This is a genomic window from Flavobacterium silvaticum, assembly GCF_012911565.1.
GTDB classification, from domain to species: Bacteria; Bacteroidota; Bacteroidia; order Flavobacteriales; family Flavobacteriaceae; genus Flavobacterium; species Flavobacterium silvaticum.
In genome coordinates, this window is record NZ_JAAMPU010000104.1 from 1 (window position 1) to 115,343 (window position 115,343).

Here is a 115,343-nt window from a genome sequence, read left to right on the forward strand (position 1 = left end):
AACATCGTATTGACACAGGGAAGCAACGTGAAGACGTTGCGTGTGATCAAACGGTAATTGACAATTAAGTAACGATTAACAATTAAGCCCCGACGCAAGTCGGGGCTTTTTTATTGGGTAAAGGAATTCTACGAATGCAAGAAGGACGGGTGATGCCTCTGCGGTGTACTTGTGTCTTCGTAGCATAAAATCCAGTAAATCCGTGTTGGGAATCTTTGTGGCAATCCAACGTGTGGCTTTTAAAAAGTCCACACGTTGGATTGCCACAAAATTCTTTTACAAAATTCGCTACGGTGATATTTAAATCATGGCAAACAGAAGCCAAAAAAAAACCGGCTCATCGCCGGTTTGTCTTTAATCCATTTCAGAAGTGTAAAACAGTTTTACTGTCGGGTATTTTGAAACGGTCATTTGAATGGTAAAGTCAGAATCGGCAAGGAAAACCAATTGGCCGTATTTGTCATGGGCAAGGAATTTTTGCTTGATGCGCTTGAACTCCCTGAATTCCTCATTTTTTGGGTCATCGGGTTTTACCCAACAGGCTTTATGGACCGCGAAAGGTTCGTACGTACATTTTGCACCGTATTCATGTTCGAGGCGATATTGGATAACCTCATATTGAAGCGCACCGACGGTTCCGATGACTTTTCTTCCGTTCATTTCGAGCGTGAATAACTGTGCGACTCCTTCATCCATCAATTGGTCGACACCTTTTTCGAGCTGCTTGGCTTTCATCGGGTCGGCGTTGTTGATGTATCGGAAATGCTCCGGAGAGAAACTCGGGATTCCTTTGAATGACAATTTTTCACCTTCGGTCAATGTATCCCCAATCTTGAAGTTCCCGGTGTCGTGCAAACCAACAATGTCACCCGGGTATGAAATATCGACGATTTCTTTTTTCTCTGCGAAGAAGGCATTCGGACTTGAAAATTTCAGGGTTTTATCCTGGCGCACGTGCAGATACGGTTTGTTGCGTTCAAATGTTCCAGAAACGATTTTGACGAAAGCCAGGCGGTCGCGGTGTTTCGGATCCATATTCGCGTGGATTTTAAAAACAAACCCGGTGAGTTTTGTCTCGTCAGGTTTGACTTCACGGGTTTCCGATTCTTTCGGGCGTGGGGCAGGAGCGATGTCTATGAAGCAATCGAGCAATTCACGGACACCGAAGTTATTTAAGGCAGAACCAAAAAACACCGGCTGTAAATTCCCGTCAAGGTAATCCTGACGCTCGAATTTCGGATAGACTTCATCGATGAGTTCGAGTTCTTCGCGCAGTTTATTCGCCGGTTTTTCCCCGATTATTTTTTCGAGTTCCGGATTCTGGACATCCGAAAAAGCAATCGTTTCCTCAATATTCTTGCGACTGTCTCCACTGAATAAATTGATGTTTTTCTCCCACAGGTTATAAATTCCCTGAAAGTCGTACCCCATGCCTATCGGGAAACTCAAAGGCGTCACGCGAAGCCCTAGCTTCTGTTCCACTTCATCCATCAAATCAAAAGCGTCTTTACCTTCACGGTCGAGCTTGTTGATGAAAACAATCATCGGGATATTTCGCATACGGCAAACCGAAACGAGTTTTTCCGTCTGTTCCTCGACACCTTTTGCCACGTCGATCACAACAATAACGGAATCTACAGCGGTAAGAGTCCGATACGTATCTTCAGCGAAATCCTTGTGTCCGGGCGTATCGAGAATGTTGATTTTTTTGTCTTTGTAATTGAACGCAAGTACCGAAGTCGAGACCGAGATTCCTCTCTGGCGCTCAATTTCCATAAAGTCGCTCGTTGCGCCCTTCTTGATCTTGTTGCTCTTTACGGCACCGGCTTCCTGGATGGCACCACCGAACAAAAGCAGTTTTTCGGTCAGCGTGGTCTTACCGGCATCGGGGTGGGAAATGATGCCAAACGTGCGGCGTCTTTCGATTTCTTTTAAAAAACTCATAGGGTTGAAATAGGGTGCAAAGATAGTTGAAAGTTTGAAGTTCGGGAGTTCGGAAGATCGGAAGTGAATTTCTTGAGGTAGAAGACGGGATAAGTCTGGTGCGGTGTTGTAGAAAACTAACTGAACTATATTCAGGTTTATTAGAGGAGCATTCTTCGATCTGTTTCTTGCGAACTTTTGAACTCCCGAACTTCAAACTTTTTCAGGGCGTGCCGGCGGCCGGAAACTTCTTGTAAAAGGTGCCTTTGTTGTGGCCGCCGTCGCGCTGCCCACTTTTAGTCCTTGCTGCCTCTCGTGGTTTGCAACGGCCGTTTTGGAGCTTCCGTTGGTCGCTCAAAACAGCCGGCAAACCATCTCGCTGCCGCTGTGGGCTAACCGTTTGCATCGCTCACGCATACGGAAAGAACCGGCACTCATTTCAATTGAAGAAAATTTATGAATTGATGCAGTTTTAATGTATTTAGGGTATTTTGGAAAAATGTACCTTGCTAGGGTGGGAGGGGCAAGCTCCACTTTTAAATAAGCCCATACTGCAAGCACTTCGTTTTTTTACCCGAAATCCTTTAAGATGTCCGAAAAGGTGCAACCAGCAAAAATCTAAAAACGAAGCGCGTCCAGAAATCTAAACATTATATTACGCAGGAGAGCATAAGAACGCCCGCGTGAGGGATGGCAGCATATGTTTGAGCTCTTTTGTTCCGCCTTCGGACAAAAAGCGAGTGCGGCCAGCCCGACGGCGGCTTACAAAAACAAAGGCCACAGCCTGTAGTTTTTGTTGGCAGCCGGCACGCCCTGAAAAAGTTTGAAGTTCAGAAGATCCAGATTCCCGAAGAATATATTTAAACCTACTGACATTGGGCACCCGAATTTAGTTTGCTGCGTTAGACTGCGCCACCTCCCAACTTTGCCAAGTTTCCTGACTTTCCTGACTTTCCTGACTTTTCCGACTGCCATCTTCCGATCTCCCCATCTTCCGAACTTCCGATCTCCCAAACGCCAACTAATTTTTTGTTAATACCCAAACCCTAACTTGCTTAATAGGATTGAATTGCTACATTTGTTTCCGCTAAAACCAAACATCATCCGGGCCGTTGCCCATTAACGTTAAAGTCGCTTTCAAAAGAATGAATTTCAATAAGTTGATGCTCGGGATTTGCTTCCTTGGAATGGTCGCAACCGCCCAAAAAGTAAAGAAAGAAGAACTTTTCACTATCGATAACAAACCGTATTACTCAGACGAATTCGTCCGTGTCTACAAAAAGAACCTGGATCTGGTCAAAGATGAGTCCCAAAAGGACTTGGATCAGTACCTGGAGTTGTTCATCGGTTACAAACTCAAAATCAATAAGGCATACAAACTCGGGCTTGAGAAAGGTGGGGCTTACCATCAGGAACTCAACCAATACCGCGACCAGCTGGCCAAAGGGTATATGACCGATACCAAAGTGACCAAAGAGCTTGTCGATGAAGCGTATCAGCGCTCATTAAAAGAAATCCGTGCCTCCCACATTTTAATCCTTGCCGATGAAAATGCTGTTCCTGCCGATACATTGAAAGCCTGGAACAAAATCCAGGAAGTTTATAAAAAAGCGGCTGCCGGGGAAGATTTCGACAAACTGGCCGAACAATATTCACAAGACCCGTCAGCTAAGGAAAACAAAGGTGACTTGGGTTATTTCTCTGCTTTTCGAATGGTGTATCCGTTTGAAAATGCGGCATACAAAACGGCGAAAGGACAGGTTTCGAAACCCTTCCGTACACGTTTTGGTTATCATATCCTAAAGGTGGATGATGTACGTGACAACCGCGGTGAAGTTTCGGTAGCCCATATCATGGTGCTTAGTCCTGCCGATGCCGATGAAGCCACAAAAGCGGCCGCGAAACAAAAGATCTTCGATGTCTATCAGAAATTACAGCAGGGTGAGAACTTCGAAAGCCTTGCGAAACAATTTTCGGATGATAAATCTTCATCATCGAAAGGGGGCGTATTGAATCGCTTCGGATCGGGTCAATTGAGCTCTGAGGAATTTGAAAATGTTGCTTTTTCGCTTTCTAAAGACAAACCTTTATCGGAACCTTTCCAGAGTGCTTTCGGATGGCATATCGTGAAATTCATAGATCGTTATCCGGTCAAGACATTGGCGGAAATGCAGGCTGAACTCGAAAGCAAAGTCAGCAAGGACGATCGTTCCAAACTTATAGCCGAATCGATGAGCGAAAAACTTCACAAGAAATACAATGTGAAGCGAAACGATAAAATGTATAAGGCGGTAAAAGCTACGGTTACCGATGATTATTACAAATCGGAATGGAAAAAACCGAACCTTGATAATTTCAAGGATAAATTACTGACCGTAAAAGACAGCGTGTATCCGGCTTCGAATTTTGTCAATTATCTGTTCATACAACAAAAGGCAGGGCATACCGAAAAACCAATCGGTGCACTTGTAGATAAGGTGTATGCCAAATATGAAGACGAGCAGTTGAATTCGTATTACAAAGGCGACCTTGAAAAGGAATTCCCGGAATTTGCCGCCGTTATGGACGAATACCGCGACGGATTGCTGTTGTTCGACCTGATGGAGAAAGAAATCTGGCAGCGTTCCAAAACAGATACACTTGGGCTCAAGGCTTACTTTGAGCAGAATAAAGCGAATTATTCGTGGAAGAACAGGGCAGATGTGGTCATTGCCTCTTCGACAAGCCAGGATGTGATCAAGGAAGCGCGCAAAATGCTCCAGAAAGATGCCGCGGCCGATGCCATCAAACAAAAACTCAATGTCAAAGACAAAGTGAATGTCATGACGACTTCGGGAACTTTTGAAGAAGGGAATGATGCCTTGCCAAAAGGGATGAAGTTTGAAAAAGGCGTGTCTGAAATCATTAAGGACGGCGACTATTATTTTGTCGTCAAAGTCAATAAGGTGATGCCTGCCGGGCCAAAAACGCTCGATGAGGCGAAAGGGAAAGTAGTAAATGACTACCAGCAATCGCTCGAGGAAAACTGGGTGAAGGATTTACGCAAGGAGTTCACGGTTGTCGTCAACCGTCCGAATTTCGAGGAACTTAAAAAAGAAATGAAGCAATAAGAACTGCCTGCCATCGTTCGTTTTAATTGCTTAAAAATTAAAGTATGAGATATCTCACCAAATTATTCCTGATTCTTTTGTTAGTGCCGACCATTATGCCGGCTCAGGAAATCATTCCGATGACTGCTTCCACAGAACAGTCACAACCGCCGCGCCGCCAGAAAATCGACGGAATCGTGGCTACTGTGGGCGATTACATTATCCTGGATTCGGACATCGACAAATCGATTCTCGAAATGAAAAGCCAGAGTCGTGACATGCCGGATTTCTCACGTTGCGAAATCCTGGGAAAACTCATGGAAGACCGTTTGTATGCACACCAGGCCATACAGGACAGTATTGTGGTCAGCGATGCACAGGTTCGCGAGCGTATGTCGAAACAAATCGACTATATGGTTGAACAATTGGGTGATATGCAAAAAGTGGTTGAATATTTCCGCAAAGATTCAGAAGATGATTTCCGTACCGATATGTTCGAAATCGTCAAAATGGGAATGCTGACCCAGGAAATGACGAGCAAGATTGTAGACGATGTCCAGATCACGCCGGAAGAAGTGCGTACGTTTTTCAATAAAATCCCGGAAGCCGACCGTCCAATATTCGGAGCCGAAATGGAGGTGGCCCAAATTGTAATCGCCCCAAAAATAAGCGATGCCGATAAACAGGCTGCCATTAACAGGTTAAAGGAAATCAAGAAAGAAGTTCAGGAAGGTGCGAGTTTCTTTGGAAAAGCCGTTTTGTATACCGATGATAAAGCGTCCAGCTCGACCGGAGGTTTTTACAAGATGAACCGCAAGACGCAATTCGTAAAGGAATTCAAGGATGTTGCTTTCAGTTTGCAGGAAGGCGAAATATCGGAACCGTTTGAAACGGAATACGGGTATCATATCATCATGGTGGAAAAAATCCGCGGGCAGGAACTTGAACTTCGCCACATCCTGATTTCGCCTAAGGTCAGCGACCAGGCCATGAAAGAGGCGCGCGAAAAGGCCATGTTGATCAAAAAACGTATCGACGATAAGGAAATCACTTTCTCGGAAGCGGCCAAAATGATGTCGGACCAAAAAGAAACCCGTAATAACGGCGGTGTTTTGATCAACCCAAGAACCCAGGATACGCGTTTTGAACTGACTAAAATGGATCCGTCGCTGTATCGTGAAGTATCGAATTTAAAAGACAATGAAGTGTCTTATCCGGTTCTCGATGAAGAGCAAGGCAAAAAAACATTTAAATTGTATACGGTTACAAACAGATATGATGAACACGTTGCCGATTATGCAAAGGATTACACCAAGATCAAGGCACTCGCACTCAAAGAAAAGCAGTTCGAGGCCGTAGGGAAATGGTTCGATGAAAAAATCAAGACCACTTACGTAAAGGTCAACGGCGAATACCGCGATTGTAAGTTCACAAATGACTGGATGAAAAAAATCTGATCCGGAACCATAAAAAATAAAAATAACAATAGCCAATAATTAAATGTCTGACGTCGCTGCAATCCAAAACCTGGTCGAAAAACGAAAAGCCCTCAAAGCCGAAATATCCAAAGTAATCGTAGGACAGGATGCAGTTGTCGATGAAATTCTACTCGCTATTTTTTCTGGCGGACATGCATTGCTCGTCGGCGTTCCCGGGCTTGCAAAAACGTTGATGGTCAATACCATTTCACAGGCGTTGGGGCTTGATTTCAAACGCATACAGTTTACGCCCGATTTGATGCCGTCGGACATTCTCGGAAGTGAAATACTCGATGAGAACCGACAGTTCAAATTCGTTCGCGGGCCTATCTTCTCAAATATCATCTTAGCCGATGAAATCAACCGGACGCCGCCCAAAACGCAGGCCGCTTTGCTTGAAGCGATGCAGGAGCGTGCGGTGACTATTTCCGGCCAGACCCATAAACTATCGCTGCCGTATTTTGTACTGGCAACCCAAAACCCGATAGAGCAGGAAGGAACGTATCCGTTGCCCGAAGCCCAGCTCGACCGTTTCATGTTCTCGATAAAATTGGATTACCCGAGTTTTGCAGAAGAAGTGCAGGTGGTGAAAGCCACTACTTCTGATGAAAAGCCAACTATAAATGCCTTGTTTTCCGATACTGAGATCATCGCTTTTCAACACCTGGTGCGTCGTGTTCCGGTTGCCGATAATGTGATCGAATACGCCGTGACACTCGTCAGCAAGACCCGTCCGGATAATGACATGGCGACGGACTTCATCAAAAATTATATCGATTGGGGAGCGGGGCCACGTGCGTCTCAAAACCTGATTCTTGCCGCAAAGGCACACGCTGCGTTTAACGGGAAATATTCTCCGGATATTGAAGACGTTAAAGCGGTCGCGACAGGAATCCTGCGACATCGTGTCGTCAAGAACTACAAAGCCGACGCGGAAGGGATTTCTATCGAAAAAATCATTTCGACCTTATTGTAATCGAATCATTTCAGGAACTCAAGTTCACCTGTTGAGGACTATCTTCTCGTTGCCGGTCATGGCATCTTGCTCAATTCCACGTTTCAGGTATTTGGTTAGGATCAGTTCCGTTTTGGTAAAGTCGAATTTCCAGAGTTCGTTATTGATGTAAATGGTTCGGTAATCATACCACCAGTTCGTTCCGAATCTCGGATTTACGGAAAAAGTCTTGAGGTTTCCAAGATTCCGGATCTTTCCATCTTTAGAAAAGACCACTTCTCCTTTTGCCGTTTTGTACGTTCCGGCAATAAGGTTGGCGTTGAGGTATTTTGTGAATTCGTCTGTGTTGATTCCTTCAGGGCCGATGATTTTTGCGGCGTCTTTCAATTTCACGAATTCTTCCGATTGTTTGTGTTTTCTTACGAACGCATCGATTAAAATGGTGGAATCATTGATTATTCGTTTCCGTTCCGATTCATAATTCCTTTTGGATGGATTTCCCCACGTATTTACGGTTGCATACAGCGTGATTGTATCTTTTGAAACCCTTGCCAGAAAAGTTTCCATATAGTCGTCTTCGAAATGGTCTTTGTCGATGTATTTCCTGAGAATATAAATGCCTTCGTCGAACTTTTCCTTTTTGCCACAACTGATCGTCAAACAGAAAACCAGGAATATGTAAACAAGGTTTTTCATCATAGCTGATGTTACGGTTTCTGCCTGATCTTCGATTCCAGTTCCGCATCGTAAAAGAACAGGAACATGCTTCCCATCATATCCTGATCGATAGCGGTTGTATTGTCACATTCCTGCCGAAGTTCGTAGTGATGGTTTGCGTAAAGCCAGATGCCCTGTTCAGATGAAAATGCCGTGACTTTCTCAAGCCCGATTTTATCTTTGTAATTCGTCATCTCACTTTTGAAAATGACTTTGTTGTCGGTCAGGTCGAAAACAGTGAGCGATGTCGAAAACGGATGCACATGAACGGCCGCGGCATGTAACCGTAAACTATCCTTCATTTGCAATTGTCCGTCAATGCTGCTGTGCCAAGTGCTTTTTCCGGGCGGAATCACCCAATGTCCCGACAGTTTTCCGCCTTTGCCGTCGTCATATGTATGATTCTTGGTTTCGACCGGAATACAACTGTTCGCCGCCGGATCGAGCGGTTCCTTGTAGGGATCTTTCTCATCGAACGGAAGCGCGACAAAAATGGTCCTTGTCATCAACGGTTTGAGTCCGTCTCCGTTTTTTTGGTAATCGATGTCGATTTCATGCTTGATCCAAAGATCCGCATCTTTTATGTTGTGGTTCAGTGATTCGGTCGTTACGGTTAACAGGTCGTTGCCTCGCATCGGAATCCCGTAACCTTTTGGAAATTCAAAACTTTCCTGACCGTTCGAAAGCGAGGTCATACGCGGATACTGTACGCCAACGCGGTTCAACAGCCCGAAGCCCGTATAATATCTGGAATCGTTGAAATCAATATTCGTATGACAGATAAAGTCATTCGATAATTGCGTAGTCATTTTGGAATCGAGCGCCTTCACTTTAAAGCCTGTAAGCCAGACCAGCGACGTGTCTTGCGAAAGCTGGACGAAATTCGTCGCCTTCGGGCCTTCCATAGATTTGTAGATGCCATCGATAAGGAACGTTGGTGAAATCATGCGGTATTCAGACGGTTCCTTGTCGATGTCCCATTTGTTCTTTACGATTCCGGTGCGGAACAGGAATTCGGTTTTCACGATGGCCTTGTGCCGGTTCGAAAGCTGGCTGTAACCAATCGCTCCCACCACAATGGCCCCGATCACAAAGCCGCCCGCAATTTTGTATATCTTTGACTTACGCATCCTTGCAAACTTAACGCATTTCATGATTCCCGACCTGCCGCAGCAACAGAAAATTTTTGGTCTCGACGCCATGCGCGTGTTGGCGATATTGCTGGTGCTGTCGGCGCATTGCCTTTGGATTTTTGAAGGACACAAAAGCCTGTTTACCAAAATCGTCAGTTTCTCGGGGTTTATGGGTGTCGAGATTTTCTTTGTTCTCAGCGGATACCTTATCGGTGGAAGCCTGTATCGTATTTTTACCGATTCCGGTTTCGATTACCAAAAAGTGCGTCGGTTCCTCAAACGGCGGTCATTGCGTATCATGCCAAGTTACCTGCTGATTCTTTGCGTCAATCTTGTCGTTGCTTTTCTGATCGGTTTGTCTGTCGATGAACCTTGGAAATATTTTCTGTTCCTGCAGAATTTCGCCCATCCCATGTTGCCGTTCTTTCCGGAATCGTGGTCTATGTCGATCAAGGAAATTCCTTATTTCATCATTCCTTTCGGTTTGTTGGTTGTGGCTGCTGTCTTCCGCGGAATCGACAGGGGGAAATTATTTTTTATTTTTATTTTCATGCTGTATTTGTCGGCTATCGGCAATAAAATCTGGTTTCATGTCGAACATTCAGATACGATGAGCATGCACGACTGGAACATTTCGCTTCGGTCGGTTTTTGTTTTCAGATATGATGCGGTGTTGACCGGCGTGCTTTTTTTCTGGCTTCGGTCGCGTTTCCGGAATATCTGGGCGAATTATAAATGGCATTTTGCAATCCTTGGGATTTTGCTTTTCGGATCGATGGCTTTCATTACCGGAGTCGCCAAATTGTCGCTTGCCAATTACCCATTTTTCTGGAATGTGTGCCTGTTGCCTTTGTTGTCGTTGGCGTCGGCTATGTCATTGCCTTTTTTCTCCGAATGGACTTCGGCATCGGTCATTCTTGATAAGCCAGTGACTTTCCTCGGCAACATTTCCTATTCGATCTACCTGATCCATTACAGCTTGGTTTTGTGGCTGATGAAGCAATTCTTCCCGACGGCTAATTTGTCCGTACCAATGCTTTTTGGCTACATGATCATTTATCTTTCGATTACCATCGGATTGAGTTGGCTATTGTACAGCTATTATGAAAAACCAATTTTAAAATGGCGCATGCGTCTCACGAAGTATGGCCAGGGATAGGATTTTTGGATTGGATGTCATGCGCAGTGCGGCAATTACCATGGTTGTTTGCGGACATTTGTGGTGGCTGTTGCCGAACAAAACCGGAATGGCTGGTCAACTCGCAAGCTTGGGCGGTTTTTTTGGGGTCGAATTGTTTTTTGTGCTTTCGGGCTTTTTGATCGGACGGATTTTATTGCGGCAATTCCTGAATTCAGATTTCGACCGAAAAGCAATTCTTACTTTCCTCAAACGTCGTTGGTTGCGGACGCTTCCGAATTACTATCTGGCTTTGATCCTCAACATTATCCTGGCTTTGTGGTTTTCGAGTTCCGAACCGAATTGGAAATACATTTTCTTCCTTCAGAATTTTGCATGGCCCATGACGCCGTTTTTTACCGAGTCGTGGAGTTTGTCGGTAGAAGAATTTGCCTATTTGATTTTACCGATGGCTTTGTTTATCGCAGTGATTTTTATGAGACGGAAAACACTGCAAACATTTTTTGCCATTACGATATTGCTGATTTTAATCGGATTCCTGATGCGGTTTCATTATCATTCCCAACATTCAGGCATGACGCTCGACTATTGGAACATCGGGTTGAAATCTGTCGTGGTTTATAGATTGGATGCGATTTTTACGGGCGTGCTCGCAGCGATTCTGTCTGTTAGGTTTCCTGGCTTTTGGTTCAAATCGCGTTTGCTTTTTCTGCTGATCGGAATCCTGATAATTGGCTTTCTTTCTGTAGGTGTCGGATTTTTGGGATTGTCGTTTGACAAATACCAGTTGTTCTGGAATGTATTTTATCTGCCGTTGGCATCTTTTGGATTTTGTTGCTTTTTACCCTTTTGTTCGGTTTGGGCTATAGGCGGAATCGCATCGGCACCAATTACGTTCATCAGTAAAATTTCTTATGCGTTGTATTTGGTGCACTACGGAATTGTTTTGCAGTGCGTAAAGCATTTTGCACCTGAGGTCTTTGGTATGCAATTCCTGCTTTACATCTTCATCAGCCTTGGATTGAGTTACCTGATGTATGCTTGTTTTGAAAAACGGTTTCTCAAATGGCGCGATCGGAACCTTCCAGAATAGAGCGAAATCGATTGCAGGGCTTAATTTAGAATGATTCTACAACCTTTGGGGAAGTATTGTTTTTGGTAAATCGGCAATAAAAAAACCTTAAAATAACGAATTGGTAAAATTTTATTAAAAATCTAAGTTTTACTTAATAAAATTCATTGAAAGTCCTGAATCGGAAATAATAATAATCGGATTCATTCAATTTATTAAAAATCTTTCAGCTATTACCTAAATTAAGTAAATTTGCACTGCACAAATTAACATACCCAGATTATGGCTTTTGATATTGAAATGATTAAAAAGGTGTATGCGAATATGCCCGCTCGTGTCGATAAAGCACGCGAGATCGTCGGCCGTCCGCTTACCCTTTCTGAAAAAATATTGTACAATCACCTTTGGGAAGGAATGCCATCCCAATCTTTTACCCGCGGTAAGGATTATGTAGATTTCGCCCCGGATCGTGTTGCCTGCCAGGATGCCACCGCACAAATGGCCCTTTTGCAATTCATGCACGCCGGAAAACCTCAGGTTGCTGTTCCCACAACGGTTCATTGCGATCACCTGATCCAGGCGAAAGTCAATGCCAAAACAGATTTGGCGCGTGCCAAAGAACAAAGTAACGAAGTATTCGACTTTTTGTCGTCAATCTCAAATAAATACGGAATCGGTTTCTGGAAACCCGGAGCCGGAATCATCCACCAGGTTGTCCTTGAAAATTATGCTTTCCCGGGCGGAATGATGATTGGAACCGATTCACACACTGTAAATGCAGGTGGACTTGGAATGGTCGCAATCGGAGTCGGTGGTGCCGATGCCGTTGACGTAATGTCGGGCATGGCATGGGAACTTAAATTCCCGAAACTGATTGGTGTGCATTTGACCGGAAAACTGTCGGGTTGGACTGCACCAAAAGATGTGATCTTAAAAGTGGCCGGAATCCTGACCGTGAAAGGTGGAACCGGTGCCATTGTTGAATATTTCGGAGAAGGTGCGACTTCTATGTCATGTACCGGAAAAGGAACCATCTGTAACATGGGTGCTGAAATCGGGGCAACGACTTCGACTTTCGGGTATGACGATTCCATGGAGCGCTACCTGCGTTCTACAAACCGTGCCGATGTTGCTGATGAAGCCAACAAAATCCGTCCGTATCTTACCGGTGATGCAGAAGTATATGCAAATCCGGAACAGTACTTCGATCAGGTTATCGAAATCAATCTTTCTGAACTGGAGCCGCATTTGAACGGACCTTTCACTCCGGATTTGGCAACGCCGATTTCGAAAATGAAGGAAGAAGCGATCAAAAATGATTGGCCTTTACAAATCCAGGTTGGACTTATTGGGTCTTGTACCAATTCGTCTTATGAAGATATCGCACGTTCGGCTTCTTTGGCCAAACAGGTAGCGGATAAAAAACTGAAGACCAAGGCACAATTCACCATCACTCCGGGTTCTGAAGTGGTGCGTCATACCATAGAACGCGATGGTTTCATCGACCTTTTCGATAAAATCAACGCGACTGTTTTTGCCAACGCCTGTGGACCGTGTATCGGAATGTGGGACAGGGAAGGAGCAGAGAAAGAAGAACGCAATACCATTGTCCACTCCTTCAACCGTAACTTCTCGAAACGTGCCGATGGAAACCCGAACACACTGGCGTTCGTAGGTTCGCCGGAATTGGTTACAGCTTTGGCAATCGCCGGGGATTTGAGTTTCAACCCAATAACCGATACGTTGATCAACGAAGACGGCATGGAAGTGAAACTCGATGAGCCGACCGGAAATGAATTGCCTCCAAAAGGATTCGATGCCGAAGATCCGGGTTATCAGGCACCGGCTGCAGATGGTTCGCATGTTCAGGTTGTCGTCAGCCCGACATCGGAACGTCTTCAGTTGCTCGCTCCTTTTGCCGAGTGGGATCATAAGAACATCACAGGTGCCAAATTGCTTATCAAAGCTTTCGGAAAATGTACCACCGACCACATTTCAATGGCCGGCCCTTGGTTGCGTTTCCGCGGACACCTCGACAATATCTCGAACAATATGCTTATTGGTGCCATCAACGCATTCAACCAGAAAGCAAACTCAGTTAAGAATCAGCTGACAGGCGAGTATGATGCGGTTCCTGCAGTCCAAAGAGCTTACAAAGCGGCTGGAATTCCATCGATTGTTGTGGGGGATCACAATTACGGAGAAGGTTCTTCGCGTGAGCACGCAGCCATGGAACCTCGTTTCCTTGGTGTGAAAGCGGTGCTTGTAAAATCGTTCGCACGTATCCACGAGACCAACCTCAAAAAACAAGGAATGCTAGCGCTTACGTTTGCCAATGAGGCCGATTATGATCTGATCCAGGAAGACGATACCATCAACTTCCCGGACCTGGTCGAATTCGCTCCGGGCAAACAACTGACGCTTGAATTCGTCCACAAAGACGGAAGCAAAGATGTCATCATGGCCAACCATTCCTACAACGAAGGCCAGATTGGCTGGTTCGTTGCCGGTTCGGCTTTGAATCTTATTGCTACCGAAGCATAAAAATATTTCTGATTTTTAAAGAAAGCCTCTCAGTTTGGGAGGCTTTTTATTTTGATGGCGCTACCGAAGATCCGCCTGATGACATTCCTTTGAACTGATAGAAGATGCGTTGTATCAGACGCAAATCATCGGTTATGATGCTCGCATTACCCGAAAGTTCCTTGTCGAATTTGATTTGCTTTCCATAGGAGGTATGCAATCCGTCCGGAAGCGAAATCTGTGTAAAATAACCGCCTTCCTTATCGGGAACGATCGACATGGTTTCTACGGTTCCTTCAAGCACTCCATATTCCTGGTATGGAAAATTATCAAGGCGCACCAATACTTTCTGGCCTGACCGGACCTTGCCTGAATTCTGTGCCGCCACCGTTAAATTACCCACGAATTGTTGTTGGTCGTCCGGAAGTATGGTCGCGAAAAGTTCCCCGGAACGTATCAGCCCGTTTTCTTTCCACGCATTCTGGAAAAGGAATTTTCCATTGTAAGAAGCCCGGAAAACATAGGTCTGTTCCCAAATTCGGATGGCTTTTTTGAGTTCATCAAGCGACTGCTGAAGCGAACTTCTGTTGGTCACATCGGTTTTTTCCTGTGTGATTTTGCTGCCGACAATCTGTTTCCGTGTCTGGTTGATGGCGTCGCGTTGCTGTGAAATCGACATATTTGTCTGATCGTATGTCTGCTGCGCTTGCAGGCTCGATGCTTTTTCCTTCTCGTAATCCAGTTTCGATATGACACCTTTGTCGAACAATTCCTGGGCGCGTTTAAACTGGAGTTCGGCGATGCGGAGTTTTGTGGCTTCTATTTTTTGCTGTTGGTACAATCCTTCGAGCCGACCCAGGTTCTCTTTTTGTGAAATTTCAGATGCCGAGATATCTTCGGCAATCGGATGCAGCTTTTCATTGAGTTCATTCTCGGTATACGCCCTGCTGAACTGGATGAACGGCGATTGGATATCTCCCAATTGGGTGTGTTTGAGCTCATCGAACGGAAACTTGAAATCGTCATCGCCGCCTATGTTTTCAAGCTCTTTTTTAAGCTTCAGCACGTCTTCATAATTGGCTGAACTCTCAAGTATGCCCAGCAATTCACCCCGTTTGACTTTTTGGGAATTAGCAACAAAAAGTTTGGCGATCCTTCCGCTGGCTCGTGCTTCAAGCCGTTCGGGCGGACTTTGGGAAGTGACGATGGCTTTGGCTGAAATAATATCGGGATATTTGATGAACCAGGACAAAATCACGGTACCGATGATGATCAGGAAAACAATCGAAATGCCGTACCGGATGATCCATCGCGGCGGCCGTGTCAGGACTTCATGCATGGCATCTGACCTCAATTCCAGTTCTTCAAGGTTTTTTTTCATGATCAGTCGCCCAGTTCCAGCTGGTTTTTAACAAGTTCAAAATAATTTTTCCGGTTCGAGATCAGTTCCTTATGCGTCCCGATTTCGACGATTTCCCCTTTTTCGAGCACGACGATCTGGTCTGCGTTTTTGACTGTCGAAAGCCGGTGTGCTATGATGATCGCTGTTTTTCCTTTGAGGAAATTATCGAGATTTTCCATGATGACTTTTTCATTGTTCGCATCAAGAGATGATGTAGCTTCGTCAAAAAACAGATAATCCGGATTTTTATAAACGGCCCGGGCTATAAGCAATCGCTGCTTTTGACCGCCCGAAATCCCGGTTCCTTCATTCCCGATTTTGGTGTTGTAAGAAAGCGGCAGGCTTTCGATGAATTCCCGGATATTGGCCGTTTCCACCGCATATAGCAACCGGGCTTTGTCCACACGGTCATCTCCAACGGCTATGTTGTTGGCAATAGTGTCGTTAAAGATAAAACCGTCCTGCATGACTACGCCGCAGTGGGTGCGCCACGCAGAAGGTGAAATCATCGGGAAACGCATGTTGCCGAGTTTTATCTCGCCACCTGTGGGCTCGTAGAATTTCATCAGCAATTTAAGTAAGGTCGTTTTTCCGCTTCCGCTGGTGCCGACAATGGCGGTAGTCTTTTCCTTTGGGATGATGAGGTTGATATCGGTCAGTACATAATCCGGATTTCCGGTGTAACGGAACGACAGCTTGCTGATGGATAAAGCCGCCGGTTCAAAATCGTGGATCTTAGGATCGGATGGATTTTCCTCATCTTCCTTATCGTGGATTTCCCCAAGCCGTTCGAGACTGATCTTGGCATCCTGCAATTGACGGACGAATTCCACCAATTGCATGAGCGGATTGTTGAGTTGCCCGATGATATATTGAACCGATAGCATCATCCCCAACGTCAAATCTCCCTTGACAACCAAAGTCGCCGCGAAAAAGGTAATCAGCAAATCTTTTAGCTGGTTGATGCAATTCGAACCCACCGACTGCCATTGCTCGAGGCTCAGCGATTGCATGCTGACCTTGAAAAGCCGTATCTGTACGAATTCCCAGCCCCATCGTTTTTGCTTTTCGGCATTCTGCATCTTGATTTCCTGCATGCCGTTGATGAGTTCCATCACTTTGGATTGCTCGCTCGCGACCTGGCCGAACCTTTTGTAATCGAGTTCTTTTCGTTTTTTGAGAAAAAAGGCGATCCATAATATGTAAGCGGTACTTCCGGCAAGGAAAATCCCGAAAAGTTGCACATTATAAAAAGCGAGGACAAAGCTGAAAATAAAGAAATTGACTATTGAAAAAGCGGCGTTGAGCGAATTCCCGGTCAGCAATTGCTCGATGCGGTGATTGTCGCCTATGCGCTGCATGATGTCGCCCGTCATTCGTGTATCGAAGTAGCTGATTGGCAGTTTCATCAATTTAATGAAGAAATCCGAGACCAGCGAAATATGGATACGTGTACTCAGGTGCAACATGATCCACGACCGCAATACCTCAATGGTCGTCTGTCCCACAAAAAGCATGAGCTGGGCCAGCAATATCAGGTAAATGAAATGCAGGTTTTGGGTCTGGATTCCGGTATCTACAAGGCTTTGCGTGAGGAAAGGGAACAGCAATGAGAAAATGCTTCCCGCCGCCAAACCTATGATAAGCTGTATGACAAGGCTTTTGTACCGGATCAGGTAACGCGAAAGAAAGGCAAAGCTTCGCGGAGAATCTTCGGTATCCCAATCGCTTTTGTGGAAATCCGGCGTCGGTTCGAGATACAGCACAATGCCTTCCTCTGTCTTTTCATGTGCGTTCTTCCCAATCCAGAATTTGATGAATTCGTCTTTGGGATACGATATCAGCCCGTAACTCGGATCGGACAGGTACACCGTATCTTTTGAAATTTTGTAGACCACCACAAAATGCTGCCCGCTCCAATGTGCTATACACGGCAACTGGACTTCGCTTTCAAGTGTTTCATAATTGATCCGAAGCCCTAAAGTGCGGAAACCCATGGCTTCTGCCGCATCGCTGAGGCCCAATAACGTACTGCCTTCGCGCGTTGTTTCGGACAAATTCCGGATTTGTTGGAGTTCGATATTCTTGCCGTAAAATTTGGCGATAATACGGATGCATGTCGGGCCACAATCTTTGCTGTCGGGCTGTTTATAAAAAGGAAAGCGTGCCATCAGGAAACCAATTTTGTTTGGGCCAGTTCGTCAATAAAATAGGCGAGGTCGCGTGCTGAATACGGTTCGCCAAGCAAATGTCCTTCGACAATGACCGCCGGTGTAAAAAAGACACCCGTTTCCATACACCAGGAAAATAGGTATTCGAGCGCTTCTATGCCGGATTTGGTATCAGCTACGGACCATTTTTTAACCCATGCTTTCAATCCAATCTGATTGAAGTGCCAGTCTTTGAGGGCTGATATAGCTTGTTCCTGTTTGCCGCTTCGATTATATTCAAGAATCGTTTCATAAACCATATTGAGTTCGTTGCCAGAAGCCGTATGTGCATTGAGGACGAATCTGGCTTTGCATTCCTGCGGATTGGATTCGACCAATGACAACAGTTCCGTCACCGTCTTATGGCAGTTTTCGCAACTGGTGCTGACTACGGCTGTAATAGAAACAGGTGCGTCGGGATTGCCTGCTACTATGGCGAAATCTTCGTCCAATCCGGATACGTCGACAGGTTGCCATGACGACAGCAATGCCTTGAAAACAATCGGGTTCTTTTTCATTTTTTGGTTCTGGAGCAAATCCCAGTTGCGTTCGACACGGTTTCTCATTCCAGATTTGACCGCCATCGAAATATAGTAAATTCCGGCCAGTAGAAAAAGAACCGATAGGCTTTGGGAAATCCCAGATGATGTTAAAGGCCAATAATTATATATCCATACCGAACAAAGGGCCTGGAGAACAAGAACGGCCGAGACGCCAAGGCACAACACACACCATTTTTTTATTGTGAAGGCTTGCGTATACCACGAGTAAAGTACAACCGGAATCATACAAACCGGAACTATCACTGCAAGAAGGGTTATTGATTTTACCGGAATAAAAACAAGGATTACCACAATGCTCAGGAAATACCAAAACGAAAGGACGCTGGCGGAAACCTTTTTTCCGAATTTCCCAAAACCGGAAGCCACCACAGACGAACACTCCGTTTTTTTACCGATGGCACATACTCGGGAGACCGTGTCGTTCTTAATTCCCGTTTCTTCGCCTATGAGCCAATACGAAAATAAAGCTCCGATACTGGATAGTACGTAAAATAAGACGGGCAAAACTGAGAAGTCATTTTGGAAAAGAACGGATACAAATCCCGTTACTGCGGCAAAAAGCAGCAGTGGTTTCGCGAGACGGTTACTGCTGTTTTCATCGGATGTGTTTTGATTGACCACGGCTACGATTCCGGTCCAGGCAGAAAGAAATTCCTGTACGTTCAGTTTCTTTTTGAAGCCGTTGGAGAATTCAACCTCTATGACGTTTCTTTTCCGGCGTGTGTATACCAATTCTTTTCCGGTATCTGATTCGATTACGGATAGGAAAATATCAGGTAGTTCCGCAAAATCTTCTTTTTGAATTGTTCCAATGAATGCGGGGATTCCCATAAAATCAAGCGTCTGTGAAAAAGCGAACAAATTAGGGAATTCCGGATGCGCACGGAATTGCAAAAGGGTTTCCTCAGCCTCGCGGTAGTGCAGTTTTGCTAAAAATTCCTTTATGAACCGAAATCCTTCCATACTCAATTGTCGAATTCAAGGATACCGTTGTACATACAATGGTCCATCATGAATGAAAATACTTTTTGGGCCAGAAGTTCAGGGGAAAAGGTTTCGGCTACAGCTTCGTCCTGCAATAATTCGAGCGTGAGTTCGCTGGCGGAACGCGGTTGGTCAAATTGATACAATAAAAAATCCCAGTCTTCCATGATCAATGTTTCCGCGCATCCGGTTTGTGGCGAGATATAGCGGACTTCGTCGTTTTCGATAACAACATTTGGAGACAGCCTGAATTTTGAGGCAAGCAACTCGTCACCCGTCAATGCTTCAAGCTTGGTGAAAAGTCTTTCCAGCGTCGCGAAACGGGCAATGTCATCCTGTATATCTTCAGCTAAGGCCAGTCCGTGAAGCAGCATATTGCGGTTCAGCGCTTCATATTCCACTGGATATTCGTGCCTGAGCCGGTATTTTATCTGTTCATTCATCACGTTGGATCGCTTGGCATAACCAATCGTGTGGATGTATTCGTCAAACGCCGGGACAACATGGAATTTCATGACATCTGTAAACGCTTCATTCATGTGGCTTTTATAAAGTCGGCAATCAAGACCTTCGCCGTTTGCCATTTCGAAGCTCAGCAGCTGCTCGTAAACCATGTTGAACATAAACGAATCAATTCCCTGAAGTTTATCCAGATTTGCCTTGACGATATCGAACGCCGCTTCCTTATGTTTTTTGAAAAAATTGTATTCAGATCCTCCGAAAATACCGGCATTGAAAGCATAACAATCTGACGTTTGCGCATATAACGGAAATTTCCCGGATACGTTCTCAAATCGCTCTGTCATCATGGCCATGAAGTCTTGGTAACGCGGAAAATTCAACTCGACATTCTGGGCGAAAAGCTGGCCTTCAAACAAGGCTTCGGGTAATTTTTTCCAGATGAAAACATCGGAATCAGCATGAAGGAACGGTTCTTCCTGAAGCGAATACGTCAGGATTTTTCCCAGTGCCCAAAGTTCGGGCGGATACTCATCCAATCTGTTGAGGTCGGTTCGGATTTCGGAATAGGGCAGTTGCAGCTGTTCCGAAAGCAATTTCTTTCCGTGATCATCCGTATATAAAATCACGTCACCGTAAAATTCACGCCATTTGAGGCAGCTCAACAGGCTTGCATAGAAAAAACCTGCCTGGGACGACCATCCGGCTTTGTATCTTGCTCCCGGATCGGTACTGGCGCTTGAAAAAGGTTTGGACCAAAAACTCTGGACTATTCTCATCTAGATATTGATCACGCGTCTTTTGTCGAACATACGGTTCATTTGCTCCACACTGAAATCCATGAAATCAGAAGCGTTTTCCACACGCAGCAGCTTCAATTCTTCCCAAACGTTCTGGTTGTACGGCATGGGATGGAAATCTTTTATGAAGCGGTAATTGTTTTCGTCGAGCACTTTCCACAAATTGAAAAAGCTTTGTCCTTTCATGTCCTGGCTGTGTCCCCAATTCCTTACTTTTTGTTCGATTTCTTCCTCGCTGCGGGCCCAGGATTGATGTATGATTATAGTGTCTACGTCTACGTTGGCATTCGAACCGAAGAGCCGTCCGTATTGCGTTTCCGGATTGTTCGTCGCCAGCCATCCGCGTTCCCGAATAGGTGAAATCACCAAAAAACCAGAGGGCACTTTCTTGAACAGGATGGCCAGACGCGGGCGTACAGCAACCGGTTGCGAGCCATATTCAATCGAAATGCGCTGGAGTTCGTCTACATATCCGTCGAAATCGATTACATATTCATCGCAATCGAGTTGGAGATACCAGTCGCATTTGCCCATTTTTCTATACAGGTGATTGCGTTCCCAGGTCTCGCTCATCATAGGGTCTTTGTCCGGATGATAGAACGATTCCTCCCAGATTGTGATTTTCTTTTTGACATCGAATTCGGCAATCCATTCAAAAAAAGAATCTGGTATTTCAAACGAATTCCCAGTCCACGTTTGACGGTTTTTGTCTATGGCCAGGATAATCTCGAGTACTTTCGGATGATCGTAAACCAACGGAAGTGCCGTTTTAAGATATTCGTAATCGTAAGAAACGAGAATGCCGATTTTAAGGACCATATTAAAATTCAGGGATTAGAAGTTCGTGGAGCAGGCATTTGTCGAATACGAATGACATGAGTTTTTCCTGTAATTGGCGAGGGGTATACTTACTCGATATGTCGTCGTCAAGCATGAGTTCGCGGCTCAGTTCATCAATGGACATCGACTCTTCGAAGTAGAGGAGCATATTGTCCCAGTCGTTGAGCTCGATGGTTTCTTCGATACTTTTCTGAGGCGATGTGAATGTGACCTGTATGGGTTCGCCTTCTGTGATTTTTACAGTCGGATTGATATGGAAACGGAGTTTGCAGATGTCGGAATCAGATTTCTCGCGGACGAACCGGAACATCGAAAACAGAAATTCTTTTCGTCTTTCAGAAATCTCGTAACCGGGCTTCCACAATAGATGTTTTTCTCCGTTGGCGCGTACTTTTTGATATTCTTCCGGAAATTCATACATGAGCAATGCTTCGATCTGTTCGCATGCATGCTGTGATTTTTTTGCCATGCCAATCGCGTGGACATATCTGTAGAGAAAAGGCGCAAGGTGAAAATTGGTCAATCGTGTGAAATTGGCATCGACGTCATCGAACAGGCATTCGGGTGTGATGTTGCGCTTTTCGGCAATCGCATATCCCAATTGCTGCTCGTATATCATATTGAATATACCAACATCAATGTCTTCAAATTTATCCAGGTTGCGCTGTATGAATTTTTCAGATCTGGCGTACAATTCCTTGAAATAATCCAGGTTCGTACCGCCGATGATACCGGCATTGAAGGCCTTGACACCTTTGTATTTATATAAGGTATTGATCAATTCGGTAGGAACCCAATTGAAAATGGCAAGTATCTCATTCAGGGCATCGCCGTATATGGGGAAATTTTCTTCTATGTTTTGGCAGAACAATGCTGATCCGGTCAATGTTTCCGGAAATTTTTCCCAGATGAATACATCGGTATCGGCATGGATGAAAGGTTCGGTCTGCAATTGATAACAATACAGCTTTGGGAATGCCCAGAGTTTTTCGGGGTATTCGTCGAGCAGGTTCAATCGGTTATCGTATTCCGAATAGGGTATTCCGAGTTTTCCGGAAAGGATTTCTTCGCCCGCTTTATCTGTATATAATTTCACATGCCCGTAATATTGCTTGAACTTCAGGCAACTCAGGGTCATGCTGTAATAAAAATATTTTTCGCTGAGCCAACCGCCCTTAAAGCGGCTGTTAGGGTCTTTGGAGTCGTTCAGGAACGGCTTGGACCAGAAACTTTGTATGATCATTTGGTGTGAAAAAAGAGTAAAAAAGAGGTTTTTTCAAACCTCTTTACATTATTATCCCCAGCAGTACAATTCCGGATTCGGTTTGTAGATGTACAGCCTCCACGATCCGTTTGTTGTAGGACAGCCCGGTTTTGAAATCGTGGCTCCTTTGTTGGTTGCAGCTCCACAAACAATAAAGGAACAGTCTCCCATGAAAGATCCGTAGTAACCTCCGGAAATGGTCTTGGCTTCTTCTTTAGTAAGAATCGCTCCTTTTACTTTGCTTAGAAAATCTTTTTTCATCGGTAAAATAAATTATATAATGTGCCTACTCTGTTAGCTTTTCGGCTTCCGCTCGGTACGAGTTTGTCAGGGTCGCGATTTTTTCGCAACACAGACTGTGGTATTTCTATAGGGAATTTTGGAAATTTTGGTCTTGAAACAATTGTGAAATGCTTCAAAACTCTTCTAAAGTTATGAAGTAACCACAATACTAAAACGATGTAATTTTAATTATTCTAAACTATAACGTTGTAGTGTTGATAAGTTATTAATGTCCACTTTTTTGTAATAATAGGTGTAAAGGATTTGCACAGATTACTCTTTTCTCGCAGACATTCTAAAAATTTGTGTTACATTTATGTTCGAACATTTGTTTTAAAATGATTTTTAATTCTACACTGGCTTTGCGCTTTTCCGAATGATACTTATTGTCGACGATAAGCGCGAGAACATCCTGCCACTAAAAAAAATACTTGATCTTCACGGGTTGGAATCAGACGATGCCACATCTGGGGAAGAGGCTTTGATCAAAATTCTCAAAAATGATTATGCACTCATCATCATGGATGTGCAAATGCCCGGAATGGATGGTTTTGAAGTGGTCGAAACCATGGCCCAGAGCAGTCGGTCACGCGAAATTCCGGTGATTTTCCTGTCTGCCATCAACAAAGAAAAAAAATACATTTTCAAAGGTTACGAAGCCGGTGCCGTAGACTACATCACCAAACCGGTAGACGTCGACCTGCTTATCCTCAAGGTAAAAGCATTCCTCAAGATTTATCAGCAGAAAAAAGAACTCAAGGAAATCCGCGATTTGCTGACTCACGAAGTCGAAATCAGGAAACAGGCCCAGCTGGAGCAAAAAATGGCCAATGAAAGCCTTGAAGCCAAGGTTCAGGAGAGAACGAGCGAACTCCGTAAAAAGAACGACGAGCTTGAACTGCGCAACCACGAACTCCAGCAATTTTCATGGGTGGTTTCGCATGATTTGAAAGAACCGTTGCGTAAGATCGAGACTTTTATCAAGATTATCCGCGACCGCTATGTTTCAGCCGATCCCAAAGCAGCCGATTATATAGAACGGACGGTAAATTCCGCAAGTCGCATGACACGGCAGATTGACGATCTTTTGGAATATTCAAGGTTGTCGCGCAATGCAGACTTACAACAGACCGACATCAACAGCATAATCGATGAAGTCATTCTCGATTACGAACACATCATCGACCGTAAACGAGCCTATATTTCCAGGACAAGCATTCCGGAGCTTCCGGGAATCCCAAGCCAGTTGCGTCAATTGTTTCAGAATCTTGTGGGCAATGCGCTTAAGTTTTCAAAGCCGGACGAATCTCCCGAAATAAAGATCGATTCGGAAATCGTTTCAGAAAAAAACATCGATGCAAAACCGGATGCTAACGGGAAATTCTGCAGGATAACCGTCAGCGACAACGGGATAGGTTTCGACGAAGCCTATCTGGACAAGATCTTCGTCATCTTCCAAAGCCTGCACGACCGCCACAGTTATGAAGGAACGGGAATCGGGCTTGCCATCGCCAAAAAAATAATAGAACGCCATAATGGAACCATCGGGGCCAAAAGCCAGCCGAACCAAGGTGCGACATTTATAGTCGTACTGCCGCTTAATCAATGACCATGAAGAACAACTTTAGAAGGAACCTGTTTATAGGATTCGGGATTTCAGTACTCATACTGCTCGTCAGTTCCATCGCTTCTTACCTAAGCATCAAAAAGCTATTGGAAAGCAGCGCCATGGTGAACCATACGCAGGAAGTGTTGGCCAACCTTAATGAAGCTTCGGCGGTAATGACCAATGCCCAAAACGGGATGCGCGGTTACATCATTACCGGAGACGATAAATTCCTCGATGACTATTCCTATGCCGAAAGCCGGACCAATGCCCATTTCGAAAGGCTCCAGAAACTTACCGAAGACAACCCGAAGCAACAGGACGCGTTACGTGAAATCCTTCCGTTGCGCAATGAGTTTTTCAGGTATCTGAGAGTGCGGGTAGAAGACCGTCAGAAAAACGGTTTCCACGTGGGCGACATAGGTACGGGAAAAAAAATCATAGACCAGACACGTGTTATCCTTAAAAAGATGGAGGATGAGGAAAAACGGCTATTGCTCTTCCGGATGCAGGCTTCTGAAAAGAACGCGAATTACAGCATCTGGCTTATCATCATTGCCGCCATACTCGCCATATTGATCAGTGTGGTTTTCTTTTTAAGGGTCATAGCCGATTATGGGGAACGACTGAAACTCAATCTCAAATTAGAGGAAAAAGACAAAGAAATTGCGAGCCGTATTACTGCCATCAGTGGAATCGCCCAACAAATTTCACAAGGGAATTACAAAGTCAGGACAGATGATAAGTCGACTGACGACCTTGGTGCCGTAGGTGATTCACTAAACAATATGGCTTCGGAACTCGACCGGTCGTTCACGGCCTTATCAGATAAAGAATGGCTGCAGACAGGACGCGCCGGGCTTAGCGAAGCCATGTTGGGCGATAAGGACCTCGAGCAATTATGCCGCGACATCATTATGTATATGGTGGATTTCACCAATTCAGATGCGGCAGTGATCTATATTAATGAAGGAGACGATTTCAGGCTCATGGCGGGTTACAATTACCAACCCGCGCCGGAACGACAATTCATCAAACGCGGGCAAGGGCTTTCAGGCCAGGCAATCGATGCCGGGAAATTATTGGAAATAAACGGTATCAGTGAGGGCTCGATCAGGATTTCATATGCGCTTGGCGAAATACAACCGACCCATATCGTGGCTTTGCCGTTACTGGATTCAGATGCTACAGGGGTCATCGAATTTGCGCGTGCCGATTATTTCGATGCGTTGGAACTTGAATTCCTGTCTTCCGTAGGAAATACTATTGGCATTGGCATCCGTGCTGCCCAAAACCGCGCACGCGTGCAGGAACTTCTTGAAGAAACACAGGCACAATCTGAAGAACTGCGTGCACAGCACACCGAACTCGAAAGTATAAACGTAGAACTCGAAGCCCAGGCCGAAAAGCTTCAGGCTTCGGACGAAGAGCTCCGCGTACAACAGGAAGAACTGCAACAGGCCAATGAAGAGTTATCAGAGAGAAGCGTGTTGCTTGAAGAACGCAATACAGAAATCTTACAGAAATCGGAAGATCTGGAACGAAGCACGCGATACAAATCTGAATTCCTGGCCAATATGTCCCACGAACTCCGGACGCCTTTGAATTCTATCTTGTTGCTGAGCCGGTTGCTGTCTGAGAATACAGATGAGAACATGAACGAGGAACAGATCGAATTCGCGAAAGTCATCCAGAGTTCAGGGAACGGTTTGCTTGGCCTCATCGATGAAATCCTCGACCTGTCTAAAATCGAGGCCGGAAAAATGGACCTCGAATTCATGGAAACATCCGTCGCGGAAATCGGGATCGGGATGCACAACCTTTTCGATCAGGTAGCCAAAGAGAAAAACCTGGTGTTCAAAGTCGATGCAAAACCGACGGCTCCGGTTGTGATCAAAACCGACAGAATGCGTCTGGAGCAGATCCTGAAGAACCTCATTTCAAACGCCCTTAAATTTACGTCCCAAGGTTCCGTAACACTTGAAGTGCGGCCAGATCCGGCGAATTCACGCAACATACAGTTCAGTGTCACCGATACGGGAATAGGAATCCCACGCGAAAAACAGCCTATGGTTTTTGAAGCGTTCCAGCAAGCAGACGGTTCCACAAAGCGCAAATATGGCGGAACCGGCCTAGGTCTTTCGATAAGCCGCGAACTGGCCAAACTGCTTAAAGGTGATATCAAACTCGAAAGTGAGCCGGGCAAAGGAAGTACATTCACGCTTACGATTCCGGTGTATGCGGGACAGGTTTCGGATATTGCTTCGGCAGTTGTGGAAAACCTCAAGCCATCATCGGCCGAAAATCTACCTCAGGCGCTTACCGATGAGCAGCGTCATTATTATGTAAGCGACGTGATTCCGGATGATGTACCCGACGACCGTGATGGAATTTCAGACAAAGACAAAACCATACTTATTGTTGAGGATGATGTCAATTTTGCCAAGACACTTCTCGAATTCACCCGAAAACGCGGATACAAAGGTGTCGTGAGTGTCCGTGGCGACCATGCGCTGAACCTGGCGTTGCAGTATCATCCGTCGGGAATTCTGCTCGATGTGCAACTCCCGATGAAAAGTGGCTGGCAGGTCATGGAAGAACTCAAGGAAAATGCGTTGACCCGTCATATTCCGGTTCACATCATGTCATCTCACAAATTGCGAAAGGAAAGCCTGATGAAAGGTGCCGTCAATTTCCTCGACAAACCTGTCGCTTTTGAACAGATGCCCGAAATTTTCAAACGCATCGAACAAATCGTCAACCGCGAATCGCAAAAAGTCCTAATCCTTGAGGACAATCCGAAACATGCACAGGCACTCGCATATTTCCTTGAATCGCATCAGATCAATTCCGAAATCAAACGCGAAATCAGCGAAGGCGTCACCGCTCTCAAAGAAACGGATGTGGATTGTGTGATCCTCGACATGGGAATTCCGGACCGGAAAGCCTACGAAGTACTTGAAAGCATCAAACAAAATCCGGGGCTCGAAGATTTACCGGTGATTGTGTTTACCGGGAAAAGTTTGTCGCTCCAGGAAGAAGTCCGCATCAAGCAATATGCAGATTCCATCATTGTGAAAACGGCCCATTCGTACCAGCGCATGCTCGACGAAATATCGCTTTTCCTGCATTTGGTTGAAGAAGGCGGAAACCCGCGGACCAAGAAAGACGGCCAACGCAAACGCAACGCGCTCCAGAATGTGCTTGAAGGCAAAACCGTTTTGGTCGTGGATGACGATGTCAGAAATATCTATTCACTTACCAAGGCACTAGAGGCACATAAGATGAAAATCATTTCGGCCATCGACGGGAAAGAAGCGCTCGATATCATCGAAAAGAATAAATCCATAGACGTCGTGCTTCTCGATATGATGATGCCGAACCTCGACGGATATGAAACGGCAACCAGAATCCGTGAAAACCCAAAACTCAAAGAACTTCCGGTGATTGCAGTTACAGCAAAGGCCATGACAGGTGATCGCGAAAAATGCATCAATGCCGGCGCTTCGGATTATATAACCAAGCCTGTCGATGCAGACCAGTTGCTCTCGTTGCTTCGCGTGTGGCTTTACGACAAGAAATAAGATATGGCGGCAAATGTACTTTTGGTCGATGACGATCCGCGGAATATTTTCGCGTTGTCTGCCGTTTTGAAATCGCGCGGTTTTAAAGTAATTGCGTGCAATGGAGCGAAAGAGGCGATTGACATCTGTAATTCGGATCAAAAAATCGACATTGTCCTCATGGATATGATGATGCCCGGAATGGACGGATATGAAGCCATTCCACTTATCAGGGAAATACCAACACACAAAGCGACTCCCATTATTGCAGTTACCGCACAGGCTATGGTGGGTGATCGTGAAAAAAGTATCGGCGCGGGAGCCGACGGTTATGTGTCAAAGCCGGTTGACATAGATAAACTGATGGCTGTCTTTGCCGAAAATAAAGTGGGATGACAGCGACCGACAGCGAAATCGAGGCGATTATTTCGACCATTTTTGAATATTATGGCTATGATTTCAGCGGGTATTCACGTGCGTCGTTGAACCGTCGCGTGAACCGTTTGCTTGAACTCGGGAATTATTCACATGTCGAAGATCTGTTGTCGCGCATCCGCCATGAACCCGACTATTTTGAACGCGTCGTGGGTGATTTGACCGTGAATGTAACCGAAATGTTCCGCGATCCGCAATTCTATAAACAACTTCGCGAAAAAATTCTTCCAATAATAGGCACAAAACCATTTATCCGGATTTGGCATGCAGGCTGTTCGACGGGAGAAGAAGTGTTCTCGATGGCCATTTTGCTTGATGAACATAAACTGCTCGAAAAGACGCTTTTGTATGCCACAGATATCAGTCCCGATGTGTTGCAGACGGCCAAAAAAGGAATATTTCCACTCCGGCAAATGAAGCAATATGCCGAGAATTATGCATCTTCCGGCGGAAAAGAAGATTTTTCGAAATACTACATGGCCAATTACGGCCTGGCAAAATTCGAGGACAGATTGATTGCCCGGATGGTTTTTTCACAACACAATCTGGTTTCGGACAGATCGTTCAATGAATTCGACCTCATACTTTGCCGCAACGTACTTATCTACTTTGACAAGGATTTGCAGAACCGCGCGCTGACTTTGTTTGACGACAGCCTTCCCAATCTTGGGTTTCTGGCTCTCGGAAGCAAGGAAAACATAAAATTTTCAGTATTGAGCCACCGATACCAACAGGTTGAAAGAGAAAAGATATGGAAAAAGCTGCGTTGAAACTGGTCGTAATCGGAGGTTCTGCCGGAAGCGTGGACGTGATTATGCGTATCGTGCCGTTTTTGCCGTCCGATCCTGATTTTTCCATAGTATTGGTGTTGCATCGGAAATCGTCAGATGACACTACGCTTGAAGATGTCGTTTCGATAAAATCAGCTATGAAGGTTATTCCGGTCGAAGACAAAACCATGCTTGAAACGGGTGCAATTTTTATAGCCCCGTCTGATTATCACTTGCTTTTTGAACCTACGGGTGAACTGTCGCTCGACGTTTCTGAAAAAATAAATTACAGCCGTCCTAGCATAGATGTGTCTTTTGAATCTGCTGCGGCAATCTACAAAAACCGGCTTACGGCTATTTTACTCACAGGTGCGAATTCAGATGGAACGGCCGGGCTTATTTCGGTAAAAGAAAATGACGGGTTTGTGATTATACAGGATCCGGAATCGGCAGATATTCCTTTTATGCCTGCCAATGCCTTGGAAAACATGACGCCGGATTTGGTTTTGGATGTGGATGGAATTGTCAATTTCCTCAATTCAGGCTTTTAGATTTTCGCAGTCTAATTTTGCTATCTTAGCCATGCCCGATGCCAATTTCAGTATCGGATGCAACCAAACCAAACAAATATGCAAACTCCCGAAAACGAACATTTTAAACGTGAACTCGGCCTGCTCGACGGCTCCATGCTTGTCGTAGGTTCCATGATAGGTTCCGGAATTTTTATTGTCAGTTCCGATATGGTGCGCCAGGTTGGATCTTCTTTCTGGCTACTCGTGCTTTGGGGTTTGACCGGCTTGATAACTGTGATCGCGGCAGTCAGTTACGGAGAACTCAGCGCCATGTTCCCGAAAGCCGGCGGACAATACGTCTATCTTAAAGAAGCTTATGGAAAACTGTTAGCCTTTTTATACGGATGGAGTTTTTTCGGCGTAATCCAAACCGGAACGATAGCCGCAGTTGGTGTGGCTTTTTCAAAATTCGCAGCGTACTTGTACGAGCCGTTAAGCGATGAAAATATTTTGTACGATGCCGGATTCTTCAAGCTCAACGCGGCCCAGATCGTTTCTATCATCACCATAATTTTCCTCACGTACATCAACAGCCGCGGTGTCAAAAACAGTAAAATCCTTCAGACGGTACTTACGATAATCAAGATTGCGTCATTATTCGGATTGATCATTTTCGGATTGATACTCGCGGCAAAATCTGAAACCTGGCATGCGAATTTTGCCGCCGGATGGGATTTCAAATCCTGTAATGTGGAAACAGGCGAGTGGCTTCCGATTGGTGGAGCGGCCATAATCGGGGCTATTTCCGCAGCGATGGTCGGTTCGGTATTTTCAAGCGATGCGTGGAACGGGGTGACTTTCATTGCGGGTGAAATCAAGAATCCACAACGTAACGTGGGGCTAAGCTTGTTTCTCGGGACGCTTATCGTTTCCTTGCTTTATGTGCTTGCGAATGTCATGTATCTCGCGGTTATTCCGATCCAGGAAATCGCAACAGCAAAATCAGATCGGGTTGCCGTCGTAGCTTCACAGTATATTTTTGGCGGAATGGGAACGTACATCATCGCCGTTATGATCATGATTTCGACGTTTGCCTGTAACAACGGTCTTATCATGGCCGGTGCACGCGTTTATTTTACGATGGCCAAAGACGGTTTATTCTTTGCCAAAGCAGGCCATTTGAACCAGCACAGTGTTCCGGCCTGGGCACTTTGGGCACAATGCATTTGGGCATCTTTGCTGTGCCTGACGGGAAAATATGGTGCGTTACTCGATTTTGTCGTCATCATCGTATTGATATTTTACATTCTCACTATATACGGTATTTTCAAGCTCAGGCGAACCATGCCGGATGCCGAACGACCGTACAGAGCTTTCGGTTATCCGTTTCTTCCGGCATTTTATTTAGTGATTGCTACGGCCTTGTCACTTGCGCTTTTGTGGTTCAAGACCGATACGTGCGGCTGGGGCGTACTTATCCTGCTTGCAGGAATTCCGGTGTATTATCTGAATAAGTCAAAATCATCTGCAAACCAACCTGATTAGTCACTTTAATTTAAAATGGGCAGTTGTTTTTTTGTGCTACTTTTGCGCCAACCGTAAATTCATCCAATGAATACAAATCATTTAGCGATCATTGTTCCGTGTTATAACGAAAAGGAAGTCATCACTGAGACTGCGGCCTTTTTATCGCGAATCCTGGATCAGTTGCTTTCTGAAGGAAAAATAGGCAAAGGTTCTGTTTTGTGCGTGGATGATGGCAGTAAAGACGGTACCTGGCAGATCATTGAAAATTTATCGGCCAACAATCCATATATAAAGGGGTTGAAGCTTTCCAGAAATGTTGGCCATCAGAATGCCTTATGGGCCGGATTGGAATGGGCGGCGGAAAATTGTGATGTTGCGGTTTCCATCGATGCAGATTTGCAGGACGATCCGTATGCGATACTCCAGATGATCGATTTGTTCAACCAGGGAAAAGAAGTGGTTTACGGCGTTCGGTCTGTTCGCAAAAGCGATACTTTTTTCAAACGCAACACCGCCTTATTTTTCTACAAGCTCATGACCGGAATGGGCGTCGATATTGTCTACAATCACGCCGACTACAGGCTGTTGAGCAAGCGTGCCCTTGAAGCATTCGTGTCTTATCCGGAGCGCAATTTATTCCTTCGCGGCATGGCGACCCAAATTGGTTTCCAATCGGCTGAGGTTTTTTATGAACGTTCGGAACGTTTTGCCGGCGAATCCAAATATCCGTTTGTCAAGATGCTCAATTTCGCCCTTGACGGAATCACTTCCTTTTCGATCCGTCCGTTGCGGCTTATTGTTTTTGCAGGAGGGATTTTTATCCTCATTGCAATAGCTGTCGTGATTTACGGTCTGACGGCTTATTATGAAGGCCGCGCGATACCAGGTTGGACATCTTTATTGGTTTCGCTGTGGTTCATTGGCGGAAGTATCCTCATGGCAATCGGGATAATTGGCGAATACATTGGTAAAATATATAAAGAGGTCAAACGCAGGCCGCGCTATTTTATCGATAAGGAAATATAGATATGCTGAATTTCATAAAACAATCATTCCGGTTTTCGATCAAATCCATTTTAGCGTTCAGCCTGTTGTCTTTCCTGATCTGTGTGGCTGTTTTTAGCCGAAGTTATCCGGATCAATTTTCGTTTCGTGACATGATCTGGTTCCCGATTGGAATACTGCTCTGTGCCGGACTTTATTATTTGTGGATTTGGCTCTTAGGGAAATCGAATCGGTTCACCATATTCTTTTTGAGCACTTTGTCGTTGGCTTGTTATGGTATTGGCCTTGTTTCATTCGATACGCAACCTGTTTCAGATTATAAGATGATCTGGCAAACGGCGAATGAAATTGCCAATGGCACGTTCGACGCCAATCTTTTAAAAGGATATGATTACATGGCAGTTTATCATTGGCAGATTGGAATGGCGGTGCTTGAATCGGTACTCATAAAACTATTCGGATCACATTTTACCGTTTTAAAAGTATTCTCCTGCGTTTGTTCGCTGCTCATCAGTTATCTGGTTTATGTGATTACGAGTTCCAAAATTGGGCTTTCGGCAGGGAAAGCGGCTTATGTACTATCGGCTGTTTTTGTATCGTACATCATGTCGGTGAATCAGCTCAGTAATCATCAATTCGGAACCATCTTTTTGCTTTTGTCATTGTATTTTCTGGATAAGCAGAAGTATAAGTTCGCTTTGTTGGGAGGAATTTTAGCCGCCGTGCTCAACGTATTCCGCGCTATTGCCATCATTGTCCTGGTCGCAGCGATCGTCATCGCAATCTATCGGATGTTGCGCGATGGAAAAGTGGCATTTCATCTAAAAAATCTCGCACTTACCCTTATAGGTTATGCAATTTCCACGGCCTTGTTTTCTGTTGTATTCCTTCAGTTGCATTACACTTCGGGGCCAATCACAGAAAACAGGATTCCGTATTTCAAGTTCCACAAGGGACTAACCGAATACAGTGAGCCATTTACCGATTTAAAACGTTTTGATGGCAATCAGCAGGAATTCAACAACTGGGAGAAAAAAGAGGTAGGGGTTTTACTTGGGAATCCGAAAGGAACTGCGGTTTTTGTCGCCAACAAAATGGTGCGTTTCCTCGGGCTCTTTGACGGACAGTTTGAACACACCTACAACCAGGACGAGACAGTCTGGAAAAAAAATCCGGTAAGGGCATTCTATTCCATTGGATGGATGCAATATGCTATATACGTCTTGCTGGCCCTGATAGGTTATTCGTGGTGGTGCAAACGCAACGATTTGGATATTTTCCAGGTTTGGTTCGTTGGCAATACGCTGGTTTATTTGTTCATAGAAGCCATTTCACACTACAGGTTCGAGCATTATATTTTTATTTTTATGATGGCGGGCTGCGGATTTACAGTGATTAAAAACAGATTTTCTGCAAAAGCTGAAGATTCGGTTATATCCTGATTCGGTCTCTTACAAATTATATTTCACAAGCCAGACGAGTTGTCCCAAATGATAACTGTCGTGTTGCAGGATTCCGTGTATCACATCCCGGACGCTGTAACTTGTGCCCTTATATTTTTCAGATGCCTTATCATCGTCATACTGATGTTCCAGAAATGACAGCCATTCTTCCTGTGTTTTGGCTAAATTATCGAGAGCAGTTTGCCATGCTTTTGCAGATGTGTCAATGACCGGACTAAAAAAATTATCCTGTGGGCTTTGAAGCTGGTCGCCTTTGATCCGGGTCAGTACATGTTGGCGCCAACAGGCCATATGATGGACAATTTGCCAGATTGAATTCGGGACGGTTTTAGGTTGTGCCGATGCTTTATCCGCCGATACATCTTTGAGCGTTGCCATTATGGTATTGTCAAGCCACGGATTGCCGTCAAAAAGCGATTCGAACTGACGTGCAAGGAATTTATTCTCATTCATGATTTCGAGATATTGAAAATTTAAGGTAAAAAAAAATCCGTCGGGAATGACGGACTTTAGGTTAAGATTGACATGCTCAATAAAACGTGTAGCGTCTTACATTGGAAATATACTTGGCCAGACGAATTACCTGGTGGCTGTATCCGAATTCATTATCATACCAAACATACAACACAATATTTTTCCCGTCAGGTGAAACGATGGTCGCATTGCTGTCAAAAATAGATGGTGCCGATGTGCCTACGATATCAGATGAAACCAATTCGTTATTCAATGAATATTTGATCTGTTCGACCAATTCACCTTCGAGTGCATATTTTTTCAGAATCGCATTTACCTTATCGATAGTCGTCTTTTTTCCGACTTCAAGATTGAGCACGACCAAAGATCCGTTCGGCACAGGCACACGGATGGCATTCGAGGTCAGTTTTCCTTCCAAAGATGGCAATGCCTTGGCCACAGCACTTCCGGCACCGGTTTCGGTAATGACCATATTCAAAGCCGCAGCACGTCCACGACGGTATTTCTTGTGCATATTGTCAACCAGGTTCTGGTCGTTGGTGTAGGCGTGGATGGTTTCGAGATGGCCTTTGATGATGCCGAGCGTATCTTCTACAGCCTTCAAAACCGGTGTAATCGCGTTAGTCGTGCACGAAGCAGCCGATACGACGAGGTTGTCGTCCGGTTTATAAGCCGAATGATTGACACCGTGAACAATATTCGGGATGCCTTTTCCGGGTGCGGTCAGCAACACGCGTTCGACCCCGACAGATTTTAGATGGCGTTCGAGTTGTTCCTTGGTCGTAAATGCACCTGTGTTGTCGATTACCAAAGCATTTTCGATTCCGTATTTGGTGTAATCGATGTCTTCCGGTTGGGCTGCGCTGATGATATGGACGGTAGTTCCATTGATGATAAGCGCCTGTTTGGAGGCATCTGCGACTACAGATCCTTCAAAGTCTCCGTGAACCGAATCATAACGCAACAACGAAGCGCGTTTTTCCAAAGTAGCCGCGTCATTTTTATCACGCACCACGATGGCACGAAGACGCAGTTGTGTCCCTTTTCCGGTTTTCGACATGAGTTCACGTGCCAGTATTCGCCCGATTCGCCCGAATCCGTAAAGCACCACATCTTTGGGGCCGTTATTCTTGAAGTCTTTTGCTTTGCCGAGTTTGTCGATTACAAATGCCTTCGCGTTGTTTTTGGTATTGTCGCCTTTGCGGTATTCGAACGTCAGTTTGCCGATGTCTAGTTTTGCCGGTGGCAGATCGAGGTCAAGCATAGCTTTGGCGATTTCGACCGAATCGAAAATAGAAATCGGTTTTCCGACGAATTCGGCTGCATAATCGTGCAGGTTGATGATATCGCTCACGTTGCGGTTGATGAGCTGGTTGCGGAACAAAACTATTTCTATCGATTTGTCATACCAAAGATCACTGATGATCCTGATGAATTCAACGGCCGCACGGCGTCTGTGCGTTTGCAGATTTACTTCTTTTTCGTACTGGGTCAATGTTGTCATGAAGGATTTGTAGTTGGATTTTGCGGCAAAAGTAGGTAATAGCTTAGAGTTGCGAAAACGATTGCGTAAAATAATTTGCCAACAGATTTAAAGTTCGGAAGGTTGGCTTCATTGGATAAAAAAAAGCCGCCTGAAAAGGCAGCTTCTTTAATTTGCTGTTATATTGTTTGTCACAGAATCACACGCACCATTTCACCTTGTGCCGTAATAAGCTGGACTTGTACCGATTGATTGTCGTCGATATCATCGATCAGTTTTCCGACACTTTCCACATCAGAAACCTTTACATTTCCAATCGAAAGGATTACACCGCCTTTGAGTTCTTCGGTGTATTGTGCCAGACGTTCGTTGTTTACATCTTCAATCTTGACGCCGTATTGGGTGCGGAATTTTTTCTTCTCGGCAGCACTTAGGTTGGAAAGTGACATGCCTTTGAATTCAACTGCGGCATAATCGTTTTTGATGAGTTTCACCGGAGTCGAATAGGTTTTTCCATCGCGAATATATGTTACCTGAACAATGTCGTTCGGGCGTTTGGTATTGATGACGCCAGTAAAATCAGCATAAGAAGAAATGGTGTGTTTGTCTATGTCCACAATAACGTCGCCTGCTTCGATTCCGGCTTTTTCAGCACCCGATTTTGGAGTGACTTCGCCAACATAAAAACCTTGGGTCTGTGAAACTTTGAGTTCTTTGGAAGCGGCGCTGTTAAGCTCGGCACCCCGTATTCCCATCACGGCACGTTGGACGTTTCCATATTCCATGATATCTTCAATGATTTTACGCGCAATGTTCGATGGAACTGCAAACGAATAGCCTACATAAGAACCGGTCATAGAAGAAATCATCGTGTTGATCCCAACGAGTTCGCCATGTGTGTTGACGAGTGCGCCACCTGAATTTCCAGGATTGACGGCGGCATCGGTCTGGATGAACGACTGGATCCCGTCATTGGCTAAATTCCTTGCTTTTGCCGATACGATCCCGGCGGTAACGGTAGAAGTGAGGTTGTACGGATTTCCGACAGCAAGCACCCATTCGCCTACCTTAATGTCATCTGAATTCGCGAAAGTCGTGTACGGAAGCTTGCCGTCTGCATCGATTTTCAATAGCGCAATATCCATTTTTGAATCGGTGCCTATGAGTTTGGCTTTGTACGATTGCTTGTTGTTTAGCGTCACTTCAAGTTCTGATGCACCTTGTATCACGTGATTATTGGTGACAATGTAACCGTCTTCTGAAATAATAACGCCCGAGCCTGTCCCAACCTGTTCCTGTTGCTGGCCGCCTCGGTATCCGTAGAAATATTCCATCATCGGGTTGGAAACGGTACGGTAAGAAGTGTTTTTGACGTGGACCACATAATGGACGGCTTTGTCAGCAGCCTGGGTGAAGTCTACGGTTTCCGCTCCGCCCATGGAGACATTTCGGGAGTAATTTTCAGGAGCGGAAGTAGTTATGGATTTTTTATTGTCGAAGAAATCTTCGTTAGAAAGTAATTTGTAGGCGCCCAATGTTGTAGCGCCACTTAGTAATGCAACTAAGAATAAACGGGAGAACCTTTTCATGTTATAAATTAATTTTGGTCGATTTATGAAGCCTTGTCAATTAAATGTTTCGGGGCTTCGGTTTGTTTGATGAATTATTCGGTATTTAACTATAATGATTAGTTAACCGTAAAAGTATTTTGAATATTGTCCGGCTGAATTCACTTTAACCGAGGTTTAACAATGCACTCCGTTAACCGATTCTTCGTAATTTTGCACCATGCAAATCCACTTTGAAAAATACCAGGGAACAGGCAATGATTTTATTATGGTAGACGATCGTTCGCTCACCTTTCCCCAAAATGATACCAGCCTCATTGCCAGGCTCTGCGACCGCCGTTTTGGCATTGGGGCAGATGGTTTGATCCTGCTTCAGGATGACAAAATTTCCGGATTGAAAATGGTGTATTATAATTCAGATGGCAATACGAGTTCGATGTGCGGAAATGGCGGACGGTGTTTTGCGGCTTTTGCAAAGAAACTGGGATTGGTTTCAGATTCGATTGCATTCGATGCTGCGGACGGACCACATTCGGCTACAATCGCATCAGACGGAACCGTGTCTTTAGGAATGGCAGATGTAAGCCGGATTGATATTTTTCCCGATCATACGTTTCTCGACACCGGCTCGCCCCATCATATTGAGATGTCTGATAACCTGATGAAAATTGATATCAGGAAACAAGGTGCCGAAATCCGATACGGAGAACTTTACGGAACCGCCGGCAGCAACGTCAATTTCGTGCACCCGGAAACCGATGGGACTTTCTCGATCCGTACGTATGAAAGAGGCGTGGAAGACGAAACACTTTCGTGCGGAACCGGTGCGACTGCGGCAGCGATTGCCATGCATGTATTGGGCAAGACATCACGAAACCGTATCGGGATAAACGTGATGGGCGGAAAGCTCGAAGTTGATTTTACAGCGAAAGCCGGGAAATACACCGACGTACTTTTGATCGGCCCCGCGGAATTCGTCTTCAAAGGAGAAATTACATGCTGATAGGAAAAGACGTTTATTTACGGGCGCTCGAACCCGAAGATCTGTCGTTCATCTACACCGTCGAAAACGATACGTCGCTTTGGGAAGTCAGCAATACACAGACGCCTTACAGCCGTTTCCTGATTAAGCAATATCTCGAAAACGCACATCAGGATATTTACCAGGCCAAACAATTGCGTATGGCCGTTTGCCTTAACGGAAGCCTGAAAGCTGTCGGGCTCATCGATTTGTTCGATTATGACCCGAGGCATCTGAGAGCCGGAATCGGAATCGTAATCCGCAATGAAACCGACCGCAATTCAGGATACGGAAGCCAGGCATTGGAACTGCTTATCGATTATTCATTCACCCATTTAGGGCTGCAACAACTTTACGCTAATATTGATCCGGCCAATACGCCGAGTGTGTCGCTTTTTACTAAATTTGGCTTCGAGATCATCGGCGTCAAAAAACAGTGGAACCGAATCAACGGCCAGTTCAAAGATGAAGCCCTGTATCAACTAATCAACTCGAATTTTAAGTGAAAGCCAAAAAAATAATAGGCATCGTTTCGGTCATCATCGTTACAGTTGCCATCGCTTACGGATACAAATTATACAGTGATATTTTTGCATCGAATACCAGTTTCAATGAGCCGGAAGTAGCTGTTTTTGTTCCGACTAATGCCAATTTTGAAGTCGTAAAAGACCTGTTGAAACCGTATGTCAAGGATATCGAAAAAATACAATCGGTAGCCGAGAAGAAATCGTTTGTCACCAATGTAAAAGCCGGAAAGTTCATTCTTAAAAAAGGAATGAACAGCAACGACATCATCAATGCGATGCGTCAGCCGGTAGCCATAAAAATCAATTTCAACAACCAGGAACGGCTTGAAGATCTGGCAGGAAGGATCGGACAACAAATCGAAGCCGACAGCACAAGCCTGATGAAATCGTTCCTCGATCCGGAATTTTTGAAGGAGAACGGATTCAATGAAGACAATGTACTGAGTATGTTCATCCCGAACCAATATGAGTTCTTCTGGAATACGAACGCCGATAAATTCCGCGATCGTATGGCCAAGGAATACCGAAAGTTCTGGAACGAAGACCGGACGAAAAAAGCAGAAGCACTCGGGTTGACGCCACTGCAGGTTTCGGCACTCGCATCTATCGTCCATAAAGAAACCGTCAAGACCGATGAGCGTCCGCGTGTGGCAGGGGTATATCTGAACCGACTCAACAAGGGCATCAAGCTGGAGGCTGACCCGACCGTAATCTATTCGGTCAAGAAGAATGCAAACGATTACAGCCTTGTCATCAAACGTGTCCTTAACAAAGACCTCGCAACAGATTCTCCATACAATACCTACATGTACGCCGGTTTGCCTCCTGGCCCGATCGCAATGCCTGATATCACGGCTATCGATGCCGTCCTGAATCCGGAAAAACACAAATACATATACTTCTGCGCGAGCGTGACCAATTTCGGTTATCATGAATTCGCGATTACGCCGGCCGAACACGAGGCTAATCGTCAGAAATATGTCGCCTGGATCAACAGTCAGGGCATCAAAAGATAATGAAGGCGGTTTGGTTGTGCCTGCTATTGTGTTGCAGTGCCTGTGTTGGGCAAAGCGGAATCAATACATTTCTGACGCCTGCCGATTCGTTGCATACTTCCCGAAGAAACGGTGTCATTATTTCCCAGGCGGTTTTAGCTACGGCAACATATACGGCCTTGAGCAATTTGTGGTATAACGATTACCCGAAATCTGATTTCCATATCATAAAAGACGGTGGCGAATGGCTTCAGATGGATAAAGCCGGTCATGCCTTTTCATCATATAGTTTAAGCCGCATGAGTGGCGAACTTTACGAATGGAGCGGAATGAGTCGCAACAACAAAATTATTTTTGGTACTGCGACAGGTTTTGTCTTTATCTCTGCAATCGAAATTTTTGACGGCTATTCGAGTAAATGGGGTGCTTCCATGTCTGACATTGGAGCCAATGCGGCCGGAAGTTTACTTTATGCCGGACAGGAATTATTGTGGGACGACCAGCGTATCCTTATGAAGTTCTCGTTTCACACCACGCCTTATCCATCGGCTCGTCCAGAGGTTTTAGGAAGTACGATAAGCGAACAGATCGTGAAAGATTACAACGGGCAAACGTATTGGCTTTCGGTCAACCTGAATTCATTCTTAAAAACCAAATCTGTCCCAAATTGGCTTAACGTCGCTTTTGGTTATGGAGCCGAAGGAATGACGACGGGTGAGGAGTTTCCGCCTGCCAATTCGGTTTTCTTTGAACAGAAGAAACGCATCAGGCAATTTTACTTCAGCCTTGATGCCGATTTAACCCGTATCAAGACGAAATCCCATGTGTTGAAAACTGTTTTTTCAGCAGTCAATACCATCAAAATCCCATTCCCGACCCTTGAGGTAAATGGCAATGGAAAGGCTTGCTTCCGCGGATTATATTTTTAGAAAATATTAACTGCCTGATTTTCAATATTAAAATAATTGCCTTATATTTGCCCCCGCAGAAATTTTCTGTTCGATACTCTATAATGGAATGACTTTCAGTTCGCTGATCCAATCCCAGAGTTAAGCCAAAACAGGTGTTGCCACGTGTTGCAGTGATGTCGGCAGAAAGAAAAAACAATGAATGTTTACCAAATGGGCATACTTCGCAGGAATTTTTACCCTAGTACTAACGCTAAGTTCGGGTCTAAAACCACTTAGTATTTCAGACATCGAGTGGTTCCATACTACTCACGACGGACTAACCTACTCGTTACCGTCACAGGATAAGGCAGACTACTCCGTATCTACGACCAGCTTGCTTTTTCCAGGGAAAATCTTTACCGCTTTCAAAGAGGCGATTGCCTTCAAAGAATCACAAGGACAATACAGATTGGTGAATTCTTACGGATATATGGGCAAATATCAATTTGGCAAAACGGCTCTTCGTGCCATCGGAATCAAAGACTACTCGAATTTCCTTAAAAACCCGGAATTGCAGGAACGCGCTTTTGTCGCTTTATGTGCCAAAAACAAATATGAACTGCGCAATGAAATCCAGAAATACGATGGAAAAGTTGTCGGTGGTGTGAAAGTTACGGAATCAGGAATGCTTGCTGCAGCACATTTGCTCGGAGCCGGATCTGTAAAAAAATACCTCAAATCGAACGGAAATACCAGAATCCGCGATGGATACGGAACGTCACTCAGAAGTTATATGCGTAACTACGGCGGATATGAAACTTCGCAAATCGAAGCAGACGCCAATGCAATGGCAAGGATGTAATGTGCTAAAATAAATATAGAAAAGCCGGCCATTTGGAACCGGCTTTTTTGTTTATGGAAAGATCAGTTCAATCCTTTCGCAATCAATTTACCTACTTGGGTCGCCGAAGCCGGGTTCTGTCCGGTAATGATGCGTTGGTCAGAAACGGCAAATTCCTGCCACATAGCCGTCTTTTCATATCTTCCGCCGCGTTCGATAAGTTTTGATTCTAAAAGGAACGGAACAATATTTTCGAGTTTTACAGCTTTTTCTTCTTCATTCGTGAATCCGCTGACCCGTTTCCCATCGACAAGATACTTGCCGTTGCTGAGCTTGATGTTGACGATGCCGGCTGGGCCATGACATACCGCTGCTACGATTCCACCATTTTCATAAATCAAGGCAGCTATGTTTTGCAGCTCCTTGTTATCGGGCAAATCCCACATGGCTCCGTGTCCACCGGCGTAATAAATGGCTATATAGTTTGCAGGATTTACTTCGGACGGTTTCAGCGTATGTTCAATCTTGTTCCGATACACCGGATTTTCCCAGAATTCCTTGTTGATGGGGTCGTTGAGGTCGAATCCGTCCACCGGAGCTTTTCCGCCTTTAGGGCTGACGAAATCTATTTCATATCCTTCGGCTGTAAGTATATGCCACGGATGTGAAACCTCGGACAGATAAAAGCCTGTCGGTTCGCCGGTATCTCCTTTTTTGTCATGGCTCGTAACCACGAATAAGATTTTCTTGTTCATTGTCTTTTGTTTTGAAGTTTGGGCAGAGCCGATTACCGAAAGGATCAGCGCTACGATGATGGATATTAGCCTCATTATTGATGTGTTTCGATTACAGATTCAGATTTCAATTCGCCGATTGTTTTCTTAAGATGTTCCAGATATTGGATCCGGTAGGATTCGAAGCGTTCCAGTTCAAGGTTTTTCTCCACATCATGAAAATGAAAGCTTTCAAGCCGTTGCAACGATAGAAAAGCATTCATTTTGTGGAATCCGAAAAGTACGCCGTCATCGACACTAGTCTGCCCGAAAAATTCGTCTTCCAGCGTAAAGGCTGCGGCAGGCGCATTCCAGGTCGAGGTAACCAGATAGCTTTTCCCCTGAAGCAAGCCGGCGGTTCCGTAATTGCGATTGGGATTGTCCATTTTTCGGCCATCGCTGTAATACAATCCTTTGCGATGTCCGACAGTCAGTACATGGTCAAGATATTCCTTGAGTTTATGAGGTAACGAAAACCACCAGATTGGGAAATGATAGATGATGACATCGGCCCAGACAAAATTTTCGACTTCTTTTTCAGGATTATAAGAGGTGTTGATGTCTGTAATCCGGATGTCGTATTTGGAATCTGATGAAAAAAAATCTTTGTCCCATTCCGTAATGGCTTTATTCAGTTTTCCTCCCGAATGTGCAAAAACCTGGGCTCCGTTGATGATGAAAATGTTCATGTGCGTTCTGTTTTGATAGCACAAATTTCATAAAGGGAAAGCGTTGGGGTCGGTGATATATGTCACTAAAATCAATTGACCTATGTCACTTTCCGGACAATCGGCTCAAGGTTTCGCGCGATACGCCAAGATAAGCGGCGATGAGTTTTTTGGGGACGCGCTGCAATAATTGCGGATAAGTAGCTATGAGTTGTTCGAATCTTTTTTCGGCAGAATTCGTAAGCAGCGAAAGCACTCTTTTTTGCAAACCGACGTAACCTGCATTGGATTTTTTTAGGAAAAATTGCTCCATTTTACGAAACTCGGCATGCAATCGGGTTTTATCTTCAAGGCTTAACGAAAGCACTTCGACATCTTCGAGGCATTCGATTGAAAGAATCGAATTTTCCCGTTTCCAGAAGGCGTTATAATCTGTAATCCACCAGTTTTCCCAGGCGAATTGAAGGATGTGTTCCTTTCCGTCAGCATCGGTAAACGAAGATTTCAAAAGGCCTGACAACACAAGGTATTCGTTTTTGGCCAAATCGCCTTCTTCGAGAATGACCTGATGTTTTTTGTATTTTTTGTAGACGAAGAAGGACTGAATCTGCTCAAATTCCTCATCGGTCAACGATATGATTTCCTCAAGATGTTGGCGAAACCGATGCATGTTACGGACGGTGCAGGATGAAAATAGCCGGTCTGTTCTGCAAATCTACCGTGGCTTTTTTCCATTCCGAAACTTTCAGCGTCCGGATGAATTCTGTCGGAAGTGTAATGTCAGCGGCAATGCAAAGGCGTGTATCGGGTAGCAGCATCGATAGTAAATCCTCAATGAGTTTATTGTTCCGATACGGTGTTTCAATGAAAATCTGGGATTGGTCTTTATCGGCAGATAACTTCTCGAAATTTTTCAACGCCGATTTTTTGTCAGATTTGTCAATCGGCAAATAGCCATTGAAGGCGAATTGTTGTCCGTTCATTCCCGATGCCATAAGTGCGAGCAGGATGGAGGATGGGCCGACCAAAGGAATCACCTGTATGCCCTTTTCGTGTGCGAGTTTGACAATGACCGCACCCGGATCGGCAACTCCCGGACAACCGGCTTCTGACATCAAGCCGACGTTCCGGCCTTCGAGCATCGGCTTGATCATATCGGCGAACTCGGTTTCTTCGGTGCGCTTGTTCAGTACATGGATTCGAAGTTCCGATTGTTTTTTTTCAGGATTTGTCTGTTTGATGAACTTTCGCGCCGTCTTTTCATTCTCGACGACAAAATCAGAAATGAAATCGATGGTTCTTGAAATGGTTGCGGGAAGTACATCGTTGACTTCGGATTCTCCAAGCGTTGTCGGGATCAGATATAGCTTTCCGGTAAATGAAAACGGTTTCATTGCTGAGCGTTTTTGAGGTCGTCCGCGATAATCGTAGTCGCTTCATCGAGCATGGCGTACACTGAATTGAATCCGTTCTGCATCCCAAAATACGGATCGGGAACGTCAACTTTTTCACCCGGAAACAAAACGTCGAGTATCATCTGCACTTTATTGCGGTCGTTTTCGGTCCGGGCCAGTGAAAGTACATTTTCAAGATTGCTCGCATCCATGACATAGATGTGGTCGAATTCATCGTAATCGCGAACCGAGAATTGGCGCCCGCGCTGAAGAGAAATATCGACCCCGTTTCGTTTGGCGACTTCAACGGAACGCGGATCTGGCGAATGGCCAATATGCCACGCACCGGTTCCGGCCGAATCGACATAGAAAGTATCCTTGGGAAGTTTATGTGCCAAAAGTCCTTCTGCCAACGGAGAACGGCAAATGTTTCCCAGGCAAACCATGAGGATTTTGACCATAATTCTGCGTAAAACTTAAAGCGAAAGTTTCTTGTTGATGTCTTCCACGAACTTCTTGAACTGCTTGTCGGTAGAAACCAGGTTGTCTACGGTTTTGCAGGCGTGAAGTACGGTCGCGTGATCGCGGTCGCCAATTTGTGAGCCGATGTTTGCCAGTGATGCCTTAGTGAATTTCTTCGCGAAGAACATGGCCAACTGACGCGCCTGGACTACGTGACGTTTGCGTGTTTTTGACTGAAGCGTCTCGAGGTCAAGCTGGAAATAATCGGATACGATCTTTTGGATGTACTCTATCGAAATCTCGCGTTTGACATTTTTGACGAATTTTTCGACGACATTCTTAGCCAGATCAAGTGTAACTTCCTTTTTGTTGAACGACGATTGGGCAATCAGTGAAATGATGGCACCTTCGAGTTCACGCACGTTCGTCTTGATGTTGCGGGCTACATATTCGATGATATCTTCCGGTATCTCAACACCGTCGCGGTACAGGATATTGCGAAGGATGGCTACACGGGTTTCGTAATCAGGCTGATGCAATTCCGCGGAAAGCCCCCATTTGAAACGAGACAGCAAACGTTGTTCGATGTCCTGCATGTCGACCGGCGCTTTGTCCGATGTCAGGATTACCTGTTTTCCATTCTGGTGCAGGTAGTTGAAGATATGGAAGAAAACATCCTGAGTGCCCGATTTTCCTGACAAAAACTGGACATCATCGATAATCAGCACATCAATTAGCTGATAGAAATGGATGAAATCGTTCCTGTTGTTCTTTTTGACCGAGTCTATGAATTGCTGGGTGAACACTTCTGCTGAAATGTACAATACCGTCTTTTCCGGATATTTGTCTTTGATTTCGACCCCGATGGCGTGTGCCAAATGCGTCTTTCCCAAACCGACACCACCAAAAATAAGCAGCGGGTTGAACGACGTTCCTCCTGGCTTGTTCGCGACAGCCATACCGGCAGAACGTGCCAGGCGGTTCGAGTCGCCTTCAAGGAAATTGTCAAAGCTATAATTCGGGTTTAGCTGGGACTCGATTTTCAGGTTGCGGATTCCGGGAATGACGAACGGATTCTTGAGTTCCGGGCTCAGGTTCCGGACAGGCGCATCTACTTCCTGTGGACGCAACGGGCCGCGAGGGCTGCTTGGCAACTGTTCCGTAAACGGTTGTTTGTTGCCATAGGTGTTCTCCATTTTGATTTTATAGAGTAACTTCGCGTTTTTTCCGAGTTCTTTGGTTAGCGCAACTTTGAGCAGCTTCACATAGTGTTCTTCGAGCCATTCGTAGAAGAATTTACTCGGAACCTGGATGTAAAGTGCATTGTCCGTGAGCTCAACCGACTTGATTGGTTCGAACCAGGTTTTGTAGGCCTGTTCCTGGATATTGTCTTTTATAAATGAAAGACAGTTTTCCCATACCGATTGCGCAGTTTTGCTCATAAACAGCTATAAAATTTTTAGTTATTAAAGGTTATCTTACAAAAGAAAAAGGGGCTTCTCATGTACCTTTTCGGGAGAACAAATATGTGAACAAAAATCGTTAAAAAAAAATAAAAGTGCGATTGTTTTTTGCGAAATATTATTGTAAGCAAGTCGTTAGCGAAACGTTAAAAAATTATGAAAAACCCTATGCATACTGATACTGTCGATATACGTGTAAGATACTCTGAAACCGATCAAATGGGTGTTGTCTACCATGGAAGTTATGTGCCTTATTTTGAGATTGGAAGAGTCGAATGGCTGCGTCGTTTAGGTGTGTCCTATAAGCAAATGGAGCTTGACGGAGTCGCCCTCCCGATTGTTTCCATGACCATAAATTACAAAAAACCGGCACGCTATGATGAGCTTTTGACCATACGCACCACGCTTGCAAAACAGGAATCGGTGCGTATTGAATTCGATTGTGAAATCCGGGATGAATCAGGACAGTTGTTAACAACCGCATATTTCATTTTGGTGTTCGTGGATGTCAAAACCGGAAAGCCCGTAATTCCGCCAGCATACATAAAAGAGCTACTGTCAAAAATCGAAGTTTCCTAAGTTGTTTTTGCGGAGACTTTTACGCCGTTTACACCTGAAAAATAGTCCGGGATTTTCTCCGCTTCGGATTTTCTGACGGATAAGGTCAGCAGACAATCCATTTCCATTTGCTGACTTTCTATCGTTAATTGCTTTTCACGGATGATACGCATGACTTTGTTGAGTAGTTCATAAGTGAAAGACAGATCGAAATAGGAAAGTACCAGCCGGGTTTCAATCGATGCTTCCTCCAATGTGATTTGTGCCGATTTCCTGTATGCTGCAATCAATCCGCCGACACCTAGCTTGATCCCACCGTAATATCTGACCACTACAACAAGAACATTGGTAAGGTCAAAAGATTTAATCTGTCCCAAAATGGGAGCGCCAGCGGTATTCGCCGGTTCGCCATCGTCATTTGCCCGTTCGTAGATTTCACCAGTTCCAATCCGGAATGCAAAACAATAATGGACTGCGTTTGGATGTTGCTTTTTGAGTGATTCAATGATGGGTTTCAATTCATCTGCAGCTGAAATAGGATAGGCATATCCGAGGAATTTGCTGTTCTTTTCCTTGTATAGTGTTTCTGGAACAACTTCAGAAATTGTTTTGTACGTGTCTTCCAATTAAACCGCCTCGAATTTCTTGTCGAACAAATCCATCACGTCTTCTTCGCCTACCTGAAGGTTCCAGACCTTGATGCCGACTTGTTTTGCCGCGTCGGTGTTTTCTGTTTTGTCGTCTATGAACAACGTCTTTCGCGGGTCGAGGTCGTATTTGCGGATAATGGTGTTGAAGACTTCTATATCAGGTTTGCGCATCCCCATTTCATAGGAATAGAATACTTTTTCAAAGCAGCGATAAAAGTCGCCGGCGAATGTCGGCCCGACCATGTCTTCAAAATGGGCAATGTGTATCTGGTCTGTATTGGTAAGTAGGAACATTCTGTATTTTCCGACAAGCATTTGCAGGAACTCCAATCGTTCCAACGGAAAATCACCAATTATGAGGTTCCATGCCTCGCGAATCTGGTCAAGGGTCGCATTTGGGATTTCTTTTGAAAACCCATCTAAGAATTCCTGTTCCGAAACCTTGCCTTTTTCAAAAAGATCATTTAATTGATCGAGTTCAGGAGTCATTCCGGCTAGGCCTAATTTACGAAAAGCCTCTTCTGATGCCTTTCGGTTCAGATTGACGAAGATGTCTCCAAAATCGAAAATGATGGTGTTGATCATTACCACTGATAATTTAACAAAAGATACATTTTTTTATGTACCCAAATTAATTTTTGAATTCGTAGGGAACACCATTGGCCCCTTCCCTGTGAAAAGTTAGTGTTTTAATTTTTACGCCAGATACAGAAAAAATGCCGAAAATGTTAAATGTTTTACTTCATCGAAGTCGAATGGGGTTTCGAATTTAGAAATCTCGTCACGACCTCATGTAAAACCGTAATTCATCCCCGAACCAATCTGTAGTTTGTTTCCACTCACCTTTGAATTCAGGTGATTTAGTTCCATTCTCCAAAGAAGCTTTTCCGGTAAAAATCCTTGCTTCATCCCAAATTCCGGCATCAATGAAGCTTTGAAGTGTCATTCTACCGCCTTCGACAATCACTGATACAATTTTATTTCGATAAAGCTCTCCGCAAATGGTTTGTACAGATTTATCATCGTTAAAATCAAGCCCGGACAACACGATTGTTTCAGCTTCATCATTAAATATATGGCTTTCCGATGGAATCCGGGATGGGTTGCCGATAACGATCCGCGTCGGATTTCGACCTGCCCATTCACGTACCGTCAATGATGGATTGTCGTCTGTCACTGTCTGTGAACCAACTAAAATAGCCTGTTCCTCGCTTCTCCATTTGTGTGTGAGCTGACGTGAATGGGCATTACTGATCCAAACAGGAGCATTTTCCGATCGATGTTGGGGCGCGATGAAACCATCTTCAGATTGTGCCCATTTCAATATAATATAAGGACGCTTTTCACGATGAAACATAAAAAACCGCTTGTTCAGTTCGTTGCATTCCTGTTCAAGTACGCCAAAACTGACCCTGATTCCGGCTTCTTCGAGTTTGCGGATACCGTTTCCGGCGACTTCCGGGTTCGGGTCTTTGGTTCCGATGACCACTTGCGGAATTCCGGCCGCTATGATACTGTCGGCACAAGGCGGCGTTTTCCCAAAATGGCTGCACGGTTCAAGATTAACGTAAATTGTCGAATTTTTGAGAAGTGATTTATCGGCTACTGAATTCATTGCGAGGATTTCAGCATGAGGCTCACCCGATTTCCTGTGCCAACCTTCACCAATGATCTTTCCGTCGTGGACGATTACGCTTCCTACCAGCGGATTCGGATAGGTTGTGCCGAGCCCGTTTTTTGCCAGCTCAAGGCAGCGTGCCATATACGTTTCGGGCGTTTGCGACATTATTTCTTTATTGGGTTTCCGTTGAGGTCGAATTCAACTTCAGAACCATCTATAAGTTTGATCTCGATTTTTTTGCTGTCCTTCTCGGCTTTAAGCAAACGCTTTCCGGGATAATTCTTCTTTAGATAATCGATTATGTTTTTAGGCAGGAAACCCGAAGCGACCGCGTGGTTTTTTCCATCGACTTCCGTCCAGTCGCCTTGTTCCGAGAATTCGAATTCGGTATCGTCGGCCATGACCACTTTGAACCGGGTGTGGTCGTCGTCAGTGAACTTATAGCTGTGGTGCAACGCCGATCCCTGGGAATATTTTTCAAGAAAATCAAGTGCCGGCGCGGGCAATTGAGATGGCTGGATGTTTTTTTTCTGTGCCGACGCCATAATGCCGGCTGATAAAAAGAGAATATGGAGCAACTTTTTCATAGCAAAATTCAAACCTCTAAAATACTGTTTTTTTGATGATATGTACGTTATGGTTTATTGCTGAAAACGAAAGACTTGGGTTAAAACCGAAGTTAAAACTTATTTTTCATTTTGGAAATTAGCGTACATTTGCAGCCCTGAAGTTTAGAAGGAATCGGGGCCGCGATAAGGATGGCGGCAGTTGTCTGAGCTCCTGGCCAGCCGTTCTTAAGGCGGCCAGAGCGAGTGCCGACAGCCTGGGCCTTTAGGTATCGCCCTAATTATGATGAAGAAAAAAGTCGCATTTTATACGCTTGGTTGCAAACTGAATTTCTCAGAGACATCGACCATTGCCCGCAGTTTCCAGGACGAGGGTTTTGACCGCGTGGAGTTTGAGGAAGTGGCCGATATTTATGTAATCAACACATGTTCGGTTACTGAAAATGCCGACAAGCAATTCAAGCAGGTAGTGCGTAAGGCGATGAAGCTCAATGAAAAAGCATTCGTCGCGGCCGTTGGGTGTTATGCGCAATTGAAGCCAGAGGAACTTGCGGCTGTCGATGGTGTCGATCTGGTTTTGGGTGCGACCGAAAAATTCAAGATCACCGATTATATAAACGATCTTTCCAAAAACGACTTTGGCGAAGTGCATTCGTGTGAGATCGTCGAAGCAGATTTTTACGTCGGAAGTTATTCAATCGGCGATCGTACCAGAGCCTTTTTGAAAGTCCAGGACGGATGCGATTATAAATGTACGTATTGTACTATTCCACTCGCGCGCGGCATTTCGCGTTCTGATACGATGGACAATGTACTCAGGAACGCAAAGGAAATCTCAGAGCAGAACATCAAGGAAATCGTTCTGACGGGCGTCAACATAGGCGATTACGGAAAAGGCGAATTCGGGAACAAGAAACACGAGCATACGTTTTTTGAACTCGTCCGGAATCTTGATAAAGTCGAAGGTATAGAGCGTTTGCGGATTTCGTCAATCGAACCGAATCTGCTCAAAAACGAAACGATAGATTTTGTGTCGAAGTCGCGCACGTTTGTGCCACATTTTCATATTCCGTTGCAATCCGGAAGCAACGATATCCTAAAGAAGATGAAACGGCGTTACATGCGAGAGCTGTATTCGGAACGTGTGGCCAAAATCCGTGAAGTCATGCCGCACGCCTGTATTGGTGTCGATGTGATTGTCGGGTTTCCGGGAGAGACAGATGAGCATTTTCTCGATACGTATCGCTTTTTGAACGACCTTGATATTTCATATCTGCATGTGTTTACCTATTCGGAGCGCGATAATACCGAAGCTGCTGATTTTGATGGTGTCGTGCCTGCGAATGTCCGCGCCAAACGAAGCAAGATGTTGCGTGGTTTATCGGTTAAGAAAAGGCGAGCGTTTTATGAAAGCCAGCTCGGCACGTCACGCACGGTGTTGTTTGAAGGTGAAAACCGTGAAGGTTATATACATGGATTCACCGAGAATTACGTAAAGGTCAAAGCGCCGTGGAATCCGGAACTGGTCAATACGCTCCAGGAAATCACGCTGACCAAAATCGATGAAGACGGTTTGGTGCGTTTTGATTTTGTAGCGGAATTCGCATGATACAGATTCCCTTCAAGAAAAAGCAGGTTGTTTTTCCATTCGTGATTGGTGTTTTGTTTTTTGGTATCGGGCTTTGGTCGATGCTGGCACGGACGCAATTCTATCTTTCCGGATTCGCCGGTTTGGGACTGGTTTGGATTGCCATCGGCATATACAGAAAAGTGAAGCCTTATATCGTGATCGATTCTGAAACCATAAAATCCAATAATGATTTTTTCACCAGAAAAATACAATTGGCAGCTATTACCGAAGTCAACCTTTTTGCTGGCGACCTTATCGTGAAATCTGGTAAGAAAGAGATTTATATTTCGGGTTCAATGGTCGATGCCGGAGCATTGGATGAAATACGAAAGACATTATCAAATCAATAGCGACTGTATCCCAATAAAAAATCCGAAGTACTTGTTGCTTCGGATTTTTATTTTTATGTCGATATTTCAGACGGTCTTTAGTGTTTTCTGATTGTTGCGTAACATCAGGATTGCTTTTCCGGCCCTTGTATGTCGCGTTGTTTCCTGTTTTGCGGAACCGACCCAATCGCAATAGGCTTGTTTATGTGAACGTGCCAATGATTCGAAGAATGCTTTTGCGGCTTCATCTGAATCCAGCAACTGCTGCAATTCTGCAGGGATGCCTTCGATGTGTTCGCCTTTTTTGAGCATTACTCCCTTACGATTTTTGCACCCAATGCTCTCAAACGCTCATCAATCCTCTCATAACCGCGGTCGATTTGTTCGATATTCTGGATAGTCGAAGTTCCTTTGGCAGACAAAGCCGCGATAAGCAACGAAATCCCGGCGCGGATATCCGGTGAAGACATAGTCGTAGCTTTCAAAGTCGATTTGAAATCATGCCCGATCACAACCGCGCGGTGCGGATCGCAAAGGATGATTTTGGCACCCATGTCGATCAATTTATCCACGAAGAACAAACGCGATTCGAACATTTTCTGATGGATCAACACGTCTCCTTTCGCCTGGGTAGCCGTTACTAGGATGATGCTCAAAAGGTCAGGGGTGAAACCGGGCCAGGGTGCATCGGCAATAGTCAGGATCGATCCGTCTATGTCGGTTTTTACTTCGTAGTTTTCGTGTGTCGGAATGTAGATGTCGTCACCGCGTCTTTCCAATGTGATTCCCAGTTTGCGGAACACACTTGGGATAACGCCAAGGTTTTCCCAGCTTACGTTCTTAATCGTGATTTCGGAACGCGTCATCGCAGCAAGTCCAATCCACGACCCGATTTCAATCATGTCCGGAAGTATTCTGTGCGTGCAGCCGCCAAGAGATCCGACACCTTCAATCGTCAATAAATTAGATCCTACTCCGGTGATTTTGGCACCCATCGAGTTCAGCATCTTGCAAAGTTGTTGCAGATACGGCTCGCAAGCGGCGTTATAAACCGTAGTAATGCCTTTGGCCAATACGGCGGCCATGACAATGTTCGCGGTTCCGGTTACCGATGCTTCGTCCAGAAGCATATCAGTTCCCTTTAGGCCTTCTTCCGGCTGTTCGACTCCGTAAAAATGGTCTTCTTTGTTGTAGCGGAATTTAGCGCCAAGGTTAATGAAACCTTCAAAGTGTGTATCCAGACGGCGTCTTCCGATTTTGTCACCGCCCGGTTTCGGGATGTATCCTTTTCCAAAGCGCGCCAATAACGGCCCGACAATCATGATCGATCCGCGCAACGAACCGCCTTCTTTACGGAATGCTTCGGTTTCTAAGTATCCGACGTTTACTTCATCGGCCTGGAATGTTATCGAACCTTTTTCATTATGCTGGATTTTGACGCCCAGATTTCCCAAAAGCGTGATCAGCTTGTTGACGTCTATGATGTCCGGAATGTTGTTGATGGTTACTTTTTCACCGGTCAGCAATACGGCACACAGAATTTGCAATGCTTCGTTTTTTGCCCCTTGCGGAGTTACATCACCTTTTAGACGGATGCCGCCTTCGATTTTAAATACAGCCATTGTTTGTTGATTGGTTAACGGTTAACGGTTAACAGTTAACGGTTGCAGTTCGTTAGGATTAAATTCTGATTCGTTTTTTCCGGCTTTGATTAACCGTTAACTGTTACTTGTTAACTGTTAACTTAATTCGGTTTTCGGTTGTTATTATTCTTCTTAAACCCGTTGTTTTTCTTTGGATTGTTTGATTTCTGTTGCGTCTTGTTCTGTTGTTGGGCGTACATCGATTTGTTTGAAATCTTGTTGTTGGTACGCATGATCTCGTTCATGTTCAACAACTCTTCGGAGCTTTCCATGAGGTTGAGTTTGCCATTCGACATTTCGTACAAATGCTCAAAGATCACTTCATCGGTCACCGTATCCTTGTTCCAGCTCAGGAACATTTTCTTCATGTGGTTCGCGATTACTTTGGTCAACGCTTCCTTCATTTCGCCGTCTTCCCAGCCAATAGCTACATTTATCATAGTCTGGATGTTGTTTCCGTAGAAACGATATTGCGGGAAACGCTGCGGATATTTGAGCGGATCAGGGCGTAACTGAAGCACTTCACGGGATGGAATGGGGTAAGGCGAATCGACATCGATCTTAAAGTCGCTCATGATGAACAACTGATCCCATAATTTATGCTGGAAATCCGGAACATCGCGTAAATGCGGGTTCAGGCTTCCCATGACCTGGATGATATATTTGGCCGCTTTATTGCGTTCCTCACGATCTGCAATCGCGGTTGCCTGATCTATGAGTTTTTGCAGATGGCGTCCGTATTCCGGAATGATCAACGGCGAACGCTCCGCATTGTATTCCAGGTTAAAGACCACTTCATGCGGATTTTCCCTTTGGTATTTTCCTTCGTGTTTCATAGGGGTTTTTATAGAGATACGATGCCTTCTATTGTAGACACGGCCAGGTATTTTTCAATGATACTGTCGGCATCGGGCATGACTACGTTAATCGAAACGCTGGTGTATTTCCCGGTTTTGGATTTCGTGGTTTCAATCACGGCGCCCAATCCGTTGAAGGCATCTTCCACGGCTACTATTTTAGCGGTGTCGGTAGGGACAATGAATTTATACAGGTATTCGGTCGGCCACTTAGGGGTGGTATTGTTGAGTTCCTCGCGCAGTCTGGCGTAGAATTCTTCACTTTTGTTATCCATGTGACAAATATAGGTGATTTGTGGAATTGTATAATTGCTGATTTGTTGATTTGTCGATTTGTTGATTTGAAGACATGTCGATTTGAAATGTCATCCTCGTCCGGTTGTTTTTTAAGATGGAGTGCGGTTCGCAGTATCCCTTATCCGCACTGATTTTGAAATTTGTTACGTGAAATGCTGTTACCTTAAATTGAGTAACACCAAAAAAAGTAACAGCGGTCCTGCATTTCGTTTTTCATTTCCAAATCAACAAATCGACAAATCAGCAAATCATCAAATTTCCTACCTTCGCCCCAATGAAAAAAATCGTCATCATAGGCGGGCCAGGTTCCGGAAAATCGACCCTGATTGAAGCCCTGGAACAAAAAGGCTATCACTGTTTGCCTGAAATCTCGCGTGAAGTCACCATGGCCGCACAACGCAACGGCGTGGCCCAGTTGTTTTTGGAGCAACCGCTTTTATTCAGCGAATTGCTTCTTGAAGGCCGCATCAAACAATTCCATGAAGCTGCGGAATCGGGAGCCGAACTTGTATTTATCGACCGCGGAATCCCGGATGTGCTGGCATATATGCATTATATAGGGGACAGTTATCCGGCAGCTTTCGACACCGCTTGCCGCGAGTATAAATATGACGGGATTTTCATGCTTCCACCATGGGAAGAAATCTATCAAAGCGATAACGAGCGGTATGAAAATTTCGAACAGGCGCTTTTGATACACGAACACTTACTCGAAACCTATCGCCGTTATGGATATGATCCGATTATGGTTCCGAAGGATACGGTCGAAAATCGGGTGGCTTTTGTGCTGTCGGCACTCAAAAATTAAGATTTCATACATTTTTTCTGTACCATCCCCATTTTTTTAAGCCGTAACTTTACCGTCCGGAATGCTTAAAAACAGCACCTCTTGACTGCTTCAGAAATCCTAAAGACATACTGGAAGTTCGATTCTTTCCGCGAACCGCAACGGGCTATAATCGATTCGGTCGTGGCGGGAAAAGACACGTTGGCTTTATTGCCTACCGGCGGCGGAAAATCTGTCTGTTACCAAATTCCGGCACTTATGAAACCCGGAATCTGTATCGTGGTTTCGCCTTTGATCGCGTTGATGAAAGACCAGGTTAGGTCGTTGTCAGAAAAAGGCATCAAAGCGATTGCATTAACCGGCGGGCAGCGTCAGGAAGAATTGAGCGATTTGCTCGACAATGCTAAATTCGGCGATTATAAATTCCTGTATCTGTCACCGGAACGATTGCAGACGGACTGGATTTCGGAACGCATCAAAGATTTAAAAGTGAATCTGATTGCGGTGGATGAAGCACACTGTATTTCCCAATGGGGCCATGATTTCCGTCCGGCATATCGAAACATATCGAACCTTCGCGAATTTTTTCCGAAAGTTCCCGTAATCGCGCTTACTGCTACGGCAACTGCAAAAGTGGTTTCTGATATTAAGGAACAACTTTCAATGTCAGATGCTTCTGTCTTCCAAATATCTTTCGCAAGGACAAACATCGCATACGGATTGGTCGAAGCTCAGGACAAGTTGCATCGATCGATTGAAATGCTCAAACAGGTTTCCGGCACTTCGATTATCTATGTCAGAAACAGGAAAGCCTGTCTCGAATGGTCATCCTTACTCGAAAGCAACGGAATTCCGGCTACGTATTATCACGGCGGATTATCGGTTAAAGACAAGGATACGAACATGCAGCAATGGATGGAAAACAAAAGGCGTGTCATGGTTGCGACGAATGCGTTCGGGATGGGAATCGATAAGCCGGATGTCCGTTTGGTGATCCATGTGCAGTTGCCGGAAAATCTGGAAAATTACTACCAGGAATCGGGTAGGGCCGGTCGCGATGGAAATAAATCGTATGCGGTTTTGATCAAAGCACCGTCAGATACAGCTGTTGCCGAAAGACAATTTCTCGATGTGCTTCCAGACAGAAAGTTCCTTTTAAACGTTTTTGTCCGACTTTGTAATTATTTCGGGATCGCTTACGGAGATGGTTATGACGAAACCTTTGCATTCAACCTGAACCAGTTTTGCCAGAAGTATGACTTACCTGTCCAAAAGACTTTCCAGTCGCTGCAATTTCTTGACAGACAGGCCGTACTTTCGTTTTCTACGGAATTTTCCGCCAGTGTGACCTTTCAATTTACGCTGCCTTCGAAAGAGTTGATCCGATACAACAGCCTCAACCAAAAAGACGAACCTATAGTGCTGCAATTGTTACGGTCGTATCCGGGAATACACGAATTGGCCGTTAAAATCAATGTGTCACAGATTGCCAAACGTTCGGGAAAACCTGAATCTGAAGTAATCGCTTTGATGGAGAAAATGCATCATTTGGGAATAGGGGAATTCAAATCGCAGTCACAGGATGCGACCGTGGTTTTTCATGAAGCGCGTGAGGATGAGCATACCATCAACCGTGTTTCCGGTTTTCTCAAACAGGAAAACCTGCGCAAAAAGGAGCAATTGGAATCGGTCATCAACTATGCATCGGGAAATGAAAGTTGCAAGGCCCGTGAGTTGCTCTCGTATTTTGGAGAAGAATCAACCGATTGCGGCATCTGTTCCTATTGCGTTTCCAAAAGTAGAAAATCGGCCGGGCCTCGGAATCTGAAAAAATCAATACTACATTTGCTGACCCAAAGCCAAATGGATTCGCGAATGCTCGAAAGTGCCACCCAAACCGGTATCGACCAATTGCTGCCGGTACTTGAAGAATTGCTCGAATCCGGAACCATCGGCCTGACCGAAACCAATACCTATATATTGATCCAAAAATGAAAAAACTCAAAATAGTCTTTATGGGAACGCCCGGCTTTGCGGTCGGGATTCTGGATAGCATCGTTTCATCTGAACATGAAATCGTAGCTGTCGTCACTGTTGCCGATAAACCAGCGGGGCGTGGCCAGAAAGTCGGTATTTCTGCCGTAAAGGAATACGCACTTGAAAAGAACATTCCGGTTTTGCAGCCGGTCAAATTGAAAGACGAAGGATTTTTGTCGGAACTGAAATCATTCGACGCCGATATTTTCGTGATCGTCGCTTTTAGAATGCTTCCGCGTGAAGTGTGGGCGATGCCGGAATTCGGGACGTTCAACCTGCACGCGTCGCTTTTGCCTCAATACAGAGGTGCGGCCCCGATAAACTGGGCTGTCATCAACGGCGAAACCACGACCGGCGTTACCACGTTTTTCATCGATGATAAAATTGATACGGGAGCCACTTTGTTAAGTGCTGAAATTTCCATCGGCCCGAATGAAACGGCAGGCGAATTACACGACAGGCTTATGGAATTGGGAAGTGAAACGGTTCTGGAAACCCTTGATGCGGTTGCTGCCGGAAACATAGAACCCAAGCCACAACCGGAAAGCCTTGATTTAAAACCGGCACCAAAGCTGGATAAAGAAAATTGCAAGATCGATTGGTCTCAATCAGGTAAGAAAATACATAACCAGATTCGCGGATTATCGCCTTATCCCGCCGCATGGACGTTTGTAGAGGATAAAGGGCAGGAATGGAGCGTAAAAATTTATGCATCCCGTTCTATCACCGAACTCTCAAACAGGGAAACGGGCTCGTTATGGCATGACAAAAAGAACATCTATGTTGCGGTGGGTGACGGAATTGTGGCCATAGACGCACTTCAGTTTCCTGGCAAGAAAAAAATGACAGCTGCGGAATTCCTGAACGGATTTTCGTTTTCAGAAAGTGCCATAGTGCGTTAGGTCAGGAAGGGCGCGGGGTGACGGCAGATTTCTTTTTTCAAAAGTTCTTTGTCAACAAATACCCCAAGTTATCAACAAATGCATCGAAAACCTTTGCGAAGCCTTGCGTGGTATGGAATTCCTGCTAAATTTGTTTCATTAACATAATGTTTAACCAACAATTAATAACTAGTATTATGAACAAATCAGAATTAATCGATGCAATGGCTGCTGATGCAGGAATTTCAAAAGCGGCTGCTAAATCAGCTTTAGAGTCTTTCCTTTCTAACATTGGTGGAACACTTAAAAAAGGTGGCCGTGTATCTTTGGTAGGTTTCGGTTCTTGGAGTGTTTCCAAAAGAGCTGCAAGAGAAGGAAGAAACCCGCAAACAGGTAAAACAATCAAGATTGCTGCTAAGAATGTTGTAAAATTCAAAGCCGGAGCAGAACTTGAAGGCGGAGTGAACTAATACAATCACAACACTATAAAGAATAAAAAGCCTTTCGTAACTCAGTGCGAAAGGCTTTTTCCTTTAAAATTTTTTGGGTGATTTTTGCTTTTTGTTTGGACGTTTCGAAGTTTTTTTGTTAATTTATTCAAAATTGCGGGGTATGATTTCAGAAAAGCTACACAAAGGACTTTTACTGATTGCCGAGCCATCGATTATCGGTGATTTATCATTTAACAGGTCTGTCATTCTTTTGGCAGATCATAATTCCGAGGGATCGGTTGGATTTATTCTCAACAAGCCCTTGAAATATACCGTGAACGACCTTGTTCCGGATGTAGAGGCAAATTTCAAGATATACAACGGCGGACCAGTGGAACAGGACAACCTGTACTTCATCCACAATATTCCGGACCTGATTCCGGACAGCATTGAGATTTCCAATGGAATTTATTGGGGCGGTGATTTTGAACAGGCCAAAAAGCAAATCAACAATGGGAATATCCGCAAGGAAAATATCCGCTTCTTTTTGGGATATACCGGATGGGCGGCAAGCCAATTGGAAGATGAACTTGAAGTCAATTCCTGGATCATTGCCGAGAATGTCTACCAGAACAAAATCATCGGCAAGTCTACTACAGATTTCTGGAAGGAAAAAATACGTGAATTGGGTGGCGATTATATGTTGTGGTCGAATTCACCCGAAAACCCAATGCTGAATTAATCAGCTTCAATTATTTTGTTGAGTTCATCGGTCAGGTAAACCGATGCTTCCCGTGTGAATTCTTTTTTGCGGTATTTAGTAATGGGTTGGATGCCTCGGATTACGTTCGTGACGAATAATTCATCTGCTTTTTGAAGATCGAACGGAGAAATCGATTCTTCTGAAACTTCCCATTTCCCGGACTTTTTTGCAATCGAAAGAATTTGCTTTCTCATCACGCCATTGATACATCCGTCAGAAACGGGCGGTGTGGTCAGTTTGTTCTGATGCAGGATGAACACATTCCCGTTTAGCGCTTCAATGACATTCTTGTCGTCGTTTATCAGCAGGCAATTGTCGTATCCGTTTTCATCGGCATAAATGCTTCCGGTGATGTTGACCATTCGGTTCGTGGTCTTGACTGACGAGAGTAATTGTTTGGAAACGTGGAAATCCTTGAACAGTTCCACTTCATAAGCCGAATCAGAAACCGCATAATTGTCTTCCAATGCAGAAGCCTGGACCACAAATGAAACCTGGTTGGTTTTGGGAAGGTATAATCCGCCATCGTTCCTGTAGACCGTCATTCGCACTCTTCCTGATTTATCGGCTCCATTTTTACTTGCTGTTTCCAGAAGCTGTTGCTCGATGAATTCCATGGTAAAGTCCATCGGAATCGACATACGCACGATACGCATACCTGACATCAAGCGGAAATAGTGATCCTCTAAAAAAAGTACTTTTCCGTTGTAGATGCGGACGGTTTCAAAAACGGCATCGGAAAAAAGGAAACCGCGGTTGGAAAACGGATTGTCTGAAGCAGGAAAAAATTCCCCGTTGTGATTGTACATAAAAAAGCCCTGAGGTAACCGGCGATATGAAACCGGAAAATTTCAGGGCAAATATAAGTTTAAATAACGGGTTGGTTATACCGATCCGATTACATGTTTGAGGTCTGAGATCTGGTTTTCCCAAAGTTGCTTGGCTTCGTCCACTTCATCTTCTTCGGCATAATCAACGACCATCAGGGAAACGTCTTTGGTGATTTCATCTTCAAGGATGCGCAACTCGAAATAGAAATCGGAATCCTGGTTCTGGTCGTTCACCCAGCGGAATTTAACCTTTTCGCCGGTTTTTTTAGAGGACAGACGTGCGCGTTCTTCGTTCCCGTTCCATATAAAAGTGAAAAACTCTCCACGTGAATTGACGTTGTCGGCAAACCATTCGGAAAGGCCTGAAGGCGTCGAAATATATTGATACAGAAGCTGTGGCGAAGAGTTGAGGGGAAACTCGAGTTCGTAGCGTACTTTAACGTCCATAGTGTATTTTTAGATTTTCGAAATATATAGATTTTATTATTACTTCGACAATTTAAAGGGATTATTTTTTTTTATTTCGGGGTTGCCAAACTTTAATTAAATCTTATATTTGCACCCGCAATCACAAAGGTTGTATCCTTGGCGAGGTAGCTCAGTCGGTTAGAGCGCAGGATTCATAACCCTGAGGTCGAGAGTTCAAATCTCTCTCTCGCTACTTAAAATCAAGCACTTATGAAAGTAGGTGCTTTTTTTGTGTCTTGGAGTGAGGTTTTGGAGTGAGGAAAAATGTTAAAGACCATCATCAAGAAGCGAAAATTCGGAACTCAAGATTGGCCTTTTCCACTGCTGAAAGAACCGTTGGGTCTATGTAATGGTTATTAAGAACTTCTTGGTTTGAGTGGGATGACAGAATTTTCGTGTCCTTATTCATTATAGTGTTCATCCACGTCAGATAAGTTTTCCTTAATTCGTCCAAACTAACTTCCTTGGTAATTCCAGCTTCCTTCCTATAATGTGTGAAAGCTTTACTGACTCTATCCATTATTGTTTTGCTGGAAACCGTTCTCTCAGGGGCAATGATGAACTTATCCTGACCCTTGAACTCTTCATAGCCTAACTCCGTTAGCAGTTCCATCAGGTCGGCATTAACTGGAAAGAACTTATTTGCAGTTGCACCGTGGAGGTTCTTGCTTCGCTTTTGCTTCTCGACCTTCCCATTTGCAACTTGAAAAAATCGCACATCCTGAACCGTAATCATAAGGTCTGACCATTTCAGGTCAACCACTTCTTCGCGGCGGCCACCAGTCAGCAAGAATAGTTTGAAGGCATTCTTAAGATAGGGGTAGAACATCGTTTTCTTTTCTCCAGTCTTCATGTTAAAGATTGGTGAGGCATTATCCACAGCTTCCAAGACTGCTTCAAATTCAGTTTTGGAGAGGGTTTGGATATTTTGCTTTCCTACTTCCTTTGTAACGTAAACGGCAAATGGGTTCTCCATCTTGATTTTTTCTACTGCTACAATGAAATCAAAGAAGCCTTTCATTGCTGCCATCATCTTGTTGAATGTTCTTGGGGCATATTCTTTCTCTGCCCAAGAGTAGAAGGCGGCAACGTGATGTTGCGAGATTTCGGAAATTGGAAGAAGGGTCACGTTGTCAATCTTCTTGACTGCATCACAGAAGTAAGTGCAAAACCGGATTGTTTCTTTTCTGTGAGCATCCCCGACTTCTTTCCGAAGATGAACTAACTCATGCTTGCCATTCAGATATTGGTCATATTTGAGAATGCCGCTCACAAGTGTTTGGATTGTCTGAACTGTTGAGGTTCTTTCCTTCGGTTTATATTCCGGCTGGTAGTTGACCGAGACCATCTCTTTCTTGAATGCTATGGCTTCATCGACGGCTTCATCATAGTCGCGGCTCAAAAGTGTCTTGACTTTGACTCCTTTGGTGCTTCCTTTGACGTGAAGACGGACGCGATAAACATGACTGTCATGATGCTTGCAGGTTGGGTTATCTCTCTTGCAGGTGTTGCAATAAATCTTCATTCCTGTGAACTTCGGTTTCTTCAATTTTCCGCTCATCTTAAAAGTCGTTTTAGTAGCTCGTCTTGTTCAGCATCCAAGGGTTCAATGATGGCTAAAGCCTTGTCATTCCTGGTCTGTTCTAAATTAAGAAGAAAATAATTATAAAGCACATCACAGTCTAAAACATCTTTTAGGATGTTCAACCATTCATTCGGATGCTTGAGCTGAAGGTTTAAGACGAAGGGCTTGGTGACTGCGAACTCCAAGTCAAATTCATAGACAAAATCCCTTCTAGCGAATCTATGAACACTTAATTTTTGTTGGAGACACCACCGCTTTGCAGCTTCAGAATCCTTGAGTGAAATCCTTCTGGCAACTTCGGTCATTGGAACCAGTGCTAGCGGTTCAGTACGTGATTTCATATGGTAAACCAGCGCATCTTCCCATTTTTTAGAGCGTGGTTTGGGATTATCAGATTCCTAAGAATCATCTACTTCCAAAACTACACAATTATTGAATAGGTTGCAACTGGAGAAGAGCAACAATCATGGGCTTAGTTCATAACAAGAATGCTCAAATTGCTAACTATTATGCATTCTATGGTAAATCCTGAGAATAAACGACACTTGTTTCTACTCCTCTAGGTCAAATGAAGAAAATACCTCATTGTCACCATTTGATTCGTAAAGAAGCAAGCTGAACTCTGTTAAATCTGTGACATCAAAATTTATGATATCATTGTCATCCATTTCATACTCAAATTCTGCATTTACATCGAACGTAATATTTGCATCTATGGTTGTCCACTTGTTCTCTACGTTATAATAAACATCATCCTCCTTATCATAGAATGATGAACCATAATCTCGGAAAGACGCTAGAATCTTGATATTCAACTTAATTGTGAGTTGCCCATTTGCATTCTCCTTAGACGCATCGAAGAGAACGCATTGAATTAATTCTAAATCATTAAGTTCGGGTTCTTCCAGTTCAAAATCATCATAAATTTCATAAAGTTCTTTATTCATAAGCTCTGCCACCTCTTCAAAGTATTGGTCTTTGAGCATTTTAATTACTTGACTAAAGTTGTTTTCGACTTCCTTCGATATACTTTGAATGAATAAGACACCTTCTATTCTTGTATTAACTGCACCTAAATAGAGTGAAAGGTCATTGAGCATAACTAGATTTTCATCTGAACCATATTTCCAGAAATCAGAATCCTTTGATAACACATAAACTTTCGCCTTGTTAACTCTAGCCCAATTATGAATTGTATTGATAGAAATTGCATCTGGAAACTCGTCCTTTTTCTGACCTTCATCAAATGGTGGCTTCTGATTCCAATACTGACCAAGTATGGTGGTTATATCCGCAATTTTTGAATCTATTATTTCAACTTTGCTTTCCACTATCCAAGCATCCCATTTTTCAACCATGACCTTGAGTTCCCTATCGACATCTACTCTTTTAAATGGAAAGAGGTCTTTGTAGTTATCAAGGTTTTTAAGGATTTTAGCTTTGGATTCAACTTCTTTGGATATTGATGAGAAGGTGGACTTGGCTTCCTTCAGACGTTTAGCCATTCGATTCTTTACTTCATCATAAGTGACGCTCGTAATCTTTACCTTGATTTCACCATCCCTCGATAGTTCTCCGAGCTTTTTAATCTTATGTCCACGAAAGAAGTTATCTCCCTCAAAGATGCTTGTGTCTAAAAAGATTATGTCTGTTTCTAGTTCCACAATAGAATGTTGATTAGTGAGAAGTAAATATACCCAATAATCATTTTGAGTAATTGTAAATAATCGATGATTTGTAAAATTTAACCGATTAAAAGAAGATTGAAATTCAGTAGCTTATCAGGTTTTATTGTACATTTATATCACGTTCTAATGACTGGTTGGAGGTTACAATGACTTGGGTTTCGCTACCCCAAGGCACGTTATAGTAATGTATAGTAGTAATCAAACAATTATAGTCATGAAAAATAAAGACAAAATAAAGAATTGGTCATTATTCTTTCAAGTATTGAATGCAATAATTGGCATTGTGCGTATAGGCATGATTCTTTTGCCCTTCTCTTAATTGAATCCGAACGTAGGCTCTTAATGGAGCCTTTTTTTATACCCAATTCTTAAAACGTCTAACAATTTTGTCTAATCAACGGGCTAAGTTGAATAGTGGTTGTAAATTTTACAAAACAACCTAATAAAAACTCAGGCTTTAACCTCGCGTATCATTTTCCGATAATCATTTGTTTTTTGTAACTGCTACTGCCGCACGTGCAACCCGTGAAGCTACATTTTTGGCAAGTAGTTTTAGTACATTTGGAACATTGCTTGGCGCGGTCACCGCCGTGTGAGTTGCCACAATTCGGGCAAGAGGAAATTTTTTCCATTGATGAGGTTTTAATTGGTGAAGTACAGAATGATGAGGCCGACAAAGACGACCATGTGCAAGCCGACAATATATGTGTATGGTTTTTCTTCGCGATTCTTTTCATCCATAGCCCCTTTATAATCGATGGAGTTGATGGCATTAAACTTCTGTTCTTGGTATGGCAATATCATCTTTACGAAAATAAAGACCGAAGCTAGGCAGAGCAACCAGATGTAGAACCAGTAGGAGGTGTCAGGAATTTTCATAAACATTTGGGCTACAAACCCAACTGCAAACGGAAAGACAAGGTAAAGAATGTGTTTAGCGTTCATGGACTATTTTGCGGGTTTAACTGCACCTGTTCTATATTGGGGATTCATTTTTCTTGCAGAAACGACTGCCGCCGCTTGGTTAGGGGCGAAAATTCTAGTGGCTGTTTTAAAACCGCCACCTCTTGGAAATAGGTCAACAATCCATTCTTTCATGGTCAGAATTCTACTGTGAAGTTTTCCGCTTCATTCTCAGTACGCATCAATCTGAAGCCATAGTATGAGGAAGTATTGGCCGATGAATGTAGAGTTTTTGTCTCTCCGTCATCTACGCCGTTATCAATCCTGTATCCGACAGTTGGTAGTAATTCCTCGCCAACTTTGCAGACTACCGTGATTATATCGCCATTTCTTACGGTAAAGGTCAGATAATGACTTTCGTAATCATAAGTATTTAAAGTTCCATCTGGCTTTAAGCGATAAACAATGAATTGATTTGAAACATTGCTGTCCAATTTGAAATACATTCTCTCAACTGGCTGGTCAGCAGGTGTAGGATTATCTGCGCCAGAACATCCTGTTTGGGTAAGGGCTATGAAAATGATAAATGAAACAGGTCGAAGTAAACGATTAATCATTCTTAATTGCTTTATTGGTTACTCAAATATATAAAATAAACAGGTTTAAAAAAACCTGTTTTATAAGATATATTGAATGCGATTTGGTTGGTATAATTTTCTTTCATGGAAATTCAAATAAAAATCGAAGTTGTTGAACTGGGAGAAAGAATAAAAAATTTAATAAAAGAAAAGAATCTCAAGATTATGAATGTAGCGCACGACGCTAACCTCGATTCAACTAATTTAAGAAAGTATATTAGGGGAACTCAGGATATGAGATATACCACATTACTCAGAATTGCCTCTGCAATAGGAGTTACACCGTCCCAGCTTCTGGACGGTCTGCAAACAAAAAAAGAAGGTTAACCCTTCTTTTCCTTTAGTAAATTAATAATCTCCTGCGCTTCCGTCTTACTTATTTTCTTTAAATCCAATGTGATTGGATATTTGGGTTTCGTGTCCGACTTTTCAAGCAATCTCTTGAATTGGTCAGTTGTCATTTTCAGTTTCATAATTCTTTATTGATAAATATGAACCGCAACAGTCAAGGTCACATTTTTCATCTCAAAAATTTTTAAAAATTTTCTGAGGCTATCTATATCCTTACTACACCATTAGAGAATTGCCTCGCTGGTAAGAGCGGAAACGCGAACGCCATCATTGATGCAGTTTCAAAAAATCTTCTGGAGGAAGGTAGGATGTCAACGCCATTCTGAATTTGTTGAGACAGCCCCAGCAAACATAGGCTTTGGCGCAGGCCACGTCATTCGTGATACGTGTGAATGAGTTGCACAAAATATCCATATTGTCGGTGCTTCCGAGGGAATTATTGAATGCTTTAGTTCATTTTTGAATGGTATCGCTTCGCTAATTGGATGAGGTTCAAAACATCGAAGCAATTCTCAAATTCTCGCGAGGCAACTTTGAAATAGTAGGCACTCCATTCAAAGGTTCCCTCATTATAAGACTATATAATTAGATTAAAGAATAAGAATAGATATATTAATATAAATATGCTTTATTATAAGGCAATCGATAGATTGCTTCGCTATTTTAAAATCCTTCCAACTTTTTTTTTCTTTTCTCAGTTTTGGAATCACTCCAAGGGGAAAATCTTTTAGAGACTACCAGCGCGAGGCAACTTTTAGATGGTCTGGTAAAAAAGTCAAAGAAACTTATCCAATATACTTGACTTAGTGAAGGTAGTTTCGTATAATTTCTCAAACAGTTTTACAAGGGGTTTGCTGACGGGTTCGCGTCTGTCAGCGTCCGTTACCCCTAAAATCAAAAACGGAAATGCTTATAATCGTCCAACGCGGCGAAAGAGAAAAACGGAATATCTAAATGGAATTTACATCTTTGAACGATGCTTTCAGCAATCATTTTATCAAATCATTACCACACCTTACCAGACTTGACCTAACGGCCAACGAAATTAAAATTATTGAGCTGGTCTTATCGTATACCAGAAACGGTCAGCAGTTTTATATGAACCACTCAGAAATTGCGAAACATCTCGTTCTAAAGGACACCAAGACCAAAGCCAAGTCAGTTGGAAATCTCATCAGTAAGCTAAAGAAGAAAGGTTATGTTACGACCGTGACCAGCCATAACTTCAACGGAAAGAACGGAGGTTCATCAACAACTATAAGAGTAAACGAGGCTTTTCTTGAAAGACAGCTTTATAATGTCTTCAGCAAAGATTTGCCGGAACCGGCAAATCTTGCTGAAGCGCAGATAGCACTAGCCTCTAATGCAATTCTTTCATTCCAAAACGATGAGGTTTGCTATGACAATGATTCTCCTATCGAACCCGCTAAACCGAATACATACAAACCGCAACCAACCTCAGAGTTTATAGCGGAATTGAAGGAGATGGAGGAGATGGATGACGAACCCCGCCTACCCCTAAACCTTTTAAGATTAGAATATGAGAATGACTTCGAGAATAATGATTCGGACGAAGCTATGTTCAATCCTCGAATTAAAGTCAAAATGGATTTATTGGAAATCGATTGCAGTCAAATGAATGAGGCCGCTTTTAAAAACCATTTGCAGAAAGTGATTCGGGTAGAGAGCATGAGCGGATGGAGAGGTGCAATCCAAACGCTAATTGAGAACAAAGAGGCTTGGAAACTAGAATACTGCAAAGGAGGTTTGACTCATCTAATCGAAGAAAGTAGGAGAGGGATGTTAAGCTAATTATATAACTTACCCGGATCCTCCGGGTATAATTCAGCAAATGAATTTGACCATTGGCTATACTCAATAGCTTTGAATGTAGTAATTACAGGATGAAGAATATGATTTTCTATGAAACATTCAGGAATTAAAATGTCGAATAGAATGATAAAACTCGGAATTATATCCTTCACAATCATTAGGGATTTGGATATTTATAAGGCATTCAAGAGCCTTGAATCATTGTCATATCAAGGGAGATATGCCGCACTAAGTCATGATTTTAAACTATCAGAGAAAAGGATTGAGCAAATCGTTCTCGGTCTAAGCAAATAATATGGATTTGATGATTCTGTAACGGATTACTAACTAGGAGCAAATTTATCCGATAAAAAGCACGTAAATCCTTTAATTTAAAACTTAAACAATTATTTAGGTCACTCGTCGAAATAAAAATAGCTGTCCTCGTCGTTGCAATAGTTTTGGCATGTAGTGATAAAAGTAAATTAGTGATGCAGGAATTGCTCCTAACAGGGTTCTCAGCAGTGCTCTCTTGAACTTACTAAAGAAATAAAATGATAATACTTTTTATTTTAGGTTAAGTTAGTTTGCTATCTACGTATAAGATGTGTACCAATATCATTGCCACTCCACGAAAAACCCTATGGATACTGATACTTTTCATGTTAATAAGTTTGATTTAGAAATGTAAATCTTTAACAAAAAACTTTGCAACTTACTACCAAGTTTATTTCTTAGTATTTTATTAAGAAATTTTAAACGCCATTTTCTTAATTATTTAATTACATCGTTTTTTTTGGAGCTTTCACCTGAAATAATGGTAGTACGTCGAAAATTTGCCCTTTTTAGTAATATGTAATATATAAACGAATTACTAATTAAGTACATTTAACTCATTAAAGTTCTGACCTGTACTGGCCTTTGGGTCAATAAACGACAAAGTCGGACTATACATCCGACTCTGCTCTTGAAACCTAAGTTTCTAATTTAATTCTCTCGGTTCGAAATGACAGAATTAATTCTTATTCCCGCAACAACAGTAGCTGTTGTTTTTATCAAAAAGCTACCACAAATTATTTTGGCGTTAGCCACACTTATAGAAGCCTGTAAGAAATGAATTTAACTAAACCGTCTTAACAGACGGTTTTTATATTTTAAATGTACAATGCTTATTTTGAACTATAATCAAATCTAAAATATTTCCGTTGAACTACACAAAACGGTGGATAAATGTAGGTAAATTGGTTATAAGTTTCTCTGAATGACTCTGAATCTAACTTAATTATAACGCAAAACTTGCTCATGATTATTATCATTTTACCTTTAGATAACTAGTATCGCGCCCATTCTTTCCCGACCAAAAAATCCACACCCCGATATTCGACTTCTTTTGTGGTTCAGGTGGGTTCACTTTTATTTTAACGCCATACAATAGAGAATCTTTATGACTCAATGTGCAATTTTAGGTTATAACCCAAACTTGCACAACTTCTCAATTATCAAACCGAGCAAATACGTTCAAAAATCTATTCAAATTGGACTAACCTAAAATTGCACAATAATTATATATTATGCACAATTAATTTGCACATATTGCTATCTTTGTTCTTGAATTTTAATAACATGTTTATGGAACGAAGCGCATATTACCTCAGAAAGTCAACAGTTGGACAAAGATTCGACCGCCAAGAATTAACTGTTCCTGATGGTGCTTTGGTCTATAGAGATACAATTTCAGGAACTAAACCATTTAAAGACCGTCCACAAGCTAGAGAATTGATTGAAGCAATAGATAAAGGCGAGGTAAATAAAATTATTCTAAGCGGTATAGATAGGCTTGGAAGAGATGCTGCATCAATGCTTACCCAATTGCAAGAATTCACGGATAAAGGAATTAATATAAGGGTTGAAAATCTAGGTATGGAGAGTATTGTGAATGGAAAGCCTAGCCCAACTTTTATGATTGTTACAGGATTACTTAGTTCACTATCACAATATGAGAAAGAATTGATTGCCGAAAGAAGGCAAGCAGGTTTGGAAGCTGCTCAAGCCAAAGCGAAAGCTAATCATACAACAATCTATAAAGGTCGTAAGGTCGGTAGTGTAGAAGGAACGGAAAAGTTCCTTGAGAAACACAATAGGATTGTCAAAGCACTTAAAAAACATCCTGATATGTCATTAAGAGATTTGGCAACATTGGCTTCAGATGAAACGATTGGTTACAAAGTGTCTATGAATACCGTTAAGAAGGTTAAAATTGAATTACAAAGATGATTGTTAATTTTCGCATTTGCCATAGAGTATTTTATTTAAAGTGTATAGCTTTTTGCTCTTTATTATATGCTTGAACCAAAGCCTAAAAATTTAGTGTCCAAAGCAATACCAAAGCCATACCAAGGTCTTCCATTATAAACCCAGTGTTTGCCTACAGTTGTAAGTGCAGTATCCCAACCAAGTGGAATTATTGTAAAGCTAAGTTCCTTGTAAGTATATGATAATGTAATTCCCGATGAAAGCATTAATTGTGTGTAAGATTCATCTTCATTCAAATATTCATTAGTATTTTCCTCATTAAATTCCTGAACCATTGGTGCAGCCATTAAGCCAATTGAGAATTTATGATTAGAAGTTTTGCCATCATAAAATAGTCTATGCAGTGAATATTGATATATGGCTAGATTAACGCCAATATTATCAACGTCTGCTTTTGCCAATTGCTTTCTCCCTTGAAAGTTTGGTCTAACCTTGAATGGAACTGTCACAATTGATATAGGAAATTGAAATTTAAAAACTGAAATATGTTCATGATAGCCGATGTAACCATTTCTAACTATTGGGGTTTCGTAATAAGTAAGTCTATCATGGTTACTCTTATCAAAATAAGTAATCTTAAATAGGTTATCTGAGGTTTCTGCTTTTACAACTTGAATATGCGCGTTTAAAAAATTTGCTGTATTTGATTCAACCAATACTGGAGGAATAGTTTCATCAGTTTGATTTATTACACTCGTAGTCTTAGTTACTGTTGATTGAATGATAACCCCTTGTGCATCCCTTTGATTGACTGTGGTTGTTTCAGTAACATTGGTTGTTTTTATATCTTGTTGAGCAGATGGTAAGATTGTATCTGTAGTTTCAGTAGTTGTGGAAGTTTTTACACCCGTTGTTGTGTTTGTATTTGTTGTTTCTTGAGTATTTACTGTGGACTTAGTGACTTGACTATAACAAACTCCACATGAAAAGAGGATTAATGATAAGAATGCCTTCATAACTTATTGGTTTAAATGGTTTTACGCTTCAAACCTAATAATTATAGTTGTATCAATTAATCCCTAATATTGGGGATATTTGTTATATGCCTGAATTCAGGGATACGTAATTGTAAATACTACAAATGTGAAAATTTGCCGAATAAGTTGCAGGGTCTGTGAAATTGATTACATATCCAATAAAAATGAATGCTTTAGTCTAATCGAAATTATTATCCTCGATATTAGCATTTTTTAGATAATGAGGGAAGTTTAGTTGAAGATAATGACCTATTGAGGTCAAAGTGTATCCATCTTCTTCATCGCGATGTCTGTAGGGTTGAACTAATCCCAAGCCTTCAAAATAGGAGGATTCGCTTTCATTCAGTTCAAAGTGACTGCGGAGAATTCCTTGGTTTAAAATATTTCGACCTATTGAAAGCTTACCATCACTTATTAATTGAATAAATGCAGATAGGGCTAAGGGATTAACTTGGTTCGGATTGGTCATTTCATATTTAACCAAGTTAACAATGCTTTCCTTCCGAAGTTCAACTTTATGATTTGCCGCTTCCTTCTCTTTATATTCGGCTTGGGATTTGAGGTGTTGTTTGTTAGCATCTACATGAACTTCAGACATTTCCTTCAAATCGTATTCTAGTTTTAGATTAGCTTTTTTCAATTCAGCATTCTTGTCCTTCAGCTCATCATTTTCCTCTCGTTCTTTTTCTAACTCATCCGTTTTTTGGAAAAGTTGTTTGACTTTATCATCAAATCTCCTTTTCTCAATTACTAAATTACTATCGGCTGTCCTTACAACATAAGGTGTTAATCTATATTCAAAGAAGGTCGATAACCAACGTGTTACGAGCAGAAGTATATACCCTACAATCATTGCTCCAATAGCGAATGCAACATTTATCCCAGCTTCTTGCCAAAAGTTCCTAGAATCAAAATAACGGCAAAGCCTATCCATTCGCTCATCCAACTTCATTGTGGAATCGAAGTTGAACATCATGAATATCAAATCCCAATTACGAATGAACCAAACAAATGCTAGGGTTCCAAAAAACGGATTCTTTGCTCTTGCTTTGAATGTAGACAGTACTGAATCGAGTTGTAGCATATAAATTTAGGTTAATAACAAATCTAAATAAAAAAGCCTCTCAAAATGAGAGGCTTAAACCTAACTAATCAAGTAAATGAAATCTATCTCTACATACGTTAATGGTGCATTTGTAGATTTTAGAATTTGAGAACTATTGAACATTTGCGTCTTTTATATACTCATTAAAATATGTTTTAGGCTTCTCAAGTTCGGGTTCTTGTGAATCGTATTCCAGCCAATAATATTTTTTAGTTACTGGATTGTATATGTAATAGAAATAGTCTTTGAATTTGGAGTGAAGGAGAATGTAACCATCCTTCTGCTCCATCTCTTCATGGTCAATTCCATCAAGAGATTCAATTGTTTCTCTAAATTTAAATCCATATTTATCTGATGGCTTTGTCATATCTTTTGTTTTATCATGGCTGATTACATCGTAGAAATAATTTACTCCACATTTACATTCTTCAATAAGGTTTGGTTCATAAAAATTGATGAACGACTCAATACTGTTTAGAGCCTTAAAATAATCAAAATTGATTAAGCGTCTATAGACCTTTTTGAAATGAGTGTTCGTAACTTTATCCTCAGGCTTAAAATGTACGATTGCATTTCTTAGTAGAATCAATTGCTTTATAATCTCAAGACCTTCTGGATTTTCATCTGCAAAATCGATTTCCTTAACTTGGGGGAACCCGAATTCTACCTTATCGGCAAATGATGGACGCTTAATAGGATGGTTCTTTGAATTATACAGTTTGATATGTATAGGCACAACCGAATTTGCAAAGCACTCTATTGATGCTTGAGCATTAATTATGCACGTCATTGCCATTTGTGCAAAATCACTAAAATGTGCTGGGTGTTGTTTTTTGCCTGAAGGTTTTCTTAGATTAGCAGCGTTTTCAAAAAGTTTCTTTCGGAAAAGATTAAGCATTGGGAAAGACATTGCAGCACTGCTAAAAAAGATAAGAATTGGATTTAATTCAGGAATAAATAGTTTTTCTCCTTCATGGTTCAAATCAAATCCGAATATTAGTTGTTCAGGGTAAATCCCGTAAATGTCATACTGTGACTCCTCAGCAAGCTCATCGGATTCTAAGTATCGCTTTACAAGTTCCAAACTTTCCTTTGGAATTATATCAATAGGAATATTTGAAGGGTCAAAGTCGATTTTGATAGCTTTTGTTGGCTTTATAATGGCATGAGGCATTTCAAAGTTTTTTGGTTAGAAGTCAAAGTTAGGTATTTAACAGATGTTTATAAACCACGTGAGAACTTAATTCTTAGACTATTGTATCAAATTCACGTAATCCCGAAATTTGGAAATTAAGATAATAGAATATGAATAATGATTTTTTCGAATGGAATAAAAAAATTCAGTTAAGCATTCCAAATTTGGATTCTATCAATGCGTTGAGTCGTGCTATGGATATAGCACTTCCAAAAATAAATGTTCCATCATTTCCGTATATTAATTTGATGTCTTTAGAAAATTACAACAATGTCCAAACGACAATTGATGCTATTCAAAGAGTCACAAAGTTGCTAATTATCCCGAATACTAACCCAATATTTACTTCAATAAGTACTGACGAATGGTGGCGCGAGAGGCTAGGTCAGGATAATAAATGGGAACCCTTCTTAAAATATAGTGAACTTTTTGGAAAAGTTTCGCTCACGGGATTGGACGATTCAATTTTTGAAGATGTAGAAGAAGCCTATGGAGATTCGGCAATAGCGAATTTGGTAGCTGATACAAATAGTGTCTTAGAATCAATTGCAACGACGGATTTACCAAACGCAAAGATTATCTTGATTAATTTTCTAAAGAAAATTTTTAGCGGTGAAGTTGGGAAGGGCGTTGCGACAAATTTACTTTCAAGCTTTATCTGGCTTCTAATAACGATGGTATTTTTTCCAGCACCATCAACTTCAGTTAACGTTACTAACAACGTCACCACCAATAATATTGTAGTTGAGAAAGACTACGACGAATATCTGAACGATGTAGATTGTACAGTATATTCCAGGGCAACACTTAAAGCTAAGAAAATTGATGTACTGCCATTGGGATGTACTATTGCCATTTTAAAGGATGGAAGAATTTGGGCAAAGATATTTTACACCAAACCGACAGGTGAGGAAGGATTTGGATGGATTAAGAAAGAATCCCTATCAAAAATTTAATTTAGACTTTATTTGTCTTTGGGGCATTGAGGTAATGGCATGCAAAATGCCTTGGGTGCAACCTTCCTTCTAAGCATATTTTTATCGGTGAAATGCCTTCCAATATTGATAGCCTTGTCAAAGAAGTCATCAGTGTTATCATCCCTTTGATGATAGTGCATAAAAATATACTTGCAGTTTTCATTTTCAAATATTCCCTTTAAAAGAGTTCTATCTGATAGTGCCATTGAATGTCCAAGAACTTCTACGAAGAATTCATCAGAATCAATAAAGCTCATTAGGGTTGTGTAATTGATTGAATGTAAATAGCTGCTAGATTTGGTAAATTCCAAATAGTGATTTTTATTGGCCTTTTCCAATTCAGGAAATAGTTCATCAGATTCATCACCATATCCAAATACTATTGGATTATTATTATCCCTATAACTGCCATGTATTTGATTTACGATTGTTCGGGAATGTTCTGAAATATATAAGTTAACCGTATTGGTATAATTAAAACAAAGGATGTATGTTTTCCCATCTAAGTCATGAAATGGCAAATCATTATTGACCATATCCCTGAGATGAGTCAGATGCTTGGGAGGATTGCTAAAAAAGTCGTTTGAAAAATTCTGCGTTGGTCGCCAACTATTAAGGATTCTATGCATTGAATCAAGGTAAATTTCCGAGTTAACTTTAGCGTCAATTTCTTCCACTAGATAAGTTCGAAATAGTTGCCGAACCTCCTCAAATTCTTTATTTAAATCGGTGATTAGGTCTTCCATCCTCGCATGGTTAGTCCTAAAAATAAGTTCCAAGCTTTCTTTATAAGCCATTTCGATATCCACCCAATTGACTTCCTTTAAGAATCTATTAATTGAGAGGAAAAAGTCATTCAAATAGGCATAGTGTTTCCCTCTTTCGTAATAAGGTCTGTCCAAAAGTCTCTCTAAATCGCTCAAGCTTTGGAACTTTATGCCATCATGAATGTTTAGTTTGATGAAGAAATCTTGATAAGTGTAAGTGCCATGACTCTGTACCATTGACGATGACAAAGTTGTCCAGTACCAACTAAGAAAGTTTTTGTAGCTAGTTGGTAATCCGTGCGCTAAATCAAAACCGTTTCCAACAATTATTAGTCTATTCATATTCTTTCAATGCTTCGTTTTGTATTTGCCAAATCACTAAGTATTTCGAATGGCTAAGCGAATTTTATCAATGAGGCTTTGATGTGTTATTTGCCCATCTTGTGATAATAATGCTAATTCTAATTTTTGCTTTGGATACAGGTTCAAAAGCTGCATCAGGGATGTACGTGTAAAGCCAAGATTGTCTTTCGGAAAGTATTAAAATAGGAACTAACTTTTGCTTGAACTTTATCCCTGAAGTTTGATACAGTTTAGAGTTCAAATATATACTTGGGCCAATGATAAAAAGATTACCTACTTGTTCAACTTCACACCATGTATGAAAATTTCCGATTACCTTTCCAAATTTAGAAGAACCATTTACCAAGGATTTATTATGTTTATCCCTTAAAATTAAATTTCCTGTAACTTGACTAGCTGAAAATCCTTCATCACTAAATGCTTGATAAAGGGCATTCCCAATGATATGACAAATAACTGATTGACTACCATTAAAAAAATCTGATAAGGTTATGCAAGATTCTGTAAAACTTTTTTCATTGATTTAGTTTTTAACTGGTTACGAATGTATAACTCTTGGGTTTATAGTTGAGTATGAAACGGAAAAATATTCTATATACCACTAGAACGTGTTTTATTATTCTTAACCCATGTCCCAGCCCAACGGATTTTTCTCTAATGTTGCATACTGAGATTTCATGAAGGACTAACAAAATTGGAGTGAGGAAAGAAGTGAGGTCAAAAGGATTAAAACGGACAAAACAGGATTTTGTAAATTTTTTAAACTACTGATAATTAATAGATTTAACCAGAATAAAAATGTAAATTCCAAGATTCATAACCCTGAGGTCGAGAGTTCAAATCTCTCTCTCGCTACAAGAGCCGTAATCTGGAAATCAGGTTACGGTTTTTTTATTTTTCAAAGTAGATTTTGAAAGATATGTTACTTCCGTCGATACTTGTTCCCTTTCTATCGACCCAAATTTGAATTCCGAACGGTAACGCTATCTTTGCCGCAACAATTCGAATGATGTCAGACAAAAGAATTTCCATCCTCGCACAAATCCTCATTTTCACCGGATTGGCCATTCTGCAATGCCTGCCGTTGTTCTGGAAAGTGTATTTCCCCATTGAATACTGGATCAAGCAATCGCTGATGTTCGCGGTTTGGGTCGGGATATTCTATCTGTCGCTCAAAGTGCTCTTGCCGTTTTTATTGTTTCGTGGCCGATGGGGATTTTTCCTGTTGTCGGTCATACTTCTCGTTCTGCCATCGGTACTTATCTTTAGCCATGTTTCCGATAATTTATTGGATTTACATGCGGTGTTGAACAAGCATTTCAATGTCGATCCAAAGAAAGAGCATCCGGACAAAGCGTTGCTGGGCGATTTCGGAACTGTAATCATTACGTTGTTGGTCATCGGAAGCAGCACCGTGATTGGGTTCGGGGAAAAATTGAGGTCGGAATCACAACTTCGCGAAAACCTCGAAAAGGAAAAAGTGACATCTGAATTGTCTTTCCTTAAATCCCAGATCAATCCGCATTTCTTCTTCAACATCCTCAATAGCATTTATGCGCTTACGGATACCGATGTCACTGCCGCAAGGGCCGCCATTTACAATCTGTCACATTTGATGCGGTATGTGCTTTATGACACGCAGAACAACCTGACCTCACTTCAAAAAGAAGTCGCTTTTGTAGAAGATTATTTAAAGCTGATGGAACTCCGCATCACTTCCAACGTTCAGGTTATTTTTGACAAACCGGCAATAGTAAAAGACGTAGAAGTTGCACCGATGCTGTTTTTGCCGTTCATAGAAAATGCGTTCAAACACGGCATCAGTTCGATCCATCCGAGTTATATTTATATTGGGTTACGACAGACGGAAAACACTATCGAAATCGAAGTCCGCAATTCGCTTTTCGAAGAACAGGCACTTAATAAGGAGGAAAGCAACGGAATCGGGATAGGAAACACCAAACGCCGCCTCGATTTGATTTATCCGGGCCGATACGAATTGGATATCGATAAAAACACTGCGGCTTCGGAATTTTCGGTTTCACTCAAATTGAAACAGCTATGATTTTAAGTTGTATTGCAGTAGACGACGAACCTTTGGCGCTCAAAATGATGGCGTCTTACATAGAACAGACACCTGCGCTCAAACTTGTTTCGACATTTTCAAACGGCATTGCGGCACTTAAAGCCATAAATGAATCTCCCGTAGACTTGCTTTTCCTAGATATCCGGATGAACGATCTAAGCGGAATCGAGCTCGCCAAATTACTCGAACCGTACAAAGCCGATGGCAACCTACGCATCATTTTCACCACGGCTTACGACCAATATGCGTTGGAAGGATATAAAGTGGAAGCCCTCGATTACCTGCTCAAGCCTTTCAGTTATGACGATTTCCTGAAGGCCGTCAACAAGGCCGTCAAATATTATGAACTGATCCGGAAAACGGGTGTTGATGAGGTGGAAAAGCCTGTCGAAATTCCGTCGGCTGAAAAAAGCTATATCTACGTCAAAGTCGAATACCAGTTGGTTCGCATCGCCACCGAAGAAATCACCTATCTCGAAAGCGACAAGGATTACATCAAGATTTATATTGAAAACCAGCCCAAGCCAATCGTATCGTTAATGAGCATGAAAGCGATAGAGGAAAAGCTGCCGAAAGACAAATTCATGCGCATTCACCGTTCGTTCATCGTGTCGCTCGACAAGATAAAAGCGGCTACAAAAGGCACTATCGAAGTGGCTGGAAAGACGATTCCGGTGACCGATCAGTACCGCGAACAATTCGCAGCTTTTTTCAAGAGCTGGCAGTAAAAATTCCAAGACGCTTTTCCGTCGATGTTTAAGGGCTTTCCGTCGAACCGATGTGGTTTTCCAGATTAACCGACCTTCATTTGCATCATATTTTTTGACAAATGAAAAAGCTACTCTTTTTTGCGCTTATCCTACTATCGGGAATTGGCGCATCAGCACAAACAGAACCGGTTTTTAAAGGAAGCATTTCCGGGGTCGTCATAGATTCCACAAGCAACAAGCCGGTAGATTATGCCTCGGTCAGCTTATATAAAGCCGATGCCGCCACACCAATCAACGGTGTCATCACGGATGCCAATGGAAACTTCAAAATAGACGGCGTCGTCCCAGGAAACTACAAAATCGGGATTTCGTTCATCGGTTACCAAACCAAGAACACAAAGACATTTACAATCGATGCCGCAAACCTGAATTACCAGATTGGTAAAATCATTTTGTCGGCCGAAGTCAATACGCTCAATGAAGTCGTAGTGCAAGGTTCGGCGGCTCTGGTTTCGAATAAAATCGACAAGATTGTCTACAATGTCGAGAAAGATGTGACGGCATCTGGCGGAAGCGCGACCGATGTATTACAGAAAGTGCCTTTAGTAAGCGTTGATATCGACGGAAATGTATCAGTCCGAGGTGATGCGAACGTCCGCATACTTATCAACGGAAAACCTACGGGCGCCACATCGTCCAATGTATCGGACGTACTTAAATCCATTCCGGCCGACCAGATCAAAAATGTGGAAGTCGTTACCGCTCCATCTGCAAAATATGATGCGGAAGGTTCAGGTGGCATCATCAACATCATCACCAAACAAAAAAGTGTTTCCGGAATAAATGGTTCGGTTAGCGGCGGGGTCGGGACGCGCCAGAATAACTTCAATGCCAACATCAATTACAATAAAGGAAAATTCAGTCTTTCGGCAAACATCGGGTCACACAGCGGATGGCCACAGACTTCAGATTATAATTCTTCCCAGCAATTCAACGACGGAACTACCAATACCTTACAAACGGCAAACGGAACCAGCAAAGTCAATCGTTTTGGCATGATGGGTTCGGTTACGGCAGGTTATGAGATCGATTCGACTAACAGCATCAGCTCGACGTTCCGGTTGAATAAGATGGAGTTTTCTTCCGACGGGAATTCCCAAAACATTTTCACCGATTATAACGATGCTTCCAACAACAATACATTCACCGGAAAGACGAGGTCGGTCAACAAAAACGAGGGTTTTGACTGGAACCTCGATTACCTCCACAAATTCTCAAAAGAAGGGCATGAGCTGACGTTTTCGACCCAATGGAGCCATTCCAAAGTCAACACCGATTATACCAATCAATACTCGGCGTTTTACACAGACCAGAAAGCGTTCAATGATGGAACCAATAACGAATATACCTTGCAGTTGGATTATTCGCTTCCGATAACAGAAAAGTTCAAAGTGGAAGCCGGCGGTAAAAGTATCTTCCGCAGGATTTCAAGCGATTTTACCAACTATGTGCCTGATGCCAATGGAAATTTCACCTACGACCCAATAAGTTCCAACTTATACGATTACAGCCAGGATGTTCTTGCCGGATACGCTGTCGGGACATTGACGCTGCCAAAAGGTTATACTGTGATGGCAGGCGCGAGGATTGAAAATACATCGATTACCGGAAATCCGACGAATGCCTTACAGACAGACCTGCAACGGTTTGAGAATACTTATTCCACGTTTATCCCAAGTTTTACGCTGCAGAAATCGCTGACCGATAAATCTTCGCTAAAACTGACGTACTCCAAACGTATCACGCGTCCGAGTCTTACATACCTGAACCCGTTCATCAACAAATCAAATATCCAGGCACAGACGCAGGGAAATCCGAACCTTGACCCGGAAATTTCGCAGACGGTTGAGTTGGGGTATTCGACATTTTCCCAAAAGCGTACGCTGAGTGTTTCGGCTTATTACAAATATACGTCGGGGCTTATCGAAGGAATCGCGACACCTCTTGACGGGGAAAGCGGGACGATCACGAATTACCAGAACATTGGTAATAATAAATCGTTTGGGATGAGTTTGTTCGGATCGGTCAATCCGTTCAAGATCCTGACCATACGCGGAAATGTCAATGCGTATACCTACAAACCGGATCCGTCAGGGGTATTCCTTGAAGACGCGACGCAAAATGGGACATATGTACAATACAATGCTTTTGTAAGTGGAACCTTGGCTTTCGAAAACGGATTGTCGGCAGAGGCATTTGTCATCCAGAATTCATCGAGAAGAACAATCCAGGGAACGAATCCGGCTTTCAACTTAATGGTTTTCGGGGTCAAGAAACAATTCTGGGACAAAAAAGCATCTTTGGGAATCAACGTGGCTTCGCCTTTCAGAAAAGACCTGAGCTTTAAATCTGAAACTACCGGGACAGGCTTCAATACAAGCAGCCAGTTCAACTACCCGATACGATCGTTCGGCATCACGTTCAGTTATAATTTCGGAAAGATGAGTTTCTCAGATCCTTCCAAAGGCAAAAAAGGAGTAAAGAACGATGACCTTAAAGAAGGTGAGAGCAACCCAGGCGGCATGGTTCCATCTCCGTAAAAAAAATGGCTTTTCCAACGGCCGTCAAAAACACGAAAGAGTAGCGTGGGTTGATTATTGATTTTAGGCTTTTCGGTCGTTGCTAAAGCTATCTTCATGGGAATGATTTATGAAGATAATGTAAATCCAGGATTAAGATAAAAGTGGGCGTTTGATATTTCAGGCGCCCATTATTTTTTACACGAAACAATTATGTAAGAAAATATACTCAAAATAAATCATTAAGTGTATTTAATCGATAAAAAATGCATTTAATCGGTAAAAAAATTTGCACGATTCAATTTAAGTCCTACTTTTGAATTGTCATTAACAAGCTCATAAACAAAACAAAAGAATTTAAACCCTACTGCTTATATCTTTTCCCCAAACAGATATCTGCCGTAAAACTTAACCTCTACTATGGAAATTTTTACTTCTGCCAGTAAAAGCCTAGCGGTATTTTTACTTGGGATTTCCACCTTGACGTTTGCCAGGCCTCCGCATCATAATGGTGTCGTTCCGATGCATGCAAAAATGGTCGCAGGACCGGAAGTCCAGGTACTCGGAAACTATCAGTCTATAGCGAACAATGATGTTTCGCCATCTGTTTCCGATAATACCAATATCGGTTCAGTCTCAATCGAAAGCGGATCGACCACAGTAATCTACACCATCCAAAATACGGGCGATGCAGATCTTACACTTGGCGCGGTAACTATTTCCGGTTCAGATGCTGCCTTGTTTACCGTTGTCCAACAGCCGGCTTCAACGGTCGCTGCCGGAGGACAAACGACCTTGCACATCTCGTTTCAGCCGACGACTATCGGAACAAAAACAGTCCAGGTTTCCTTTACTTCAAACGATTCGGACGAATCGAATTTTTCATTTGCGATAAGTGGTCTTGGTGTTCGTACGTATCCGGATACCGATGGTGACGGCATAAGCGATAATATAGATATTGACGATGACAACGACGGAATTCCGGATGTCGACGAACAATTGAGTTGCTTCGATTCCCCGTTTTCAGGAACGCCGGAATATATTTTCCTAAATGAGACATTCGGAGCCGGAACTACAAAAGGCCAGATCAACATCAATATTCCGGGAGCAACCTGTACGTATTGTTATGAAGATGGGATCGTGGGAACCAATACGGCAGAATGTCCAAGCCAATCGAGCAGAATCCTTGACGACGGCGAATATGTCGTTACACATAAAATTGCAGGAACGGACAGTGCCGATCCCGATAACATCCACGGCGATCTTGCCTGGAACGGCCCGGAAGATCACACACCCGGAGACGTCAACGGACGCATGGCCGTATTCAATGCCAGCTTTACACCGGGAATTTTTTACGAAACGACCATCCATGGCGTGATTCCGAATATTCCGGTCACCTATGGATTTTGGGCATTGAATATCATGTCGGTCGGAAATTACGGCGGATCGATTTTACCCAATATCACGGTTGAATTCCTCGATATGGAAAACAACCTGATTTCGTCTTTTAATACAGGTGATATAGGCCGTTGCGGCACGGACAACGCCGATAACAGCTGCACATTAAGCCAATGGCGTCAGTATACAACCAGTGTCAACCTTGGAGACAATACCTCTTTTGTGATCCGGTTCCGTAACAACGCTCCGGGCGGAGGCGGAAATGATCTGGCACTCGACGACATCACCATCCGCCAGAATTACTGCGACCGCGATTCAGACGGCATCGCCAATATCTTCGACCTCGATTCAGATAACGACGGAATCCCGGATGTGGAAGAAGCCGGTTTCAAAAACTTTACGACAGGAAATGCCATGCTTGACGTCGCGGCAGGTTCATGGGTAGATGTGAATGCGAACGGATTGCACGATACCATCGAAGCGATGCTAGCCTCTGGTTACACCTTCCCGGATTCAGACGGAGACGGCGTGCCGGATTTTCAGGATCTGGACAGCGACAACGACAGTCTTTTTGATGTAGACGAAGCCGGAATGTACAATGGCGATGGAGATATCGATGGAGATGGAACAGGCGATGGACTTGATTCGGACCACGACGGATTGCTTGATGTATTCGATACTTTTATAGGTTTCGGAAGTGACGTTCGTGATTTTGCCCAGGATTTTGACGGTGACGGACAAGCCGATTACACCCAGATCGATATAGATAGTGACGGTGTTTTTGACATTGCCCAAAGTATTTATGCATCACTCGATGCGAATGGCGACGGTGAAATTGACGGGACTGCAGATGTCGACAAAGACGGAATCATCGACAGTTTCGACTCCGATGAAACCAAACTCGGTTCGCCACGTGACATCGATACCAAACTATATCTCGATCTCGACGGCCGCAACGATTACGCCGAAGGTTCAGCTCTTTTGGGAAATCTTCCCGAAGCCACCATCATGGGCTGGGTCAAGCTTGCCAATGGTTTTGCGGTTGACGGATATATTTTCGGACAGGATAATTTCAATGTGAAAATGACCGGATCGGGCGAATTCGTCGCATCGGCGAACGGCCAGCAGATTTCGTTCTCAGACGGAATACAGACAGACAGATGGTATCATGTGGCTGCTGTTTACAATCCAACATCAGAGACTAAAAAATTAGCATTTTTCCTAAACGGACAGGAAGTATCGTCTTCAAACGACAGTTCGCTTTCAGGTGCGCTCAATGCCAGTACGACTCCGTTTACTATCGGAAAAAATGCAGCTTCACCAAGTGACTTCTTCGAAGGTTCGGTAGATGAGGTACGGGTGTTCAACAAAGCACTTTCTGAGGATCAACTGCACAAAATAGTCTATCAGGAAATCGACAAAAACGGTACGGCCATCCGCGGAAGCTTTGTCCCGAAAGATGTGGAAAGCCTTGATTGGAGTTCTTTGGTCGCGTATTACAGAATGGATACTTATAAAGATGATGTTTGCGACGACAGGACTACATCAACCGTAGATCAGGGAGCAGCTTCTGGTTTATTGCGAATCTATAATGTCAAGAAAATCCGTCCGCAATTGGCGCCTATGCCTTTTGTGACAACGTTGGACGGAAGTCTCGACAATGCCGTTTCCCAACAGAATTTCGTCAACGGACAGGATGTCTTCGATTACGAATGGGCAATGGTCCACATCAAAAACAACATCGATTTGCCGGTAAACCACACGAGCCTGGGAATGGTGATCGACAGCGGGAAACTGGTGCGTGCCGTCAACAACAACAAAATACGCAACGATTGGTATTTGAAACTCGACGGTAAAATCGATCTGGTTGACCGTGCCCAGTTGCATCAATCGGATTTCAGCGACCTCGACGTCACATCTGCCGGATCCATCGAACGCGACCAGCAGGGAACGACGAATAAATTCAATTACAACTACTGGTGCTCGCCTGTCGGAGCTGTATCTGCCACCCAGAATAATCCTGCCTTTACCGTAAGCGGTGTGTTACGCGATGGAACCGATGCTTCGAATCCGCAGGCCATAAACTGGATCATGGGAATCAACCCGACACCGACATCGCCTATAACATTGAGCAGCTATTGGATATTCAAATTCCAGAATCTTTCCAATTCCTATTCAAACTGGGGTAACGTTGGAGCTAACGGAACTTTGCTCGCCGGACAAGGCTTTACCCTCAAAGGAAGCAGCGTGCCGGCCGAAAGCCAGAATCTTGTATTTACCGGAAAACCGAACAACGGTGAAATCCAGATGCCGATTGCCGCAAACAACCTGAATCTTGCCGGGAATCCGTATCCATCTGCGATGGATGCCAACAAGTTTATCGAGGATAACCTTGGTTCAGTAGTGGGAACGCTGTATTTCTGGGAACATTACAGCACTAACAATACACACGTTACACAAGATTACCAAGGCGGTTATGCCGTGCGTACCCTTGTTGGCGGATTGCCACCTGTTGCTCCTCCGGGAGTCAGCGGATATGGGTCGAGCAGCCATGTGCCGAACCGTTTTATACCAGTCGGACAAGGTTTTTTTGTAAGAGCCAATAATACAGGTGGAAATATTAAGTTCGACAATACACAACGGGTTTTTGTCAAAGAAGGCAATGCCGATTCCGGGCCTATGTTCCGGACGAATCAAACGGCTGAGCAAATGCCAGCTGTAGCTTCAAATGCCGATGATGTCTTTGAACAGGACACACATCCACGCATCCGCATCGGGTTTGATTTTGTGAACCAGTATCACCGTCAATTATTGCTCGGTTATATGGGAAGTCCGGCCACAGGGAATTTCGATTCGGGTTACGATGCGTCAAACAATGACACAAATCCGGATGATCTGACCTTTAAGTTAGGCTACTACCGTTGTGTGATTATGGGTGAAGGAAATTTCGATGTGACCAAGTCGTTCCCGCTCGAAGTGAAATCCCAAACTGCCGGACAAGTTCGTTTTACGCTTGACGGAACAGAGAATTTTGATTCGGAACAACCCATCTATATCTACGATGCACTTCTCGAATCTTACGTAAACCTGCGCAACGCCGATTATAATGTGAGCGTAAATCAGGGCCTTACGACAGACAGGTTCTATTTGAAATACACGGCTCCGGCCTGGCTTTCTACTGGCGATAACGCTTCAGCCGGAATTACAGTGATGACTGCTTCAGATGGTTCTTACATCGGAATAAAAAATTCGGTAGCGACACGTCAGATACAAAAAGTCGAATTGTTCACGGTATTGGGACAAAAGCTGTCTGTTTTGGAAACCAAATCAATGGATCAGTCCGATATCCGGATGCCATCGGCAGGATTGAGCAGCGGAACTTACGTGGCTAAAATAACAACAGATTCCGGAGAATTCAGCCGGAAAATAATCATAGAGTAATACCCTTTTTTCCCCCTTTTTACCTACAAAAAAAGAACCTCCTTTTCCGGGAGGTTCTTTGATTTTATAACATTGTCAGATTATAGCGTATGGAATCCGGCGAAGAACGATTCGATGTCATCTGCTTCGACCGTAAATTTCTCACCCGTCGCCAATAATTTGACGCTGAGATTGCCGTCGATCAGTTCCTGTTCGCCCACCGAAACTACATAAGGAATGCCTCGTTTTTCAGCGTATGTGAACTGCTTTGCCGGTTTGGCTGCGTCCGGATACATTTCCACCCGAAAGCCGCGGTTGCGCAATTTGGTCACCGATTGCATCGAGAATTCCGCTTCGGCATTTCCGTAATTGAGGAACAGGGCCAATGGTGCGTTCTGTACCGATTCCGGGAACAAACCGAGTTCTTCGAGCACGATGTAGATCCGGTCAAGCCCGAATGAAATCCCGACGCCACTCATGTTTTTGAGCCCGAAAATTCCCGTCAGGTCATCGTAACGACCACCGCCGCCAATGCTTCCCATGGCCACTTTATCGGCAACGACTTCAAAGATGGCACCCGTGTAATAATTGAGGCCGCGTGCCAGCGTGACGTCAAGTTCCAATGTGGATGTACTCAAGCCGAGCATCCGGATATTGGTGTTGATGAACTGTAGTTCCTCGATACCTTTTTTGCCGTCGGCAGATTCAGACAACAATTGTCCAAGTTGTTCGAGTTGCTGGCCAAAATCGCCCGATAACGAAAACAACGGTGACAATTTTTCGATGGCAGATTCCGGGATTCCTTTTTCTGTCATTTCCTTCTTTACGCCGTCAATCCCAATCTTGTCGAGTTTGTCGAGCGCGACAGTGAAATCTATGAGCTTATCGCCAGCACCGATCACATCGGCTATGCCCGAAAGGATTTTTCGGTTGTTGATTTTGATCTTTGTGTTTTCAAGGCCGAGATCTGAAAAAACAGCATCGTATAACTGAACCAATTCTACTTCCTGCCACAACGAATCAGACCCGACTACATCGGCATCGCATTGATAGAATTCGCGGAAACGCCCTTTTTGCGGACGGTCGGCGCGCCAAACGGGTTGTATCTGGTAGCGTTTGAACGGAAATTGGATGTCGTTTTGGTGTTGGACTACGTAACGAGCGAACGGAACGGTAAGGTCGTAACGAAGCGCTTTTTCTGAAATTTTTGCCGTAAACCGGTTGAGGTCGATGAGGTTTTCTTTTGATAATCTATCGGCTGGATTTCCAAGCAGAAAATCAATGTCAGACGGCAACTCCAACTTCGTTTTATCGTAAAAGAAATTACCGCTGTTGAGGATCTTGAAAATCAACCGGTCGCCTTCTTCCCCATATTTTCCCAACAGGGTATCTGAATTTTCAAACGACGGGGTTTCGATGGGTTGGTAGCCGTATTTTTCAAAGTTTCCGCGCATGACGGATATGATGTACTGGCGTCTGGCGACTTCTTCAGGTGAAAAATCGCGTGTGCCTTTTGGTATTTCAGGTTTTTTTGCCATGATGGAAGTAAAGCGGCAAATATCGGGATTTAGCGCAAATAAAAGCTATATCGGCTGGCGTCCGTCAGTATAAAATAATTGTATTTTAGCAAAAAAAACGAATGTTCAAATTGCTTCGGGAAAACATCAGGATCGCGATGGGTTCCATCAGGACTCAATTGCTGCGGACGGTGCTTACCATTTTTATCATCGGGATCGGGATTTGGGCATTGGTCGGAATCCTGACAGTCGTATCGGCGCTTGAACATACCATTACATCTGATTTTGCGTCCATGGGTTCCAATACCTTCAACATGGAACAATACAATATATCGGACCAGATCGACGGAAATAACGGCAAGAAGCAAAAGGTAAATCCAATCATTTCATATCCGCAGGCAAAGGCTTTCAAGGAAAAATATACGTACCCGTATACACAAACATCCGTGTCGTTCCAGGCCGTTACGAGTGCCGAAGTAAAATACGAATCCAAAAAGACCGATCCGGATATCGCTGTTTTCGGTGTCGACGAAAACTATATGCCGAATACCGGAAATGAAATCTCGAAAGGCCGGAATTTTTCCGCATCGGACATCCGCAACAATACCTATGTGTGTATCCTGGGTTCCGATTTTGAAAAAGGCCTGTTCGAAGGTGTCGAAAATCCAATCGACAAAGTCATTTCGATACGCGGTTCCAGGTTCCGGGTCATCGGCATTCTCAAAGAAAAAGGATCGACTTTTGGCAACAGCCAGGATTTGCGCGTGTTCATCCCAATCCAGGTGGCGCGTTCGATGTATTCACAGCCGAATATCAATTACACGGTAAGCGTGATGGTTACGTACAAGGAAATGCTGGACCGGGCCGTGGATAATGCGGTGCTTACCATGCGCAATATCCGGAAGCTGACGCCGACCCAAACGGATAATTTCGGGGTTTCAAGGAGCGACGACTTAATCAACCGGATTTTGTCGATTACCGGATATCTCAACATTGCGGCCTGGGTCATTGGCATCATCACCATTTTCGGGTCTTCGATAGCACTGATGAATATCATGTTGGTTTCGGTAACCGAAAGGACGCGCGAAATTGGTGTCCGAAAAGCGCTTGGGGCCAATCGTTCCACCATCGCCATACAATTTTTCGTGGAGACGCTCGTCATTGGCCAGCTCGGCGGATTGATAGGGATGATCATTGGGATACTTTCCGGTTATGGAGTAGCGTCGTTGCTTAACTTCAGTTTTGCCATTCCATGGGGCGCGATGCTGGCAGCAGTGGCTACCACTTTTGTTGTTGCGATCGTTTCAGGGTTGTATCCGGCGGTGAAGGCTTCGCGTTTGGATCCTATTGAGGCGTTGCGGTATGAATAAACCGTTTACAAATGTCCTGTTTACAAAAATCTGTAAACAGGACATCTGTAAACAAGATTGCCTGTCTTGCTAATTTAAAGATACAAGAAAACGGTCTGGTTAATTTACGTCCGAAATTGACGCTTTCAACATCCTGTCATTTCCCAGAAGGTCCTTTCTGAGTTCGATGCTTTTATACCCGATATTTTCAAGCATTTCAATGGTTTCCGATGCGAGATATTGATTGATTTCAAAATACAAACTTCCATTTTCTGACAGGCTTTCAATTGCCAGTTGCGCAATTTTCCTGTAAAAGACAAGTGCGTCATTGTCATCTACGAATAATGCCAGATGCGGTTCGTACTCCAAAACGTTTTTGCGGATCTCGTGTTTTTCCAGATTCCGGACATAAGGCGGATTCGATACGATAATGTCGTATTTGTGATCCAGGCTTTTTGTTTGAAGAATGTCCTGCAGATGGAATTGCACCGATGCCTCATTACGGACAGCATTGCGCTTTGCGGTTTCCAGTGCATCGAAAGAAACATCGATTGCTGAAACTTTTGAATCCACAAGGCTTTTGGCAACCGAAATGGCAATGCATCCGCTTCCGGTTCCTATGTCTAAAATTTGAGGGTTTCCATTGAATTCCCAATCTTTGACAATCCAATCGACAAGTTCTTCAGTTTCCTGACGCGGAATCAAAACGGCCGGATTGACTTCGAATTCAAAACCGTAAAAATGGGTTGAGCCGATGATGTATTGGATTGGTACTTCCTGTTTCAGCTGATCCAGCGCGGAATCGAACCTCGCTTTTTCTTCAGGTGAAAATTCGAGTTCCGGTTTGGTGGCAACGTCGATTCGCTTCAAACCGAGCCAATCTTCGAGAAGCAGGTTGATGAAGTTTTCTGCTTCGATTGCGTCGTAGTGTGCAGTTAGTTCGGAGATGAAATGGTGTTTGTAAGTTCGTATGTTCATTTGGGTCGTGAAGCCTTGGCCCGGATAGAAGCGGCATCCTTTTGGGGCTCCCGATAGTTATCGGGATAAGCGCAAAAGATATAGCTGACAGCCGGACACGAGGGAAGTGAATTGACGAAGCAAACAGCTGCTTATAAAAATACTCATTAAATTAAATTCAGACCTTCCAGGTTTAATAAACCCGCAAGGTTTATTAAACCCGCAAGGTTTATTAAACCTGGAAGGTCTAGGGTAACGAAAAAAATCCAGATTAACCGATCTTAGCCGTTTAAGTTCGGCTACTCTTTCCGCCACTTCTTCGTCTCCTCAAAAACATGCTCCAGAATCCGGGCTTCCTGTTCGTCAAAAACCATATTACGGCGAGACATCACAATTCGCGCAGTTTCAAAAGCCTTTTTGGTAATGTAAGTGGTAAAGCCCGATGCGCCGCCCCATGAAAAACTCGGGACGAAATTCCTCGGGAAGCCGCTTCCGAAAATATTAGCGCTTACACCCACGACAGTTCCCGTATTGAACATGGTATTGATGCCGCATTTGGAATGATCACCCATCATGAGTCCGCAGAACTGAAGTCCCGTTCTGGCGAATCCTTCGGTCTCATAACTCCACAGTTTGACTTCTTCGTAATTGTTCTTGAGGTTGGAATTATTAGTGTCTGCCCCAAGATTGCACCATTCGCCAAGCACGGAATTTCCTAAAAATCCGTCATGTCCTTTATTTGAATAGCCGAACAAAACCGAGTTGCTGACTTCGCCACCAATCCGTGAAAACGGCCCGACGGTAGTGGCACCATACACTTTTGTGGCTAATTTCACCTGTCCGCCTTCACACAAAGCAAACGGTCCGCGTATGACGGAATTCTCCATGATTTCGGCATTCTTTCCAATATAAATCGGGCCGGTCGAAGCATTTAATGTGACGAATTCCAATTTGGCGCCTTCTTCGATAAAAATATTTTCTGGTGCGATGACATTGACGCTTGACGGAATTGGTTGCGATGTCCGGTCTTCGGTCAGCAACTCGAAATCTTCTCTCAAAGCTGCATCGTTCCTGGAGAAAATATCCCACGGATTATTTACAGTGAGGCAATCGTTGCTGAATTCCAGGATTTCATAACTGTCGAAATCTACTTCTTCCTGTGTGTCTTCGGTGAAAAAAGCGATGACTTCGCCGTTTTTGAACAAGGCTTGTCTGGGTTCGAGCGAAAGCACCATTTCGGCCAATATTTCATTCGGGACAAACGAGGCGTTGATCATGACGTTCTGTTCCATTTCGACCATCGGATATTTTTCCGACAGATATTCTTCGGTCAGCGTAGTCGTGGTATTTCCGAGATACTTTTCCCATTTCTCCCGAATGGTCAGTATTCCAATGCGGATGTCGGCGACGGGACGTGTAAAGGTGAATGGGAGTAAGGCGTTTCTGGACGGGCCGTCGAATAATATGTAGTTCATGGGAATTAGATAATGAGGTCAATGAGATAATTAGAGAATGAGATAATGGTTGGCAGTACGAATTTAACCCAATTATCCAATTTTCTCATTTTCTAATTGACTAATTAATGTAAACAAAAAAGCCCTCCGTTTCGGGAAGGCTCTTCGTAATTTGAACACTCTAAGATTATTTCGCGTGTTTTGCGTATTTGTTTTTGAACTTGTCAATACGACCAGCCGTATCGATAAGCTTTGATTTACCAGTATAAAAAGGGTGGGACGTACGGGAAATCTCCATTTTCACAACCGGATACTCGACACCTTCGTGAGTGATGGTTTCTTTTGTATCTGCTGTAGATTTCGTGATGAATACTTCGTCGTTAGACATGTCTTTGAAAGCGACCAGTCTGTAATTTTCCGGGTGGGTTCCTTTTTTCATGGTTTATTCTTTACTGCTGTTGTTTCCTTCTGAAGCTTTCTCTTGAAAGGTGTGAATTGGCAACCGCTTTTGGTTTACAAATTTTATTTGAGTGTGCAAATGTAGGGAAATTATTTAAAGTGCAAAGTTTTTTTTGGTTAAAAGTTCGGGAGTTCGGAAGAGGCGAGGTCGGGAAAGTCAGGAAAGTCTGAAAAGTCTGAAAAGACGGGAAAGACGGGAAAGTCGGGAAAGACGGGAAAGACGGAAAGACGGAAATGTGAGAGTAGGAAATAGAAAGATAGTTTGCTTTGACTTGTCAGATAATTACTAATGCATCTGAGTGTAATTTAAACTTATGATGTAATTAAAAGAACTGAACCAAAAAACAGTGTGTCAAATTCTCAAAAAAAGCAAAAACGCCATATGAAGTGTGTCAAAGTATGAAAAAAATAAAAATGACACTTATTCTTCAAATCCGGATTCAGGTTATGTTGCAGTGTTTTAAAAACATGTTCGGATTTTGGCATACCCATGCGTCTTCCCTTCAATTTTCCAGAGTAATAATTCCTATATTTGTTAAAAATTTTTTTCTATGTCTGAAGTTAAGACGCCCGCAATCAAGACGCCTGCATCAATTGCTGCCGTTTACGGATTGTTTTTCGGATTGATCATGATTCTGGAATTTATGCTCAGTTATACCCTGAACATCGATCCTCTTGAAAATCCGGCTGTTGGCTGGGTTATGAATTTGCTCAATTACCTGTTTCTTCCGTTTGTTTTTATCATGCTTGCCTGCAATGCCTACAAGAAATACAACAATGGTTTTATTTCATTCGGCCAGTGTATAAAGGCAGGTGTGACGACGGCTTTTCTTGCAGCCTTGGCCTATGGTGTGTTCTATTTTGTCTTTACCCTTATTTTTCCGGAATTCATAGATGAGGCAATGGACAAAGTTGCAAGGGTCACTATGAGGAATAGTCCGGATTTGACTCAGGAGCAACTCGATATGTCACTTTCATGGGTGCGGAAATTTATGGAACCGATGCTAACCATTCCTTTTACACTTGTAATGTATACCATCATAGGGCTTATACATTCGTTTATAGTCGGTGCGATTGTAAAGAAAGATCAGCCTCAATTCAATTAGATGAACATTTCCTTAGTAATCCCGCTTCTCAATGAGGCGGAATCCCTTCGCGAACTGCATTCCTGGATTTTCCGGGTCATGCAGGAACACCGTTTTTCTTACGAGGTTATTTTTATAGATGACGGAAGTTCCGATGGATCGTGGGAAATCATCGAAGCGCTTTCTGTCCTCGATGAAAACGTCAAAGGCATCCGGTTCATGAAAAACTTTGGCAAGTCACAGGCGTTACATGCCGGATTTGCCGCAGCCAAAGGCGATGTCGTCATTACGATGGATGCCGATTTGCAGGACAGCCCGGACGAAATCCCGGAATTGTATCGCATGATCATCGAGGATAAATTCGACCTGGTTTCCGGCTGGAAAAAAAAGCGGTATGACAACGTGCTGTTCAAAAACCTGCCATCTAAGTTGTTCAATTGGGCCGCAAGGCGTACTTCGGGCGTAAAGCTCCACGATTTCAACTGTGGGCTCAAATCCTATAAAAATGTAGTGGTGAAGAACGTGGAAGTTTCCGGTGAAATGCACCGCTATATTCCGGTTTTGGCCAAGAATGCCGGTTTCAAAAAGATAGGTGAGAAGGTCGTGCAGCACCAGGCGCGTAAATACGGAGAGACCAAATTCGGGATGAACCGCTTTATAAACGGATTCCTCGATTTGATAACCATTTGGTTTTTATCGCGGTTTGGCAGGCAGCCGATGCATCTTTTTGGGGCGCTCGGTTCGGTAATGTTCGTAATTGGTTTCATTTCTGCGGGTTATATCGGGATTTCCAAACTGTACCGGTTGTATCACGACGAGCCGACGATCCTGGTCACGAGCAATCCGTGGTTTTATATAGCCCTGACGACTATGATCATCGGGACACAATTGTTCCTCGCCGGATTTTTGGGTGAAATCGTGTTGCGGGCACGTCAGGGAAATGACCGGTACAAGATTTCCGGACGGATTAATTTATAGGTTTCCAACTTCCAGACTTTACCAATTTTTGACGATATTTAATAAGATAACGAAAAGCCCTAGCCCGGATGGAAGCGGCATCCTTTTGCAGCGTTCTTAAGCGCAAAAGATATAGCGGACAGCCGGATTAGCTCCAAAAAAATAACAAAATGCACATTGATCAGGCAATCTTAGACAAAGTAAATCCGTGGCTCGAAGCTACTTTTGATAACGAAACGCATCGCGCCATCGAGCAAATGATGACGACCAGCCCCAAGGAACTCGAAGAAAGTTTCTATAAAAACCTTGAATTCGGAACCGGTGGCATGCGTGGAATCATGGGTGTCGGGACAAACCGCATCAACAAATACACACTCGGCAAAAGCACCCAGGGCGTTTCCGATTACATGAAAAAAGCGTTTCCGGGAAAACACCTGAGCGTTGCCATAGCGTTCGACTGCCGCCACAATTCAAAATCGTTGGCGCGTGTGGTAGCCGATGTGTTTTCGGCCAACGGAATACAAGTCTATTTATTTTCAGATCTGCGTCCGACACCGGAATTGTCTTTTGCCGTGCGTCATCTCAAATGCCAGGCTGGAATCGTACTGACAGCTTCCCACAATCCGCCCGAATACAATGGGTATAAAGTGTATTGGGAAGATGGCGGGCAATTGGTTCCGCCACAGGATAAGGAAATCATCGACGTCATCGAAGCGCTCGATTATTCGGAAATCAAATTCACGGCGAACGAAAGCCTGATCAAATATATCGATAAGGAAGTCGATGCGGCTTTCATAGAATCGACGGTGAAACACGCGAGTTTCAATACACCACAGGCCGACAAAGACGATATGAGCATCGTGTTTACGTCTTTACACGGCACATCGATCACGGTTTTGCCAGATACTTTGAAAAAGGCAGGTTACAACAACGTCCACATTGTTCCCGAGCAAGCCGTTCCGGACGGGGATTTCCCAACCGTAAAATCGCCGAATCCCGAAGAGCCGGAAGCATTGACGATGGCTTTGTCGTTGGCCGATAAATTAAATGCCGATATAGTCGTCGGGACAGATCCTGATGCCGACAGATTGGGCGTTGCCGTTCGCGACAACAACAATAGAATGGTCTTGCTCAACGGAAACCAGACTATGGTTTTGATGACACATTTCCTGTTGGAAAAATGGCGCAAGGCCGGAAAACTCAACGGAAAACAATTCATAGGTTCCACGATTGTCTCGACTCCTATGCTTATGGAACTGGCCACGGCTTACGGCGTCCAGTGCAAACTCGGCTTGACCGGATTCAAATGGATCGCCAAGATGATCAAGGATTTTCCGGAACTCCAGTTCATTGGCGGTGGCGAAGAAAGCTTTGGTTATATGGTAGGCGACCATGTGCGCGATAAAGATGCGGTTGCGGCTACCTTGTTGATTTGCGAAGTTGCGGCACAGGCGAAAGCGTCGGGAAGCTCGGTCTACCAAGAGCTTGAAAAATTATATGTCGATTACGGATTTTATAAAGAGGCCTTGTTGTCACTGACCAAAAAAGGGATTGAAGGCGCTCAGGAAATCAAGCAGATGATGATCGACCAGCGCGTGAACCCGATCCGTGAAATCGACGGAAACCGGGTTGTGATGGTCGAAGATTACCAATCGTCAACTGCTAAAAATCTTTTGACGGGTGAAGTCGAAAACCTCGATATCCCAAAATCGGACGTGTTGATTTATTATACCGAAGACGGCGCCAAAATCGCAGCCCGTCCAAGCGGGACCGAGCCGAAAATCAAGTTCTATGTGTCTGTCAACGCAGCCATAGATTCGATCGACGATATTCCGTCGGCCGAAAAACAACTGGATGAAAAGGTAAAAGCCATCATCCGCGACCTTAACATCAATTAATGAGCAGTATAAAAAAAATCTTTCCTTTTGCGGCTCCGTATAAGAAGTATGCGTTCCTGAATATTTTCTTCAATATTTTATACGCCCTTTTCAGTACGTTGTCGTTCATAGCGCTCATGCCGATGCTCGACGTGCTTTTCGGGAAAGAGCAAAAGGTATATAAACTTCCCGAATATGAGGGAATCGGTCATATAAAAACCTATGCTTCCGATTCTCTTGCTTACTATACAACACAATACACCGCAGCACACGGAATAGGCAATACACTCGCCATCCTGGTGGCAGGCATCATTTCGATTTTCTTGTTGAAAAACCTGTGTGATTACCTCGCCATGTTTTTTATAACGTACCTCAAGAACGGTGTTTTGCGTGATTTGCGGACGGCTATGTATGATAAAATCCTGCATTTGCCCATCGCGTTCTTCTCGGAAAAAAGAAAAGGCGACACCATTGCACGTATCTCAAACGATGTGAACGAGGTGCAGAATTCCATGCTTTCGATCCTCGAACTCATTGTCAAAGAACCATTGACCATTGTGTTTACGATTGTCGCCATGTTCATGATATCGGTCAAACTGACGGCTTTCGTGTTTGTGTTTATCCCCATTTCAGGTTACCTGATTTCTCTCGTAGGTAAATCACTCAAAAAGCAATCGTCACAGGCGCAGCAGGAGCAGGGCACGTTCTTGTCCACCCTCGAAGAAACTTTGGGCGGCCTCAAAGTGGTCAAATCCTATAATGCCCAGAAACACTTTGGGGAAACGTTCCGCAAATCGACGCAGCGGTTTTTTAAGTTGTCGAATAGTATCGTCAACCGGCAGAACCTCGCTTCTCCCATGAGCGAATTCCTCGGGATTGCGGTTATAGCCTTTTTATTGATTTATGGCGGACAGATGGTGCTCGTCGATAAGACGCTCGCCGCCAGTTCGTTCATTACCTATATGGGTCTGGCATACAATATCCTTACGCCGGCCAAAGCAATTTCGAAAGCATCTTACGGAGTCAAACGCGGGGCTGCCGCAGCCGATCGTGTGCTTGAAATCCTGCACGAACACAACCCTATTACGAGCAAGCCGGACGCTATCCAAAAAACAGATCTCGAATCGACGATTACACTAAACAACGTCAACTTCGCCTACGAACACGAAACGGTTCTCAAAGATTTTTCACTTGTGATCAATAAAGGAGAAACGGTCGCTTTGGTCGGTCAGTCGGGAAGCGGGAAAAGTACGATTGCGAATTTGCTCACGCGATTTTACGATGTGAACGACGGCAGCATCAAAATTGACGGAATGGACATTCGCGACATCGACCTGCATTCGCTCAGAAGCCTGATGGGCTTGGTGACTCAGGACAGTATTTTATTCAACGATACCATCAAAGCAAACGTTTCTCTGGGAAAGCCGGATGCGTCTGACGAAGAAGTCATCGAAGCACTCAAAGTCGCCAATGCCTATGAGTTCGTCAAAGACCTTCCCATGGGAATCGAAACCAATATAGGAGACAGCGGGAACAAACTTTCCGGCGGACAAAAGCAACGCCTTAGTATTGCACGTGCGGTTCTTAAAAATCCGCCAATCATGATTCTCGACGAAGCGACATCGGCACTCGATACCGAAAGCGAACGCCTGGTTCAGGAAGCGTTGGAGAATATGATGCAGAACCGGACTTCGATTGTCATTGCCCACCGTTTGTCTACTATTCAAAAGGCCGACAGGATCGTGGTCATGAAAAAAGGCCGCATCGTGGAGCAAGGTACACATGATGAATTGCTTGCTGTCGATGGAAATTACAGGAAGCTGGTGAGTATGCAGTCGTTTGAATAGTTAACAGATAACAGTTAACGGTTAACAGTTAACCCATCGCTTGTAAATATCATAGCTCCAAATTATGTCTGAAGTTTGTTTTACTTTAGAGCAACCGTTAACTGTTATCTGTTAACCGTTAACCGATTAAACCATCCGTACTTTGAAAAACGCCTTTCTTTTATTGCTTCTGGTTACAAGCCACGCTATCGGACAAACCACATATGAAAAAGATTTTGATGAATTCTGGAAGGATGTCAAAGACAATTACGCTTATCTGGACCAGCAGCATATTGATGTTGAAAAGGCAAAATCGATTTATTCCCCGAAAGTTTCAGTTCTAAAAAACCGGGAAGAATTCATCCGGCTGTTGGAAAATATGCTCAATGAATTTTACAACGGCCACGTTTCCTTAAACACAAACCTGAATTCTTCCAATCGGATCGTGCCGTCGGGTTCCGATATATGGGTGGAAAAGGTCGGAAACGATTATGCAATAAAGGATTTGCGAAAAGGCTTCGGTGCTGAAAAATGCGGGCTGAAAATCGGAATGCACATCACAAAGTTCAACGACAAGGAAATCGGTCCTCAATTAAATCAGTTCCTGCCAAAGTCTGTCGAAACCTTTAACCTGAAAATGTACGACTATGCGATGGCTATGCTTTTCGCCGGAACGCACGACAAACCCAGAAAAATAACGGTAGTTGAAAACGGGATCGAAAAAGATTACTTTCCGGATGCAGTTGTGGTAAGTCAAACGGAAAACATTCTTGACTCCAGATTACTGTCTCCGCAAACCGGTTACATCAAAATAAATAATTCACTTGGCAATACTGGTTTGATTGCCGAATTTGATTCAGTTCTCGATACATTTTCCAAAACGAAATATCTGGTAATTGACCTGACCGAAACTCCGGGTGGTGGAAATACAACGGTCGCGCGTGCCATTATGGGGCGGTTTATATCTGAGAAAATGCCGTATCAGCAACATGAATTTGATGAAAAAGAATTTGAAACCAAGAGGTCATGGGTTGAATATGTAGTTCCGAGGAAGACAAAATACAACGGAAAAGTATATGTCCTCGTAGGCCATTGGACAGGAAGCATGGGCGAAGGTATCGCGATTGGTTTCGATGCCATGAAAAATGCAACGGTAATAGGAACTGAAATGGCCGGACTTCTTGGTGCCATCTCAAATTTCCAGTTGTCCGAATCCAAAATCGGGTATCAGATTCCCACAGAGCGATTGTATCATGTAAACGGAACGCCGCGAGAAGATTTCACTCCGAAAGTACGCACTGAAAATGGAGATCAAACCTGGGCAGAAGTCAAAAGACGGCTTGGCTTTTAAAAGTTCAAAAGTTCGGAAGATCGGAAGATCGGAAGTTCGGTAGATATTTCAATACGGATTATTGTTCATAAGAATATTTTTTCGGTAAACCCTAAACGTTCTATCTTTAAGCAAAGTCTTCCGATCTTACGAACCAAAAACTTCGAACTTTCAATTAAGTCTTCCGAACTTCCGAACCAAAAACTTTTGAACTCCCTTGTACATCCACGACGAACACATCAAACTACCCGAAGATCCCGATACCGTCGTCTGGAAATACCTCGATTTGTCCAAACTGGTTGACTTACTTCTGAATAAACAGCTGTTTATGTCGCGGTCGGACAAGTTCGAAGACCAGCACGAAGGCACATTCAGTGAACCGACCTATAATGAAATCAAGAAATTGTCTGCAGATAATCCGGACTTTCTCAAATACTACAAAAAGCACCGCGAAAAAGTCGTCATTTCGAGCTGGCACCTGAATGAATACGAGTCATTTGCCATGTGGCAGATCTTTACGCAAAAGCAGGAAGGGCTTGCGATACAGTCGACTATCGGAAGGTTGCAACAATCACTTCATCCGGAACAATCGTTCAGACAATATATTGGAGAAGTCAATTACATTGACTATAAAAAAGAATACATTCCGTTCGACAATACGTTTTTTCCGTTCCTTTTCAAACGCAAAAGTTTTCAATACGAACGTGAGATCCGAATCATTACCGATGTCTCGGGCCAGGCCATCACCATTGACAACGGTCTTAAGATAGATGTCGATCTGTGCCAGCTTATCGAACGCATCTACATCCACCCGAAATCGGAAAACTGGTATAAGAACCTCGTAATTGAATTGGTCAAAAGACTCGGTTTTGATTTTGGGATTGAGAAGAGCGATCTGGAGAGCGAGATCCTGATTTGAATTAACAATTAATAAGTAACGATTAATAATTAGAAAATAGGAGTCTGACGAATGTTAGGGCAATTGTTAATTATTAATCGTTACTTATTAATTCAAAACCTCCGAATTCCCTATACTTGCACCAAACCAAACAACAATGGCAATCATAATCTGCAAGAACTGCGGGAACGAATTTGAAGGGAATTATTGCAACAATTGCGGGCAGAAATCCAAGACGGCGCGTCTCGACTGGCACTACCTGAACGACGAGGCAAAGTATACATTCCTGCACCTGAACGGAGGTTTGCTTTTTACCATCGCACAGCTTTTCAAAAGACCCGGCCATGCCATACGGGAGTTCGTAGACGGCAAACGCGTAAACTATTACAAACCCGTTCTTTTGCTTTTTGTGCTGGCAGGATTCTACGGATTGCTTATGCATAACATAGATTTTCGAAAAACTCAGGAAGTCATGAATGCGACATCAGTCATGAATGAGCAACAGATTGCAATCAATGAGTTGATGTTTAAAGGCATGGAATGGTGGATTTCACATTATTCCCTAATGGAAATCTTGCTGTTGCCTATATATTCAGGAATCACGTGGCTGGCTTTCCGCGGATGGGGCTACAATTATGTGGAGCATATCATACTCAATGTATTCAGTGCCTCCCAGCGTTTATTGATTACCATTGCCTTTTTTCCGCTTACCTGGTTTTATCAGGGAACGATGACCGGAGTTATACTGGCAAATCTTGTTGCGGTCGTTATCTTCTGCGTTGGGATTTGGACAATGATACAGTTTTTTAAAGGAAAGGAGCTTGGGATGTTTATCCTCAGATATTTGCTTTTTCTTTTCCTCTGTATTACCGCTATTGTTTTGGTCATCGTCCCCGGTGCCATTTATTTTTTTGCCACCCATAAGGAATTATTCCGGCATTAAGCCTACAGCCTAATCTCCAATGTCCCATAAAAAGTCCGCGGGTCACTCGGTAAAATTCCCGGACCCGGATAACCTGTGGCGCGTCGGGTAAAGTAGCTGTTGTTGGTGAAGTTGTTGATGCCCGCTTCAAGCCTGAATCGTTTCCATTTGTATGATAGCGATAAATCGGCTACATAATAAGACGGAATCTGTCCGTAAATACCGAGTGTGTTGTCGTTTTTGTCCGATGGCAGATTTCGTGCATCGGTAAATTGTTCCGACAGATACGTAAGCTGCAATGCGGCCGTGAAGTTTTTATAACCCGCGCCCATTCCGGTTTTGAGATTGACCAAAGGCACGAATTCCACTTTATTGCCTTCGACCAGGACGTCGTCAGATTTGAGGTATTTGGAATCGGTAAGTGCCACGTTGACAAAATAATTCCACGAGAAATCGGGTATGTCAAAGAAGGTCTTGTCTATTTTCCAGTCGCCTAAAAGTTCCACGCCATAAGTCAAAGCCGTCCCGATATTGCTTCGGTACCGAACATCCAAAGCCGCATTATTCGGGTTGTGTGTCGGATATTCACCAATCTTGTCATCGTAATACAACGCAAAAGCACTGGCATCGAACGAAATTTTGTCGTTATGGTTTCCACGGACTCCAAAGTCTGCAGAAAACCCTTTTTCATCCGTAATATTCGGGTCGATGGCCAAGCCCGGAGCGACCAATCGCATATCGCTGAATGTCACCGAACGGTAATTCTGTGAAATATTCGCATAGGTTTCCAAAGTCGGTTTCCATTTGTAACTGAACCCGATTCCGGCCAGAAAGATGTTCCGGTCTTTGACGAGGTTTTCATGTTCGGTCACATCGTAAATCACGTTTCCGGCTAAATCGACATTGACTTCGCGATACGAACCGTCAGATTTCGTCCGGATCTTTTCAATTCGGATTCCCGGAGTAATTGAAAATTTCGGGCTTAGCTTGAAGATATTCTCTGCAAAAAAAGCGAGGTTGAGGTTCGGATACGAATAATCGGAACTGAACCTGTAATTCGGGAATTCAGCACCGGCAAAATTAAAGTCCGGTCGGCTTCCCGAACTTCCCGGACCTTGGATTGAAGTATTTTCGGCCTGGTAATATTTCATCCCGACGAGCAACGCACTTGAATTTTCTTTGAGGTTGTATTTCTGCAGGAAACGCGCTTCGGCTCCCCAATTTTTAAACGTTCCTTTGATCAGGTCGCGTCCGTACGTTTCATCATCTGGATCAGAAACACGGTTGCTCCGGAAGCCAAGTGCGTCACGTGAGGCATCAAGCCCGAAAACCTGGAGCGAAAAATCTGCTTTGTCGGTGAATTTGTGTTTGAGTCGCAGTGCCAGTAAGTTCCAGTTCACCTGAAACCAGTTTCGGGAACGATTGCTTTGTTTCGGATCTTCATAAAACATCGCGTCAGTCAAACCACCGGGCTGTTTTTCGAGATAATCGAACAACGTATAGTCAAAATGGAGCGAGGTCTTTTGGGTGAATTGGTAATTGAGGTTGACAAAAATATTGCGGCTTGAAAAATTCCAGTTCGGACGGAATCCGTCACCTTGCTTGTAATTGAAAAAGGTGTAATAACTGAACTTTCCATCGGTTCCCGAAAGGCTTGTAAAATTCGTGAACAACCCGTAAGACGCTGCCGTATTGCGTTGTGTCAGCTCGATTTTTTTAAGCGAAGGTTCGTTCATCTTGAAGTTGACCAAGCCGCCGAACTGGGTTCCGTATTGCAACGAAGCCGCACCGCGAACCAATTGGATTTCCTTCAAGCCTTCGGTCGGTGGCGTGTAATAACTTTCGGGATAGCCCAACACATCGGCAGAAATATCGTATCCGTTCTGGCGCGTGTTGAAATTAGACGTCCGGTTCGGGTCGAGGCCGCGTCCGCCAATCGAAAGCTGCAAGCCGCCGTAAGACGATTCGTTTATGGTCAGGCCCGCAATCTGTGAATACACCTGTCTGGTATTGTTGACCGATTTGTTCGCGACGATTTTATCGAGTGAAATGGCCTGTGTCTTTTTTCCGGCGTAGATCGCGGTTTCATCAATGTCTTTCAGCTGCGAAAGTGCAAAAGCCTTTTCACGGTTTTTCTGCACCAGGACTTCTGACAAGGTTTCGATGGGCTGTAAGTTTACTTCGACGGTTTTGTCTGATGGGCCGATCGTCATATCTGCAATCGCAAAACCTTCTTTGTAAAAACTGATTTCGTAAGCCCGGTTTTCCGGAACCGAAAATTCAAATGGCGACGCATTGGCCGTAAAGTGTTCGCGTGTCTCCGTATTGAAAATGTCGACACCGGAAATGGTTTTGCCCGATGCATCTATAAACGAAACAGAAATTTTGGATTGCCCCAAAACAGCATAACCAATCAGTAAAAACAAGCGGGGTAAAAGTGTATTAAAGGCCTTTGATCTCATCGTTGAATGGAAGAATCCAGGATTTATGGCGCCAGGATTCGCTTTCTTTCGCCAGGTTAACAGTGGGGTTGATATATGGGCGGCTCAGTCTTCCGTTGAGGGCGACGTAACTTTTGCAATATACCTGCGGGTCGGCCATACCGCGTTTTTCATAATTGTCATGAAGGAAGTGGGCGTATTCCAGAATGAAATCGGGTTGGAAAGCCATCTGTTTCAGTTGGAAAGCCGTCAGGAAATTTGAATTGTTGACATGGATCTGGTTTCCGGTTTTGGCATCTTTTACGGTGAATTCAGTATAACCTGCTTTCTCCATCAGCATGACGCGCCAGGAAAAACGATAACCTTCTTCGGTCCAGAAAAGTTCATCAGGATAAAGCAAATACCGGAACGGAAAAACCAATTGGAACATCAGGAACAAACTTACGACAACGAGTTTGATTTTGCCGGTCGATGAAAAATCTGTGATGTGATTTTTATCAGATACCAGTAATGCTGACTGTAACCGTAGCAGATTTGAAAGCCAAACTAAAAACCGTCTGTGCAGTTTCGCATCGAAAAAAATCAGCGTGGAAACGATCATGATATACGGAAAGATACCAATCGGGAATAAAATCCGAGTCAGCAAATGAAAAATCACCACGACGATAAAAGCCGGGAAACGGGTCTTCCTGTTCAATAATAAAAAAGGAACCAGCAAATCGTAAACCGCGCCGATCCAACTAAAGGCATATTGCACCCAGATTTTGTTGAGCCATGAACCAATCAAAGGCAAATCCATATTCCCCGGAAGCCAGATCCGCAAAGGCATGGCATCAAAAAGCCAGTCTGAGTTGAGTTTGGCCAATCCGGCGTAGAAATACACAATTCCAAGAAGCAGTTTGATACAATCGACTGTCCATTTCGGCACCGTCGCAAAAGTTCCATTCTTGAAAGAATCGACCGAAAATAGTGTGTTCGCAGGTAAAAAAATCAGGAGAAAACTAATGACCGAAACAAAATAATAATGGTTGAGATATGTGGTTTTGTCCATGAGTTCGATGTAGGTGAAACTCAAAAAGAAGACGATGATGGCAAATCGATATTTCCATCCGATGGCAACTGCGACTGCTGATAATCCGCAAATGACGAACAACAGGTGTGTCCATTCGCCAATCGGTTTTACCCATGAAAAACCAAAATAGGTAAAGTGGAAAATCGGGTCGATGTAGAATTTCCGGATCCAGCCCATTGACCAGAAACGTATGATTCCGCCAAGCATCAGTAAACCGAACGCCAGCCTGAAAAAGGCCAGCGTTGCAGCGTCGGTTTGTTCCGACAGGTATTTTTTGACGGCAGGTGACATGTTAGTCTCCGTCTCCGTCCACGTAATCGATAGTAATATTTAGTGCCTGCAGCAAATCGAGTTTGGTAACCACGACAACTTCCTGAAGCGCATCGTAAGCCGCAATGAAAGTGTTGTTGTCTGATACAATCTGTTGCGAAAAACTGACATTCAAGCCAGAACCTGCCGTATAAGCCGCATCGAACTTTGCATTGATGATGTCGCTGAGTTGCTGGCCGTCGCGTTGTGCGTTGACAGCGTCAAGATAAGAAGCCAGTCCGAGGCCGTTGGTTTGGCTTCCGAATGCTTTTCCGTTGAAAAAATCCTGCTGTGCTTTTAAAGAAATGAGGTACAACTCACGTGAAATATCATTCTTGTAGTACGCTTCGACTTTGTCGGGAAAAGGAACGTTGTTCGAAAGCAAGCCGGCCGGAATTCCGATTTTTCCGCTGCGGATGTCTTTTTCGAGATTTCTCGTGAACAGGTTTGTCGTCTTGTTCACGGAACTGCTTACCGAATAGCCGTTGCTGGCCACATACGTATCGCGGTAGCCGTTGTTCCAGTCGTTCACGATAGCATCGGTCAGGGTTTTGATCCGGGTACAAATGTCATTGAGGTATTGTTTGTATTTGGCGGCATCGGTTCCGGTGTAATGTGAAAGTATTTCGGTATCATCAGATCCAAGTCCGTTAATCATATAATCCAGTCCGGGAAATCCCTGGCGCGGATAGGAGGAAAGTGGTGCCAGATTGTACGTTCCGGATGCCACGTTGCTTTCTATTCCGGCGGCATCGGCCGGGAACGTATTGACTGCTTCTTTGAATGATGAGGCATCGGCTTGACCAATATCGTACATAGTTACCGATTGCAACGCTTTGTATGCTTCGAACCAGGATGTACGCAGTATCTGCAGGTTTTCCTGCGTCGGATTGTTGCTGAAATTAAGTGCCGCCTCAGCTTGTGCATTGGTTTTCTGCTGGAAATTTTCGAAGGCAGGAACTATGATGTCGTCCGCCCAATGCGTGAGTAGGGCCGTGCGGTCATAATTGTCGGTTGTTGAACTTCCGCTGCTGTCAGAAGAGCAGGCATTCAGGACTATGAGCAGGCAAACAGCACCAAAAATAGTTCTCATTGAAATAAAGTATTAAGTGTGGGTTACGCGACTTTTTGCTTTTAAGGCTTCGTGTACGCGGCTGCAAAAATAAGAAACCTAATTAGTTAATTATAATTAATCTAAATAAAATGTGATGCAATTTTTAATGAATAGCCCATGAATATTTTTTTTGTGCAATAATTCGTTTTGAGGTTTTTTTTTCGGTTCAAAGCCTATACATTTGCCACAATTTTAAATCAATCTAAATAAATATATGAAAAAGTTTTCTGTTTCAGCTTTTTTACTGGCCGCCAGCGGAATTGTTTTTTTCGCTTCCTGCAGCGACGACGATAACGCTTCACCGGCAGCTACAAAAGCCACTGTCATTGCCAATTATGCAGACATCGCTTACCGCAACTACCTGAATGCATACGATGATGCCGTTGCACTTGAAACTGCCATCACTACTTTTAATGCGACTCCGACAGCAGAAAATTTCGCTGCTGCCAAAACAGCATGGCTGGCTTCACGTGAAAGCTATGGAACTACCGAGGCTTTCCGTTTTGCAAGCGGCCCGATCGACATCGATGAAAATGCACCGGAAGGACTTATCAATTCATGGCCTCTTGACGAAGCTTACATCGATTATGTGGATGGAGCTTCAGATGCCGGAATCATCAACAATCCAGGTTTGTTTCCTGTGATTTCAAAACAAACGCTGGAAGATATCAACCAGACTGAGAACGAAGAAAGCGTAAGCGTCGGCTATCATGCCATCGAATTTTTGCTTTGGGGACAAGATCTTACTGCCCCGTCAGCGAATCTTCCGGGCCAACGTCCGTACACTGATTTCGTTGACGGTGGAACAGCTTCTAATCAGGACAGACGCCGTGCCTATCTTGCTGCCTGTGCCGATTTGCTGACCGACAATCTTGATTATTTAGTACAACAATGGCAACCTTCAGGTGTATACCGCGCTACCTTTTTGGCTTTGCCGGAAAACGATGCATTGCGTAACATTTTCACCGGAATCGTAACCCTGGCTAACTCTGAACTGGCTATCGAGCGTATGCAGGTTGCTTTGATCGGGATGGATCAGGAAGACGAACACTCTTGCTTCAGCGACAACACACACCGCGATATCCGTTTGAACCTTCAGGGAATCATCAATATCTACGAAGGAAATTACGACGGTGTCGACGGACCTTCATTGGCTGATCTGGTCGGCGCTGCAAACAGTACCGTTTACAATTCAACTGAAACGGCTATCAATGAGGCTCAATCTGATATGAATGCTATCCTGACTCCGTTCGACCTTGCTATCTCAGGCGGGCCGAGTTCTGTTGAAGGTGCCAAAGTACAAGTGACCGTAGATCAATTGCAGGTTCTTGGCGCCAACCTTTTGGCAGCTGCACAGGCAATAGGTGTTACCGTTAACGGATAATAGCTATTTTTGCGACAAAATTGAAGTGCTCTCAATTTGAGGGCACTTTTTTCGATTTATAATGAAGATGAAATTTTCGAGAATTACCTTTTTTAGCCTGCTCGCCATATCGTTATGGTCTTGTTCCGATTCGGATAGTTACCAGCCTTTGGTTCCCGAAGAAGGCGAACAGCTTTCAGGCGGAAGTTCAACCGTGACCAATACGAGTGTGGAAGCGTTCGGGTTTGCTTCAAGCCAACTGACTCCGACTGAAGCTGCCGATTTTGGCGTGGGTAATTCTTTCTTCCGGCAGAATTGGGTCACGGCTCCGTCATCAACGACATTACGCGACGGCATCGGGCCTTTTTTCAATGCGATCTCGTGTGCATCCTGCCACTTCAAGGACGGACGCGGAAGACCGCCTGCATTTGACGGTGAGTTCGGGAAAGGACTACTGTTGCGCTTGAGCATTCCGGGAATGGATGCGCATGGTGGGCCAATCGGGGATCCTATTTACGGCGGCCAGCTTCAGGATCGCGCTATTTTTGGGCAACCGACAAAAGGAGATTTTACGATTACCTATTCGGAACAAATCGAAACGTTTGCAGATGGAACTACCGTCACCTTACAGCGTCCTATCTATCATATCAACAACCTCAATTACGGATCGCTGGCATCGAACGTGATGATTTCCCCTCGTGTCGCCAACCAGATGATCGGCCTTGGATTGCTTGAGGCTGTCCCGGAATCGACCTTGCTCGGGTTCATAGATGCAGCCGATTCAAACGGTGATGGCATTACCGGAAAAGCGAATTATGTATACGATATGGTCTCCGACAGCCAGAAAATGGGCCGCTTCGGATGGAAAGCCAACCAGCCTTCGATCGCACAACAGGTTGCGACCGCCTTGCATATGGATATGGGGATCACGTCTTATTTCTTTCCGGATGAATTGTGTCCGCCAGGAGTTGACTGCAACGCCATCCCGAACGGTGGTTCGCCGGAAATCGCGAATGAAACCCTTGACCGCATGATTGTATATTCACAGACGCTTGCAGTTCCGGCACGCCGCAATTATGACGACCAGAGAGTCTTGAGAGGGAAACAATTGTTCAATGAGCTCAATTGCATCGGGTGTCACAGGCCTATGATGCAGACCGGAAACGATTATGTGATTGTAGGTCTTCGGAACCAGACCATTCGGCCATATACAGATATGCTGTTGCACAATATGGGCGAAGGATTATCGGACGGTGCACAGGATTATCTCGCCGGAGGAAGCGATTGGCGGACGCAGCCGTTATGGGGAATCGGGCTGATCCAAACCGTTAACGGGCATACGAATTTACTTCATGACGGACGCGCCAGAAACATTACCGAGGCCATTTTATGGCACGGAGGTGAAGCGGAACAGGCCAAACAAGGATTCAAACAGCTTACGGCTACTGAGCGCACCGATCTCTTGAACTTTATCAATTCGTTATAGTCACCGTATTGGTGTGTTAAACCGTTTTTATAAATCCATTTAACACGCTTTTTGTGTTAAACCAATATCCTGAATGGATTTAACACAGATTTTGTGTGAAATGTTATTTGAAAATATAGTTCACACGTTATTCTTCGAATCATAAAAAAGCAAATAAAAAAGCCCGACATATCATCGGGCTTTTTATTTATTTTTTTTGGGTTTCGGTTCAAACAGGTTTGTATTCAACGGGCTTCCAGTCTTTTTCAGAAAGGTTGATGTAATGATAATGGAGCACATCATTTTTGTCGAATTCCCCGCTTTTATTCGTGTCTTCGATTGTCCGGAAGTAAAGCCGGTTTGTTCTGTCGATGTAATTCCAGTCGATGAGTTCCTGATAATCCGGTGATACTTTAGTGATTCGGCTTCCGTCCATAGCACCTAAATACAACGTCTTGATGTCGCTTGCATCGAGCTTTCCGTCCTGATTCGTATCCATGTCAGAAACGGTGAAAGCCATAAGATGTTCTTTGCTTTTATCTGCGAATGTCTTTAAGTATGTCGCTGTCTGGATGATGACGGGTTTGTCGAAAATAACGTTGAGGCTGTCTGAATCCACACGTTGTACCTTGATGTTATTAAGGAAACCGGTAATTTCGAATTCGCCGTAATTCGAGACATTGAAACTTCCTCTTTCATAGGTATAACCTGTTTTGCGGCTTCCGTCATAGACGCGGTATTGGCCAATGGGGTGAAGTAAAAAATCGGTTCCCGGAATCTGGACAGGAAGATCCGCAATTTCAATCTGGGCCGAATCGACGGCAGTTTCCACAGTTGTAGTGGTGTTCTTATACGTAACCTTGGGTTTTTCCTTTTCCTGCTTGCAAGAACAGATGATTAATGCGAATGCGGGCAGCAAAATCAAAATTTTCTTTTTCATGGGAACCAAAGGTTTATTCATTCAAAGATAAGCAACGAGGTTTAAAGACGTGCGCTGATTTTTACGTTAAAGGTCCTTGTGGTCATGTAATTCGGGATTCCGTATTGGTTTTTGGAATACACGTCTCTGACCCAGGTATTTGTGATGGCGTTCTGATTGTCGAACATGTTGAAGATTTCAAAACCGAGAGACAGATCCTTGAACTTTTTGAGCCAATGGCCATCAGGTCGTTTGGAATTGTTTTCTGTGAATACATAAGAGAAACCAACATCGGCACGACGATAATCGCGAAGGCGGGTCTGATACAGATACGGGTCGGCATAAGAAGGTGAACCGCCAGGTAATCCGGTATTGTAGACCAAATTGAGGTATACTTTGACGCTTGGCAAGACCGGCATGAAATCCTGGAACAGCGCGGCGAATTTCAAACGCTGATCCGTCGGACGTGAAATGTATCCGCGGTTGTTGAGGTTTTCCTCGGTCTTCATATATCCGAAACTGAACCACGATTCGGTTCCCGGAACGAATTCCCCGTTCAGACGTAAATCTGCTCCATAAGCGTAAGCGACTGCGTTATTGTCTGCCCGATAACGAATCCGTACGTTATCTATAGTGTAGGTATTTACGTCCGTCAGACTTTTGTAGTAGGCTTCGGCTGTAAGTTTAAATCCTCTTTTGTTTTTGCCCAGCCTGAAACTGTAATCCCCTCCAAAAACAGCATGGATGGATTGCTGCGCTTTGACGTTAGGCTGTACGGTTCCGGAAGAATCACGCAATTCCCGGTACATGGGCGGCTGGTGATACAAACCTCCCGACAATCGGAACAACATATCGCGCTTCCATTGCGGCTTGATCGTAAATTGTGCACGCGGACTGAAGGTATATTGATATTTGCCTGTTCCTGATCTGTCGTCCACATTCCATGCGTGGGCCCGCACGCCAGCATTCATCCAGATCTGGCTTTCTCCTAAATGCCCTTTGCGGCTCCATTGGGCATAACCCTGGAAACGGTCGATTACCGTATAATTCAGGGCACGGACATTCTGATAGGGAACAAGAGGACCGGTGTATGGTGTATACGGTTGATCTCGGGTAGGCAGGAATTCAATTGGCGGATTCAATGAAAATCCAGATGAGTCGATTACCTGATATTCCACAAGCCTGTCGCGAATGTCTTCACGGGTATATTTAAAGCCCCATTCAATAAGAGTGTTACTGTCTTTTAGATCGTGGATGCCTTTGAGTTCTGTATTGACAATAAACGCATTAAGGTCGTTACGAGCATGGTCCAGCTGTTCGCCTACGCCTTGGGTGATGCTGACATCTCCAAAGTCCCCGCCGAAATCGGTGTTGACATCTCCGAAATAATAAGCCGCGGCAATGTCGAAATATTCCTGCTCGTTGGCTTCATAAGCAGATCCGATAAGCTTCAGCGTAAAAGTATCGGTGACGCGGAACGATGTTTTCAAAGCGGAAAAATACGTTTCATACGCATCTTTTTCCTGGCCTTCGTAAAATACGACAAGTGCAATCGGTTCATCGATCGTACCGAAATTCGTCTGACGTGTGAGCGGTTGATAATTGTACCTGTTGATTGAAATATTCCCGAGGAAACTCACTTCCCAACGCGAATTCGGTCGCCAGGCCACGTTAGCCTGATAGTCGAAGAACTTCGGACGGAAATTGACTTTGGTTTCCTGGCTTTTCACCAAAAGGCTGTTGTCGCGGTAGCGTGCGCCCATGACGGCCGTCCATTTTTTGTCTTTGGAAATCATGTCCAAAGAAAGCGAACCACCGAGTAAGCTTGCCTGTGCCGATGCCCCGAATTTTTCAGGTGTCCGATACGTGATGTCGAGTACCGATGATAATTTATCACCGTATTTGGCCTGGAATCCGCCGGCGGAAAAATCGACGTTTTCAACCAGGTCGGTATTTGTGAAACTCAAACCTTCCTGCTGGCCGGAGCGAATCAGGAACGGACGATAGACTTCGACCTCATTTACATAGACCAGGTTTTCGTCGTAATTTCCACCGCGAACCGAATATTGCGTACTGAGTTCGTTGTTGGAATTGACGCCGGGTAAGGTCTTTAGGATATTTTCGACTCCAGCATTGGCGCCTGGAATAGTCTTTATAGTAGCAGGCTCGATATTCGTGACGCCGGAAACACGCTGACGACTTTCGGGTGTAATGATAACGGTTCCAAGTTGTTCCGATGTTGGGTTCAAAACCGGATAAAATTCCAGGTCCTCATTCGGACGTACCTGGATAGGTTGTGAAACTTTACCGTAAGCCGCATGTGAAAAGACGATGATGACTTCTTGTTTAGCCGGAACAGTCAGCATGTAAAACCCGGTTTCGTCGGTCGTCGTGGTTTTTCCATCGGCAGAAACATTCACGCCTTCAACGGGTTTTTTATCCTGGTCGAGGACAATACCCTTGATACGTCCTGTCTGTGCAAGGACATTAAGGCAACTCAATAAACTGATAAGCGTAAATAAAATTTTTCCGTTTTTCAAAAGTGGTCAGGTTTTACGGAGTCTTGCTCCTGAAAAAATATGTTTCAAATATAACGGAATTCCCAACATTGTCCGTCGCTTCGATTTTTAATTCGTTGCGGCCTTCCACCACGAAATCGTCCCAGGCAAACCAATGTGTGATCCGTCGGTTTTTGTAATCGAACTCAAAAAGTACCCAATTTCCGTTCAGGTAGGCATTAAATGTCTTGAGTCCTGATAAATTGTCAGAGATGGTAGCCGAGATGAACTTGTCTTTCGTAATCCATTTTCCTTCAATGTTCTTGGACAACGCGATTTTCGGCTTAATCGTGTCCAGCGCCAATTTAAATTTTCCGGGTTGTCTGGAATAGCACGTATAGGTGTTGCCTTTTCGTTTGGTGTTGTTGTAATTGAGGCGTGTTCCGCTGATGGATGCGATGAATGTTTTATCGCGCAAGGCTTCCGCAATCGAATCATCTGTAATGCTGACCGTGAAATTCGTGTGCGCCGGAATGGTTTCGTTCCCGAAAGAGACTTCTTTTCCGTCGACTTCAAAATCAAAATACGTATCCTCATAAAACGTATGGGCCGGAACGAAAATGGAGAAATTGCCTTTTTCAAGCGCAGCGTCTTTTTCCGCTTTGACCAAATAGCCTGTTTTTGCCCCAAGCTGTTCCGCCGGGCCTTCGTTGCTGTAGACTACCGGAATGTTGATTTGAAGCTGGTTGTTCTGGAAATCCGATGCTTCTATGCGGAAAGCGTGGTTTGTATTCGGAAGTATCTCGAGCTGGCCCAATGAAGCATTTCCTTTAAACATTTCAAATGCCAACGGTTGTTTCAAAAATAATTTCTGGACGCGGACTCCACTTTTTTTGAACCGCGGATAGTCGATCAGGGCATTGATGTATCTGGTTTCATCGAATGCAAACTGGTCGAATGTGTACCCAAAAGAAAATTCGCCATTGTCAAACGAAGCTACCTTATAGATGCCGTTTTTCCCCGATCCGTAATCCTGGGAATCATAACCGGAAATGCCAAAGCCGATTTTTCCCATGGCGCGGATTGGGTCGCTGGTGTAGCTTCCGTCCGGCGATTTGGTCAGGTTGACGATTTGCGGGCTCAGGGAACCGTTGATCTTGGCATCGTGCGAAAGCGGATAAGCGAGAACCGATGTGATGACCGGCTTTTTAGTGTCTAGCACAATCATATCAAATCCAAAAAACAAAGGATTCATGATTTCTTCCGATTTGGTATCGCGGAATTCAAAGTGTAAATGCGGGCCTTCAGATCCGCCGGTGTTTCCGGAATAGGCGATCAGATCCCCTTTTTTGACCGGAAGTTCCCTAGGTTTTGGAAAAACATCTATTTCAAATGACTTTAATAGATATTGCTGGCTCAAAATATATTTTTCTGTGACCGCCGATCCGCTTTGCAGGTGGCCATAAACCGTGGTGTATCCGTTCGGATGATCTATGTAGATGGCTTTTCCGTATCCGTAAGGCGAAATCTTGATGCGTGAAATATATCCGTCGCCGGCTGCATAAACATTCAGACCTTCTTTTTGCTGCGTGCGTAAATCGAAGCCTGCGTGGAAGTGATTGGTACGAAGTTCCCCGAAGTTTCCGGCCAGTTGTAGCGGAATGTCGAGTGGTGAACGAAAGAAATCTTTTGGATACGTTGTCTGGGAAAATAAGGGCGCGTAAAAGAGCAAAGAGAGGATAAAGGCTTTCATATAATTGGATTTTGGCTAGAATAAAACAGGCCCAAGTTCGTAAAAAAAACTGACAACAAGCCGTGTTATTGCCGCAAAGCGAATGTTAGGGAAATTTTAAATAAAAAGTTTCCTCAATTCGCACATAATACTAATTTTGTGGAATAAGTAATGAATCGGGTTCAATGAATGAAATTTCGGCAGTTATTGACACCTTGCAGGCCCGCATCGAACATATGCTGAAAAAGTTCGACGGCCTGGAAAAAGTCAATCGGGAACTGTCTGATGAAATTCATAAGCTCAGGGCAAAATCGGGCGAACAGGAAAAACAGCTGGCTGCCTTGCAATCGGCAAATGAAACCTTACGACACGCCAATTCATTACTTGGCAGTGAAGAAAATAAACGAGATACGAAGCTCAAGATAAATTCATTAATCCGCGAGATTGACCATTGCATCGCGCAGCTTGCAGACTGATCATGGAAGACGATAAACTTCGAATAAAACTTTCTATTGCAGACCGCATTTACCCGCTTACGGTGAATCCGGCCCAGGAAGAAGGCCTCAGGAGCGCATCGAGAAAGATCGACCAGATGATCAAGCAGTTCGAGGAAAGCTATGCCGTTCGCGACAAGCAGGATGTTCTGGCCATGTGTGCGCTGCAGTTTGCATCTCAGGTAGAGCAGAAGCAGTTCGACAACGCGATTGACGGTTCGGAAACCATTTCGAGGTTGAGCCAGATTAATGAGATGCTTGCAGGTTATCTCAATACACGCGGGCCGGCAACGGAAAGCGAGGCCAAATAACACGTTCTTTTACATATTGGATTTATATTGGCTTCATGGCTTCGGCTGTATTGCATTATAAATCCAGAACTAAGATACTGCCTACATTAGTTTCCTATTTGATAAACTCAACAATCACAATTTACAAATGGGCGAATCGTCGCTACTATAGCATGCTGCCTCGTCGCAGATCCTTGAACAGCGGGTTAGCTCAAAACTTGTCCATACGAGTTTATACAATCTGACTGATGTAGGCTTTTTTTTACCCTTAATATTTTACACATGGATAGTACACTGATGATAATAATAGGATTGGCACTTGGAGCCGCAGCAGGTTTTGCGATTGCCAAATTCCTTGAGAAGAAGAGCGTTTCGAGCATTATCGCTTCTGCCAAGAAAGATGCCGCGCTGATTATAAAAGACGCGAACCAGGACGCCGAGAACACCAAAAAGGACAAAATCCTTCAGGCAAAAGAGAAATTCCTCGAGCTTAAAGCCGAACACGAACAGGTAATCCTGGCCCGCGATAAAAAGACAGCCGAAGCCGAAAAACGCATCCGAGACAAAGAATCCCAGGTTTCAAACGAACTCGCAAAGACCAAGAAACTCAATGACGAATACGAGTCCAAAGCAGCTGAATATACCTCAAAAGTCGATATGCTCGACCGCAAACAACAAGAGGTCGAGCGTATGCATAAAAGCCAGCTCAACCAGCTTGAAGTCATTTCGGGATTATCTGCTGAAGAAGCGCGTGAGCAATTGGTGGAAGGATTGCGTGCGGAAGCCAAAACCAAGGCAATGGCGCATATCCAGGATACGATCGAAGAAGCGAAACTTACGGCACAACAAGAAGCCAAAAAGATTATCATTAATACGATCCAGCGTGTCGGGACAGAAGAAGCTGTAGAGAATTGCGTTTCCGTCTTCAACATTGAATCAGATGACGTCAAAGGACGCATCATCGGGCGTGAGGGACGAAACATCCGCGCTATCGAAGCTGCAACCGGAGTTGAAATCATCGTAGACGATACGCCGGAAGCCATCATTCTTTCGTGCTTCGATCCTGTTCGTCGTGAAATTGCGCGTTTGTCGTTGCATAAATTGGTTACCGACGGACGTATCCACCCGGCGCGTATCGAAGAAGTCGTGGCAAAAACGACCAAGCAAATCGAGGAAGAAATCGCCGAAGTCGGGAAAAGAACCGTCATCGATCTTGGTATCCACGGGCTTCATCCCGAACTGATCAAGATTGTAGGTCGTATGAAATACCGTTCTTCTTATGGACAAAATCTGTTGCAGCACTCGCGTGAAGTATCGAAGCTTTGCGGAATCATGGCAGCCGAATTAGGATTGAACGTCAAACTAGCCAAACGGGCCGGCTTGCTTCATGATATAGGTAAAGTGCCAGATACTGAAAGCGACTTGCCACACGCACTTTTAGGGATGCAATGGGCTGAGAAATACGGTGAAAAAGAAGAGGTTTGCAACGCCATCGGGGCGCACCACGACGAAATAGAAATGAAGTCAC

The 115,343-nt window shown here is 43.7% G+C and carries 97 protein-coding genes and 1 tRNA gene (1 of these 98 running past the window's edge); 49 read left to right on the top strand and 49 right to left on the bottom strand.

Features of this window, described 5'->3' with window-relative positions; all coding sequences use genetic code 11:
- Positions 1-354: 354 nt before the first annotated feature.
- Positions 355-1,944, bottom strand: a complete 1,590-nt coding sequence (locus G6047_RS08140) for a peptide chain release factor 3 (protein WP_169527113.1) — start codon at positions 1,942-1,944, stop codon at positions 355-357.
- A 1,124-nt stretch (positions 1,945-3,068) separates the two neighbouring features.
- Here G6047_RS08140 and G6047_RS08145 point away from each other — a divergent pair.
- Genes G6047_RS08145 through G6047_RS08155 form a run of 3 tightly spaced genes read left to right on the top strand, consistent with a single transcriptional unit; the run spans position 3,069 to position 7,466 of the window.
- On the top strand, positions 3,069-5,033 hold the full coding sequence (locus tag G6047_RS08145) for a peptidylprolyl isomerase (protein WP_169527114.1): 1,965 nt from the start codon (positions 3,069-3,071) through the stop codon (positions 5,031-5,033).
- Between the two features lie 44 nt (positions 5,034-5,077).
- On the top strand, positions 5,078-6,469 hold the full coding sequence (locus tag G6047_RS08150) for a peptidylprolyl isomerase (RefSeq protein ID WP_169527115.1): 1,392 nt from the start codon (positions 5,078-5,080) through the stop codon (positions 6,467-6,469).
- A 43-nt stretch (positions 6,470-6,512) separates the two neighbouring features.
- The gene (locus G6047_RS08155) at positions 6,513-7,466 is read left to right on the top strand and encodes an AAA family ATPase (RefSeq protein WP_169527116.1); all 954 of its coding nucleotides are present in this window, start codon (positions 6,513-6,515) and stop codon (positions 7,464-7,466) included.
- A 24-nt stretch (positions 7,467-7,490) separates the two neighbouring features.
- Here the strand turns inward: G6047_RS08155 and G6047_RS08160 are convergent, their stop codons facing one another.
- Both G6047_RS08160 and G6047_RS08165 read right to left on the bottom strand, forming a co-directional pair.
- Entirely contained in the window at positions 7,491-8,144 is a 654-nt protein-coding gene (locus tag G6047_RS08160; protein WP_169527117.1) for a hypothetical protein, read from the bottom strand.
- Positions 8,145-8,152: 8 nt separating this feature from the next.
- The gene (locus G6047_RS08165; protein WP_169527118.1) at positions 8,153-9,292 is read right to left on the bottom strand and encodes a hypothetical protein; all 1,140 of its coding nucleotides are present in this window, start codon (positions 9,290-9,292) and stop codon (positions 8,153-8,155) included.
- Between the two features lie 22 nt (positions 9,293-9,314).
- Here G6047_RS08165 and G6047_RS08170 point away from each other — a divergent pair, with 22 nt between their 5' ends.
- The 3 genes from G6047_RS08170 to G6047_RS08180 all read left to right on the top strand — a co-directional run bounded on the left by G6047_RS08170 (position 9,315) and on the right by G6047_RS08180 (position 14,049).
- Positions 9,315-10,454 (top strand): acyltransferase family protein, encoded by a 1,140-nt coding sequence (locus tag G6047_RS08170; RefSeq protein ID WP_169527119.1) that lies wholly within the window; start codon positions 9,315-9,317, stop codon positions 10,452-10,454.
- Complete coding sequence (locus G6047_RS08175; protein WP_169527120.1) at positions 10,441-11,526, top strand: acyltransferase family protein; 1,086 nt, start codon at positions 10,441-10,443, stop codon at positions 11,524-11,526. The genes G6047_RS08170 and G6047_RS08175 overlap by 14 nt, the downstream gene beginning before the upstream one ends.
- A 261-nt stretch (positions 11,527-11,787) precedes the next feature.
- Positions 11,788-14,049, top strand: coding sequence for an aconitate hydratase (locus tag G6047_RS08180; protein WP_169527121.1), 2,262 nt, complete (start codon positions 11,788-11,790; stop codon positions 14,047-14,049).
- A gap of 46 nt (positions 14,050-14,095) precedes the next feature.
- Here the strand turns inward: G6047_RS08180 and G6047_RS08185 are convergent, their stop codons facing one another.
- Genes G6047_RS08185 through G6047_RS08215 form a run of 7 tightly spaced genes read right to left on the bottom strand, consistent with a single transcriptional unit; the run spans position 14,096 to position 22,811 of the window.
- Entirely contained in the window at positions 14,096-15,409 is a 1,314-nt protein-coding gene (locus G6047_RS08185; protein ID WP_169527122.1) for an HlyD family secretion protein, read from the bottom strand.
- A gap of 2 nt (positions 15,410-15,411) precedes the next feature.
- Positions 15,412-17,601 carry a peptidase domain-containing ABC transporter gene (locus G6047_RS08190; RefSeq protein WP_169527123.1) on the bottom strand — a complete coding sequence of 730 codons (2,190 nt, stop codon included), beginning with the start codon at positions 17,599-17,601 and terminating at the stop codon, positions 15,412-15,414.
- Complete coding sequence (locus tag G6047_RS08195) at positions 17,601-19,166, bottom strand: vitamin K epoxide reductase family protein (protein ID WP_169527124.1); 1,566 nt, start codon at positions 19,164-19,166, stop codon at positions 17,601-17,603. Before G6047_RS08195 ends, G6047_RS08190 begins: the two co-directional genes overlap by 1 nt.
- A gap of 2 nt (positions 19,167-19,168) precedes the next feature.
- Positions 19,169-20,425: a DUF6734 family protein gene (locus G6047_RS08200; protein WP_169527125.1), complete on the bottom strand. Its 1,257-nt coding sequence runs from the start codon at positions 20,423-20,425 to the stop codon at positions 19,169-19,171.
- Positions 20,426-21,265 (bottom strand): hypothetical protein, encoded by an 840-nt coding sequence (locus tag G6047_RS08205; protein WP_169527126.1) that lies wholly within the window; start codon positions 21,263-21,265, stop codon positions 20,426-20,428. It lies immediately after the preceding gene.
- A 1-nt stretch (position 21,266) separates the two neighbouring features.
- Entirely contained in the window at positions 21,267-22,529 is a 1,263-nt protein-coding gene (locus G6047_RS08210) for a DUF6734 family protein (RefSeq protein WP_169527127.1), read from the bottom strand.
- Between the two features lie 51 nt (positions 22,530-22,580).
- Complete coding sequence (locus G6047_RS08215; RefSeq protein WP_169527128.1) at positions 22,581-22,811, bottom strand: hypothetical protein; 231 nt, start codon at positions 22,809-22,811, stop codon at positions 22,581-22,583.
- 397 nt (positions 22,812-23,208) lie between these two features.
- On the opposite strand from G6047_RS08215, the gene G6047_RS08220 reads away from it, so the two are divergent.
- From G6047_RS08220 to G6047_RS08255, 8 genes are all read left to right on the top strand, one after another.
- Positions 23,209-24,441, top strand: a complete 1,233-nt coding sequence (locus G6047_RS08220; RefSeq protein ID WP_169527129.1) for a sensor histidine kinase — start codon at positions 23,209-23,211, stop codon at positions 24,439-24,441.
- A gap of 2 nt (positions 24,442-24,443) precedes the next feature.
- A complete protein-coding gene (locus tag G6047_RS08225) occupies positions 24,444-28,022 on the top strand; it encodes a response regulator (RefSeq protein WP_169527130.1) in 3,579 nt (1,192 codons plus the stop codon).
- A gap of 3 nt (positions 28,023-28,025) precedes the next feature.
- On the top strand, positions 28,026-28,397 hold the full coding sequence (locus G6047_RS08230) for a response regulator (RefSeq protein ID WP_169527131.1): 372 nt from the start codon (positions 28,026-28,028) through the stop codon (positions 28,395-28,397).
- A complete protein-coding gene (locus G6047_RS08235; RefSeq protein ID WP_169527132.1) occupies positions 28,394-29,206 on the top strand; it encodes a CheR family methyltransferase in 813 nt (270 codons plus the stop codon). Before G6047_RS08230 ends, G6047_RS08235 begins: the two co-directional genes overlap by 4 nt.
- Positions 29,188-29,757: a chemotaxis protein CheB gene (locus G6047_RS08240; RefSeq protein WP_169527133.1), complete on the top strand. Its 570-nt coding sequence runs from the start codon at positions 29,188-29,190 to the stop codon at positions 29,755-29,757. Before G6047_RS08235 ends, G6047_RS08240 begins: the two co-directional genes overlap by 19 nt.
- A gap of 78 nt (positions 29,758-29,835) precedes the next feature.
- Complete coding sequence (locus G6047_RS08245) at positions 29,836-31,263, top strand: APC family permease (RefSeq protein ID WP_169527134.1); 1,428 nt, start codon at positions 29,836-29,838, stop codon at positions 31,261-31,263.
- A gap of 66 nt (positions 31,264-31,329) precedes the next feature.
- A complete protein-coding gene (locus G6047_RS08250) occupies positions 31,330-32,271 on the top strand; it encodes a glycosyltransferase family 2 protein (RefSeq protein ID WP_169527135.1) in 942 nt (313 codons plus the stop codon).
- Between the two features lie 2 nt (positions 32,272-32,273).
- Positions 32,274-33,692, top strand: coding sequence for a glycosyltransferase family protein (locus tag G6047_RS08255; RefSeq protein ID WP_169527136.1), 1,419 nt, complete (start codon positions 32,274-32,276; stop codon positions 33,690-33,692).
- A gap of 9 nt (positions 33,693-33,701) precedes the next feature.
- Here the strand turns inward: G6047_RS08255 and G6047_RS08260 are convergent, their stop codons facing one another.
- From G6047_RS08260 to G6047_RS08270, 3 genes are all read right to left on the bottom strand, one after another.
- The gene (locus tag G6047_RS08260) at positions 33,702-34,166 is read right to left on the bottom strand and encodes a DinB family protein (RefSeq protein WP_169527137.1); all 465 of its coding nucleotides are present in this window, start codon (positions 34,164-34,166) and stop codon (positions 33,702-33,704) included.
- Between the two features lie 76 nt (positions 34,167-34,242).
- Positions 34,243-35,691 carry a glyceraldehyde-3-phosphate dehydrogenase gene (locus tag G6047_RS08265; protein WP_169527138.1) on the bottom strand — a complete coding sequence of 483 codons (1,449 nt, stop codon included), beginning with the start codon at positions 35,689-35,691 and terminating at the stop codon, positions 34,243-34,245.
- Positions 35,692-35,861: 170 nt separating this feature from the next.
- On the bottom strand, positions 35,862-37,259 hold the full coding sequence (locus tag G6047_RS08270; protein ID WP_169527139.1) for a trypsin-like peptidase domain-containing protein: 1,398 nt from the start codon (positions 37,257-37,259) through the stop codon (positions 35,862-35,864).
- 199 nt (positions 37,260-37,458) lie between these two features.
- On the opposite strand from G6047_RS08270, the gene dapF reads away from it, so the two are divergent.
- From dapF to G6047_RS08295, 5 genes are all read left to right on the top strand, one after another.
- On the top strand, positions 37,459-38,241 hold the full coding sequence (gene dapF, locus G6047_RS08275; RefSeq protein ID WP_169527140.1) for a diaminopimelate epimerase: 783 nt from the start codon (positions 37,459-37,461) through the stop codon (positions 38,239-38,241).
- The gene (locus G6047_RS08280) at positions 38,235-38,765 is read left to right on the top strand and encodes a GNAT family N-acetyltransferase (protein WP_169527141.1); all 531 of its coding nucleotides are present in this window, start codon (positions 38,235-38,237) and stop codon (positions 38,763-38,765) included. Before dapF ends, G6047_RS08280 begins: the two co-directional genes overlap by 7 nt.
- Positions 38,762-39,802 (top strand): endolytic transglycosylase MltG, encoded by a 1,041-nt coding sequence (mltG, locus tag G6047_RS08285; RefSeq protein ID WP_169527142.1) that lies wholly within the window; start codon positions 38,762-38,764, stop codon positions 39,800-39,802. The genes G6047_RS08280 and mltG overlap by 4 nt, the downstream gene beginning before the upstream one ends.
- The gene (locus G6047_RS08290; RefSeq protein WP_169527143.1) at positions 39,802-40,710 is read left to right on the top strand and encodes a DUF2279 domain-containing protein; all 909 of its coding nucleotides are present in this window, start codon (positions 39,802-39,804) and stop codon (positions 40,708-40,710) included. The genes mltG and G6047_RS08290 overlap by 1 nt, the downstream gene beginning before the upstream one ends.
- A gap of 181 nt (positions 40,711-40,891) precedes the next feature.
- Positions 40,892-41,533 carry a peptidoglycan-binding protein LysM gene (locus G6047_RS08295; RefSeq protein WP_169527144.1) on the top strand — a complete coding sequence of 214 codons (642 nt, stop codon included), beginning with the start codon at positions 40,892-40,894 and terminating at the stop codon, positions 41,531-41,533.
- Between the two features lie 62 nt (positions 41,534-41,595).
- On the opposite strand, the gene G6047_RS08300 is transcribed toward G6047_RS08295, so the two are convergent.
- The 6 genes from G6047_RS08300 to dnaA all read right to left on the bottom strand — a co-directional run bounded on the left by G6047_RS08300 (position 41,596) and on the right by dnaA (position 46,251).
- Positions 41,596-42,342: a type 1 glutamine amidotransferase domain-containing protein gene (locus G6047_RS08300; RefSeq protein ID WP_235946518.1), complete on the bottom strand. Its 747-nt coding sequence runs from the start codon at positions 42,340-42,342 to the stop codon at positions 41,596-41,598.
- Positions 42,342-42,974 carry an NAD(P)H-dependent oxidoreductase gene (locus G6047_RS08305; RefSeq protein WP_169527145.1) on the bottom strand — a complete coding sequence of 211 codons (633 nt, stop codon included), beginning with the start codon at positions 42,972-42,974 and terminating at the stop codon, positions 42,342-42,344. The genes G6047_RS08300 and G6047_RS08305 overlap by 1 nt, the downstream gene beginning before the upstream one ends.
- An 85-nt stretch (positions 42,975-43,059) precedes the next feature.
- Complete coding sequence (locus tag G6047_RS08310) at positions 43,060-43,623, bottom strand: Crp/Fnr family transcriptional regulator (RefSeq protein ID WP_169527146.1); 564 nt, start codon at positions 43,621-43,623, stop codon at positions 43,060-43,062.
- Between the two features lies 1 nt (position 43,624).
- Entirely contained in the window at positions 43,625-44,347 is a 723-nt protein-coding gene (locus tag G6047_RS08315) for an SAM-dependent methyltransferase (protein WP_169527147.1), read from the bottom strand.
- A complete protein-coding gene (locus G6047_RS08320; RefSeq protein ID WP_235946519.1) occupies positions 44,344-44,808 on the bottom strand; it encodes a low molecular weight protein-tyrosine-phosphatase in 465 nt (154 codons plus the stop codon). The genes G6047_RS08315 and G6047_RS08320 overlap by 4 nt, the downstream gene beginning before the upstream one ends.
- 15 nt (positions 44,809-44,823) lie before the next feature.
- Positions 44,824-46,251, bottom strand: a complete 1,428-nt coding sequence (gene dnaA / locus G6047_RS08325) for a chromosomal replication initiator protein DnaA (protein WP_169527148.1) — start codon at positions 46,249-46,251, stop codon at positions 44,824-44,826.
- Between the two features lie 189 nt (positions 46,252-46,440).
- Between dnaA and G6047_RS08330 the strand changes: the two genes are divergently transcribed.
- Positions 46,441-46,851, top strand: coding sequence for an acyl-CoA thioesterase (locus G6047_RS08330; RefSeq protein ID WP_169527149.1), 411 nt, complete (start codon positions 46,441-46,443; stop codon positions 46,849-46,851).
- Here the strand turns inward: G6047_RS08330 and G6047_RS08335 are convergent.
- From G6047_RS08335 to G6047_RS08350, 4 genes are all read right to left on the bottom strand, one after another.
- Positions 46,848-47,456, bottom strand: coding sequence for an IMPACT family protein (locus G6047_RS08335; protein WP_169527150.1), 609 nt, complete (start codon positions 47,454-47,456; stop codon positions 46,848-46,850). The genes G6047_RS08330 and G6047_RS08335 overlap by 4 nt on opposite strands.
- Positions 47,457-48,065, bottom strand: coding sequence for an HAD family hydrolase (locus G6047_RS08340; protein WP_169527151.1), 609 nt, complete (start codon positions 48,063-48,065; stop codon positions 47,457-47,459).
- A 196-nt stretch (positions 48,066-48,261) separates the two neighbouring features.
- On the bottom strand, positions 48,262-49,266 hold the full coding sequence (gene ribD / locus G6047_RS08345) for a bifunctional diaminohydroxyphosphoribosylaminopyrimidine deaminase/5-amino-6-(5-phosphoribosylamino)uracil reductase RibD (RefSeq protein WP_235946520.1): 1,005 nt from the start codon (positions 49,264-49,266) through the stop codon (positions 48,262-48,264).
- Positions 49,266-49,688: a PepSY-like domain-containing protein gene (locus G6047_RS08350; RefSeq protein ID WP_169527152.1), complete on the bottom strand. Its 423-nt coding sequence runs from the start codon at positions 49,686-49,688 to the stop codon at positions 49,266-49,268. The genes ribD and G6047_RS08350 overlap by 1 nt, the downstream gene beginning before the upstream one ends.
- A 259-nt stretch (positions 49,689-49,947) precedes the next feature.
- Between G6047_RS08350 and mtaB the strand changes: the two genes are divergently transcribed.
- Positions 49,948-51,276, top strand: a complete 1,329-nt coding sequence (gene mtaB, locus G6047_RS08355; protein WP_169527303.1) for a tRNA (N(6)-L-threonylcarbamoyladenosine(37)-C(2))-methylthiotransferase MtaB — start codon at positions 49,948-49,950, stop codon at positions 51,274-51,276.
- On the top strand, positions 51,273-51,647 hold the full coding sequence (locus G6047_RS08360; RefSeq protein WP_169527153.1) for a hypothetical protein: 375 nt from the start codon (positions 51,273-51,275) through the stop codon (positions 51,645-51,647). The genes mtaB and G6047_RS08360 overlap by 4 nt, the downstream gene beginning before the upstream one ends.
- Before the next feature lie 66 nt (positions 51,648-51,713).
- On the opposite strand, the gene G6047_RS08365 is transcribed toward G6047_RS08360, so the two are convergent.
- The 4 genes from G6047_RS08365 to G6047_RS08380 form a co-directional block, all read right to left on the bottom strand.
- Positions 51,714-51,938 (bottom strand): YdeI/OmpD-associated family protein, encoded by a 225-nt coding sequence (locus G6047_RS08365; RefSeq protein ID WP_169527154.1) that lies wholly within the window; start codon positions 51,936-51,938, stop codon positions 51,714-51,716.
- Positions 51,938-53,248 carry a UDP-N-acetylglucosamine 1-carboxyvinyltransferase gene (gene murA / locus G6047_RS08370; RefSeq protein WP_169527155.1) on the bottom strand — a complete coding sequence of 437 codons (1,311 nt, stop codon included), beginning with the start codon at positions 53,246-53,248 and terminating at the stop codon, positions 51,938-51,940. Before murA ends, G6047_RS08365 begins: the two co-directional genes overlap by 1 nt.
- Before the next feature lie 122 nt (positions 53,249-53,370).
- Complete coding sequence (locus G6047_RS08375; protein ID WP_169527156.1) at positions 53,371-54,105, bottom strand: DUF4290 domain-containing protein; 735 nt, start codon at positions 54,103-54,105, stop codon at positions 53,371-53,373.
- A gap of 8 nt (positions 54,106-54,113) precedes the next feature.
- A complete protein-coding gene (locus G6047_RS08380; protein ID WP_169527157.1) occupies positions 54,114-54,401 on the bottom strand; it encodes a DUF493 family protein in 288 nt (95 codons plus the stop codon).
- Between the two features lie 296 nt (positions 54,402-54,697).
- On the opposite strand from G6047_RS08380, the gene G6047_RS08385 reads away from it, so the two are divergent.
- The 5 genes from G6047_RS08385 (at position 54,698) to G6047_RS08405 (ending at position 59,301) form a co-directional block, all read left to right on the top strand.
- A complete protein-coding gene (locus tag G6047_RS08385; protein WP_169527158.1) occupies positions 54,698-55,231 on the top strand; it encodes an AAA family ATPase in 534 nt (177 codons plus the stop codon).
- 81 nt (positions 55,232-55,312) lie between these two features.
- Positions 55,313-57,205, top strand: a complete 1,893-nt coding sequence (locus tag G6047_RS08390) for a RecQ family ATP-dependent DNA helicase (RefSeq protein ID WP_169527159.1) — start codon at positions 55,313-55,315, stop codon at positions 57,203-57,205.
- Positions 57,202-58,149 (top strand): methionyl-tRNA formyltransferase, encoded by a 948-nt coding sequence (gene fmt, locus G6047_RS08395; protein ID WP_169527160.1) that lies wholly within the window; start codon positions 57,202-57,204, stop codon positions 58,147-58,149. Before G6047_RS08390 ends, fmt begins: the two co-directional genes overlap by 4 nt.
- Positions 58,150-58,325: 176 nt before the next feature.
- Entirely contained in the window at positions 58,326-58,598 is a 273-nt protein-coding gene (locus tag G6047_RS08400; RefSeq protein WP_169527161.1) for an HU family DNA-binding protein, read from the top strand.
- Between the two features lie 142 nt (positions 58,599-58,740).
- Positions 58,741-59,301, top strand: a complete 561-nt coding sequence (locus tag G6047_RS08405; RefSeq protein ID WP_169527162.1) for a YqgE/AlgH family protein — start codon at positions 58,741-58,743, stop codon at positions 59,299-59,301.
- Here G6047_RS08405 and G6047_RS08410 read toward each other — a convergent pair.
- Both G6047_RS08410 and G6047_RS08415 read right to left on the bottom strand, forming a co-directional pair.
- Positions 59,298-60,131, bottom strand: coding sequence for an aminotransferase class IV (locus G6047_RS08410; protein ID WP_169527163.1), 834 nt, complete (start codon positions 60,129-60,131; stop codon positions 59,298-59,300). The genes G6047_RS08405 and G6047_RS08410 overlap by 4 nt on opposite strands.
- Positions 60,132-60,206: 75 nt before the next feature.
- Positions 60,207-60,599: an START-like domain-containing protein gene (locus G6047_RS08415; RefSeq protein WP_169527164.1), complete on the bottom strand. Its 393-nt coding sequence runs from the start codon at positions 60,597-60,599 to the stop codon at positions 60,207-60,209.
- Between the two features lie 140 nt (positions 60,600-60,739).
- On the opposite strand from G6047_RS08415, the gene G6047_RS08420 reads away from it, so the two are divergent.
- Positions 60,740-60,813: transfer RNA gene (locus G6047_RS08420), tRNA-Met, on the top strand.
- 87 nt (positions 60,814-60,900) lie between these two features.
- Here the strand turns inward: G6047_RS08420 and G6047_RS08425 are convergent.
- The 6 genes from G6047_RS08425 to G6047_RS08450 all read right to left on the bottom strand — a co-directional run bounded on the left by G6047_RS08425 (position 60,901) and on the right by G6047_RS08450 (position 65,413).
- A complete protein-coding gene (locus G6047_RS08425; RefSeq protein ID WP_169527165.1) occupies positions 60,901-62,181 on the bottom strand; it encodes a tyrosine-type recombinase/integrase in 1,281 nt (426 codons plus the stop codon).
- Complete coding sequence (locus G6047_RS08430; protein ID WP_169527166.1) at positions 62,178-62,546, bottom strand: hypothetical protein; 369 nt, start codon at positions 62,544-62,546, stop codon at positions 62,178-62,180. Before G6047_RS08430 ends, G6047_RS08425 begins: the two co-directional genes overlap by 4 nt.
- A 210-nt stretch (positions 62,547-62,756) precedes the next feature.
- Entirely contained in the window at positions 62,757-63,869 is a 1,113-nt protein-coding gene (locus G6047_RS08435; protein WP_169527167.1) for a PIN domain-containing protein, read from the bottom strand.
- A 666-nt stretch (positions 63,870-64,535) separates the two neighbouring features.
- The gene (locus G6047_RS08440) at positions 64,536-64,838 is read right to left on the bottom strand and encodes a hypothetical protein (RefSeq protein WP_169527168.1); all 303 of its coding nucleotides are present in this window, start codon (positions 64,836-64,838) and stop codon (positions 64,536-64,538) included.
- A gap of 3 nt (positions 64,839-64,841) precedes the next feature.
- Positions 64,842-64,991, bottom strand: coding sequence for a hypothetical protein (locus G6047_RS08445; RefSeq protein ID WP_169527169.1), 150 nt, complete (start codon positions 64,989-64,991; stop codon positions 64,842-64,844).
- Positions 64,992-64,993: 2 nt separating this feature from the next.
- Positions 64,994-65,413, bottom strand: coding sequence for a hypothetical protein (locus G6047_RS08450; RefSeq protein WP_169527170.1), 420 nt, complete (start codon positions 65,411-65,413; stop codon positions 64,994-64,996).
- A gap of 105 nt (positions 65,414-65,518) precedes the next feature.
- Here G6047_RS08450 and G6047_RS08455 point away from each other — a divergent pair, with 105 nt between their 5' ends.
- The 3 genes from G6047_RS08455 to G6047_RS08465 all read left to right on the top strand — a co-directional run bounded on the left by G6047_RS08455 (position 65,519) and on the right by G6047_RS08465 (position 69,871).
- Positions 65,519-65,761, top strand: a complete 243-nt coding sequence (locus G6047_RS08455) for a helix-turn-helix domain-containing protein (protein WP_169527171.1) — start codon at positions 65,519-65,521, stop codon at positions 65,759-65,761.
- A gap of 978 nt (positions 65,762-66,739) precedes the next feature.
- Entirely contained in the window at positions 66,740-67,597 is an 858-nt protein-coding gene (locus tag G6047_RS08460; protein ID WP_169527172.1) for a hypothetical protein, read from the top strand.
- Positions 67,598-69,226: 1,629 nt separating this feature from the next.
- Positions 69,227-69,871 carry a recombinase family protein gene (locus G6047_RS08465; protein ID WP_169527173.1) on the top strand — a complete coding sequence of 215 codons (645 nt, stop codon included), beginning with the start codon at positions 69,227-69,229 and terminating at the stop codon, positions 69,869-69,871.
- A gap of 62 nt (positions 69,872-69,933) precedes the next feature.
- Here the strand turns inward: G6047_RS08465 and G6047_RS08470 are convergent, their stop codons facing one another.
- From G6047_RS08470 to G6047_RS08480, 3 genes are all read right to left on the bottom strand, one after another.
- Positions 69,934-70,866 carry a hypothetical protein gene (locus tag G6047_RS08470; protein ID WP_169527174.1) on the bottom strand — a complete coding sequence of 311 codons (933 nt, stop codon included), beginning with the start codon at positions 70,864-70,866 and terminating at the stop codon, positions 69,934-69,936.
- Positions 70,867-71,065: 199 nt separating this feature from the next.
- Complete coding sequence (locus G6047_RS08475) at positions 71,066-71,971, bottom strand: hypothetical protein (RefSeq protein ID WP_169527175.1); 906 nt, start codon at positions 71,969-71,971, stop codon at positions 71,066-71,068.
- Positions 71,972-72,104: 133 nt separating this feature from the next.
- The gene (locus G6047_RS08480) at positions 72,105-73,166 is read right to left on the bottom strand and encodes a hypothetical protein (RefSeq protein ID WP_169527176.1); all 1,062 of its coding nucleotides are present in this window, start codon (positions 73,164-73,166) and stop codon (positions 72,105-72,107) included.
- Between the two features lie 131 nt (positions 73,167-73,297).
- Between G6047_RS08480 and G6047_RS08485 the strand changes: the two genes are divergently transcribed.
- The gene (locus G6047_RS08485; protein ID WP_169527177.1) at positions 73,298-74,143 is read left to right on the top strand and encodes a hypothetical protein; all 846 of its coding nucleotides are present in this window, start codon (positions 73,298-73,300) and stop codon (positions 74,141-74,143) included.
- Positions 74,144-74,151: 8 nt separating this feature from the next.
- Here the strand turns inward: G6047_RS08485 and G6047_RS08490 are convergent, their stop codons facing one another.
- Complete coding sequence (locus G6047_RS08490; protein ID WP_169527178.1) at positions 74,152-75,273, bottom strand: AbiH family protein; 1,122 nt, start codon at positions 75,271-75,273, stop codon at positions 74,152-74,154.
- Positions 75,274-76,300: 1,027 nt separating this feature from the next.
- Between G6047_RS08490 and G6047_RS08495 the strand changes: the two genes are divergently transcribed.
- The 4 genes from G6047_RS08495 to G6047_RS08510 all read left to right on the top strand — a co-directional run bounded on the left by G6047_RS08495 (position 76,301) and on the right by G6047_RS08510 (position 85,508).
- Positions 76,301-77,359 carry a sensor histidine kinase gene (locus G6047_RS08495; protein ID WP_169527179.1) on the top strand — a complete coding sequence of 353 codons (1,059 nt, stop codon included), beginning with the start codon at positions 76,301-76,303 and terminating at the stop codon, positions 77,357-77,359.
- Positions 77,356-78,108 carry a LytR/AlgR family response regulator transcription factor gene (locus G6047_RS08500; RefSeq protein WP_169527180.1) on the top strand — a complete coding sequence of 251 codons (753 nt, stop codon included), beginning with the start codon at positions 77,356-77,358 and terminating at the stop codon, positions 78,106-78,108. Before G6047_RS08495 ends, G6047_RS08500 begins: the two co-directional genes overlap by 4 nt.
- Positions 78,109-78,209: 101 nt before the next feature.
- Positions 78,210-80,690 carry a TonB-dependent receptor domain-containing protein gene (locus G6047_RS08505; RefSeq protein WP_169527181.1) on the top strand — a complete coding sequence of 827 codons (2,481 nt, stop codon included), beginning with the start codon at positions 78,210-78,212 and terminating at the stop codon, positions 80,688-80,690.
- A 399-nt stretch (positions 80,691-81,089) separates the two neighbouring features.
- Positions 81,090-85,508 carry a LamG-like jellyroll fold domain-containing protein gene (locus G6047_RS08510; protein ID WP_169527182.1) on the top strand — a complete coding sequence of 1,473 codons (4,419 nt, stop codon included), beginning with the start codon at positions 81,090-81,092 and terminating at the stop codon, positions 85,506-85,508.
- Positions 85,509-85,588: 80 nt separating this feature from the next.
- On the opposite strand, the gene hisS is transcribed toward G6047_RS08510, so the two are convergent.
- Complete coding sequence (gene hisS, locus G6047_RS08515) at positions 85,589-87,025, bottom strand: histidine--tRNA ligase (protein ID WP_169527183.1); 1,437 nt, start codon at positions 87,023-87,025, stop codon at positions 85,589-85,591.
- 101 nt (positions 87,026-87,126) lie between these two features.
- Between hisS and G6047_RS08520 the strand changes: the two genes are divergently transcribed.
- Positions 87,127-88,374 (top strand): ABC transporter permease, encoded by a 1,248-nt coding sequence (locus G6047_RS08520; RefSeq protein WP_169527184.1) that lies wholly within the window; start codon positions 87,127-87,129, stop codon positions 88,372-88,374.
- 99 nt (positions 88,375-88,473) lie between these two features.
- On the opposite strand, the gene prmC is transcribed toward G6047_RS08520, so the two are convergent.
- From prmC to G6047_RS08535, 3 genes are all read right to left on the bottom strand, one after another.
- Complete coding sequence (prmC, locus tag G6047_RS08525) at positions 88,474-89,331, bottom strand: peptide chain release factor N(5)-glutamine methyltransferase (protein ID WP_169527185.1); 858 nt, start codon at positions 89,329-89,331, stop codon at positions 88,474-88,476.
- Between the two features lie 278 nt (positions 89,332-89,609).
- Positions 89,610-90,785 carry a GlmU family protein gene (locus G6047_RS08530; RefSeq protein WP_169527186.1) on the bottom strand — a complete coding sequence of 392 codons (1,176 nt, stop codon included), beginning with the start codon at positions 90,783-90,785 and terminating at the stop codon, positions 89,610-89,612.
- Between the two features lie 166 nt (positions 90,786-90,951).
- Positions 90,952-91,203, bottom strand: coding sequence for a type B 50S ribosomal protein L31 (locus G6047_RS08535; protein ID WP_169527187.1), 252 nt, complete (start codon positions 91,201-91,203; stop codon positions 90,952-90,954).
- A 571-nt stretch (positions 91,204-91,774) separates the two neighbouring features.
- On the opposite strand from G6047_RS08535, the gene G6047_RS08540 reads away from it, so the two are divergent.
- The 7 genes from G6047_RS08540 to G6047_RS08570 all read left to right on the top strand — a co-directional run bounded on the left by G6047_RS08540 (position 91,775) and on the right by G6047_RS08570 (position 100,139).
- Positions 91,775-92,329, top strand: coding sequence for a DUF4199 domain-containing protein (locus tag G6047_RS08540; RefSeq protein ID WP_169527188.1), 555 nt, complete (start codon positions 91,775-91,777; stop codon positions 92,327-92,329).
- Positions 92,330-93,286: a glycosyltransferase family 2 protein gene (locus G6047_RS08545; protein WP_169527189.1), complete on the top strand. Its 957-nt coding sequence runs from the start codon at positions 92,330-92,332 to the stop codon at positions 93,284-93,286.
- Between the two features lie 149 nt (positions 93,287-93,435).
- Positions 93,436-95,163: a phospho-sugar mutase gene (locus G6047_RS08550; RefSeq protein WP_169527190.1), complete on the top strand. Its 1,728-nt coding sequence runs from the start codon at positions 93,436-93,438 to the stop codon at positions 95,161-95,163.
- On the top strand, positions 95,163-96,989 hold the full coding sequence (locus G6047_RS08555) for an ABC transporter ATP-binding protein (RefSeq protein WP_169527191.1): 1,827 nt from the start codon (positions 95,163-95,165) through the stop codon (positions 96,987-96,989). The genes G6047_RS08550 and G6047_RS08555 overlap by 1 nt, the downstream gene beginning before the upstream one ends.
- Before the next feature lie 142 nt (positions 96,990-97,131).
- The gene (locus G6047_RS08560; protein ID WP_169527192.1) at positions 97,132-98,319 is read left to right on the top strand and encodes a S41 family peptidase; all 1,188 of its coding nucleotides are present in this window, start codon (positions 97,132-97,134) and stop codon (positions 98,317-98,319) included.
- Between the two features lie 196 nt (positions 98,320-98,515).
- Positions 98,516-99,217: a hypothetical protein gene (locus tag G6047_RS08565; RefSeq protein WP_169527193.1), complete on the top strand. Its 702-nt coding sequence runs from the start codon at positions 98,516-98,518 to the stop codon at positions 99,215-99,217.
- A gap of 136 nt (positions 99,218-99,353) precedes the next feature.
- On the top strand, positions 99,354-100,139 hold the full coding sequence (locus G6047_RS08570; RefSeq protein ID WP_169527194.1) for a DUF3667 domain-containing protein: 786 nt from the start codon (positions 99,354-99,356) through the stop codon (positions 100,137-100,139).
- A gap of 2 nt (positions 100,140-100,141) precedes the next feature.
- Here the strand turns inward: G6047_RS08570 and G6047_RS08575 are convergent, their stop codons facing one another.
- From G6047_RS08575 to G6047_RS08585, 3 genes are read right to left on the bottom strand one after another with little or no spacing between them, the layout of a single operon-like run.
- Positions 100,142-102,544, bottom strand: a complete 2,403-nt coding sequence (locus tag G6047_RS08575) for a TonB-dependent receptor family protein (RefSeq protein WP_235946521.1) — start codon at positions 102,542-102,544, stop codon at positions 100,142-100,144.
- Positions 102,545-102,560: 16 nt separating this feature from the next.
- Positions 102,561-103,922 carry an HTTM domain-containing protein gene (locus G6047_RS08580; protein WP_169527196.1) on the bottom strand — a complete coding sequence of 454 codons (1,362 nt, stop codon included), beginning with the start codon at positions 103,920-103,922 and terminating at the stop codon, positions 102,561-102,563.
- Between the two features lies 1 nt (position 103,923).
- Positions 103,924-105,033, bottom strand: coding sequence for an imelysin family protein (locus G6047_RS08585; RefSeq protein ID WP_169527197.1), 1,110 nt, complete (start codon positions 105,031-105,033; stop codon positions 103,924-103,926).
- 235 nt (positions 105,034-105,268) lie between these two features.
- On the opposite strand from G6047_RS08585, the gene G6047_RS08590 reads away from it, so the two are divergent.
- Both G6047_RS08590 and G6047_RS08595 read left to right on the top strand, forming a co-directional pair.
- The gene (locus G6047_RS08590; RefSeq protein ID WP_169527198.1) at positions 105,269-106,438 is read left to right on the top strand and encodes an imelysin family protein; all 1,170 of its coding nucleotides are present in this window, start codon (positions 105,269-105,271) and stop codon (positions 106,436-106,438) included.
- A 67-nt stretch (positions 106,439-106,505) separates the two neighbouring features.
- Positions 106,506-107,903 (top strand): di-heme oxidoreductase family protein, encoded by a 1,398-nt coding sequence (locus G6047_RS08595; protein ID WP_211165411.1) that lies wholly within the window; start codon positions 106,506-106,508, stop codon positions 107,901-107,903.
- Between the two features lie 208 nt (positions 107,904-108,111).
- On the opposite strand, the gene G6047_RS08600 is transcribed toward G6047_RS08595, so the two are convergent.
- From G6047_RS08600 to G6047_RS08610, 3 genes are read right to left on the bottom strand one after another with little or no spacing between them, the layout of a single operon-like run.
- The gene (locus G6047_RS08600; protein WP_169527199.1) at positions 108,112-108,822 is read right to left on the bottom strand and encodes a hypothetical protein; all 711 of its coding nucleotides are present in this window, start codon (positions 108,820-108,822) and stop codon (positions 108,112-108,114) included.
- Between the two features lie 41 nt (positions 108,823-108,863).
- Entirely contained in the window at positions 108,864-111,341 is a 2,478-nt protein-coding gene (locus tag G6047_RS08605) for a TonB-dependent receptor (protein ID WP_235946522.1), read from the bottom strand.
- Positions 111,342-111,354: 13 nt separating this feature from the next.
- Positions 111,355-113,052 carry a M23 family metallopeptidase gene (locus tag G6047_RS08610; RefSeq protein ID WP_169527200.1) on the bottom strand — a complete coding sequence of 566 codons (1,698 nt, stop codon included), beginning with the start codon at positions 113,050-113,052 and terminating at the stop codon, positions 111,355-111,357.
- A gap of 164 nt (positions 113,053-113,216) precedes the next feature.
- Between G6047_RS08610 and G6047_RS08615 the strand changes: the two genes are divergently transcribed.
- The 3 genes from G6047_RS08615 to rny form a co-directional block, all read left to right on the top strand.
- Positions 113,217-113,507 (top strand): hypothetical protein, encoded by a 291-nt coding sequence (locus G6047_RS08615; RefSeq protein ID WP_169527201.1) that lies wholly within the window; start codon positions 113,217-113,219, stop codon positions 113,505-113,507.
- A gap of 2 nt (positions 113,508-113,509) precedes the next feature.
- Positions 113,510-113,836, top strand: coding sequence for a cell division protein ZapA (locus tag G6047_RS08620; RefSeq protein ID WP_169527202.1), 327 nt, complete (start codon positions 113,510-113,512; stop codon positions 113,834-113,836).
- A 261-nt stretch (positions 113,837-114,097) separates the two neighbouring features.
- On the top strand, positions 114,098-115,343 hold the 5' portion of the coding sequence (rny, locus tag G6047_RS08625) for a ribonuclease Y (protein WP_169527203.1). Its footprint extends 320 nt past the window's final position; 1,246 of the gene's 1,566 nt are visible here — the first part of the coding sequence; its start codon is at positions 114,098-114,100; its stop codon lies off the right edge, out of view.

Bases quoted from the DNA above. Each gene is read 5' to 3' on its own strand.
- ribD (WP_235946520.1), bottom strand. From the start codon at position 49,266: ATGTCGCAAACGCCCGAAACGTATATGGCACGCTGCCTTGAGCTGGCA.
- G6047_RS08320 (WP_235946519.1), bottom strand. From the start codon at position 44,808: ATGGTCAAAATCCTCATGGTTTGCCTGGGAAACATTTGCCGTTCTCCG.
- G6047_RS08405 (WP_169527162.1), top strand. From the start codon at position 58,741: ATGATTTCAGAAAAGCTACACAAAGGACTTTTACTGATTGCCGAGCCA.
- murA (WP_169527155.1), bottom strand. From the start codon at position 53,248: ATGGCTGTATTTAAAATCGAAGGCGGCATCCGTCTAAAAGGTGATGTA.
- G6047_RS08300 (WP_235946518.1), bottom strand. From the start codon at position 42,342: ATGAGGCTAATATCCATCATCGTAGCGCTGATCCTTTCGGTAATCGGC.
- G6047_RS08590 (WP_169527198.1), top strand. From the start codon at position 105,269: ATGAAAAAGTTTTCTGTTTCAGCTTTTTTACTGGCCGCCAGCGGAATT.
- G6047_RS08585 (WP_169527197.1), bottom strand. From the start codon at position 105,033: ATGAGAACTATTTTTGGTGCTGTTTGCCTGCTCATAGTCCTGAATGCC.
- G6047_RS08595 (WP_211165411.1), top strand. From the start codon at position 106,506: ATGAAATTTTCGAGAATTACCTTTTTTAGCCTGCTCGCCATATCGTTA.
- G6047_RS08225 (WP_169527130.1), top strand. From the start codon at position 24,444: ATGAAGAACAACTTTAGAAGGAACCTGTTTATAGGATTCGGGATTTCA.
- G6047_RS08295 (WP_169527144.1), top strand. From the start codon at position 40,892: ATGTTTACCAAATGGGCATACTTCGCAGGAATTTTTACCCTAGTACTA.
- G6047_RS08220 (WP_169527129.1), top strand. From the start codon at position 23,209: ATGATACTTATTGTCGACGATAAGCGCGAGAACATCCTGCCACTAAAA.
- G6047_RS08450 (WP_169527170.1), bottom strand. From the start codon at position 65,413: ATGATTAATCGTTTACTTCGACCTGTTTCATTTATCATTTTCATAGCC.
- G6047_RS08205 (WP_169527126.1), bottom strand. From the start codon at position 21,265: ATGGTCCTTAAAATCGGCATTCTCGTTTCTTACGATTACGAATATCTT.
- G6047_RS08580 (WP_169527196.1), bottom strand. From the start codon at position 103,922: ATGTCACCTGCCGTCAAAAAATACCTGTCGGAACAAACCGACGCTGCA.
- G6047_RS08150 (WP_169527115.1), top strand. From the start codon at position 5,078: ATGAGATATCTCACCAAATTATTCCTGATTCTTTTGTTAGTGCCGACC.
- G6047_RS08185 (WP_169527122.1), bottom strand. From the start codon at position 15,409: ATGAAAAAAAACCTTGAAGAACTGGAATTGAGGTCAGATGCCATGCAT.
- G6047_RS08340 (WP_169527151.1), bottom strand. From the start codon at position 48,065: ATGATCAACACCATCATTTTCGATTTTGGAGACATCTTCGTCAATCTG.
- G6047_RS08475 (WP_169527175.1), bottom strand. From the start codon at position 71,971: ATGCTACAACTCGATTCAGTACTGTCTACATTCAAAGCAAGAGCAAAG.
- G6047_RS08265 (WP_169527138.1), bottom strand. From the start codon at position 35,691: ATGACAACATTGACCCAGTACGAAAAAGAAGTAAATCTGCAAACGCAC.
- G6047_RS08505 (WP_169527181.1), top strand. From the start codon at position 78,210: ATGAAAAAGCTACTCTTTTTTGCGCTTATCCTACTATCGGGAATTGGC.
- G6047_RS08375 (WP_169527156.1), bottom strand. From the start codon at position 54,105: ATGAAACACGAAGGAAAATACCAAAGGGAAAATCCGCATGAAGTGGTC.
- G6047_RS08425 (WP_169527165.1), bottom strand. From the start codon at position 62,181: ATGAGCGGAAAATTGAAGAAACCGAAGTTCACAGGAATGAAGATTTAT.
- G6047_RS08520 (WP_169527184.1), top strand. From the start codon at position 87,127: ATGTTCAAATTGCTTCGGGAAAACATCAGGATCGCGATGGGTTCCATC.
- G6047_RS08600 (WP_169527199.1), bottom strand. From the start codon at position 108,822: ATGAAAAAGAAAATTTTGATTTTGCTGCCCGCATTCGCATTAATCATC.
- dnaA (WP_169527148.1), bottom strand. From the start codon at position 46,251: ATGAGCAAAACTGCGCAATCGGTATGGGAAAACTGTCTTTCATTTATA.
- G6047_RS08415 (WP_169527164.1), bottom strand. From the start codon at position 60,599: ATGGACGTTAAAGTACGCTACGAACTCGAGTTTCCCCTCAACTCTTCG.
- G6047_RS08290 (WP_169527143.1), top strand. From the start codon at position 39,802: ATGAAGGCGGTTTGGTTGTGCCTGCTATTGTGTTGCAGTGCCTGTGTT.
- G6047_RS08530 (WP_169527186.1), bottom strand. From the start codon at position 90,785: ATGAACTACATATTATTCGACGGCCCGTCCAGAAACGCCTTACTCCCA.
- G6047_RS08260 (WP_169527137.1), bottom strand. From the start codon at position 34,166: ATGAATGAGAATAAATTCCTTGCACGTCAGTTCGAATCGCTTTTTGAC.
- G6047_RS08255 (WP_169527136.1), top strand. From the start codon at position 32,274: ATGCTGAATTTCATAAAACAATCATTCCGGTTTTCGATCAAATCCATT.
- G6047_RS08555 (WP_169527191.1), top strand. From the start codon at position 95,163: ATGAGCAGTATAAAAAAAATCTTTCCTTTTGCGGCTCCGTATAAGAAG.
- G6047_RS08620 (WP_169527202.1), top strand. From the start codon at position 113,510: ATGGAAGACGATAAACTTCGAATAAAACTTTCTATTGCAGACCGCATT.
- G6047_RS08160 (WP_169527117.1), bottom strand. From the start codon at position 8,144: ATGATGAAAAACCTTGTTTACATATTCCTGGTTTTCTGTTTGACGATC.
- G6047_RS08310 (WP_169527146.1), bottom strand. From the start codon at position 43,623: ATGCATCGGTTTCGCCAACATCTTGAGGAAATCATATCGTTGACCGAT.
- G6047_RS08175 (WP_169527120.1), top strand. From the start codon at position 10,441: ATGGCCAGGGATAGGATTTTTGGATTGGATGTCATGCGCAGTGCGGCA.
- G6047_RS08385 (WP_169527158.1), top strand. From the start codon at position 54,698: ATGAAAAAAATCGTCATCATAGGCGGGCCAGGTTCCGGAAAATCGACC.
- G6047_RS08155 (WP_169527116.1), top strand. From the start codon at position 6,513: ATGTCTGACGTCGCTGCAATCCAAAACCTGGTCGAAAAACGAAAAGCC.
- G6047_RS08215 (WP_169527128.1), bottom strand. From the start codon at position 22,811: ATGAAAAAAGATTTTCTAAGCAAAGTAAAAGGAGCGATTCTTACTAAA.
- G6047_RS08495 (WP_169527179.1), top strand. From the start codon at position 76,301: ATGATGTCAGACAAAAGAATTTCCATCCTCGCACAAATCCTCATTTTC.
- G6047_RS08350 (WP_169527152.1), bottom strand. From the start codon at position 49,688: ATGAAAAAGTTGCTCCATATTCTCTTTTTATCAGCCGGCATTATGGCG.
- G6047_RS08245 (WP_169527134.1), top strand. From the start codon at position 29,836: ATGCAAACTCCCGAAAACGAACATTTTAAACGTGAACTCGGCCTGCTC.
- G6047_RS08440 (WP_169527168.1), bottom strand. From the start codon at position 64,838: ATGAACGCTAAACACATTCTTTACCTTGTCTTTCCGTTTGCAGTTGGG.
- G6047_RS08430 (WP_169527166.1), bottom strand. From the start codon at position 62,546: ATGAAATCACGTACTGAACCGCTAGCACTGGTTCCAATGACCGAAGTT.
- G6047_RS08480 (WP_169527176.1), bottom strand. From the start codon at position 73,166: ATGCCTCATGCCATTATAAAGCCAACAAAAGCTATCAAAATCGACTTT.
- G6047_RS08230 (WP_169527131.1), top strand. From the start codon at position 28,026: ATGGCGGCAAATGTACTTTTGGTCGATGACGATCCGCGGAATATTTTC.
- G6047_RS08330 (WP_169527149.1), top strand. From the start codon at position 46,441: ATGCATACTGATACTGTCGATATACGTGTAAGATACTCTGAAACCGAT.
- G6047_RS08460 (WP_169527172.1), top strand. From the start codon at position 66,740: ATGGAATTTACATCTTTGAACGATGCTTTCAGCAATCATTTTATCAAA.
- G6047_RS08615 (WP_169527201.1), top strand. From the start codon at position 113,217: ATGAATGAAATTTCGGCAGTTATTGACACCTTGCAGGCCCGCATCGAA.
- G6047_RS08170 (WP_169527119.1), top strand. From the start codon at position 9,315: ATGATTCCCGACCTGCCGCAGCAACAGAAAATTTTTGGTCTCGACGCC.
- G6047_RS08545 (WP_169527189.1), top strand. From the start codon at position 92,330: ATGAACATTTCCTTAGTAATCCCGCTTCTCAATGAGGCGGAATCCCTT.
- G6047_RS08380 (WP_169527157.1), bottom strand. From the start codon at position 54,401: ATGGATAACAAAAGTGAAGAATTCTACGCCAGACTGCGCGAGGAACTC.
- G6047_RS08510 (WP_169527182.1), top strand. From the start codon at position 81,090: ATGGAAATTTTTACTTCTGCCAGTAAAAGCCTAGCGGTATTTTTACTT.
- G6047_RS08535 (WP_169527187.1), bottom strand. From the start codon at position 91,203: ATGAAAAAAGGAACCCACCCGGAAAATTACAGACTGGTCGCTTTCAAA.
- G6047_RS08235 (WP_169527132.1), top strand. From the start codon at position 28,394: ATGACAGCGACCGACAGCGAAATCGAGGCGATTATTTCGACCATTTTT.
- G6047_RS08500 (WP_169527180.1), top strand. From the start codon at position 77,356: ATGATTTTAAGTTGTATTGCAGTAGACGACGAACCTTTGGCGCTCAAA.
- G6047_RS08410 (WP_169527163.1), bottom strand. From the start codon at position 60,131: ATGTACAATCACAACGGGGAATTTTTTCCTGCTTCAGACAATCCGTTT.
- G6047_RS08305 (WP_169527145.1), bottom strand. From the start codon at position 42,974: ATGAACATTTTCATCATCAACGGAGCCCAGGTTTTTGCACATTCGGGA.
- G6047_RS08195 (WP_169527124.1), bottom strand. From the start codon at position 19,166: ATGGAAGGATTTCGGTTCATAAAGGAATTTTTAGCAAAACTGCACTAC.
- G6047_RS08540 (WP_169527188.1), top strand. From the start codon at position 91,775: ATGTCTGAAGTTAAGACGCCCGCAATCAAGACGCCTGCATCAATTGCT.
- G6047_RS08610 (WP_169527200.1), bottom strand. From the start codon at position 113,052: ATGAAAGCCTTTATCCTCTCTTTGCTCTTTTACGCGCCCTTATTTTCC.
- G6047_RS08470 (WP_169527174.1), bottom strand. From the start codon at position 70,866: ATGAAGGCATTCTTATCATTAATCCTCTTTTCATGTGGAGTTTGTTAT.
- G6047_RS08200 (WP_169527125.1), bottom strand. From the start codon at position 20,425: ATGAGAATAGTCCAGAGTTTTTGGTCCAAACCTTTTTCAAGCGCCAGT.
- G6047_RS08250 (WP_169527135.1), top strand. From the start codon at position 31,330: ATGAATACAAATCATTTAGCGATCATTGTTCCGTGTTATAACGAAAAG.
- fmt (WP_169527160.1), top strand. From the start codon at position 57,202: ATGAAAAAACTCAAAATAGTCTTTATGGGAACGCCCGGCTTTGCGGTC.
- G6047_RS08190 (WP_169527123.1), bottom strand. From the start codon at position 17,601: ATGGCACGCTTTCCTTTTTATAAACAGCCCGACAGCAAAGATTGTGGC.
- hisS (WP_169527183.1), bottom strand. From the start codon at position 87,025: ATGGCAAAAAAACCTGAAATACCAAAAGGCACACGCGATTTTTCACCT.
- G6047_RS08240 (WP_169527133.1), top strand. From the start codon at position 29,188: ATGGAAAAAGCTGCGTTGAAACTGGTCGTAATCGGAGGTTCTGCCGGA.
- G6047_RS08445 (WP_169527169.1), bottom strand. From the start codon at position 64,991: ATGAAAGAATGGATTGTTGACCTATTTCCAAGAGGTGGCGGTTTTAAA.
- prmC (WP_169527185.1), bottom strand. From the start codon at position 89,331: ATGAACATACGAACTTACAAACACCATTTCATCTCCGAACTAACTGCA.
- G6047_RS08270 (WP_169527139.1), bottom strand. From the start codon at position 37,259: ATGAAAAGGTTCTCCCGTTTATTCTTAGTTGCATTACTAAGTGGCGCT.
- G6047_RS08400 (WP_169527161.1), top strand. From the start codon at position 58,326: ATGAACAAATCAGAATTAATCGATGCAATGGCTGCTGATGCAGGAATT.
- G6047_RS08570 (WP_169527194.1), top strand. From the start codon at position 99,354: ATGGCAATCATAATCTGCAAGAACTGCGGGAACGAATTTGAAGGGAAT.
- G6047_RS08360 (WP_169527153.1), top strand. From the start codon at position 51,273: ATGATACAGATTCCCTTCAAGAAAAAGCAGGTTGTTTTTCCATTCGTG.
- G6047_RS08455 (WP_169527171.1), top strand. From the start codon at position 65,519: ATGGAAATTCAAATAAAAATCGAAGTTGTTGAACTGGGAGAAAGAATA.
- G6047_RS08145 (WP_169527114.1), top strand. From the start codon at position 3,069: ATGAATTTCAATAAGTTGATGCTCGGGATTTGCTTCCTTGGAATGGTC.
- G6047_RS08165 (WP_169527118.1), bottom strand. From the start codon at position 9,292: ATGCGTAAGTCAAAGATATACAAAATTGCGGGCGGCTTTGTGATCGGG.
- G6047_RS08140 (WP_169527113.1), bottom strand. From the start codon at position 1,944: ATGAGTTTTTTAAAAGAAATCGAAAGACGCCGCACGTTTGGCATCATT.
- dapF (WP_169527140.1), top strand. From the start codon at position 37,459: ATGCAAATCCACTTTGAAAAATACCAGGGAACAGGCAATGATTTTATT.
- G6047_RS08465 (WP_169527173.1), top strand. From the start codon at position 69,227: ATGGAACGAAGCGCATATTACCTCAGAAAGTCAACAGTTGGACAAAGA.
- G6047_RS08550 (WP_169527190.1), top strand. From the start codon at position 93,436: ATGCACATTGATCAGGCAATCTTAGACAAAGTAAATCCGTGGCTCGAA.
- G6047_RS08490 (WP_169527178.1), bottom strand. From the start codon at position 75,273: ATGAATAGACTAATAATTGTTGGAAACGGTTTTGATTTAGCGCACGGA.
- G6047_RS08210 (WP_169527127.1), bottom strand. From the start codon at position 22,529: ATGATCATACAAAGTTTCTGGTCCAAGCCGTTCCTGAACGACTCCAAA.
- G6047_RS08315 (WP_169527147.1), bottom strand. From the start codon at position 44,347: ATGAAACCGTTTTCATTTACCGGAAAGCTATATCTGATCCCGACAACG.
- G6047_RS08180 (WP_169527121.1), top strand. From the start codon at position 11,788: ATGGCTTTTGATATTGAAATGATTAAAAAGGTGTATGCGAATATGCCC.
- G6047_RS08280 (WP_169527141.1), top strand. From the start codon at position 38,235: ATGCTGATAGGAAAAGACGTTTATTTACGGGCGCTCGAACCCGAAGAT.
- G6047_RS08485 (WP_169527177.1), top strand. From the start codon at position 73,298: ATGAATAATGATTTTTTCGAATGGAATAAAAAAATTCAGTTAAGCATT.
- G6047_RS08365 (WP_169527154.1), bottom strand. From the start codon at position 51,938: ATGCTCAAAAAAGGCGAACACATCGAAGGCATCCCTGCAGAATTGCAG.